The 109818-nt window shown below is 66.1% G+C and carries 115 protein-coding genes and 1 tRNA gene (2 of these 116 cut by a window edge); 52 read left to right on the forward strand and 64 right to left on the reverse strand.

The window, feature by feature from the left end:
* A protein-coding gene (locus EDC22_RS04215; RefSeq protein ID WP_207903690.1) for an alkaline phosphatase family protein crosses the window boundary here: on the forward strand, window positions 1-325 show its 3' portion. Its footprint begins 1058 nt before the window's first position; 325 of the gene's 1383 nt are visible here — the last part of the coding sequence; its start codon lies off the left edge, out of view; the stop codon is at window positions 323-325.
* A gap of 159 nt (window positions 326-484) precedes the next feature.
* Here EDC22_RS04215 and EDC22_RS04220 read toward each other — a convergent pair whose 3' ends face one another.
* Genes EDC22_RS04220 through EDC22_RS04230 form a run of 3 tightly spaced genes read right to left on the reverse strand, consistent with a single transcriptional unit; the run spans window position 485 to window position 3755 of the window.
* A complete protein-coding gene (locus tag EDC22_RS04220; protein ID WP_132805359.1) occupies window positions 485-1351 on the reverse strand; it encodes a UbiA family prenyltransferase in 867 nt (288 codons plus the stop codon).
* On the reverse strand, window positions 1348-2559 hold the full coding sequence (gene eboE, locus EDC22_RS04225) for a metabolite traffic protein EboE (RefSeq protein ID WP_132805360.1): 1212 nt from the start codon (window positions 2557-2559) through the stop codon (window positions 1348-1350). Before eboE ends, EDC22_RS04220 begins: the two co-directional genes overlap by 4 nt.
* Complete coding sequence (locus EDC22_RS04230; RefSeq protein WP_132805361.1) at window positions 2559-3755, reverse strand: 3-dehydroquinate synthase; 1197 nt, start codon at window positions 3753-3755, stop codon at window positions 2559-2561. Before EDC22_RS04230 ends, eboE begins: the two co-directional genes overlap by 1 nt.
* Window positions 3756-3889: 134 nt before the next feature.
* On the opposite strand from EDC22_RS04230, the gene EDC22_RS04235 reads away from it, so the two are divergent.
* Together EDC22_RS04235 and lexA are read left to right on the forward strand one after the other, a co-directional pair.
* Window positions 3890-4237, forward strand: a complete 348-nt coding sequence (locus EDC22_RS04235; RefSeq protein ID WP_165926784.1) for a transmembrane 220 family protein — start codon at window positions 3890-3892, stop codon at window positions 4235-4237.
* Between the two features lie 110 nt (window positions 4238-4347).
* A complete protein-coding gene (gene lexA, locus EDC22_RS04240) occupies window positions 4348-5073 on the forward strand; it encodes a transcriptional repressor LexA (protein ID WP_132805363.1) in 726 nt (241 codons plus the stop codon).
* Here lexA and EDC22_RS04245 read toward each other — a convergent pair.
* The gene (locus tag EDC22_RS04245; protein WP_132805364.1) at window positions 5057-7384 is read right to left on the reverse strand and encodes a ComEC/Rec2 family competence protein; all 2328 of its coding nucleotides are present in this window, start codon (window positions 7382-7384) and stop codon (window positions 5057-5059) included. The genes lexA and EDC22_RS04245 overlap by 17 nt on opposite strands.
* 100 nt (window positions 7385-7484) lie before the next feature.
* Between EDC22_RS04245 and gltX the strand changes: the two genes are divergently transcribed.
* Both gltX and gltA read left to right on the forward strand, forming a co-directional pair.
* Window positions 7485-8909, forward strand: a complete 1425-nt coding sequence (gltX, locus tag EDC22_RS04250) for a glutamate--tRNA ligase (RefSeq protein WP_132805365.1) — start codon at window positions 7485-7487, stop codon at window positions 8907-8909.
* A 199-nt stretch (window positions 8910-9108) separates the two neighbouring features.
* Window positions 9109-10401 carry a citrate synthase gene (gene gltA, locus EDC22_RS04255; protein ID WP_132805366.1) on the forward strand — a complete coding sequence of 431 codons (1293 nt, stop codon included), beginning with the start codon at window positions 9109-9111 and terminating at the stop codon, window positions 10399-10401.
* Between the two features lie 67 nt (window positions 10402-10468).
* Here gltA and lpxB read toward each other — a convergent pair whose 3' ends face one another.
* The 15 genes from lpxB to dnaE all read right to left on the reverse strand — a co-directional run bounded on the left by lpxB (window position 10469) and on the right by dnaE (window position 28892).
* The gene (gene lpxB, locus EDC22_RS04260; protein WP_132805367.1) at window positions 10469-11641 is read right to left on the reverse strand and encodes a lipid-A-disaccharide synthase; all 1173 of its coding nucleotides are present in this window, start codon (window positions 11639-11641) and stop codon (window positions 10469-10471) included.
* Window positions 11638-12513, reverse strand: a complete 876-nt coding sequence (locus EDC22_RS04265) for an LpxI family protein (protein ID WP_165926785.1) — start codon at window positions 12511-12513, stop codon at window positions 11638-11640. Before EDC22_RS04265 ends, lpxB begins: the two co-directional genes overlap by 4 nt.
* Before the next feature lie 13 nt (window positions 12514-12526).
* The gene (gene lpxA, locus EDC22_RS04270) at window positions 12527-13327 is read right to left on the reverse strand and encodes an acyl-ACP--UDP-N-acetylglucosamine O-acyltransferase (protein ID WP_132805369.1); all 801 of its coding nucleotides are present in this window, start codon (window positions 13325-13327) and stop codon (window positions 12527-12529) included.
* Between the two features lie 9 nt (window positions 13328-13336).
* Window positions 13337-13810: a 3-hydroxyacyl-ACP dehydratase FabZ gene (gene fabZ, locus EDC22_RS04275; RefSeq protein ID WP_132805370.1), complete on the reverse strand. Its 474-nt coding sequence runs from the start codon at window positions 13808-13810 to the stop codon at window positions 13337-13339.
* On the reverse strand, window positions 13785-14870 hold the full coding sequence (gene lpxD, locus EDC22_RS04280; RefSeq protein WP_132805371.1) for a UDP-3-O-(3-hydroxymyristoyl)glucosamine N-acyltransferase: 1086 nt from the start codon (window positions 14868-14870) through the stop codon (window positions 13785-13787). The genes fabZ and lpxD overlap by 26 nt, the downstream gene beginning before the upstream one ends.
* A 160-nt stretch (window positions 14871-15030) precedes the next feature.
* Window positions 15031-17577 carry an outer membrane protein assembly factor BamA gene (gene bamA / locus EDC22_RS04285; RefSeq protein WP_165926786.1) on the reverse strand — a complete coding sequence of 849 codons (2547 nt, stop codon included), beginning with the start codon at window positions 17575-17577 and terminating at the stop codon, window positions 15031-15033.
* A 204-nt stretch (window positions 17578-17781) separates the two neighbouring features.
* Window positions 17782-18930 carry an RIP metalloprotease RseP gene (rseP, locus tag EDC22_RS04290; RefSeq protein ID WP_132805373.1) on the reverse strand — a complete coding sequence of 383 codons (1149 nt, stop codon included), beginning with the start codon at window positions 18928-18930 and terminating at the stop codon, window positions 17782-17784.
* Between the two features lie 25 nt (window positions 18931-18955).
* Window positions 18956-20149 (reverse strand): 1-deoxy-D-xylulose-5-phosphate reductoisomerase, encoded by a 1194-nt coding sequence (locus tag EDC22_RS04295; RefSeq protein ID WP_132805374.1) that lies wholly within the window; start codon window positions 20147-20149, stop codon window positions 18956-18958.
* Between the two features lie 26 nt (window positions 20150-20175).
* The gene (locus EDC22_RS04300) at window positions 20176-20970 is read right to left on the reverse strand and encodes a phosphatidate cytidylyltransferase (RefSeq protein ID WP_132805375.1); all 795 of its coding nucleotides are present in this window, start codon (window positions 20968-20970) and stop codon (window positions 20176-20178) included.
* A 73-nt stretch (window positions 20971-21043) separates the two neighbouring features.
* A complete protein-coding gene (locus EDC22_RS04305) occupies window positions 21044-21799 on the reverse strand; it encodes an isoprenyl transferase (protein ID WP_132805376.1) in 756 nt (251 codons plus the stop codon).
* A gap of 30 nt (window positions 21800-21829) precedes the next feature.
* Entirely contained in the window at window positions 21830-22390 is a 561-nt protein-coding gene (gene frr / locus EDC22_RS04310; protein ID WP_132805377.1) for a ribosome recycling factor, read from the reverse strand.
* Window positions 22391-22456: 66 nt separating this feature from the next.
* Window positions 22457-23176, reverse strand: coding sequence for a UMP kinase (pyrH, locus tag EDC22_RS04315; RefSeq protein WP_132805378.1), 720 nt, complete (start codon window positions 23174-23176; stop codon window positions 22457-22459).
* A gap of 19 nt (window positions 23177-23195) precedes the next feature.
* Entirely contained in the window at window positions 23196-24122 is a 927-nt protein-coding gene (tsf, locus tag EDC22_RS04320) for a translation elongation factor Ts (protein ID WP_132805379.1), read from the reverse strand.
* A 67-nt stretch (window positions 24123-24189) separates the two neighbouring features.
* Window positions 24190-25251 (reverse strand): 30S ribosomal protein S2, encoded by a 1062-nt coding sequence (locus EDC22_RS04325; protein WP_132805380.1) that lies wholly within the window; start codon window positions 25249-25251, stop codon window positions 24190-24192.
* 173 nt (window positions 25252-25424) lie between these two features.
* Window positions 25425-28892, reverse strand: coding sequence for a DNA polymerase III subunit alpha (gene dnaE / locus EDC22_RS04330; protein WP_132805381.1), 3468 nt, complete (start codon window positions 28890-28892; stop codon window positions 25425-25427).
* A gap of 384 nt (window positions 28893-29276) precedes the next feature.
* Between dnaE and EDC22_RS04335 the strand changes: the two genes are divergently transcribed.
* Window positions 29277-30413, forward strand: a complete 1137-nt coding sequence (locus EDC22_RS04335) for an acyltransferase family protein (RefSeq protein ID WP_165926787.1) — start codon at window positions 29277-29279, stop codon at window positions 30411-30413.
* On the opposite strand, the gene lpdA is transcribed toward EDC22_RS04335, so the two are convergent.
* The 6 genes from lpdA to eno form a co-directional block, all read right to left on the reverse strand.
* Window positions 30410-31831, reverse strand: coding sequence for a dihydrolipoyl dehydrogenase (gene lpdA, locus EDC22_RS04340; RefSeq protein ID WP_132805383.1), 1422 nt, complete (start codon window positions 31829-31831; stop codon window positions 30410-30412). The two genes, EDC22_RS04335 and lpdA, sit on opposite strands and share 4 nt — an antisense overlap.
* Before the next feature lie 391 nt (window positions 31832-32222).
* Entirely contained in the window at window positions 32223-33617 is a 1395-nt protein-coding gene (locus EDC22_RS04345; RefSeq protein ID WP_132805384.1) for a pyruvate dehydrogenase complex dihydrolipoamide acetyltransferase, read from the reverse strand.
* 41 nt (window positions 33618-33658) lie between these two features.
* Window positions 33659-35065, reverse strand: a complete 1407-nt coding sequence (locus EDC22_RS04350) for a pyruvate dehydrogenase complex E1 component subunit beta (protein WP_132805385.1) — start codon at window positions 35063-35065, stop codon at window positions 33659-33661.
* A 19-nt stretch (window positions 35066-35084) separates the two neighbouring features.
* Window positions 35085-36152, reverse strand: coding sequence for a pyruvate dehydrogenase (acetyl-transferring) E1 component subunit alpha (gene pdhA / locus EDC22_RS04355; protein WP_132805386.1), 1068 nt, complete (start codon window positions 36150-36152; stop codon window positions 35085-35087).
* A gap of 178 nt (window positions 36153-36330) precedes the next feature.
* Window positions 36331-36648 (reverse strand): FtsB family cell division protein, encoded by a 318-nt coding sequence (locus EDC22_RS04360; protein ID WP_132805387.1) that lies wholly within the window; start codon window positions 36646-36648, stop codon window positions 36331-36333.
* A gap of 82 nt (window positions 36649-36730) precedes the next feature.
* Window positions 36731-38005, reverse strand: a complete 1275-nt coding sequence (gene eno, locus EDC22_RS04365) for a phosphopyruvate hydratase (RefSeq protein WP_132805388.1) — start codon at window positions 38003-38005, stop codon at window positions 36731-36733.
* A 153-nt stretch (window positions 38006-38158) separates the two neighbouring features.
* Here eno and queF point away from each other — a divergent pair, with 153 nt between their 5' ends.
* On the forward strand, window positions 38159-38617 hold the full coding sequence (gene queF / locus EDC22_RS04370) for a preQ(1) synthase (protein ID WP_132805389.1): 459 nt from the start codon (window positions 38159-38161) through the stop codon (window positions 38615-38617).
* Here the strand turns inward: queF and EDC22_RS04375 are convergent.
* From EDC22_RS04375 to EDC22_RS04385, 3 genes are read right to left on the reverse strand one after another with little or no spacing between them, the layout of a single operon-like run.
* Window positions 38599-39222: a sugar transferase gene (locus tag EDC22_RS04375; protein WP_245499624.1), complete on the reverse strand. Its 624-nt coding sequence runs from the start codon at window positions 39220-39222 to the stop codon at window positions 38599-38601. The two genes, queF and EDC22_RS04375, sit on opposite strands and share 19 nt — an antisense overlap.
* 6 nt (window positions 39223-39228) lie before the next feature.
* A complete protein-coding gene (locus EDC22_RS04380) occupies window positions 39229-40104 on the reverse strand; it encodes a sulfotransferase family protein (RefSeq protein WP_132805390.1) in 876 nt (291 codons plus the stop codon).
* 3 nt (window positions 40105-40107) lie between these two features.
* A complete protein-coding gene (locus EDC22_RS04385) occupies window positions 40108-41271 on the reverse strand; it encodes a DegT/DnrJ/EryC1/StrS family aminotransferase (protein ID WP_132805391.1) in 1164 nt (387 codons plus the stop codon).
* A 106-nt stretch (window positions 41272-41377) separates the two neighbouring features.
* Between EDC22_RS04385 and EDC22_RS04390 the strand changes: the two genes are divergently transcribed.
* The 3 genes from EDC22_RS04390 (at window position 41378) to EDC22_RS04400 (ending at window position 45491) form a co-directional block, all read left to right on the forward strand.
* Window positions 41378-42679, forward strand: coding sequence for an O-antigen ligase family protein (locus EDC22_RS04390; protein WP_132805392.1), 1302 nt, complete (start codon window positions 41378-41380; stop codon window positions 42677-42679).
* 20 nt (window positions 42680-42699) lie between these two features.
* On the forward strand, window positions 42700-43428 hold the full coding sequence (locus EDC22_RS04395) for an FkbM family methyltransferase (protein WP_165926788.1): 729 nt from the start codon (window positions 42700-42702) through the stop codon (window positions 43426-43428).
* A gap of 122 nt (window positions 43429-43550) precedes the next feature.
* Entirely contained in the window at window positions 43551-45491 is a 1941-nt protein-coding gene (locus EDC22_RS04400; protein WP_132805394.1) for a polysaccharide biosynthesis protein, read from the forward strand.
* Window positions 45492-45494: 3 nt separating this feature from the next.
* On the opposite strand, the gene cutA is transcribed toward EDC22_RS04400, so the two are convergent.
* Entirely contained in the window at window positions 45495-45824 is a 330-nt protein-coding gene (cutA, locus tag EDC22_RS04405) for a divalent-cation tolerance protein CutA (RefSeq protein WP_132805395.1), read from the reverse strand.
* Here cutA and EDC22_RS04410 point away from each other — a divergent pair.
* Both EDC22_RS04410 and EDC22_RS04415 read left to right on the forward strand, forming a co-directional pair.
* Window positions 45773-46684, forward strand: a complete 912-nt coding sequence (locus EDC22_RS04410; RefSeq protein ID WP_425385508.1) for an NAD kinase — start codon at window positions 45773-45775, stop codon at window positions 46682-46684. The two genes, cutA and EDC22_RS04410, sit on opposite strands and share 52 nt — an antisense overlap.
* 70 nt (window positions 46685-46754) lie before the next feature.
* A complete protein-coding gene (locus tag EDC22_RS04415) occupies window positions 46755-47144 on the forward strand; it encodes a hypothetical protein (RefSeq protein ID WP_132805397.1) in 390 nt (129 codons plus the stop codon).
* A gap of 7 nt (window positions 47145-47151) precedes the next feature.
* Here EDC22_RS04415 and EDC22_RS04420 read toward each other — a convergent pair whose 3' ends face one another.
* Window positions 47152-48297 (reverse strand): DUF2336 domain-containing protein, encoded by a 1146-nt coding sequence (locus EDC22_RS04420; RefSeq protein WP_165926789.1) that lies wholly within the window; start codon window positions 48295-48297, stop codon window positions 47152-47154.
* A gap of 111 nt (window positions 48298-48408) precedes the next feature.
* Window positions 48409-49383 (reverse strand): lytic transglycosylase domain-containing protein, encoded by a 975-nt coding sequence (locus tag EDC22_RS04425; protein ID WP_132805399.1) that lies wholly within the window; start codon window positions 49381-49383, stop codon window positions 48409-48411.
* Window positions 49384-49514: 131 nt separating this feature from the next.
* Between EDC22_RS04425 and EDC22_RS04430 the strand changes: the two genes are divergently transcribed.
* Window positions 49515-50405: an HpcH/HpaI aldolase/citrate lyase family protein gene (locus tag EDC22_RS04430; protein ID WP_132805400.1), complete on the forward strand. Its 891-nt coding sequence runs from the start codon at window positions 49515-49517 to the stop codon at window positions 50403-50405.
* 34 nt (window positions 50406-50439) lie between these two features.
* Here the strand turns inward: EDC22_RS04430 and thrS are convergent, their stop codons facing one another.
* The 3 genes from thrS to EDC22_RS04445 form a co-directional block, all read right to left on the reverse strand.
* Complete coding sequence (gene thrS / locus EDC22_RS04435; protein ID WP_132805401.1) at window positions 50440-52383, reverse strand: threonine--tRNA ligase; 1944 nt, start codon at window positions 52381-52383, stop codon at window positions 50440-50442.
* A gap of 188 nt (window positions 52384-52571) precedes the next feature.
* Window positions 52572-52919: a membrane protein insertion efficiency factor YidD gene (yidD, locus tag EDC22_RS04440; RefSeq protein ID WP_207903706.1), complete on the reverse strand. Its 348-nt coding sequence runs from the start codon at window positions 52917-52919 to the stop codon at window positions 52572-52574.
* Complete coding sequence (locus EDC22_RS04445) at window positions 52916-53362, reverse strand: iron-sulfur cluster assembly scaffold protein (RefSeq protein ID WP_132805402.1); 447 nt, start codon at window positions 53360-53362, stop codon at window positions 52916-52918. Before EDC22_RS04445 ends, yidD begins: the two co-directional genes overlap by 4 nt.
* A 232-nt stretch (window positions 53363-53594) precedes the next feature.
* On the opposite strand from EDC22_RS04445, the gene folE reads away from it, so the two are divergent.
* The 3 genes from folE to EDC22_RS04460 all read left to right on the forward strand — a co-directional run bounded on the left by folE (window position 53595) and on the right by EDC22_RS04460 (window position 55871).
* The gene (folE, locus tag EDC22_RS04450; RefSeq protein WP_132805403.1) at window positions 53595-54227 is read left to right on the forward strand and encodes a GTP cyclohydrolase I FolE; all 633 of its coding nucleotides are present in this window, start codon (window positions 53595-53597) and stop codon (window positions 54225-54227) included.
* Window positions 54228-54296: 69 nt separating this feature from the next.
* On the forward strand, window positions 54297-54722 hold the full coding sequence (gene hisI, locus EDC22_RS04455) for a phosphoribosyl-AMP cyclohydrolase (RefSeq protein ID WP_132805404.1): 426 nt from the start codon (window positions 54297-54299) through the stop codon (window positions 54720-54722).
* A 114-nt stretch (window positions 54723-54836) separates the two neighbouring features.
* On the forward strand, window positions 54837-55871 hold the full coding sequence (locus EDC22_RS04460; protein WP_425385509.1) for a patatin-like phospholipase family protein: 1035 nt from the start codon (window positions 54837-54839) through the stop codon (window positions 55869-55871).
* Window positions 55872-55894: 23 nt separating this feature from the next.
* Here the strand turns inward: EDC22_RS04460 and EDC22_RS04465 are convergent, their stop codons facing one another.
* Complete coding sequence (locus EDC22_RS04465) at window positions 55895-56323, reverse strand: CBS domain-containing protein (protein ID WP_132805405.1); 429 nt, start codon at window positions 56321-56323, stop codon at window positions 55895-55897.
* Window positions 56324-56471: 148 nt separating this feature from the next.
* Between EDC22_RS04465 and EDC22_RS04470 the strand changes: the two genes are divergently transcribed.
* Together EDC22_RS04470 and EDC22_RS04475 are read left to right on the forward strand one after the other, a co-directional pair.
* The gene (locus EDC22_RS04470; protein WP_165926790.1) at window positions 56472-57785 is read left to right on the forward strand and encodes a DUF2157 domain-containing protein; all 1314 of its coding nucleotides are present in this window, start codon (window positions 56472-56474) and stop codon (window positions 57783-57785) included.
* The gene (locus EDC22_RS04475; protein ID WP_165926791.1) at window positions 57785-58396 is read left to right on the forward strand and encodes a GDYXXLXY domain-containing protein; all 612 of its coding nucleotides are present in this window, start codon (window positions 57785-57787) and stop codon (window positions 58394-58396) included. The genes EDC22_RS04470 and EDC22_RS04475 overlap by 1 nt, the downstream gene beginning before the upstream one ends.
* On the opposite strand, the gene EDC22_RS04480 is transcribed toward EDC22_RS04475, so the two are convergent.
* Window positions 58378-59085 carry a rhomboid family intramembrane serine protease gene (locus EDC22_RS04480; protein WP_132805408.1) on the reverse strand — a complete coding sequence of 236 codons (708 nt, stop codon included), beginning with the start codon at window positions 59083-59085 and terminating at the stop codon, window positions 58378-58380. The two genes, EDC22_RS04475 and EDC22_RS04480, sit on opposite strands and share 19 nt — an antisense overlap.
* A 61-nt stretch (window positions 59086-59146) precedes the next feature.
* Here EDC22_RS04480 and EDC22_RS04485 point away from each other — a divergent pair, with 61 nt between their 5' ends.
* The 3 genes from EDC22_RS04485 to EDC22_RS04495 all read left to right on the forward strand — a co-directional run bounded on the left by EDC22_RS04485 (window position 59147) and on the right by EDC22_RS04495 (window position 61533).
* Entirely contained in the window at window positions 59147-59902 is a 756-nt protein-coding gene (locus tag EDC22_RS04485; RefSeq protein WP_132805409.1) for a PAS domain-containing protein, read from the forward strand.
* A 109-nt stretch (window positions 59903-60011) separates the two neighbouring features.
* Entirely contained in the window at window positions 60012-60629 is a 618-nt protein-coding gene (locus EDC22_RS04490) for a PilZ domain-containing protein (protein WP_245499625.1), read from the forward strand.
* A gap of 274 nt (window positions 60630-60903) precedes the next feature.
* The gene (locus tag EDC22_RS04495) at window positions 60904-61533 is read left to right on the forward strand and encodes a transglutaminase-like cysteine peptidase (RefSeq protein WP_132805410.1); all 630 of its coding nucleotides are present in this window, start codon (window positions 60904-60906) and stop codon (window positions 61531-61533) included.
* 123 nt (window positions 61534-61656) lie between these two features.
* Here EDC22_RS04495 and EDC22_RS04500 read toward each other — a convergent pair whose 3' ends face one another.
* Complete coding sequence (locus EDC22_RS04500) at window positions 61657-62184, reverse strand: gamma carbonic anhydrase family protein (protein WP_132805411.1); 528 nt, start codon at window positions 62182-62184, stop codon at window positions 61657-61659.
* Window positions 62185-62252: 68 nt separating this feature from the next.
* Window positions 62253-62570: a DUF6949 family protein gene (locus tag EDC22_RS04505; RefSeq protein ID WP_132805412.1), complete on the reverse strand. Its 318-nt coding sequence runs from the start codon at window positions 62568-62570 to the stop codon at window positions 62253-62255.
* Between the two features lie 161 nt (window positions 62571-62731).
* Between EDC22_RS04505 and EDC22_RS04510 the strand changes: the two genes are divergently transcribed.
* Window positions 62732-63469: a hypothetical protein gene (locus EDC22_RS04510; protein ID WP_132805413.1), complete on the forward strand. Its 738-nt coding sequence runs from the start codon at window positions 62732-62734 to the stop codon at window positions 63467-63469.
* A 27-nt stretch (window positions 63470-63496) separates the two neighbouring features.
* Here the strand turns inward: EDC22_RS04510 and EDC22_RS04515 are convergent, their stop codons facing one another.
* From EDC22_RS04515 to EDC22_RS04530, 4 genes are all read right to left on the reverse strand, one after another.
* A complete protein-coding gene (locus EDC22_RS04515; RefSeq protein WP_132805414.1) occupies window positions 63497-63706 on the reverse strand; it encodes a DUF3126 family protein in 210 nt (69 codons plus the stop codon).
* A gap of 75 nt (window positions 63707-63781) precedes the next feature.
* Window positions 63782-64618, reverse strand: a complete 837-nt coding sequence (cysE, locus tag EDC22_RS04520; RefSeq protein ID WP_132805415.1) for a serine O-acetyltransferase — start codon at window positions 64616-64618, stop codon at window positions 63782-63784.
* Between the two features lie 106 nt (window positions 64619-64724).
* Window positions 64725-65609 (reverse strand): alpha/beta fold hydrolase, encoded by an 885-nt coding sequence (locus EDC22_RS04525; RefSeq protein ID WP_132805416.1) that lies wholly within the window; start codon window positions 65607-65609, stop codon window positions 64725-64727.
* 24 nt (window positions 65610-65633) lie between these two features.
* The gene (locus EDC22_RS04530; RefSeq protein WP_245499626.1) at window positions 65634-66404 is read right to left on the reverse strand and encodes an alpha/beta fold hydrolase; all 771 of its coding nucleotides are present in this window, start codon (window positions 66402-66404) and stop codon (window positions 65634-65636) included.
* 200 nt (window positions 66405-66604) lie between these two features.
* On the opposite strand from EDC22_RS04530, the gene EDC22_RS04535 reads away from it, so the two are divergent.
* Entirely contained in the window at window positions 66605-66853 is a 249-nt protein-coding gene (locus EDC22_RS04535) for a zinc-finger domain-containing protein (protein ID WP_132805417.1), read from the forward strand.
* A gap of 18 nt (window positions 66854-66871) precedes the next feature.
* Window positions 66872-68047 carry an FAD-dependent monooxygenase gene (locus EDC22_RS04540; RefSeq protein ID WP_165926792.1) on the forward strand — a complete coding sequence of 392 codons (1176 nt, stop codon included), beginning with the start codon at window positions 66872-66874 and terminating at the stop codon, window positions 68045-68047.
* 176 nt (window positions 68048-68223) lie between these two features.
* Here EDC22_RS04540 and EDC22_RS04545 read toward each other — a convergent pair whose 3' ends face one another.
* The 4 genes from EDC22_RS04545 to cobF all read right to left on the reverse strand — a co-directional run bounded on the left by EDC22_RS04545 (window position 68224) and on the right by cobF (window position 71888).
* The gene (locus tag EDC22_RS04545; protein WP_132805419.1) at window positions 68224-69018 is read right to left on the reverse strand and encodes an ABC transporter ATP-binding protein; all 795 of its coding nucleotides are present in this window, start codon (window positions 69016-69018) and stop codon (window positions 68224-68226) included.
* Window positions 69015-69896 (reverse strand): ABC transporter permease, encoded by an 882-nt coding sequence (locus tag EDC22_RS04550; protein ID WP_132805420.1) that lies wholly within the window; start codon window positions 69894-69896, stop codon window positions 69015-69017. Before EDC22_RS04550 ends, EDC22_RS04545 begins: the two co-directional genes overlap by 4 nt.
* 59 nt (window positions 69897-69955) lie before the next feature.
* Entirely contained in the window at window positions 69956-70909 is a 954-nt protein-coding gene (locus EDC22_RS04555; protein ID WP_132805421.1) for an ABC transporter substrate-binding protein, read from the reverse strand.
* Between the two features lie 148 nt (window positions 70910-71057).
* On the reverse strand, window positions 71058-71888 hold the full coding sequence (gene cobF / locus EDC22_RS04560) for a precorrin-6A synthase (deacetylating) (protein ID WP_132805422.1): 831 nt from the start codon (window positions 71886-71888) through the stop codon (window positions 71058-71060).
* Window positions 71889-72081: 193 nt separating this feature from the next.
* On the opposite strand from cobF, the gene EDC22_RS04565 reads away from it, so the two are divergent.
* From EDC22_RS04565 to EDC22_RS04600, 8 genes are all read left to right on the forward strand, one after another.
* Window positions 72082-73791 (forward strand): DUF6538 domain-containing protein, encoded by a 1710-nt coding sequence (locus tag EDC22_RS04565; protein ID WP_165926793.1) that lies wholly within the window; start codon window positions 72082-72084, stop codon window positions 73789-73791.
* 325 nt (window positions 73792-74116) lie between these two features.
* A complete protein-coding gene (locus EDC22_RS04570; RefSeq protein WP_132805424.1) occupies window positions 74117-75346 on the forward strand; it encodes a phage portal protein in 1230 nt (409 codons plus the stop codon).
* The gene (locus tag EDC22_RS04575) at window positions 75339-75710 is read left to right on the forward strand and encodes a gene transfer agent family protein (RefSeq protein WP_132805425.1); all 372 of its coding nucleotides are present in this window, start codon (window positions 75339-75341) and stop codon (window positions 75708-75710) included. Before EDC22_RS04570 ends, EDC22_RS04575 begins: the two co-directional genes overlap by 8 nt.
* A complete protein-coding gene (locus tag EDC22_RS04580) occupies window positions 75707-76213 on the forward strand; it encodes an HK97 family phage prohead protease (RefSeq protein WP_132805426.1) in 507 nt (168 codons plus the stop codon). Before EDC22_RS04575 ends, EDC22_RS04580 begins: the two co-directional genes overlap by 4 nt.
* 4 nt (window positions 76214-76217) lie before the next feature.
* Window positions 76218-77363 (forward strand): phage major capsid protein, encoded by a 1146-nt coding sequence (locus tag EDC22_RS04585; RefSeq protein WP_132805427.1) that lies wholly within the window; start codon window positions 76218-76220, stop codon window positions 77361-77363.
* Between the two features lie 29 nt (window positions 77364-77392).
* A complete protein-coding gene (locus EDC22_RS04590; protein WP_132805428.1) occupies window positions 77393-77779 on the forward strand; it encodes a hypothetical protein in 387 nt (128 codons plus the stop codon).
* 12 nt (window positions 77780-77791) lie between these two features.
* Entirely contained in the window at window positions 77792-78397 is a 606-nt protein-coding gene (locus EDC22_RS04595; protein WP_132805429.1) for a phage tail assembly chaperone, read from the forward strand.
* 148 nt (window positions 78398-78545) lie between these two features.
* Window positions 78546-78896 (forward strand): HNH endonuclease signature motif containing protein, encoded by a 351-nt coding sequence (locus EDC22_RS04600; RefSeq protein WP_132805430.1) that lies wholly within the window; start codon window positions 78546-78548, stop codon window positions 78894-78896.
* Between the two features lie 16 nt (window positions 78897-78912).
* Here the strand turns inward: EDC22_RS04600 and EDC22_RS18185 are convergent, their stop codons facing one another.
* The gene (locus EDC22_RS18185; RefSeq protein ID WP_281048268.1) at window positions 78913-79047 is read right to left on the reverse strand and encodes a hypothetical protein; all 135 of its coding nucleotides are present in this window, start codon (window positions 79045-79047) and stop codon (window positions 78913-78915) included.
* 298 nt (window positions 79048-79345) lie between these two features.
* Here EDC22_RS18185 and EDC22_RS04605 point away from each other — a divergent pair, with 298 nt between their 5' ends.
* The 10 genes from EDC22_RS04605 to EDC22_RS04650 all read left to right on the forward strand — a co-directional run bounded on the left by EDC22_RS04605 (window position 79346) and on the right by EDC22_RS04650 (window position 87627).
* Window positions 79346-79708: a head-tail connector protein gene (locus EDC22_RS04605; RefSeq protein WP_132805431.1), complete on the forward strand. Its 363-nt coding sequence runs from the start codon at window positions 79346-79348 to the stop codon at window positions 79706-79708.
* Window position 79709: 1 nt separating this feature from the next.
* A complete protein-coding gene (locus EDC22_RS04610) occupies window positions 79710-80120 on the forward strand; it encodes an HK97-gp10 family putative phage morphogenesis protein (RefSeq protein WP_132805432.1) in 411 nt (136 codons plus the stop codon).
* Complete coding sequence (locus tag EDC22_RS04615) at window positions 80117-80530, forward strand: DUF3168 domain-containing protein (protein ID WP_165926794.1); 414 nt, start codon at window positions 80117-80119, stop codon at window positions 80528-80530. Before EDC22_RS04610 ends, EDC22_RS04615 begins: the two co-directional genes overlap by 4 nt.
* Window positions 80530-80850: a head-tail adaptor protein gene (locus EDC22_RS04620; protein WP_132805434.1), complete on the forward strand. Its 321-nt coding sequence runs from the start codon at window positions 80530-80532 to the stop codon at window positions 80848-80850. Before EDC22_RS04615 ends, EDC22_RS04620 begins: the two co-directional genes overlap by 1 nt.
* Window positions 80847-81254 carry a phage terminase small subunit P27 family gene (locus EDC22_RS04625; RefSeq protein ID WP_132805435.1) on the forward strand — a complete coding sequence of 136 codons (408 nt, stop codon included), beginning with the start codon at window positions 80847-80849 and terminating at the stop codon, window positions 81252-81254. Before EDC22_RS04620 ends, EDC22_RS04625 begins: the two co-directional genes overlap by 4 nt.
* Window positions 81223-82827 (forward strand): terminase large subunit, encoded by a 1605-nt coding sequence (locus tag EDC22_RS04630; RefSeq protein WP_132805436.1) that lies wholly within the window; start codon window positions 81223-81225, stop codon window positions 82825-82827. Before EDC22_RS04625 ends, EDC22_RS04630 begins: the two co-directional genes overlap by 32 nt.
* Before the next feature lie 10 nt (window positions 82828-82837).
* Window positions 82838-84937: a tape measure protein gene (locus EDC22_RS04635; RefSeq protein WP_132805437.1), complete on the forward strand. Its 2100-nt coding sequence runs from the start codon at window positions 82838-82840 to the stop codon at window positions 84935-84937.
* 114 nt (window positions 84938-85051) lie between these two features.
* Complete coding sequence (locus tag EDC22_RS04640) at window positions 85052-85945, forward strand: hypothetical protein (protein ID WP_132805438.1); 894 nt, start codon at window positions 85052-85054, stop codon at window positions 85943-85945.
* Between the two features lie 768 nt (window positions 85946-86713).
* Window positions 86714-86923 carry a hypothetical protein gene (locus tag EDC22_RS04645; RefSeq protein ID WP_132805439.1) on the forward strand — a complete coding sequence of 70 codons (210 nt, stop codon included), beginning with the start codon at window positions 86714-86716 and terminating at the stop codon, window positions 86921-86923.
* A 173-nt stretch (window positions 86924-87096) separates the two neighbouring features.
* On the forward strand, window positions 87097-87627 hold the full coding sequence (locus EDC22_RS04650) for a hypothetical protein (RefSeq protein ID WP_132805440.1): 531 nt from the start codon (window positions 87097-87099) through the stop codon (window positions 87625-87627).
* A 128-nt stretch (window positions 87628-87755) separates the two neighbouring features.
* Here EDC22_RS04650 and EDC22_RS04655 read toward each other — a convergent pair whose 3' ends face one another.
* A complete protein-coding gene (locus EDC22_RS04655) occupies window positions 87756-87998 on the reverse strand; it encodes a hypothetical protein (protein ID WP_132805441.1) in 243 nt (80 codons plus the stop codon).
* 106 nt (window positions 87999-88104) lie between these two features.
* Between EDC22_RS04655 and EDC22_RS04660 the strand changes: the two genes are divergently transcribed.
* Both EDC22_RS04660 and EDC22_RS04665 read left to right on the forward strand, forming a co-directional pair.
* Window positions 88105-88350 (forward strand): hypothetical protein, encoded by a 246-nt coding sequence (locus tag EDC22_RS04660; protein ID WP_132805442.1) that lies wholly within the window; start codon window positions 88105-88107, stop codon window positions 88348-88350.
* 58 nt (window positions 88351-88408) lie between these two features.
* On the forward strand, window positions 88409-88735 hold the full coding sequence (locus tag EDC22_RS04665; RefSeq protein WP_132805443.1) for a hypothetical protein: 327 nt from the start codon (window positions 88409-88411) through the stop codon (window positions 88733-88735).
* 7 nt (window positions 88736-88742) lie between these two features.
* Here the strand turns inward: EDC22_RS04665 and EDC22_RS17890 are convergent, their stop codons facing one another.
* Window positions 88743-89078 (reverse strand): hypothetical protein, encoded by a 336-nt coding sequence (locus EDC22_RS17890; RefSeq protein ID WP_165926764.1) that lies wholly within the window; start codon window positions 89076-89078, stop codon window positions 88743-88745.
* On the opposite strand from EDC22_RS17890, the gene EDC22_RS04675 reads away from it, so the two are divergent.
* Entirely contained in the window at window positions 88971-89459 is a 489-nt protein-coding gene (locus EDC22_RS04675; RefSeq protein WP_132805445.1) for a type II toxin-antitoxin system death-on-curing family toxin, read from the forward strand. The two genes, EDC22_RS17890 and EDC22_RS04675, sit on opposite strands and share 108 nt — an antisense overlap.
* A 925-nt stretch (window positions 89460-90384) precedes the next feature.
* Here the strand turns inward: EDC22_RS04675 and EDC22_RS04680 are convergent.
* The 4 genes from EDC22_RS04680 to EDC22_RS04695 all read right to left on the reverse strand — a co-directional run bounded on the left by EDC22_RS04680 (window position 90385) and on the right by EDC22_RS04695 (window position 92347).
* A tRNA-Leu gene (locus tag EDC22_RS04680) sits at window positions 90385-90469 on the reverse strand.
* A 76-nt stretch (window positions 90470-90545) separates the two neighbouring features.
* The gene (locus EDC22_RS04685; protein ID WP_245499627.1) at window positions 90546-91052 is read right to left on the reverse strand and encodes an MgtC/SapB family protein; all 507 of its coding nucleotides are present in this window, start codon (window positions 91050-91052) and stop codon (window positions 90546-90548) included.
* A gap of 6 nt (window positions 91053-91058) precedes the next feature.
* On the reverse strand, window positions 91059-91565 hold the full coding sequence (gene gpt / locus EDC22_RS04690) for a xanthine phosphoribosyltransferase (protein ID WP_132805446.1): 507 nt from the start codon (window positions 91563-91565) through the stop codon (window positions 91059-91061).
* Window positions 91566-91582: 17 nt separating this feature from the next.
* Window positions 91583-92347, reverse strand: a complete 765-nt coding sequence (locus EDC22_RS04695; RefSeq protein WP_132805447.1) for a competence/damage-inducible protein A — start codon at window positions 92345-92347, stop codon at window positions 91583-91585.
* 110 nt (window positions 92348-92457) lie between these two features.
* Between EDC22_RS04695 and sfsA the strand changes: the two genes are divergently transcribed.
* Window positions 92458-93171, forward strand: coding sequence for a DNA/RNA nuclease SfsA (sfsA, locus tag EDC22_RS04700; protein WP_132805448.1), 714 nt, complete (start codon window positions 92458-92460; stop codon window positions 93169-93171).
* On the opposite strand, the gene EDC22_RS04705 is transcribed toward sfsA, so the two are convergent.
* Entirely contained in the window at window positions 93168-94034 is an 867-nt protein-coding gene (locus EDC22_RS04705) for an FkbM family methyltransferase (protein WP_132805449.1), read from the reverse strand. The two genes, sfsA and EDC22_RS04705, sit on opposite strands and share 4 nt — an antisense overlap.
* Window positions 94035-94195: 161 nt before the next feature.
* Here EDC22_RS04705 and map point away from each other — a divergent pair, with 161 nt between their 5' ends.
* From map to EDC22_RS04735, 6 genes are all read left to right on the forward strand, one after another.
* A complete protein-coding gene (map, locus tag EDC22_RS04710; protein ID WP_132805450.1) occupies window positions 94196-95023 on the forward strand; it encodes a type I methionyl aminopeptidase in 828 nt (275 codons plus the stop codon).
* Between the two features lie 4 nt (window positions 95024-95027).
* Window positions 95028-95732 (forward strand): RadC family protein, encoded by a 705-nt coding sequence (radC, locus tag EDC22_RS04715; protein WP_132805451.1) that lies wholly within the window; start codon window positions 95028-95030, stop codon window positions 95730-95732.
* Window positions 95733-96320: 588 nt separating this feature from the next.
* On the forward strand, window positions 96321-97742 hold the full coding sequence (locus tag EDC22_RS04720; protein ID WP_425385510.1) for a circularly permuted type 2 ATP-grasp protein: 1422 nt from the start codon (window positions 96321-96323) through the stop codon (window positions 97740-97742).
* A gap of 33 nt (window positions 97743-97775) precedes the next feature.
* The gene (locus tag EDC22_RS04725) at window positions 97776-98717 is read left to right on the forward strand and encodes an alpha-E domain-containing protein (RefSeq protein WP_132805452.1); all 942 of its coding nucleotides are present in this window, start codon (window positions 97776-97778) and stop codon (window positions 98715-98717) included.
* Window positions 98718-98735: 18 nt separating this feature from the next.
* A complete protein-coding gene (locus tag EDC22_RS04730) occupies window positions 98736-99536 on the forward strand; it encodes a transglutaminase family protein (RefSeq protein ID WP_245499628.1) in 801 nt (266 codons plus the stop codon).
* 69 nt (window positions 99537-99605) lie between these two features.
* Entirely contained in the window at window positions 99606-100367 is a 762-nt protein-coding gene (locus EDC22_RS04735; RefSeq protein ID WP_132805454.1) for a proteasome-type protease, read from the forward strand.
* Window position 100368: 1 nt separating this feature from the next.
* Here EDC22_RS04735 and EDC22_RS04740 read toward each other — a convergent pair whose 3' ends face one another.
* The 10 genes from EDC22_RS04740 to EDC22_RS04780 all read right to left on the reverse strand — a co-directional run.
* On the reverse strand, window positions 100369-101337 hold the full coding sequence (locus EDC22_RS04740) for a DMT family transporter (protein ID WP_165926795.1): 969 nt from the start codon (window positions 101335-101337) through the stop codon (window positions 100369-100371).
* A 101-nt stretch (window positions 101338-101438) separates the two neighbouring features.
* Entirely contained in the window at window positions 101439-101708 is a 270-nt protein-coding gene (locus tag EDC22_RS04745; protein ID WP_132805456.1) for an usg protein, read from the reverse strand.
* Window positions 101709-101850: 142 nt separating this feature from the next.
* The gene (locus tag EDC22_RS04750) at window positions 101851-103473 is read right to left on the reverse strand and encodes an NTP transferase domain-containing protein (RefSeq protein WP_132805457.1); all 1623 of its coding nucleotides are present in this window, start codon (window positions 103471-103473) and stop codon (window positions 101851-101853) included.
* Window positions 103470-104171 (reverse strand): XdhC family protein, encoded by a 702-nt coding sequence (locus EDC22_RS04755; RefSeq protein ID WP_132805458.1) that lies wholly within the window; start codon window positions 104169-104171, stop codon window positions 103470-103472. The genes EDC22_RS04750 and EDC22_RS04755 overlap by 4 nt, the downstream gene beginning before the upstream one ends.
* Before the next feature lie 10 nt (window positions 104172-104181).
* The gene (locus tag EDC22_RS18190) at window positions 104182-104313 is read right to left on the reverse strand and encodes a hypothetical protein (protein ID WP_281048269.1); all 132 of its coding nucleotides are present in this window, start codon (window positions 104311-104313) and stop codon (window positions 104182-104184) included.
* A gap of 10 nt (window positions 104314-104323) precedes the next feature.
* On the reverse strand, window positions 104324-104644 hold the full coding sequence (locus EDC22_RS04760; RefSeq protein ID WP_132805459.1) for an XdhC family protein: 321 nt from the start codon (window positions 104642-104644) through the stop codon (window positions 104324-104326).
* 25 nt (window positions 104645-104669) lie between these two features.
* On the reverse strand, window positions 104670-105890 hold the full coding sequence (locus tag EDC22_RS04765) for a vWA domain-containing protein (RefSeq protein ID WP_132805460.1): 1221 nt from the start codon (window positions 105888-105890) through the stop codon (window positions 104670-104672).
* Between the two features lie 105 nt (window positions 105891-105995).
* Window positions 105996-106922 (reverse strand): AAA family ATPase, encoded by a 927-nt coding sequence (locus EDC22_RS04770; protein ID WP_245499629.1) that lies wholly within the window; start codon window positions 106920-106922, stop codon window positions 105996-105998.
* Window positions 106923-107057: 135 nt separating this feature from the next.
* Window positions 107058-107849, reverse strand: a complete 792-nt coding sequence (locus tag EDC22_RS04775; RefSeq protein WP_132805461.1) for an FAD binding domain-containing protein — start codon at window positions 107847-107849, stop codon at window positions 107058-107060.
* A 12-nt stretch (window positions 107850-107861) separates the two neighbouring features.
* A protein-coding gene (locus EDC22_RS04780) for a xanthine dehydrogenase family protein molybdopterin-binding subunit (RefSeq protein WP_132805462.1) crosses the window boundary here: on the reverse strand, window positions 107862-109818 show its 3' portion. 407 nt of this gene lie beyond the right edge of the window; 1957 of the gene's 2364 nt are visible here — the last part of the coding sequence; its start codon lies beyond the right edge, outside the window; the stop codon is at window positions 107862-107864.

The following is a 109818-nucleotide window of genomic DNA, read 5'->3' on the forward strand; positions in this document are numbered from 1 at the left end:
CGCCCGCGCGCCTGATTTCGCGCGAACGGTCGAGATACACCGCAAGCCGGGCTACGATCCCGTCGAGCTGTTTCTGGATCCCGCGATCGGCATCCCGAAGCTTGCCGTCGGTTGGCGGTTGGCCAAACGCATGATCGGGATGCGCAGCCTGATGGATGTGATCTCGCTCAAGGACACCCGGCTGGTGAAGGGGTCGCACGGCCGCCTCACCGACGATCCTGCCGATGGGCCGCTGGTCATCTCGCCGCGCACCGATCTGATGCCAGACGGGGCGGTGGCTGCGACCGACTTCAAGGAGCTGGTCCTGGCGCACGTGTTCGAGTAGCGCATGGCGCCGGATGGTACCCCGTGCGGCATCATCCGGCCGGAGGCGTAGCCGCAGAGCCGGGATGGGGATGCGTGCACTCAGCAGCCAGGCGTCCCGCTTGCGGATCAGTCCGAAGGCTGTCCGGGATAACCGGATGTGAAGGCGTGCCTCGTTGCGCTACGTCCCCGGCACGTAGCGCTGAGCGACCAGCGTCAGCGCAAACAGCACGACCGCGACGATGGCGGTTGCGACTGCGCCGGCGGCGGCGAGGAACACGGCGTCGAGAAGCGCGATTCCCGCGATCAGGGTCACGACGGCTCTTGGGACTTCGCCCGGTCCACGACGGAACAGCAGCCGCAGCGTCACGCCCATGAGGATCGTCAGCAATGCCAGGAACACGATCGTGATCGGGGTCGCGATCGACAGCCACAGCCCGTACGCCCAAGGGAGGCCCAGCACGGCCAGAGGCCACATCGACTCCACCCGCCCGAGCGATTCCTGCTTGGCGGTATAGGTAAGGCCCGCGACGTAGCACAGCATGGCGAGCGCAGCGGCCCACAACGGCGGCGGCAGTACCGGCGTGACGGCCAGTCCTGCGGCGACATAGACCAGGGCGCGGCACAGTCCCATCAACAACGGGCCGAAGCGATTGCCCTTGTGGTTGATGTCGTAGAGGACGATGGCACCGGCGAGCACAACGCCACCGAACGCCGGCGCCAGACCGGTGCCGCCCTTGATGCCGATCGCGCCGAGCAGGATGATGCAGGCAGCGAGCATGGCGTAGCCGGCGACGAATACGGTGCGCCGTTCGGCAAGACCCGAGGGGATCGGCCGCTCGGGTCGCTCGCGGGCGTCGATCTCGGCGTCGAAGGCATCGTTCAGATACATGCCGCCAATGTAGGCAAGCGAAACGGCGAGTATCAGCAGCAGGGTCGTCCATCCCGCGGCAGGGGAACCTGCGAGCACCAAGGCGGCGAGCGTGTTGGTCCAGACCGTCGGCAGGTTGGAAACGCGGCCAAGCCGCAGCGCGATGGAGAGCTTCATGCGCGCAGCTCGCCAAGCACCCAGTTGAGCTCCCGTGCGATCGCCGCCCCGACGTCGACCGTCCGGTATTCGGGCGGCAGTACGTCCCATGTGTAGGTTTCGACCTCGAGATGCTGCGATACAGGGCGATCGCGGTGGCGGGCGATGACCTGTCCGAGGAAGTCCTGCGTCGTCGAGAAGGCCTCGAGTTCGGCGAGGAACACCGGCACGTGGAAATGGACGCGCCATTCGCGACCCTCGGCGCCGTGCACCGAGGCCAGGGCATCCGGCAGGTCGAGATAGCGCGTCAGACCGTCCGGCGTCCGTTCGACGACCTGGTGCAGGTAGACCGGTTCCTCGAAGGGCTTCAGCGCGGCGGCGGCCGTGCCGTCGATAGCGGCGATCCTCAGCGCGGAGGACAGTTGCAGCTTCGGTATGGTGATTCCCGCACGCTCGAGCAGCGCCAGACTGCCGGCCGCATCCTCGAATTCAACGGCGGCATGGCAGACGTCGTAGCAGACGCCGAGATGTCGCCTGAGTGCAGCTTCCGTGCCCGCCATCGACATTCGGGCCCGATCCGCCAGACGACGGCGGGCAGATCGCACGAACAGCCGATCCTCGAAGAAGCGAACGGTCTCCTCGATGGTCTCGAGATAGCAGCAGGGCTCGGGCTCAAGCGCCAGCGCGATATGCCGGCCGCGTTCGCGCTCGATGTCGATCAGCAGTGCCGCGTGGCTGATCAGGTTCTCGACTGCGGCCTCGAGACGGGCCGCGTCGGCCCAGCCGCGAAACGTAACGGGCACCGTGCTGATCGAGCCCATCGCGACATGCTCCGGCAGGAACGCGGCGAGCAGATCGGCGAGTCCGTCGGTATAGGCGAGCCGTTCCGAGGTCGACCAGTCAGGGGCGTAGACGTTCTCCTTGACGCGCTTGCCGTGAAAGGCGCCGAAGGGAAAGCCGTTGATGGTGAACAGATATGTGTCCGTCTCTGCCAGGAGATCGGCGAGTTCCGCGCGCGCGCCCGCAGTCCCGAGCGTCGCAGCCGCGTCGGCGGCGATGCGCAGGCCGAGTCCGAACGGGGCCCCGGGCGAGACCGCTCCCTTGATCGCCGGCACATGCGCGGACAGCGCAGCGGCCATCTCTGGCCAGGATTCGCCGGGATGGATGTTCGTGCAGTAGGTCAGATGCCCGAGATCCGGCCCCGACTCGCCTTCCCGCCCCAGACGCATCAGGCTCCAGCCCGCTCGCGCAGCCAGTCGATCGCCCGGCCGATCAGGCCGGCATCCATCTCGTGGACTTCATGGCCGGTGCCAATCGCGGTGAGGAGCGTCACGGTCAGCTCCCCGCCGAGATGTTCCTGGAACTCCCGCAGCCCCCGCAGTACCGAGCGTTCGCCGTCGCTGTCGCGCGTGTCGAGCGCGGAATGCCAGAGGCGGAATCCCAGGGTCTCGAGCAGACAGGCGATGCGGATATCGTCCCCCTCCGGAAGCAGTCCGGCCAGCACCGAATACCGCGAATCGAGCGCGATCCCGATGGCCACCGCCTCGCCATGGCGCAGATGATACCGCGTCAGGGCCTCCAGCCGATGCGCGGACCAATGCCCGAAATCCAGTGGCCGCACGCTTCCGGTCTCAAAAGGATCGCCGCCCCGTGCGATCTGGATCATGTGCAGCTCCGCGCAGCGGCGGATCATGTAGGCCATCGCGTCCGGCCAGTAGAGGGTCAGCTCGTCGACATTGGCCTCGAGCCATTCAAAGAAGCTGCGGTCGCGGATAAGCGCGACCTTCACGGCCTCGGCCATGCCGGCGATCTTGTCGCGCTCCGGCAGCATCAGCACGAAATCGAGGTCGTTCAGGACTGCGAACGGCGGCGCGAAGGTCCCGACGAAGTTCTTGACCCCGTTCAGGTTGACCCCGTTCTTGACGCCGACTCCGGAGTCATTCTGGGCGAGGACCGTCGTCGGCACGCGGACGTGACGAACGCCGCGATGGGTCGTCGACGAGACGAGGCCGACCGCATCGAGTACCGCGCCGCCGCCGATGGCGATCACATAGGAATGACGGTCGATGTGATGCTCGTAGAGCCGCTGCTGGATCCTTTCAACGAAATGCAGATCGACCTTTATGCGTTCGCCGCCCGGAACCGGATGTGGCGGCGCTACCAGGTCGATGCTGTCGCGATGCGCGCGGGCATAGTCTTCGATCAGCCCAGGCAATTCCGGCATGGTTTCGACCAGGCCGTCGTCGATGACGACGAAGCAGCGATGGCGCTTGGCGGGCTCGAGCCGCGCCAATGTATCGCGCAGCACGGTATTGTCGGGATCGAACAGCCGGCGTGTGAACACGACGGGATAGCTGTAGGAGACGGTGAACTCCTGGCGGTAGGTCTCCGTCGCCGGCGAAACGCGCCCACGAACCCGGCCCATCTGCGCGCTGCTCCCTCAACACACCTTCATTTGACGAGAAGGTTCTCTGCCAGCCCCCGGGCACGGTAGTCTCATTCCGGACAACGCTCAATGCTTGCCGCTAAACCGACACCTTGTCCAAGGGGAGGAAAATGATGCGGGTGCTCCATGGCGCGCTGTGTCTGATGCTGCTGCTGTTTGCTGCCCTGCAATACAACGATCCGGATCCGGAGATCTGGATCCCGATCTACGCCATTCCCGGCATACTCGCCGGCATAGCGGCGGGGAGACCGCACGCCGTGCAGCACGGAGCTCTGCGCTCCGTCGTTCTGGCCGTAACGGTTCTTGCGCTGCTCGGCGTCTATCATTACTGGCCACAAACCCAGCATTTCTGGAAGATCGACGTGTGGTGGCAGGATGAGGCGGCACGCGAAGGATTGGGCGCGATGATCGTCGCCGTCACCATGCTGGCCGTCGCAATTCCTGCTCTTCTGCGACGCTGAAAGGCTCCGAGCCTCGCGTCGATTGGGGTTGCCGAACACAAGGGGAACAGCTATGGTTGTTCTCGTTTCGTACCATGACTGGCACCGCGATGCGGGAACGGAGGGCCAGGATGCTGACGCGCAAGCAGTACGAGCTTCTCATGTTCATTCACGAGAGGCTGAAGGAGGCCGGCGTACCCCCCTCCTTCGATGAGATGAAGGAAGCCCTTGATTTGAAGTCCAAATCCGGCATCCACCGGCTCATTACCGCGCTGGAGGAGCGGGGCTTCATCCGCAGGCTGCCGCATCGCGCGCGGGCGCTCGAGATCATCCGGATGCCCGAATCGGTCGCGCCGGGGCTGGCGGGCGCGCGGACGCGCGGCTTTGCGCCGAGCGTCATCGAGGGAAGTCTCGGCAAACCGCCGGCGGCCGCCCCGTTGCCGCAGCCGCAGGCTGTTTCCGAGGACCGGACGGTTGCCATCGAGATTCCCGTGATGGGTCGGATTGCAGCCGGTACTCCGATCTCGGCCATCCAGACCCAGAGCCATACGATCCACGTCCCTCCCGAAATGGTCGCCCGCGGCGAGCACTTCGCGCTGGAGGTCCGTGGCGACTCGATGATCGAGGCGGGTATTCTCGACGGCGATACGGTCATCATCCGCCGCACCGACGCCGCCGATACAGGAGACATCGTCGTCGCGCTGATCGACGATGACGAGGCGACACTGAAGCGCCTGCGCCGCAAGGGTGCTTCGATTGCGCTCGAGGCTGCCAATCCGGCCTATGAGACGCGGATCTTCGGTCCTGACAGGGTTCGCATCCAGGGTCGACTGGTCGGCCTCATTCGCCAGTATTGACCGACCCGTTGCCGCTGCGCGGCGTGATCCGTCGCGTGTCAGCCGCCTCGGTAGTGCGGCGGCTCCACGGGCGGATGCCGGCCCGTTCGGCGGCGGTAGAGACGAGGAGCGCGGGTCCGGACCGGCGGATGATCGTGGCGCCACCGACGGCCAGTTGCTGCGGACCGATGACCAGCGCGGTTGCCGCGCAGCTATCCGGCGGCACGAAGGGGCTGACCACGACATCGGCCCGGATGCAATCCTCGGAAAATGCGGCCGGATCGCGCACCAGGGCCAGCGTCAGGCCAGGCCGGGAAGCAATGCAGCCGATAGGATCGCACTGGATGGCCGCGGCTGGGCCGGTCAGCGTACCGGCCATGCCGGTTGCCAGCGCTGCCGTGCTGCTCGGCGATGCTGATTCCGCCGCGGCACCGACCGGCGCTTCGAGGACTTCGCGCGCCTGCAGGGTCGGGTCGATCCCCGCATGTCGACGCCAGCTTTCGGCCTCGTAGCCGGTGCTTCGGCGGGGGACGAAAGCCAGCTCGCCCGTGTCTGTGCGCAGCGCGACCAGGGTGCCGCTGCGGTTGATGTAGACGTCGGGCGGTGCCGTCTGCAGCGCGATTGCGCCCCCAAGGGCGAGGGCGGGGAGCCCCCACAGGCGCCAGCCGGTCCGCCAGAGCGCCAGCCACAGGCCGCCGACGGTCATCAGCCCGAGCGCGGCCAGCGGCATCTGCGGCACCATGCGCACGGCGCCCGGCCATGAGGCGACGCCGTGCGCGATGGCCAGAACAATGTCGATCCCGAACCCCATTGCCGCCAGCGGGAAGGTCTCGAGACCGAACGGCATGAGCAGGCAGGACGCGAGCCCCATCGGCATGACGAGCAGGCTGACCACCGGCATGGCGGCAAGGTTGGCGGCCAGGCCGTAGACGGCCACCCGGTTGAAGTGGAAGGCCCCGAAGGGCGCGGTCGCCAGTCCCGCGATGAGCGAGGTCAGAGCGAGGCCGAACACGGCGCGCCCGACAAAACGTACCGCCGGGTGGACAGGATCGCCCGAGGATTGCCAATGCTGGCGGACCGTCTCATAGGTCGCGACCAGCGCCACGGTCGCGGCAAAGGACATCTGGAAGCTCGCGCCGGTCAATGCCTCCGGCGTCATCACGAGAACCAGCAGCGCGGCCAGCGCGACATTGCGCAGTGTGATCGCTGGCCGATCGATGAGCACCGACAGCAGCATGACCGCCGCCATGACAAACGCACGCTGCGTCGCAATCGAGGCGCCGGACAGTACCAGATAGGCCGCTCCGCCGACGAACGCGGTGGCAGCCGCCCACTTCTTGATCGGTCGATTGAGGGCAAGCGACGGCGAGATCGCCAGCAGGGTCCGGACGCTCCAGAACAGGGTGCCGACGACCAGCATCATGTGCAGACCGGAGATCGCGAGGATATGCGCCAGGCCGGACACCCTCAGTGCCTCCTGGTCGGCCTTGGGGATCGCGCCGCGCTTGCCGGTGACGAGCGCGGCGGCGATCGCCCCTGCCCTGCCCGGTACCGCCGCCATGATGCGGGCCGCCAGATCGTCGCGCAGGGCAGATGCGGCGATCGACAGCCGGGCGCGGATATCCGGCGCTCGAGATTCGGGGACATGTCTGGGACGGCTTATCAGGTATCCGACGCCGCCGATTGCCTCGAAGAAGGCCTGTCGGGCATAGTCGAAGCCGCCTGGCACGGCCGCGTCGGGCGGCGGCAGGAGGATGGCTGTGAAGGCGACATGATCGCCCGGACGCAGTGCCACGTCCTTGTACCTCATCCAGAGCGACAGGCGGCGGGGCGGGGCGAATGGCGGCCCCCGCGCTGCGATCGCTGTCGGGGCGACAGCGAGACGGACGCTGCCGTCCTCGTTGAGGTCGACAGCCTCGATCCGCCCTTCGACCGTTGCATGCCACTCTCCGGCAGGTACGACCGGGGCGGCGACGATCGCCGTTCGCGCGGTGGCAACGGCGAGCCCGAGCGATGCGGCGAAGGCAGCACCCCAGCCGATCGCCAGGTTACCGGCACGGGCGACGCGCCACCAGACGATCCCGAGCCCCGCCGCAAGCAACCAGACTGCCACCAGCGACGGCTCGCGCGGCAGGCCGAAATAGGCGGCGATGCCGGTGGCGAACAGTACCGGGACCCACAGGAACAGGCGTTCCCGTTCTGCATCGAGCCGTTCGGCGAGCCAGTGCGGAGACCACGCGAGTACCGGCAGCGCCGGCAACCGCAGACCGGACGGCTCGCCCACGGCTGTCGCCGCCCGGGCGCGTCCGCTGCCTCTGCCGACCTGATTCATCCCGCGTTCCCGCCGTCCGCGCTTCAATACGGGCCCGCGGACGTGATAGACAGCGCCCAAGCCATCCTAACGCCATCAGCCGAGGCACCGCCAGCGCGCCATGTCCAACACCACGCCGATCGTCACGCGCTTCGCTCCCTCTCCGACCGGGTTCCTGCACATCGGCGGCGCGCGCACCGCGCTGTTCAACTGGCTCTATGCCCGCGGACGCGGCGGGAAGATGCTGCTCAGGATCGAGGACACCGACCGCGAACGCTCGACCGATGCGGCGATCGCGGCGATCCTCGACGGGCTCACCTGGCTCGGCCTGGACTGGGACGGCGAGGCAATTTCGCAGTTCGAGCGTGCCGACCGCCATCGCGAGGTCGTCGACGAACTTCTGGCGAAGGGGCTGGCTTATCGCTGCTATGCCACGCCGGAGGAGCTGGCCCAGATGCGCGAGTTGGCACGCGCCGAGGGGCGGCCGCCGCGCTATGACGGCCGCTGGCGTGACCGCGATCCGGCTGATGCCCCGGCAGGCGTCAGACCTGCGATCCGCCTGAAGGCGCCGACCGAGGGCGAGACGGTGGTCGAGGACCGGGTACAGGGCCGGATCGTCTGGCAGAACAAGGATCTCGACGATCTGATCCTGCTGCGCTCCGACGGCACGCCGACCTACATGCTGGCCGTGGTGGTGGACGACCACGACATGGGCGTGACGCATATCATCCGCGGTGACGATCATCTGACCAACGCCGCGCGCCAGACACAGATCTATGAAGCGCTCGGCTGGACCGTGCCGGTAATGGCGCACATTCCGCTGATCCATGGTCCCGACGGGGCGAAGCTGTCGAAGCGGCACGGTGCACTTGGCATCGATGCCTATCGGGCGATGGGCTATCTGCCTGCTGCCATGCGCAACTATCTCGTCAGGCTCGGCTGGAGCCATGGCGACGACGAGGTGATGTCAACCGAGCAGATGCTGGAATGGTTCGATCTGGACGCGATCGGGCGTGCCGCGGCGCGGTTCGATTTCGCCAAGCTCGAGAACCTCAACGGAATCTACATGCGTCAGACGCCGGACGAAGAACTCTTCCGGACGTTGCTCGGCGCGCTCCCCCACCTGCGGGGCGGCGAGGCGTTCGAGGTGCGTCTCGACGAGACCAAGGCGGCGCGCGTGCGGGCGTTGATGGGCGGGCTCAAGGAACGGGCCAAGACGTTGGTGGAGCTCCTCGACGCGGCTGCCTTCCTGGTGAAGGACCGGCCGCTTGATCTGGATGACAAGGCTGCTGCACTGCTCGACACGAATGGCCGCGGCATTCTGCGCGAATTGCTGCCAGCACTCGAGGCCACGCCGTGGGAGGCAGCCGCCCTGGAGGCAACAGTGCGCGATTTCGCCAACCGGGCCGACCGCAAGCTCGGTGCGGTAGCCCAACCGCTCAGAGCCGCTCTCACCGGGCGAGCAACCTCTCCGGGCATTTTCGATGTGCTGGTTGTACTCGGCCGCGAGGAGAGTCTGGCGCGCATCCGTGACCAGGCACTCTAGCGGGCTGGTCGGAAACTCGAGGCAGAACCCGCCAGCATTCCTGCCCTGCCGGCCGCCGCTTGCCGCAGCGCGGTAAATCGGATACCGAAGACGCCAGATTTCCTTCCGCACGGCAGCCACTTTGCGCGCCGGCGCACCCTCCCGGCGGCGTCGACAAGGGGCTGCGGATGTCCCGCTCCAGGACAGGAGAAGCCCGCCCATGAGCACCGAAACCGCGACACTCTCGTTCCGCGACAAGACCTACGAGTTTCCGGTCTACAAGGGCACGGTCGGGCCCGACGTGATCGACATCTCGCAACTCTACGGGAGAAGCCACGCCTTCACCTACGATCCGGGCTTCACCTCCACGGCGAGCTGCGAATCGAAGATCACCTATATCGACGGCGACGAAGGCATCCTGCTGTATCGCGGCTACCCCATCGAGCAGCTCGCCGAGCATGGCGACTTTCTCGAGACCTGCTACCTGCTGCTCTACGGGGAGCTGCCGACCCAGGCACAGAAGGCCGATTTCGACCACCGGGTCACGCACCACACGATGGTTCACGAACAGATGACCCGGTTCTATTCGGGTTTTCGTCGTGATGCCCATCCGATGGCGGTGATGGTCGGCGTGGTCGGCGCGCTGTCGGCCTTCTACCACGACTCCACCGACATCTCCGATCCATACCAGCGCATGGTGGCGAGCGTGCGGATGATCGCCAAGATGCCGACGATCGCGGCGATGGCCTACAAGTACCATATCGGCCAGCCGTTCATGTATCCGCGCAACTCGCTCGACTATGCCTCGAACTTCCTGCACATGTGCTTTGCGGTGCCGTGCGAGGAATACAAGGTGAACCCGGTCCTTGCGCGCGCGATGGACCGCATCTTCATCCTGCACGCCGATCACGAGCAGAACGCCTCGACGTCGACCGTCCGGCTTGCCGGCTCCTCCGGCGCCAATCCGTTCGCCTGCATCGCGGCCGGCATCGCCTGTCTGTGGGGGCCTGCGCATGGCGGTGCGAACGAGGCGGCGCTCAGCATGCTTGCCGAGATCGGCACGGTCGACCGCATTCCGGAATTCATCGCCCGCGCCAAGGACAAGAACGACCCGTTCCGCCTGATGGGTTTCGGCCACCGGGTCTACAAGAACTACGACCCGCGCGCCAAGATCATGCAGAAGACGTGTCACGAGGTACTGGCCGAGGTCGGCATCAAGGACGATCCTCTCCTTGACGTCGCGCTCGAACTGGAACGGATCGCGCTTCAGGACGACTACTTCATCGAGAAGAAGCTCTACCCGAACATCGACTTCTACTCGGGCATCACCCTCAAGGCGCTCGGCTTCCCCACGTCGATGTTCACGGTCCTGTTCGCCGTGGCGCGCACGGTCGGATGGATTGCGCAGTGGAAAGAGATGATCGAGGACCCGAAGCAGAAGATCGGTCGTCCTCGCCAGCTTTACACCGGCGCGACCCGCCGGGACTACATCCCGGCGTCCATGCGCAAGTAGCACGAGCCTCCGGCGCCGACGGGGCGGGGCATCCCCCGCCCGCGTGCGGTTGCGGCCATGGGCGGGATCAGCGGCCGAGCAGGCCGAGAACCAGCCCGGCCGCCCGCTCGCTCGGCGGTTCGCCCTCGATCAACGTGGCGCGACGCACCCGTCCGGTGGCCTCGATCTGGGCGCGTCGATCGGGCGTGTCATCGAACAGCGGATCGAGCGCGGCAGCGAGCGTCGCCGCGTCACAGCCCTTCTGGATGAATTCCGGAAAGGCATTTTCGCCGATCACGAGGTTCGCCATCACCACGGAATGGATGCGGACGATCCAGCGCAATGCTGCCGTCAGCCGATCGAGCCGGTATCCCACCACCATCGGCACGCCGGCCATAGCGAGCTCGAGCGTCACAGTTCCCGACGCCGCCAGCGCGACGCGGCCCTGGCCGAAGGCGCGCCATTTGGCTCTCTCGCCGTCAACGATCTCGACGGGTATCGACCATTGGCCGACCTCGTCGGCAATCCGCTGGCGCAGATGCGCGACGGCTGGAAGCACCGCCCGGAACCGGCGTCCGCCGGCCTTCAGCCGTTGGAGGGTTTCGCCGAAGACGGGCAGCAGGCGGTCGATCTCGCTGGCGCGGCTTCCAGGCAGCACGATGAGGATGGGGCTGTCGTCGGCCGCGGGTCGGGCGTCGGGTGGTGGCAGCAGCGCCAGCCGTTCCACCACGGGATGGCCGACATAGGTACAAGGTGGACCGCCGAGGCGGGCATGCACCGCTGGTTCGAACGGAAATATCGCCAGAACATGATCGACATAGGCGCGCATTCGGCGCGCGCGCCACGACCGCCAGGCCCATACGGTGGGCGAGACGTAGTTGACGACGGGCAGTCCCGGCAGTCTCAACCGGACACGCCTGGCAACGGGATGGGTGAACTCGGGACTGTCGATGATCACGAGAATGTCGGGCCGGAACGCCACGACATGATCGACGGTCTCGTATACGCGGCGGACCAGACGTGGCAGTCGCGACAGGATCGCGATCGGCCCCATGACGGCAATCTCGGCGAGCGGGAACGCGCTCGCCAGACCCTCCCTCTCCATCTCCGGACCGCCGATGCCGGCAAAGACGACTGAACCGCCCGTGCGGCGACGCAGGGCGCGCATCAATCCGGCGCCGAGGTGATCTCCCGAGGGTTCGCCGGCGATCAACGCCACGCGGAGCGGCGATGCCTCTGCCCCGGGACCTGGCAGGCTCATTGTGCTGCCGGGCCGTCGTTGCGCCCGACGCCGACGATGAACAGGCCCGCCTCATCGGCGAGCTCGAGCGCTTCGCGCCGCTGCGGCATCAGAACGGCGCCGGCCTCGAGTGCGATACCTTCGAGACCGGCGTCGATCGCCGAGCGCACCGTATCGACGCCGACCACCGGCATGTCGAGGCGCAGCTCCTGTGCCGGCTTGGCGGCCTTGACCAGCACTCCGGAAGGCGGCGGAAACGCGACACGTCCGCTGGCGCGCAAGTCGGCGCATCGCCGGATCATGGCGTCGGTGCCCTCGGCAGCCTCGACGGCGATGATCCGGCGCGACAGCACGACGACGGCCTGTCCGATGTCGAGAGGTCCCATCCCGCGCACGGCCGTCAGGCCGCTGGCAATATCGGCACGGGCGCGACGCGACGGTTTGACCCTGCCCAGCACACCGGCTTCGGCAATGAGGCCCGGCAGCACCTCGCGCGGGCCGACGATCCGGAAGCCCTCCGATTCGAAGATGTGCACCACGCCGTTGACGACCTTGTCGTCGCCGCCGAAGCGCAGGCGCATGATGCTGGACAAGGCCCGCACCGTCCCCATGTCCCAGTCGATCTCGGAAAAGCGCGGGCGGCGGAACGCGCCGGTCATGAAGACCTCCCGGCAGCCGTTCTCCAGGAGGATCTCCTTGAGTCTGCCGGCTGCGCCGATCCTCACGACGGCATGTGGAAAGTCGGCATAGTCGCCGGTCGCCTCGCCTTCGACGAGAACGACGAAGACCGGCCGACCTGACCGCAGCACGTGTTCCGCGGCGATGCGCGGCAGCTCGCCCGCACCGGCGATGATGGCTAGCGGACCCGACGTGCCAAGGTCTGGCCGGCCCATCGCGCAGCTGCCGTCAGCTACCGCGGCCATTCCGCGGGGTGCACAGGGCGCGATCGGAATCGGCCCGGATGAACTCGACCACGAGCTGGACGAGTGGATGATCCGGGAACAGTTGCGCGACGTCCTCGACCCGCTCCATGAGTGTCCCCTCGTTCGAGAACAGCAGTCGGTAGGCCTGGCGCAGGGTATGGATGTGCTCGCGCTCGAAGCCGTGTCGCTTCAGCCCGACGATGTTGAGGCCGCCGAGATAGGCGCGGTTGCCCAGCACCGATCCGAACGGGATCACGTCGTTCTCGACGCCGCTCATCCCACCGATGAAGGCGTACTGCCCGATCCGCACCCACTGATGAACGGCGGCCAGGCCGCCGATGATGGCGTAGTCGCCGACCCGACAATGGCCACCGAGCGTCGCATTGTTGGTGAACAGGACGTTGTTGCCGACCCGACAGTCATGCGCGACATGCGATCCGACCATGAAATGGCAATGATTGCCGACCACCGTCTCCATGCCGCCGAACGCCGTACCCGGGTTCATGGTGACATGTTCACGGATCACGCAATCGGATCCGATGACCAGCCGGCTGGGCTCGCCGGCATAGCGCAGGGCCTGCGGCGGGGTCCCGAGTGTCGAGAAGGGGAAGACCTTGGTGCGCGCGCCGATCTCGGTATGCCCGTCGATGACGACATGGGCCACGAGCTCGACGCCCTCATGCAGGACGACATTGTCGCCGACGATGCAATAGGGACCGATCTTCACGCCATCGCCAAGGCTGGCCCCGGAGCCGACGATTGCAGTCGGATGGATGTCTGCCATGGGTATTTTTCAGAGGTCTGCGATCATTGCGCCGATCTCGGCCTCGGCGACGATCCTGCCGTCGACGAACGCCTCGGCCGCATACTTCCAGATGGTGCGGCGGTTGCGGATCTTGCGGACATGGTAGTGCACCACGTCGCCGGGAATGACCGGCTTCCGGAACTTGCACTTGTCGATCGTCATGAAATAGACGAGCTTCGGCTGCGCGCCGCCATTGAACAGGATGCAGACCGCCCCTGCGGTCTGCGCCATTCCCTCGACGAGCAGGACACCGGGCATGATCGGTCGCCCTGGGAAATGGCCGGTGAAATGTGGCTCGTTGATGGTCACGTTCTTGATACCGACGCAGCGTTCGTCGCCGGCGATGTCGACAATGCGATCGACCATCAGGAACGGATAGCGATGCGGCAGCAGCTGCAGCAACCGTTCTATGTCGAGCGACTCCAGCGTGGTCGGATTATCCTTGGTCACGCTTGCGTCCATCCTTTTCAGCCCCCTCCGCCGATCGCTGCCGCGCCATTTCCCTGCGTGCGACGCGCTGCAGCGCCGCGACCTCCTTCAGCCATTCGCGCGCGGGCCGCGCCGGCACACCGCCATACCGTCCGTTTGGCGCAAGATCGTCCTTGACTGCACTGAGCGTCGCAATCTGGGCGAAATCGCCGACAACGACGTGCGGCATGATCCCCGCCTGACCGCCGATCGCGACGAAATCGCCGATCGTCGCGCTGCCTGCAATGCCGACCTGTGCGACAATGACACAGTGGCGGCCGATGACGACGTTATGGCCGATCTGCACCAGATTGTCGATCTTGGTGCCTTCCCCGATCACCGTGTCGCGCAGCGCGCCACGATCGATCGCGCAGTTGGCGCCAATCTCCACATCGTTCTGGATCACGACCCGTCCGATCTGCGGGATCTTGGCATGGCCGGACGCGCCCATGGCGTATCCGAAGCCGTCCTGGCCAATGCTCGCGCCGGCATGGATGATCACCCGATCGCCGATCAGACAATGCTGGAGGCTCGCCCGCGGTCCGATCGAGCAGTCGCGGCCGACCCTTACCCGACGGCCAAGGACGGTTCCGGCGAGGATCCGCGTGCCCCGCCCGACATGCGCCTCGACGCCGACGATCGCGCCGGGCTCGATGACCGCGCCGGGCTCGATGACAGCCGAAGGATGTATGCCGTTGCCGTGTGGAGCGTCGTCCCAGATCGGCACCGGATGCAGCGCGCCCGGATAGAAGCGGCGGACGACCTCGTTGAAGGCGCGGGCGGGATCGGCGACCCGTATCGCTGCGACATGGGACGGCACAGCCGCGGCGTTGCGGGCATTGATGAGGCACGCGCCCGCGCCCGTCTCCGCCAGGTCTGCGGCATATCGGGGATTGTCATAGAACGAGATCTGTTGCGGCCCGGCGAGGATCAAGGCGGCAACGTCGGCGATCATGCGACTGCCAAACTGGGCCTCAACGTCGCCGCCGATCCATTCGGCGATCTCCGCCAGCGAGAACGGCCCTGCCCGGTCGAAGAAATCTACGTCTTCCATTGAAAGCCGATCGGCGGACTGTCGGAGGAGCGCCAGCCGCCATGCGGCTGGCTTGTTGTTCTCCTACAATGCCCGCCTTGAAAAGGGAACGCCGGTCGCTGCCCGACCGGCGGAATTCCCGAGGAAACCGGCGTGAGCCGGCATGTGCGACGCCGGTCGATCAGAACTGTCGCCCGGCACCGAAGCGGAAGAGCTGCTCGTCGTCGTACTCTTCCTTCAGGACCGCATAGCCGAGATCGGCGCGCAGCGGACCGAAGGGCGAATCCCACAGCAGGCTGAAGCCAACCGAAGCCCGCGGCTTTGTGTCATCCACATAGCAGCCCGCATAACCGGCCGGCACGATGCCGCCCCAACCGCCCGGGTAGATGCCCGCGCATTCGGCCATTGCCAGCTGGAAGGTCTGACCGCCCGGCTGGATGATGGTGATCGGCCCGGTATCGGCGACATCGAACAGTACGCCGGCATCGGCGAACAGGGCGCCGCGCAGGCCGAGTTCCTCCGGCAGGAAGGGGAACGGGAAGACCACTTCGGCAGTAGCAGCGGCGTACACCTTGCCGCCGAGCGCGTCGCGCTGTCCGCCCGGCGTAAGGTCACGCGGACCATAACCCGACGTGTCGAAGCCGCGAATGGTTTCGCCACCCTTGAAGTAGGTATCGGTGACCGTCACGTCGTAGCCACCCCACCCCTGGATGATGCCGCCCGAGACCTTGAGCATCCCGACCAGCTGCGGCATCAGCTCGTGGTAGTAGCGCGCCTCGGCATCGGTGCGCACAAACTTGGCATCGCCGCCAGCACCGGCAAAGTCCTGCGACAGCTTCAGATAGAGGCCGCTGTGCGGACGCGTGAAGCTGTCGAGCGTCGAATAGGTCAGATCGTAGCCGAAGATCGAATAGAGGCGTTCGCCCTGGGCCTTGACGATGGCGATGGAGGCCTCCGGGGCGAAAACATCGGGAATACCATCGCCATTGGTGTCGCCCCCGTAGGGGAAGGCCCAGGTATAGCCGCCATAGACGACCGGATTGCCGCACAGGTTGTTGTCGATCGCGAACTGCGTGACCGGACCGCAGCCGTCCCGATAGACCTGACCGATCTGGACGTCCGAATTGTAGATGCGATAGCGGCCAAGGAAGCTCAATTCGTCGTTGAGCTGGAAGCCCACTCGCAAGCCGGCGCCGGCCACCTTCGAGGTGTAGGACGAGGTATCCTCGTAGTCGATGTTGCGATAGTAGACGTCGACGCCCGCCGCCAGCCTGCGCCCGAGGAAGTATGGCTCGGTGAAGGAGAAGTCTATGCTCTCCTTCTTTTCGCCGAACGCTCCGCCGATCCGCACGATCTGGCCGCGTCCGAGCAGGTTGCGCTCAGTGATCGAGATGTCGGCCACGAAGCCGTCGCGGGTGGAGTATCCGCCGCCGAGGGAGACCTCGCCGGTGGGCTGCTCGACGACCGATACGTTGATGATCACCCGGTCCGGCGCAGACCCCTGCTGACGGGTGATATCCACCGACTTGAAGTAGCGCAGCGCGTCGAGTCGACGCTTGGCGCGGTCGATCATCACCGTGTTGTAGGCGTCGCCCTCGGCAAAGTCGAACTCCCGACGGATGACGCGGTCAAGCGTGCGGGTATTGCCCCGGATGTTGATCCGCTCGATGTAGACGCGCGGACCTTCTTCCACGACATAGGTGAGGTTGATCGTCTGGGTGTCGTAGTCGCGATCGCCCCGCGGACGCACCTGGGCGAAGGCGTAGCCGCGATTGGCCAACGCGATGGTGATGTCCTCGAGCGTGCGCTCGACGGCTTCCGCATTGTAGGTGTCGCCGGTCTTGGTCTTGATCTCGGAGCGCAGCGATTCCGGATCGATATCGCGCACATAGGCCTCGATATCGACCGTTCCGAACTTGTACTTGGGCCCCTCATCGACCGTGAAGGTGATGTAGAAGGCATTGCGCTCGCGGTCGAGTTCCGCAACCGCCGACACCACCCGGAAATCGGCATAGCCGTTCTTCAGATAGAACCTGCGCAGCAGCTCCTGGTCCGCGTCGAGCCGATCAGGGTCATAGACGTCGGTCGACTTTATCCAGCTGAGCCAGCTCTTCTGCGATGTGGCGATCACGTCGCGCAGGTCGCTGTCGCTGTAGGCATTGTTGCCTATGAAGTTGATGCCGGCGACGCTGGTCTTGGCGGCCTCGTTGATCTCGAAGACGAGGTTCACGCGGTTGTCCGGCAAATCGATGATCTTCGGCTCGACACTAGCGCCGAACCGGCCCGACCGCCGATAGAGCTGCAGGATGCGCTGAACGTCGCCTTCGATCTTGGCGCGCGTCAGCACCGAGCGCGGCTGCGACTCGATCTCCGACAGGAGCAGATCGTCGCTCAGCTTCTTGTTCCCCTCGAAGGAGACGATGTTGACGATGGGGTTCTCGACGACGGTCACGACCAGCGTGTTGCCACGCATGGCGATGTTGACGTCGGAGAACAGGCCGGTCGCGAACAGCGTCTTCAGCGACTCGTCGGCATCGAAGGCGTTGTAGTTCTGGCCCGGCTGCAGGGAGAGATAGTTACGAACCGTCTCGGCATCGACACGACGGTTGCCCTCGACCTGCACCTGGCGGATCGTCTGGGCCTGGGCGGACGAGATGCCGGCCAGATCTCCCGTTCCCGGGATCGAGGAGGCTGCGAGCGCGACAAACAGAACGAGTACGCCACGCATCAGAAATCGCACTGCACAAACCATCGGGTTGTCGATCCTCGGATCCGTCTGACCTTCTTCTCGTGCGGGCGTGACGCCACGCGAGCACAAGGCGATTCCGCCCGTCCCGAGGCGTTTGTATCGGCTTTCATCCATTATGAAAACAGCCATCTAGACGTCCCCCGGAACTCATTCCCCTGCCGTTGCCGGGCTGCAACGGCAACTTCACGATCGGCCGGCAAGATTGACGATGTCGTTCCAGGTCGCGAACAACATCAGCATCAGCACCAGCGCGAGCCCGACACGAAACCCGATGTCCATCGCCCGTTCGCTCAGAGGACGCCCCCGCAGCGCCTCGATCGCGTAGAACAAGAGATGCCCGCCATCCAGCATAGGGATCGGCAGCAGATTCAGGAAGCCAATGGAAATCGACAGGACAGCGGTCAGATTGAGAAGTGCGAGGATGCCGAGCTTGGCCACCTCGCCGGACATTTCGGCGATGCGGATCGGCCCGCCGAGCTGGTCCGCCGCCTCCCGCCCGACGATCACGCCGACCAGATAGCTGACGGTCCGGTCGATGACGAACCAGGTTTCCTTGGTGCCCTCCCAGATCGCTGCCGGCACCGAGTAGCGGACCTGGGAAACCTCGTCGGGCTGCGCGCTGCGCTGGATGCCGAGCAGGCCGATGCGCTGCGAGTTGCCGAACCGGTCCTCGACCTGGCGCAGTTCGGGGATCGCCGTCAAGCGGATCTCCGTGCCGTTCCGCTCGACGACGAATTCGAGCGCAACACCAGGATTGGTGCTGACGATCCTCTGCATGTCGGCGAAGCTGGTGATCGGAGAGCCGTCTATGGACAGGACGAGATCGCCGGGGAGGAATCCGGCCGCTTCGGCAGCCGACCCGGGATTGACGGCATCCACCTTGGCGGGCGTGACGAAACGTCCCGTCGTCGAGAAGATCGCCGCGAAGATGACGATCGCCAGCAGGAAATTGGCGATCGGCCCGGCCGCGACCACGGCGACGCGTTGCCACAGCGGCTTGGCATGAAAGCTGGTTCTCAGCTCCTCCGGCGCCATTTGGGCAATGGCCTCGCTGTCGGGCGTGCTGGCCACGGAGTCGTCGCCGTGGAACTTCACATAACCGCCGAGAGGGATCCACGAGAGCCGCCAGCGTGTTCCCCGGCGGTCGTCGAATCCGCAGATCTCCGGACCGAACCCGATCGAGAATGTCTCCACGCGAACGCCGCACCAGCGCGCGACGAGGAAATGCCCGAGTTCGTGGAAGAAGACCACGACCGTCAGGACGAACAGGAATGGCAGCAGGTATCCCAGCGCCCCCTGCCCGAAGGCACCGACCGATCCCAGTAAGTCCATTGCCTTCCCCGTTGCAGCTCATACGTCAGCCGGCCGGCGTGAGCAGACCGGAAATGAACCCGCCGGCGATGCGCCGCGCCCATCCGTCAAGGGCCACGGCGTCTTCCAGAGATTCGACGTCCCCGACCCCCTCAGTGTCGGCACGGCTGACAGCCTTGTCGACGATGGTGGCGATATCAGGGAATTTTATGCGTCGCTGCAAGAAGGCATTCACGGCGATCTCATTGGCGGCGTTGAGCACGGTCGCCGTGCCGTCGTTCCGGGACAGCGCCTGCTGTGCCAGCGCAAGCGCCGGAAACCGTTGCAAATCGGGAGATTCGAATGTCAGCCTGCCGACGCTGCAGAGGTCGAGACGGTCCATCGGCGTTGCCAGCCGTTCCGGCCAGGCGAGCGCGTAGGCAATCGGCGTGCGCATGTCGGGCAAGGCCAGCTGGGCGATGACCGAGCCGTCGGCATAGGTCACAAAACCGTGGACGATGCTCTCCGGATGAACGACGACGCTTAGGCGCTCGGGTTCGAGGTCGAACAGGTGGCGCGCCTCGATCAGCTCGAGCCCCTTGTTCATCAGCGTGGCCGAATCGATCGAGATCTTCGCCCCCATCGACCAGACGGGATGGCGGAGCGCATCCTCCGGGCGCGCCCGCGCCATCTGCTCCACGCTCCAGGTGCGGAATGGCCCGCCGGAGGCGGTGATGGTGACCGATTCGACTGCCTCGGGCCGGTTGCTGTCGAGCGCCTGGAAAATGGCGCAATGCTCCGAATCGACGGGAATGACCCGCGCGCGGTGGCGGCGGGCCGTGTCCATGAACAGCCGCCCTGCAGAAACCAGGCATTCCTTGTTCGCAAGCAAGATCGTCGCACCCGACCGGGCAGCTGCCAGGGTCGGGGCGAGGCCGGCAGCCCCGACGATTGCGGCCATCAGGCGGGAGACCGGCCTTACTGCGGCCTCCTGCACCGCGGATGGTCCGGCGGCTACCTCGATGCCGGTCCCCGCCAGTGCCGCCTTGAGCTCGCCGTAAGCGGCGGGGTCGGCAACCACGGCCAGTCGCGCGCGAAAGCGGATCGCAAGCTCAGCAAGCGCCGTCGCGTTGGCGTTGGCGGTCAGCGCCTCGACCTCGAACCGATCGGGATTGCGGCCGATCAGATCCAGCGTGCTGAGGCCGATCGATCCCGTGGCACCGAGAATGCTTATGGTTTCTGGAGCCGAACCGGGCGGCATGCGAACCCTCTCTGACCCGGGCAAGCCTACCACAGCAGAAGACCCGCGCCAGCCGCATCCACCCCGCCCCTGGCCAGCCCGACGGTGGCGGCGGCGAGCGCTGCGGCCGCGAGGCCGTCGATCCGGTCCATGACACCGCCATGACCCGGAATGAGGTTGCTCGCATCCTTGACGCCGAACCGGCGCTTCAGCGCGGATTCGGCGAGATCGCCAGCTTGAGAGACGATCGACAGGAAGCCGGCGAGAACGATCGGCCAGGGCGACAGAAGCCCCAGCAGCGCGAGTACCGCGGCTGCGGCGGCGACGGCCGCTAGCAGGCTGCCGAAGCTGCCCGACCAGGTCTTCTTGGGCGAGACGGCGGGCCAAAGTTTCGGTCCGCCGATCCATCTACCGGCGAAATACCCGCCGATATCGCTCGCCCAGACGATCGCTATCAGAAAGCCGACGGCCGCAAGACCGAACTGCGGATCGCCGCGCAGAATGACGAGCGCCATCGCGGGAAGACAGGCATAGGCGACGCCCGGCCCCATCAATGTCACCTGGTCCCGAACTCGGGCCACAAGATGTGCGCCCAGCGCCAATCCCGCCACCGCCAGCACGGCAGGACCCGGCAGGCCGACGGCGAGGACGACAACCGGAATGGCACAAGCGCCGCATATTGCCAGCGTTGCGGGATCGGCGGCGGTCCCGCGGACAATTCGGCTCCATTCCCACATCACCAGCACGGCAACTGCCGCCAGCATCAGGGCGAACGGCCATTCCCCGCCCCATGCCGCGAGCAGCACGAGCGGCGCGAGGACAACGGCGGAGATGACCCGCATGCGCAGATCGGCGAGCCGCCCGGAGGTCTGTGGCGGGCCGTCCCCGGCGGCGCGTGGCGGCGACGCCACGATCTCAGCCCGACCGGGCCACCAGGCCGCCGAACCGGCGCTCCCGGCCGCGGAATTCGCTGATCGCGGCGATGAGCTCGTCGCGCCCGAAGTCCGGCCAGTACACCGGCGAGAAGACGAGCTCGGTATAGGCGCACTGCCAGAGCAGAAAATTGCTGAGCCGCTGTTCGCCGCTGGTGCGGATCAATAGATCGGGATCGGGAAACTCGCCGGTGTCGAGCAGGCTCGAGAATGCCGATTCGTTGACGTCTTCCGGCGCAAGGCGACCAGCGCGAACGGCTTCGGCGACGCGCACTGCGCCGCGGACGATCTCGTCACGTGCCCCGTAGTTGAAGGCGACCACCAGCGTCAGCCCGGTGTTGCCCGCGGTCAGCTCTTCGGCCTCGACGAGCAGCGAAAGGACATCCGACTCCAGTCCATCACGGCGACCAATCACCCGAACCCGCACGTCGTTGGCGTGCAGCTCGGCCAGATCGTGCCGGATGAAACGCCGCAGCAGCGACATCAGGTCGAGCACCTCGCTGCGCGGACGCGTCCAGTTCTCGAGGCTGAAGCTGTACAGGGTCAGGTAGCGGATACCCAGTTCGCCGGCCGCCCTGACCGTGCGGCGCAATGCCTCTACGCCGGCTCGATGCCCCTCCCCGCGCGGAAGCCCGCGTCGCGACGCCCACCGCCCGTTGCCGTCCATGATGATGGCGACATGCCGTGGTATCTCGCAGAGGTCCGCACCTTGGGCGGGAGCCGTCGCGCTCGCTTCCATGCCCGTTGTCCCGATCCCGCCGAGAACGGCCTAGACCTGCAGGATTTCCTTCTCCTTGGCCGCCAGCATGGCGTCGATTTCCGCAACCATCTGATCGGTCAGCTTCTGCACGGCCTCCGATTTGACGCGATGATCGTCCTGACTGATTTCGTGCCCCTTCTCGAGCCGCTTCAACAGCTCCATGCCGTCGCGACGAACGTGGCGGACCGCGACCTTGGCCTGCTCGGCATATTTGTGGGCGACCTTGACGATCTCCTGGCGGCGCTCGGCATTGAGTTCCGGAATCGGGATGCGCAGGTTCTGGCCGTCGACGACGGGATTGAGGCCGAGATCGGATTCACGGATGGCCTTGTCGACCGCATTGACGAGCGAGCGATCCCAGATGCTGACAGACAGGGAGCGGGGTTCCGGCACGCTGATCGTGGCGACCTGGTTCAGAGGCATCTGCGAGCCGTAGGCATCGACCATGATGGGGTCGAGGATGCTGGCACTGGCGCGACCGGTGCGCAGACCGGCCAACTCGGTCCTGAGGACGCTGAGCGCGCCGTTCATCCGCCGCTTCAGATCCTCGATATCGAACTTGCCATCCATCTGTCGCCTCCTGCCATGACTCTGTCAGGTCCCTTTGCGACCGCCAGGCCGCGATGCTTCAGGCGGTCACTGGCTCACGAGCGTCGAACGCCCACCTCCGGCAAGAATCGCTTCGAGCGCGCCTGCTGCGTGGATGTCGAAGACGATTACCGGAATACGGTTGTCGCGGGCAAGTGCGATCGCGGCGGTGTCCATCACCCTCAGATCGCGGGCGATGACGTCCGAAAAGGTCAGCCTGTCGTAGCGGATCGCGGCCGGATCGCGTTTGGGATCCGCCGAATAGATGCCGTCCACCTGGGTTGCCTTGAACAGTGCATCGCAGCCGAGCTCCGCCGCGCGCAGTGCCGCGGCGGTGTCGGTGGTAAAGAAGGGATTGCCGGTTCCGGCCGCACACAGCACGATCCGGCCTGCCTCGAGATGCGCACGGGCGTCGTAGCTCGTGTAGGTCTCGCAGATGGCCTGCATCGGGATCGCCGACATGACGACCGCCTCGGCACCAACGTTGCGCAACGCGCCGGCGACCGCGAGCGCGTTCATCACCGTGGCCAGCATGCCCATGTGATCGGCCACGGTCCGGTCGAGGCCCTTCGCGGCCCCGGCGAGGCCACGAAAGATGTTGCCGCCGCCAACGACCAGCGCGATCTGACGGCCTTGCCGCGCCACGGCGGCAATCTCGGCCGCGATCCGGCCGACCACGGCCATGTCGAGGCCGAACTCCCCCGAGCCCATCAGGGCCTCGCCTGAAAGTTTGACGAGGATACGCCGGTATGGCCGTGGCTGGTCCATGTTGCGGACGGGCCGAAGCTCAGCCGGCGACGGCGGCGGCCACCTCGGCTGCGAAGTCCGTCTCTTCCTTCTCGATGCCCTCACCCAGCGCGAAGCGGATGAAGCCTGCGATCTTGATCGGTGCGCCGATCTCGGCCTCGGCCGCCTTGACGGCCTGCTCGACGGACTTCTCCGGGTCATGGACGAAGGCCTGCTTCACCAGCACGGCCTCCTCGTAGAATTTCCGGACGCGCCCCTCCACCATCTTCTCGATGATGTTGTCGGGCTTGCCGGATTCGCGCGCCTGCTCGCGGTAGACCGCACGCTCGCGCTCCACCACCGCCGGATCGACGCCGTCAATGTCGACGGCGATCGGATTGGTCGCTGCAACATGCATCGCGATCTGGCGCCCGAGGCTGTCGAGCCTCGCGGGATCGCCGGCCGATTCCAGCGCCACCAAGACACCGATCCGGCCGAGACCGGGAGAGATTGCGCCATGCATGTAGGTGGACACCACGCCGGGGTTGACCGCGAACCCGGCAGACCGCCGCAGCGACATGTTCTCGCCGATCTGGCCGATCATCTCCTGGACGTGCTCGACGACCGTCTTGGCCGTCCCGGGGAACGTGGCGGCGGACAGCGCATCGAAATCTCCGTCGACCGACAGCGCCACGTCCGCAATGTTCCGCACCATCGTCTGGAAGGTGTCGTTGCGGGCCACGAAATCGGTTTCGGCATTGACCTCGACCATCGCGGCCTTGCCGCCACCACCGGCGATCGCGACAAGGCCCTCGGCAGCCACGCGCCCGGCCTTCTTGGCGGCCTTGGCGAGGCCCTTCGCCCGCAGCCAGTCGACCGCGGCCTCCATGTCGCCGCCGGTCTCGGTCAGCGCCGCCTTGCAGTCCATCATGCCCGCGCCAGTCTGCTCACGCAGGGTCTTCACCATTGTCGCGTTGATCGTCGCCATTGCGGCCTCCTGAGAATCCTGCGAGCCGGCCGGGACGACCCGGCCGGCCATCGCGGCGTGGATGTCGTTACTCGCGCTCGCCTTCGGCGAGGGCACGCGCCTGCCCGACCCAGTCGTCGCGCCCGATGCGACCCTTCACATTGAGCTCATCCTCGATCCGGTCGATCTCGTCGGGGCCGAGCGCCGCGATCTGCCAGAAGTGGAAGATGCCCATGTCGTTGAGCTTCTGCTCCAGAATCGGGCCGAGACCGCCGATCTTCTTCAGATCGTCCGGAGCGCCTCGCGGCGCAGACAGGAACTCGAATGCGGGCGCTTCGATATCCGGCATCGTGATTGCCGGTTCTGGCCGGGCCCCCTCGCCGATCGAGTCCCCGACGGGCAGATCCTCGGCGAGCGGCTCCTCGGCGGCGCCAAGATCGATGCCCAATTCGCCTTGGCTCCGTCCGATGCCGTCGATGGCAGCGCGCGCCACCAGATCACAGTAGAAGTTGATCGCGCGGCCGGCATCGTCATTGCCCGGCACCGGATAGGTGATCCCGTCCGGATCGCAGTTGGTGTCGACGATGGCGGCGACCGGAATGCCCAGACGGTGGGCCTCCTTGATCGAGATGGCTTCCTTGTTGGTGTCGATCACGAACAGCATGTCGGGTTGGCCGCCCATGTCCTTGATGCCGCCAAGCGCCCGCTCGAGCTTCTCCCGTTCGCGCAACAGCTTCAGCCGCTCCTTCTTGGTCAGCGCCTTGGCCTCGCCCGACTCGCCGAGAAGTTCCTCGAGCCTGCGCAGGCGCTGGATCGAATGGGAGATCGTCTTCCAGTTGGTCAGCGTGCCGCCGAGCCAGCGCGCATTGACGTAGTACTGGGCGCAGCGGCGCGCGGCCTCGGCGACGGCATCGGCTGCCTGACGCTTGGTGCCGACGAAGAGGATGCGGCCACCGCGTGCAACGGTGTCGCTGACGGCCTGCAGCATCCGATGCAGCATCGGCACCGTCTGGGCCAGGTCGATGATGTGGATGTTGTTGCGCTCGCCGTAGATGTACGGCGCCATCTTCGGGTTCCAGCGGTGGCTCTGGTGACCGAAGTGGACGCCGGCTTCGAGAAGCTGGCGCATCGTGAACGTCGGAAGGCTCATGGCCTGTGTCTCTCCGTATCCGGTTGAACCTCCGCGGGCGGGGGCCGGAGGATGCCCCCCGGCACCGGAGAGCGCGGCCGCACGGAACGGCGCGCGCGGAAGCCCGCGTGCGTGATGGAGCGCCTTATAGGGTTTCGCTGATTGAGACGCAAGGTTGGTCTGATCCCCTGCGCTCACATCTCCTGCACGTCAACGACGCCTGGCACGGCACGGATCGCGGCGGTGATCTGCGGGGCGACCCGGTAGCGCCGCGGCAGCCGCACCTCGACTTCTGCCCGCGGCCTGTCGGCGAGCACGACGATCGAAATCTCGCCGTCGCCGGTCTCCCCGAGCCGGCGGGCGATGCTGCCGACCGGTTGCGGATCGCGGACGAAGATGCGCAGCCCGGTCGTCACCTTCTCGGCGATGTCATCGAGCCTGCGCACCGATTGCAGCCTGAGCCGCTGCAGGTCGCCCATCTGATCGACGTGGACGAGCGCCTCGATGCAGTTGCCGGGCTCGAGCAGAGGACGCAATTCTGCCAGCATTTCGGAGAAGGCGACCGCCTCGACCTGTCCGGTCGGGTCGGACAGTGTCACGATCCCCATCCGTCCGCCGGTTCGCGTCCGGTTCTCGGATTTCGACACGACGATGCCTGCCAGCCGGCCCGCCGTGGCGCCGGCCCGCATCGCCTCCTCGAACTCGGCGATCGACTGGACGCGGCGTCGCGCGAGTACCGCCTTGTAGCCGTCGAGCGGATGGCCGGTCAGGAAGGTTCCGACCGCCTCATACTCGCGCGTCAGCCGCTCGGCCGGCAGCCACGGGTCACGGTCGGGCAGCGGCAGCGGCTCGGGACGACCGCCGCCGAACAGTTCATTCTGTCCGCCGACCCGTGCGCCCTCGCTGCGGGCGGCGGCGGCGAGAATCATCTCCACGCCCGCCATGACGCGGGCGCGGTTTGGTTCCAGTTCATCGAAGGCGCCCGCCGCCGCCAGCCCCTCCAGCGCGCGCTTGTTGACGAAGCGCGGGCTGATCCGCGCGGCGAAGTCGGCAAGGTCCGCGAACGGACGGTCCGCACGCACCTCGACGATGTGTTCGACCGCCTGTCGGCCGACATTGCGCAATGCTGCGAGCGAATAGCGTATCCGCCCGTGCTCGACAGAGAAATCGACCATCGAGTGCTGGATCGACGGCGGGTCCACGGCGATGCCATTGCGTTCCGCTTCACGGCGGAAGAGGTTGATCTTGTCGGCATTGCCCATGTCCAGTGTCATCGACGCGGCAAGGAACTCGGTCGGATAATTCGCCTTGAGGTAGGCCGTCTGATAGGCGACGAGCGCGTAGGCGGCGGCATGCGACTTGTTGAAGCCGTAGTCGGCGAACTTGGCGAGCAGTTCGAAGATGTAGTCGGCCTGATTGCGCTCGACGCCGCGCTCGACCGCACCTTCGACGAAGCGCCTGCGTTGCTGCTCCATCTCGGCGCGGATCTTCTTGCCCATGGCGCGGCGCAGCAGATCCGCCTCGCCGAGCGAATAGCCGGCCAGAACCTGGGCGATCTGCATCACCTGTTCCTGATAGATGATGACGCCGAAGGTCTCCTTCAGGATCGGCTCGATCTTCGGGTGAATGTAGTCCGGCGTCTCGCGGCCGTGCTTGCGGTCGTTGTAGGTCGGAATGTTGGCCATCGGCCCGGGACGGTATAGCGCCACCAGCGCGATGATGTCCTCGAAGCGGTCGGGCTTCATGCCGAGGATGGCCGAGCGCATGCCACTGGACTCCAGCTGGAATACGCCGACCGTCTCGCCGCGCGACAGCATCTCGTAGGTCGGCGCATCGTCGAGCGGCAGCGCCGCCAGATCGACCTTGATGCCGCGCCTGGCCAGCAGACGGACGGTCGTGTCGAGCACTGTCAGGGTCTTCAGGCCGAGGAAATCGAACTTCACCAACCCCGCCGCCTCGGTCCACTTCATGTTGAACTGGGTGGCCGGCATCCCGGAGCGCGGATCCTTGTAGAGCGGCACAAGCTGCTCCAGCGGCCTGTCGCCGATGACGACACCGGCGGCATGGGTCGAGGCGTGACGGAACAGCCCTTCGAGTTTCAGCGCAATGTCGAGCAGCCGGGCGACGGCGGGATCCTCGTCGCGCGCCGCTTGCAGGCGCGGCTCGCCGGCGATCGCGTCGGCGAGCTTCACCGGGTTGGCCGGATTGGCCGGTATCATCTTCGAGAGCTGGTCGGCGCGGCCGTATGGAATTCCCAGCACCCGCGCCACGTCGCGCACGACGGCTCGCGCCTGAAGCGTCCCGAACGTGATGATCTGCGCGACATTCTCGTGACCGTACTTTTCCTGGACATAGGCGATGACGCGGTCACGGCCGTTCGGGCAGAAGTCTATGTCGAAGTCCGGCATCGACACGCGCTCGGGATTGAGGAAGCGTTCGAACAGCAGCCCGAATCGGATCGGATCGAGATCGGTAATCGTCAGCGACCAGGCGACCAGCGAGCCGGCGCCGGAGCCACGGCCCGGTCCGACAGGGATATCGTGCGCCTTCGCCCACTTGATGAAGTCCGCAACGATCAGGAAATAGCCAGCATAGGCCATCCGCTCGATCACGGAGAGCTCGAACTCGAGCCGTTCGCGATACTGCTCCTCGGTCCAGCCCGCAGCGATGCCATGTGAGGCAATCCGCTGCGTCAGCCCCTCCTTGGCCTGTCGACGCAGCTCGGCGGCCTCGGCGGCCGCTCCCTCCGCAGATGTCTCCGTCTCGTTGCGGGGGGCGCCGTCCGCAGCCGCCTCGGCAGCAAAGCGCGGCAGGATAGGCTGCCGCGTCCGAGGCCTGAAACTGCAGCGCATCGCCACTTCCAGCGTCGACTCGAGCGCCTCGGGCAGGTCGGCGAACAGCTCCACCATCTCTGCCCTGGTCTTGAAATAGTGTTCGGGGGTCAGCTGCCGGCGATCGGTGTCGGCCACCGTCCGACCCTCCGCGATGCAGATCAGCGCATCGTGCGCCTCGAAATCGGCGCGCTCGGCGAAGAACGGCTGATTGGTCGCAACGAGCGGCAGCCCGCGGTCATAGGCCAGCTCGACCAGATGCGGCTCGACTTGGCGTTCGCAATCGAGTCCGTGCCTCTGCAGTTCCACGTAGAGCCGCGACCCGAACGTGGCAGCCAGGAGGTCGAGGACGGACGCAGCCGCGTCGAGATTGCGCTGGGCGATGAGCTGATCCACAGGCCCTTCGGGCCCGCCGGTGAGGCACAGGAGCCCTTCCGAGCACGCGATCAGAAGCTCCGCCGCGACCCGGCAATCCTGACCTCCGTCGCCATCCAGCCAGGCGCGCGAGACGAGATGCATCAGGTTGCGATAGCCGGCCTCATTGCCGGCGATCAGCACCAGCGAGGGCTGCGGTCCGCGGCGGGTGACGGGGCGCGCCGCCTGCGTGCCGGCTGCGAGATCGACCGCCAGCGTTACGCCGATCAGCGGCTGGAGACCGGCGGCAGCGGACTTCTCGGAGAACTCGAGCGCACCGAACAGGTTGTTTCGATCGGCGATTCCCAGCGCCGGCATCGCATCGGCCGTCGCCAGCGAGATCAGCCGGCCGAGCGGCAGGGCGCCTTCGAGCAGCGAATAGGCGCTGTGCGCGCGTAGATGGACGTATCCTGGCATGACGGCTCCGCGTCCCCGCCCCCCTGGACCGGGATTGGGCAGTGTCAAGCATACAGCTGGTCCTGCAGATTCGCGGACGGCAGGACCACCGCCTGTGGACAGGCAGGATCAGCCGGCACCGGCGGCGAAACCCGCCCAGACGACGACCGACTGGACGAAAAGGCCGAGGGCCAGGAACGCGGCGACATCGCGGATCATGCCGAGGACTCCTCGCTTGCTTGCACCCTAAGCCGCAGGATGTTCCTGTTTTGTTCTAACTGTCAAGCGATACTTCTGCCTGTTTCCGCGTCCGGCAAAGGGAATTGGAAACCTGTTTGCGGCATGGTGACGCGTCGATCGGTCGCCGGTCAGCCGACGGACAGGACTTGCGGGGATCTCTCGCCGATGCCCACACTTGCCGCCATCCTCCCAGCGGAGCGCAACAATTTCGGACTGATACGTCTGCTGGCCGCGTCCAGCGTCGTGATCTCCCATGCCTACATCATCGTCCGCGGCGATGGCGCCGTGGAACCGCTGGAGGCCCTGACAGGCATTTCGCTCGGTCAGCACGCGGTCAACGTCTTCTTCTTCACGAGCGGTCTGCTGGTGGCGGCCTCGCTTGCCCGGTCGCGGTCGATCGGCGATTTCGCGCTGGCCCGATTCCTCAGGATCTGTCCCGGACTGATGGTCTGCCTCGCGGTCTGTGCGTTTGTCGTCGGACCGCTGGCGACAACCCTCGCCCCCGCCCGATACCTGACCGATGGCGCGGTGTATCTCTGGCTCCTCGTGACGGGATCGCTGCTCCACATCACCATGGCGCTACCCGGTGTGTTCGAGCATGCGCCCTATCCGGACGTCGTCGATCTGCCGCTATGGACGCTGAAATACGAGATTGCCTGCTACGTCCTGCTGGGGCTCGCGGGCGTGACCGGCCTTGTGCGGCGTGGCGCCCGATTCTGGGCGATCTATGCCGGACTGGTCGTGGTCTATGCGGCGACGCTCGTGTTTCCGGAACTGACATTCGGGATCGTCGCCGTCCAGCACATGCTGCACCTGGCGGTGCTCTTCGGCTTGGGGGTGGCTGCATACCGCCTGCGGGAGGGGCTGCCGCTGTCGTGGTTCTGGCTTGCGGTGTGCCTGGCGATCTATGCCGCGGCCTATTCAGGCCCGTTGCGGCCGCTGGCCACCGCGCTCCTGACCGGCTATGCGACCCTGATTCTCGCTGCGCTGCCGCTCGGCGCGCTGGCGCACCCCTTCCGGTGCATCGATCTGTCCTACGGCATCTACATATATGGTTGGCCGACGCAGCAGCTGATCATCGACAAGCTCCCCGGCAGCAGCATTGCCGAGGTCGCGATCATCGCGCTCGCCATCGCCGGGTGTCTTGCCTTCCTCTCCTGGACCTTTGTCGAGAAGCCGATGCTGGCCTTCCGGCACAAGCCGCTGCCTTCGGTCAGACGCCTGGCGGCGGCCATCGGCAGGACGGCCGGAACGGGCGCCATGGCTCACCTTGGAAAGCCCGGCGCTTCAGGATCGTCCTAGATGTGAATGGCGCGCCCGTAGGCGGCCATCACGCTCTCGTGGAGGGTTTCCGACAGGGTCGGATGCGGGAACACGGCGCCGATCAGTTCTGCCTCGGTGGTCTCGAGGTTCATGGCCACGACGAATCCCTGGATCAGCTCGGTCACTTCGGCGCCGATCATGTGGGCGCCGAGAAGCTGGCCGGTCTTCGCATCGAAGACGGTCTTGACCAACCCGTCCGGCTCGCCCAGCGCGATCGCCTTGCCGTTTCCGATGAACGGGAACCTGCCGACCCTGACCTCGCGACCTGCAGCCTTCGCCTTTGCCTCGGTCAACCCGACGGAGGCGATCTGCGGGTCGCAATAGGTACATCCCGGAATCATCAGCTTGTCCATGGCATGAGGATGCTTGCCCGCGATCGCCTCGGCCACGATTGCCCCCTCGTGCTCCGCCTTGTGGGCCAGCATCGGCGGCCCGGCGACATCGCCGATCGCCCAGATGCCGTCGACACTCGTGCGCCCGACGGAATCGATCACGACCGTGCCGCGGTCGGTCTTCACGCCGAGCGCTTCGAGCCCCAGCCCCTCGATATTGCCGACGACGCCAACGGCCGAAATCACACGCTCGACCGCCAGGCTCTCGCTGTTTCCTTCGCTCGTCTCGATCGTCGCGGTGACACTGTCGCCCTTGCGATCGAGTTTCGTCACCTTCGCCGAGGTGAGGATCCGGATTCCGCGCTTCTCGAAGCGCTTGCGGGCATGCGCAGCGATCTCCTCGTCCTCGACCGGGAGGATCTGCGGCAGCACCTCAACAACCGTCACCTCGGCGCCCATGGTGCGATAGAAGCTCGCAAACTCGACGCCGATCGCGCCTGAGCCGACCACCAGCAGCGACTTCGGCATCCGGTCCGGCGCCATCGCCTCGAAATAGGTCCAGACGAGCTTGCCGTCCGGCTCCAGACCGGGAAGCACGCGTGGCCGGGCGCCAGTGGCAATCACGATGTTCCTTGCGTGATACTCCCCCGGCCCGAGCGCCCCCTTCGGCGCGTCGACGTCGGAAGCCCTCACCGAAACCCGCCCGGCGTCCTTCAGGCTCGCGGATCCCCAGATCACGTCCACCTTGTTCTTCTTCAGAAGGTGGCCTACGCCCTGGCTCATCTGCCGGGCGATCCCGCGCGAGCGCTTGATGACGGCGTCTGGATCAAACGAGATGCCGGTGGCCGACAGGCCGTAGTCGCCGGCATGCTGCATGTACTGGTAGATTTCGGCAGAGCGCAGCAGCGCCTTGGTCGGGATGCAGCCCCAGTTCGGACAGACGCCGCCAATGTACTTGTTTTCCACCACGGCTGCCTTCAGGCCGAGCTGGGCGGCGCGGATGCCCGCGACATAGCCGCCAGGGCCGGACCCGATGATGATGAGATCATAGGTCGTTGCGGTCATGGCGCGTCCTCCCGTTCACGGCAGTTTCGGTTGAGCTCGGCCGCATCGGGTCGGCCACGGCGCAGGGCTTGTCATGACGGCTGTCCCGGGGCGATGGTGCGGACGCGCAGAACACGGTCCGCATGTCCCGGTCGTCCAGGGACACGAATGGTCGGACGGCGCGCCACTTCGCCGCCGATGTCGGCGACGATCGCGTCGGGACAGGCAGAGCCACCCTCGTCGCGCGCGGCGCCGCTGCGTCGACCTCCATGGCTGATGCGCCGGATTCGGCGTCCCGACCCCACAGACCGGACTGGACATCCCCGCCGGCACGATCGATCTGCCCCCCGATCACGGGCGGCATATGACTTGCGGACGGGGCGGATGGCAACCACGGGCGATCCACCCGCGGCTAGACCAGCATCGACATCGGCTTCTCGACGAAGCCGCGGAACGCCCCCATTAACTCCGCGCCGAGCGCGCCGTCGACAGCCCGGTGATCAGTCGACAGCGTGCAGGACATCTGTGTGGCGATGGCAACCGCCCCGTCGCGCACCACGGCCCGCTGCTCGCCAGCGCCGACCGCCAGAATCGTCGCGTGCGGCGGGTTGATGACGGCAGCGAAGTCCTTGATGCCGAACATGCCAAGATTGGAGACCGCAGTCGAACCGCCCTGGTATTCCTCGGGCTTGAGCTTGCGGGCGCGTGCACGCGCTGCATAGTCCTTCATCTCGTTGGAGATGACCGACAACGTCTTCTGCTCGGCGCGACGTACCACTGGCGTGATCAATCCACCGGGAATCGAGACGGCGACGCCGACATCGGCGACCTTGTGTCTGAGCATGCCGGACTCGGTCCAAGTGACGTTGGCCTCCGGCACGGCCATCAATGCCAGTGCCAGGGCCTTGATGACGAAGTCGTTGACCGACAGCCTGTAGGCTGGCTTGCCGTCGATCTCGGGAGCCGCCGCGTTGAGTTCCGTCCTCAGCTTCATCAGCGCATCGAGATTGACGTCTATCGTCAGGTAGAAGTGCGGAATCGTCGACTTCGCTTCGGTCAGGCGGCGGGCGATCACCTTGCGCATGTTATCGTGCGGGACGACCTCGTAGGTCCCATCGGCAAACAGCGCGCGGATCCTGTCGTCGGAGGGCGCCTGGACGGGGGCCGGGACCGCGGCAGGCGCGGCTGCCGGCGCGGCGACGACCTGGGCCGGCCCCTCGGCCGCGCGCGGCGCTGACTTCACAGCGCCGGCGGCGGCGACGGCCCGTTCGATGTCGCGTTTGACCACGCGACCGTGCGGACCGGAACCCGCGATCGCGGCAAGGTCGAGACCCTGCTCCTTTGCCAGCCGGCGCGCCAGGGGCGAGGCGAAGATGCGGCCACCTTCCTGACCGTTGCCACGCGATTCGACCGCGGCACTGCCGGGGCTCGCGGCGGGAGATGCGGCGGATGCGCCGGCGTCCCTGGCATCATGTGCGGGAGCCGGCGGGGAGGCAGGCCTGTCGGCCGCAGGCGCCTGGGCCGGTTCAGGTGTGGGCATTGCCGTTATCGCGCCGGCATCCTCGCCTTCGGCAAGCAGGATCGCGATCCTCTCATTGACGGGTACGTCGGCGGTTCCCTCCGGGACGAGAATCCGGCCCATCGTGCCCTCGTCCACCGCCTCCACCTCCATGGTCGCCTTGTCGGTCTCGATCTCGGCGATCACGTCGCCAGGTGCGACGGAATCACCCTCCTTGACCAGCCACTTGGCCAGCGTGCCTTTCTCCATGGTCGGCGACAGGGCGGGCATCAGGATGTCGATGGGCATTGGTCGTTTCCCCCGGGCGTCGGGATGTTGCAGGCACCGGATCAGTCGCGGTAGGTTACCGCCCTGACCGCGTCGATGACCTCCTTCACCGAAGGCAATGCCAGCTTCTCGAGATTGGCTGCGTAGGGCATCGGAATGTCCTTGCCGGTGACCCGCGTGACCGGCGCGTCAAGCCAGTCGAATGCCTTCTCCATCAGCTGCGCGGCAATCTCCGAGGACACCGAGCACTGCGGCCAGGCCTCCTCGACGGTGACGCAGCGCCCGGTCTTCCTGACCGAGGTGACGATGGTGTCGACATCCATCGGCCGGATGGTCCTGAGGTCGATCACCTCCGCATCGATCCCCTCACCCTTCAGTTCGTCGGCGGCCTTCAGCGCGTAGGTCATGCCGATGCCGAACGAGACGATGGTGACATCGGTCCCCTTGCGGGCGATGCGCGCCTTGCCGATCGGGATGGTGAAGTCCTCGATCTTGGGTACCGGGAAGCTGTGGCCGTAGAGGATTTCGTTCTCGAGGAAAACGATCGGGTTCGGATCGCGGATCGCGGCCTTGAGCAGGCCCTTGGCATCCGCCGCCGTGTAGGGCTGAATCACCTTCAGGCCGGGTACATGGCTGTACCAGGCGGCAAAGTCCTGGCTGTGCTGGGCGGCGACGCGAGAGGCCGCTCCGTTCGGACCGCGGAAGACGATCGAACAGCCGATCTGTCCGCCCGACATGTAGTGGGTCTTTGCGGCCGAATTGATGATCTGGTCGATCGCCTGCATGGCGAAGTTGAACGTCATGAACTCCACGATGGGCTTCAGGCCCGCGAGTGCAGCCCCAACGCCGAGACCGGTAAAGCCGTGCTCGGTGATCGGGGTGTCGATGACGCGACGCGGCCCGAACTCGTCGAGCAGCCCCTGCGTCACCTTGTAGGCTCCCTGGTACTCGGCGACCTCCTCGCCCATGACGAAGACGTCGTCATCGCGGCGCATCTCCTCGGCCATCGCGTCGCGGAGCGCCTCGCGCACGGTGGTGTCGACCATCACCGTGCCGGGGGCGAATTCCGGCTCGGGGTCCGGCTGTTCGAGACGGCGTGTCTCGACGGATTTCGCGGCGGGTTTCGGGGCGCCAGATTTCGGTGCCTCTGCCTGCGGCGCGGCCAGATCCGGTTCGGATGCGGGCGCGCCAGCCTTCGGTTCAGCCGACATCGCCGAAGCATCCTCGCCGTCGGCCAGGATCACGGCGATCGGCGTATTGACCTTGACGGCCTCGGTACCTTCCGGAACCAGGATCCTGGCCAGCGTGCCCTCGTCGACCGCCTCGACCTCCATGGTCGCCTTGTCGGTCTCGATCTCGGCGATCACGTCGCCGGAGGCGACGGCATCGCCTTCCTTCTTGAGCCACCTTGCGAGCTTGCCTTCCTCCATGGTGGGGGACAGGGCGGGCATCAGTACGTCGATCGGCATGGGTTCCCTCCCCCTCAGCTCAGCGCAGCACGTCGGTCCACAGCTCCGAGGGATCGGGCTCGGGATCGGTCTGGGCGAACTCGGCCGCCTCGTTGACGATGGCGCGAACCTCGCGGTCGATATCCTTCAGCGCATCCTCGCTGACCCGATGCTCGCCCAGAAGCCGCGCCTTCACCTGCTCGATCGGATCGTGCTCCTGGCGCATCTTCTGCACCTCGTCCTTGGAGCGGTACTTGGCGGGGTCAGACATCGAGTGGCCGCGATAGCGGTAGGTGAGCATCTCGAGAATGTACGGCCCATTGCCTTTCCGGCAGATCTCGGCCGCCTTCGCGCCGGCGGCCCTGACCGCGCGCACGTCCATGCCATCGACCTGCTCGCCCGGAATGTCGAAGGACGCGCCACGCATGTAGAGATCGGTGGTCGCCGAGGCGCGGGCGACACTGGTGCCCATGCCGTACCTGTTGTTCTCGATGACATAGACCACAGGCAGGTGCCAGAGCCGAGCCATGTTGAAGCTCTCGTAGACCTGGCCCTGGTTGGCAGCCCCATCGCCGAAATAGGTGAAGCTGACGTTGTCGTTGCCACGGTACTTGTTGGCAAAGCCGAGGCCGGTGCCGAGCGACACCTGCGCGCCGACGATGCCGTGCCCGCCGAAGAAGCCCTTCTCGACGGAGAACATGTGCATCGAGCCGCCCTTGCCCTTGGAATAGCCGCCGCGGCGGCCGGTAAGTTCGGCCATCACCCCCTTGGGGTCCATTCCACAGGCGAGCATGTGGCCATGATCACGATAGCCGGTGATGATCTGGTCGCCTTCCTTGGCCACCATCTGCATGCCGACGACAACGGCTTCCTGACCGATGTAGAGATGGCAGAATCCGCCGATCAGTCCCATGCCGTACATCTGGCCCGCCTTCTCCTCGAAGCGCCGGATCAGCAGCATCTCGCGGTAGGCGGCCAGCTCCTCCTCGGCCGTCAGTTCGGCAATAGCCGTGCCGTTGACCGGCCTGCCAGCTGCTCGCGCCCTGGCGGTCGACCGACTCCCGGGCGCGGATCTGGTCCTTGCACCGCCACCGGCTCTCGCCGCCATGCCGTCCTCCCTGCTCGTTGAACCTGATCGGTCCCGAACAGGTAGCGCAGCATGACGCGAAACGCCAGCCGTAACCGTCATCCGGCGACGGCGACAATCCTTTGATCTTCAAGAAATAATGTGTCTTAACCGGATTCCGGTTAAGATTCCTTTCGGTGCTGCGATGCAGCAACCAGCGCTACGGATTCTGTCTCAGGATGACGATGTCGTCGGGGTGAGCCAGGTTGAGAAGCACCCGCGCCCGCTCCTCGAGCATGTCGGGATCGAGGCTTTCGGGCCGCAGCAGGGCGACGTGATGCTCGAGCCATTCGCGCTCGCGCCGTACTTCCGCCAGCTCCGCCTCGAGTCGGGCCGTCTCGGCGGCGAGCTGCTGGGAGGCAAGGAACCCGCGGGCGCCGTGAATGCCGTGCCAGGCGAAATAGCCGACAGCGGCGGCGCCGAGCAACGGCACCAGCAGCGCCGCGATCGATCCTCTGCGGACGGTACGGCGGGGCATGGATCGGTCCTGACGACAGAGAGGGTACGCGCGACACTATCCGCCGTGACTGTTAAGGCAGGCTTAATCGGATGATCGGCGGTCAGCCGCGAAGGGCCGATCGGCCGGCATACTTCGCCGTGGCGCCAAGTTCCTCCTCGATGCGTAGAAGCTGATTGTATTTCGCAAGCCTGTCCGATCTGGCAAGGGAGCCGGTCTTGATCTGCCCGCAGTTCGTGGCCACCGCCAGGTCCGCGATGGTCGAATCCTCGGTTTCACCCGAACGGTGCGACATCACCGCGCGATAGGCGGCGCGATGCGCCATCTCGACGGCGTCGAGCGTTTCGGTCAGCGAGCCGATCTGGTTCACCTTGACCAGAAGCGCATTGGCAACACCCTCCTTGATGCCGGTCGACAGGCGCGCGGTGTTTGTAACGAACAGATCGTCGCCGACGAGCTGGCAGCGCTCGCCGATGGTTTCGGTCAGCATCTTCCAGCCGCGCCAGTCATCCTCCGCCATCCCGTCCTCGATCGAAACGATCGGATAGGCGTCGACGAGTTCGGCCAGGTAGGCGACCATGTGCTCGGGATCCAGGGTCCTGCCTTCGCCTGTCATGTGATACCTGCCGTCCCTGAAGAACTCCGTCGCAGCGACGTCGAGGGCCAGCACGATGTCGTTGCCGGGCTTCAGGCCGGTGACCTCCACCGCCTCGAGAATGAAGTCGAGCGCGGCGCGAGCGGACGCGATGTTCGGCGCGAAACCGCCCTCGTCACCGACATTGGTGTTGTGACCGGCCTTCTTCAATGCGCCCTTCAGCGCATGGAAGATTTCCGCCCCCATCCGCAGGCCCTCGGAGAAGGACGCGGCGCCGACCGGCATGATCATGAATTCCTGAATGTCGATCGGGTTATCGGCATGGGCGCCACCGTTCAGGATGTTCATCATCGGCACCGGCAGGACGCGTGCTCCGACGCCGCCGACATAGCGGTAGAGCGGAAGCCCGGTCGCCTCGGCCGCCGCCCGCGCCGTCGCAAGCGACACGCCGAGGATGGCGTTGGCGCCGAGGCGGCTCTTGTTGGGTGTGCCGTCCAGGGCGATCATCGCCGCGTCGATCTGCACCTGCTCCTCGGCATCCATGCCCGACAAGGCGTCGAAGATCTCGCCATTGACCGCATCGACCGCGCCGCGAACGCCCTTGCCCAGATAGCGTGGCCCGCCATCGCGCACCTCCACCGCCTCGTGCGCCCCTGTCGAGGCGCCCGAAGGGACCGCGGCGCGGCCGATCGTCCCATCCTCGAGAACGACATCGACTTCCACGGTCGGATTGCCGCGGCTGTCGAGGATCTCACGTCCGACGATGTCGACGATGGCTGTCATGCTTCGCTATCCCCTTCGAGAACCCGCGCCGCTAATAGCCGAGGCGGATGACGCTGGGAAGTCCAATGCTGTTGCCCCGGATGTGGGAGCGCGCGGGCGCACCGGGACGATGCGGACTTGCCATTTTCGCTGGCGCGGCGCATCTGGACGTCCATGACCAGCCCCGACAGCCCGATGCAGCTTGGCCGACCCGTCCCGGTTCCGGAGTCACCGGACGTGGCGGGGCTCGACCGCGTGCCCAATCCGCATGCCGACACCGACTATGTGGCGCGATTCACCTGTCCGGAGTTCACCTCGCTGTGCCCGGTGACGGGTCAGCCCGATTTCGCGCATCTCGTGATCGACTATGTGCCCGATCAGTGGCTCGTTGAGTCGAAGTCGCTGAAACTGTTCCTTGCCTCATTCCGCAATCACGCCGCCTTTCACGAGGACTGCACCGTCGCGATCGGCCGGCGGCTTGCCAGCAGGCTACAGCCGCGCTGGCTCAGGATCGGCGGCTACTGGTATCCGCGCGGGGGTATTCCGATCGACGTGTTCTGGCAGACCGGGATGGCGCCAGCGGGGCTGTGGATTCCCGACCAGGGTGTTGCGCCCTATCGCGGACGCGGCTGATCCGGCGGCCGCCTGACCAGCGCCGCGAGCGTTCGGGCGAGGATCTGCATGTCGAGTGTGAAGCTGCGGGAATCGACATAGCGTGTCGCGAGCGCCAGCTTGCGCGGCACGACCTCTTCGAGATAGGCGCGCTCGACATCGTTAGCGCCCGCCAGAATTGCCTCCTCGTCACGGAATTCCAGTGTTGCCAGGTCGGTGATGCCGGGCCGAACCGAGAGCAGCTTCGCCCGATCGCCGGGCGGATAATAGGCCAGCATGTCGGGGACCTCCGGACGGGGTCCGACGAACGACATGACGCCGCGCAGGATGTCCCAGAGTTGCGGGAGCTCGTCGAGCTTGGTGCGCCTCAGAAACGCGCCGACCCTTGTAACGCGGGGATCGCCGGCGGCGGTGATCCGGCTGCCAGCTGCCGGCCGCATGGTGCGGAACTTGTGTATGGTGAACAGGGCGCCGCCCCGACCAACCCGTGTCTGCCGGAACAGGACGGGAGGACCTGACTCAAGCCTGATCGCGAGGCCGATCGCCAGCAGGACCGGCGACAGCACCACGAGGCCGATGGCACTGGCGAGAATGTCGAAGGCCCGTTTCGTCAGGTCGGCGGGCATGGCGGCTCAGTCATAGCCGAACGCGGCCATCCGCGCGTACACCGCTGCCATCAGCCCATCCGCCATGCCGCCGGGAAGGCTTGCCGAGTGCAGGGGGGCTGCCGAGACGATCTCGGCGTGCAGACGCCGCGACAGACCGTCATCTGGAAGCCCGGCGAAGGCCCAGACCCGTTCCAGCGATGCGGGGTCGGCAACGATGTCCTCGTAGCGGACCGACAGTCCCCGCTCTGGCGGCAGCGTCGCGAAGAAGGCGTCCATGGAGTCGATCGCGGCGAGCCACTGGCGGGCGCAGACCGACTCGAGGTCCAGCCGCTCGATGTCGCTGTCAATACCCGGATAGCGCGCGCCCCAGACCTTCACGCCCCGGCGATGGCGGATCATCCCAGCAAGCGCATTCGCGACATACCAACCGGCATAGCCGACCTCGCCGGGTCCGAAGAAGCGCAACTTGCGGACCAGATGACGCAGGCTCGGCGACGCCTTCCACGAGGCGACCGTCGAGGCGATGGTCTGCCGGGGATCGCGCACGATCCGCACGTAACGCGGCCCGCCCAGCACCGCGTCGACGAAATGCGGACGCAACGCATTGCCGACAGTCTTCTCGGCCACAAGTCGCACCTCCGGCCAATGTGCGGCGCCGGCGCTGCGGCGCGCCAGAGCAAGCAGCCGGCGGCGGATGCGCAGTCGTACCTGCGGTGTGGCGAGGTCGGGGGACAGGGCATCGTCGGGGTGGCGCTCGTTGCCGAGCCGCCAGACGTGATTGACGTCGAAGGGAATTGCGGTCGCGGCGGGATGGCAGCCGATCAGGTCACGCAGCAGCGAGGTGCCCGAGCGGGCCGGACCCAGGACGACAATGAAGTCGCGGCGGACGTCCTCGTGCATGGATTATCCGCGCCCGTCCAGAGCCTCGCGGACGGCCGCGATCACCGACTGGATTTCCTCGTCCCGCATGTCCGGAAACAGCGGCAACGTGACCAGACTGCGAAAGGCCTCCTCCGAAACCGGATAATCCTCGGCGGCAAGGCCATAGCGCTCGCGCCAGTAGGTCATCCGGTGCAGGGGCGCGTAGTGCATGCTGCTGCCGATGCCGCGCTCGGCCAGCGCGGCGATGAACCCGTCGCGATCGATTGGCGCGGATGGATCCAGTCGGACCGCGAATAGGTGCCAGGCATGGCCGCCCTGCTCGCCGCGCACGGGAAGACGAAGCGGCAGGTCTGCGAACGCCTCCAGGTAGGTTCCGGCGATCGCCTCGCGCCGGTCGCGGAGGGCGTCCGCCTTCGCGAGCTGGCGCAGGCCGACCGCGGCCGCCAGATCGGACAGATTGTACTTGAAGCCAGGCGCCACGATGTCGTAGCGCCATCCGTGTCCGGGATGCCGGTATCGGTCGAACGCGTCGCGGTCGATGCCGTGCAACCGCATCACTTTGGCGCGCGCCGCAAGCTCGCGACGCGGCGTGACCAGCATTCCACCCTCACCGGTCGTGATGGTCTTGTTCGCATAGAAGCTGAACACGCTGGCCGCGGTTCCATGGCTCCCGATCAGGCGGCCGCGCCAGCGTGTGGGAAGCGCGTGCGCGGCATCCTCGACCACGTCGATACCGTATTGTGCGGCCACGGCCGCGATTCCGTCCAGATCGCAGGCAAGCCCGCCGTAATGAACCGGTATCACGGCGCGGGTCCTGGGACCGACGGCCGCCGCGAATGCCTCCGGCGTGAGACACAGGGTCACCGGATCGACATCGACCAGACGAACCTCTGCGCCGAGATAGCGCACGACCTCGGCCGTCGCGGTGAATGTCAGGTCGGGCACGATGACCTCGTCGCCGGGGCCGATGCCGAGGGCCTCGAGTGCCAGATGCAGGCCGGCGGTGGCCGAGTTGACCGCGATGGCTTCGACTCCGCTGCCGATATAATCCGAGAATGCGGCCTCGAACCGGCGGGCGCGCTCGCCGGTCGTCAGCCAGCCGCTGCGCAGGGTCGCGACCACCTCGTCGATCTCCTCCTCGCCGATCGACGGTCGGAAGAAGGGAACCGGGACAAATCCGGACATTGCACCTTCCAGCGGTGGCCATTCGGGTCCAGACGGGGGTTTCCTCGCCGACCCCCGCGCCGTATAAGCCTCCGACCTCCTTCAGACAACTCCGGCCCCCGACGGAATGGTCGTTTCCGCGCTTCTCGTTTTCAGACACATCGTCGAGGATGCGCGCCGCTGGGGCGCCTGCTTCGGCCGCCGGGCTGCGGCCGTCGGGCCTGATTTCCTGCGCGACGCCACCCTGACGACGCTGTTCTTCGCGGCGCCGATCACGGTGATCTACTCCAGCCGAGCCCTGCCGACGATACTGCTCATCGCGGCGGCGCTGGCCCTGACGTACCGGACCGCGATCCGCTGCAGCCGGGGCGGACCTGGCGCGATGCGGCTCGCGACGAGCGCAATCGACCCGCGGCGGATGCCCTGGTGGGTGCTGAGCACTCTTGCCCTGATCGGCTTCGCAACGCTGTCGACGCTGTGGTCGCTGTCCCCGGAGTGGACATTCGATCAGTCGGTCAAGATCCTGCTGATCCTGTGCACCGTGCTCATCATCCACCGATGCGTTCCGCCGTTCGAACGCGAGACGCACCGGATTGGCGCGGCGCTTGGCATCGCTCTGGCGGCGATCATCCTGATCGTCGAGTTCACGGTGCCGGGCGGCGTGTTCCGATCCTACATCTACGGACCCAATCCGTCCTACCTCAACCGATCGGTGGTGACGGTGTCGCTGCTGATGTGGCCGGCGCTGGCGCTGACCACCGGGCGCTATCGCCATTACATCCGCGTCGGCGTGATCGTGCTCGTCATCGCCGCTGTGGCGGTCTCGAGCAGCAAGTCGGCACTGCTCGCGATCTGTGCAGGCCTCCTTGTCACCAGCCTGGCGCTGATCAGCCTGCGGACGGCCCAGATCGGCGTGATCGTCGTCGGGACGGCGGCCTTTGTCGCCATGCCTCTGATGGTCAAGCTCATGTCCGATTTCGCCGTCGAGACGGGCGTCGACGAGATGGTCGATCTCAGCAGCGAACGCCGTCTGGAGATCTGGCGGGCGACGGCGGAAGCGGCACTGGAGCGGCCGCTGATCGGCTGGGGGCTGGAGTCGTCCCGGATGTTCGGGCTGCGCGAGATGCCGGGGGTCAACTGGACGATCGGACCGATCCACCATCCCCACAATCCCATCCTGCAGATCTGGGTCGAACTGGGAGCGATCGGAGTCGTTCTGGCGGCCGCGATCATGGTCGGCGTTGTGATGGCGGTCAGCGCCCTTCCGGCACGACGACGATCCTTCGCCTACGGGGCGATCACCGCGACACTGGCGGTCTCCAGCGTCAGCCACGGCGCATGGCAGAGCTGGTGGACCGCTCTGCTCATGATCATGATAGCCCTGTTCGCGATCGGAGAGCGCTTTCCGACCGCCCCCCGCAGCATCTGACCGTCAGGCGATCCGACCGCATGTTCTATCGCCTTTCCCGGCATTCCCGCCTCCACAACACGATGCGCAGGATCGGCTATGCCCTGCTGTGGCGGCTCCCCGAAGGCCCGCTCTACGGCGTCGGGACCAGGCTCCGGCGCCACCGCCTGCCCTACCGTCTGCTGCGGCCCGGTGCGACGGTGGTGCAGATCGGCGCACCGTGGGATACGTTGAGGGCCGGCCGGTCGCGCGCCGTTCATTTCGCCCGTCTGGTCGGGCCAATGGGACGCGTCATGGTGCTGGAACCCGATCCGGACAGCGCGGCGGCTCTGCGCGACTTCGCCGGGCGGCATGGCCTCGACAATCTGACCGTGCTGGCAAAGGGGGCGTGGAGCGAGGCGGGGGAACTCGATTTCCTGCGCGACCCCGACCATCCGGCGGCCAATCTGGTCGAGGCGTTCTATGCCAGCGATCGCTGTGACCGCGACCAATTCGAGCGCACGAGGATCGCCGTCGACCGGCTGGACGACGTTCTGGCGGCCGCCGGGATCGATCGGGTCGACCTCCTGAGCATCACCACCAACGGCTCGGAGAACGACATCCTCGAGGGCATGTCGACCTATCGCGGCAGGGTCTGCTACGTGGCGACAATCGGCACGCTGGCGCAATATCCCGCCCTCGCCCGTCTCGGGTTCGTCCGCCTCGGCGACGACGACCGCGGCACCACCTTCGTCGATCCCGTCGCGCTGGCGGCACGGGCCGCCAACTGAGACCGGATGCGCCCGACCGACAGCCGTGGGTTTGCCGTCGCCCGGCAATTGCGGGTTGGATATCCCGACCCAAGGGTGTAAGCACTCGCCCGGGAACAAAGCTGCGACAGCCGCAGGAACGAATGCATTTTGCGCCGAGCCCGCTGACACCGAAGCGCCTGGCCGCCTTCACCCACGACCTGGTCATGACAGTCGTGGCGATCGGCCTCGGCTACTATATCCGGTTCGGGGCCGACGCCTTCTCCTATCGCGCCAACGAGATCGTGACCCTGATCGCGATCGTCCTGCCTTTCGTATGCGTCATCTACTGGGCATTCGGTCTTTATGCCGGGATCTGGCGGTTCGCGTCGATCCCAGACCTCGTGAACATCGTCAAGGCGGTGACCGCCGTATCGGTCTTCATGGTCGTCCTGGACTTCGTCTCCCGCGGCGCCATCATCGTGCCGCGGACCATCGTCTTCACCAATTGGTTCATCCTGATGGCGCTGCTCGGTGGGCCGCGCTTCCTGTATCGGGTCTACCGCGACCGCCGGCTGCTCAACCGGACCCGGAGAGCCTCCCACACGGCGATTCCGGTCCTGATCGCCGGATCGGGCAACGATGCCGAGATCATCATTCGATCGCTGGAAACCAACGGCCATGACCTGATGCGCCCGATCGGCCTGCTGTCGACCAAGCAGGCCCATGTCGGTCAGCGCATTCGCAACGTGCCGGTGCTTGGCCACACCAGCGATCTCGAGCGCGTGGTCGAGCGGCTTGCCCAGCACGGGCAGATTCCGCGCCGGCTGATCCTGACGAACGAAGCGCTGGTGAAGGAGCGGGACATCGAACAGGTGATCTCGCGTGCCAGGAAGGTCGGTCTGAGCGTCGAGCGGCTGACCCATCCGGGCCTCGACAGCGTCAATGGCGACGGCCGCCTGCGGCTCGCCCCGATCAACATCGAGGATCTGCTCGGCCGTTCGACCCGCGAACTCGACTACACGATGATCCGCAACCTCGTCGCCGGCCAGAAGGTGCTGGTGACGGGTGGCGGTGGAACGATCGGCAGCGAGCTGTGCCGGCAGATCGCCGGCATGAGCTGCGAACGGCTGATGATCGTCGAGAACTCAGAGTTCGCCCTGTATGCGATCACCAAGGATCTGAAGCGCGATTTTCCCGGCATCCCTGTCGAGGGACGTCTCTGCGATGTCCGCGATCGCCGGAAGGTCGCCGACCTGGTGGAACGATTCAGACCTGACCTGGTGTTCCATGCCGCGGCGTTGAAGCACGTGCCGATCGTCGAACAGCACGTGGCCGAAGGAATTCTGACGAACACCGTCGGCACGGTGAATGTTGCCGACGCGACCCGGAAGGTCGGGGCCAAGGCGATGGTGATGATCTCGACCGACAAGGCTGTACAGCCGAGTTCGGTGATGGGCGCGACGAAGCGGGCGGCGGAGACCTACTGCGAGGCGCTGGATGCGCTCGGATTTGCCGCAAGCAACCGCGTCAACGGCGATGGCGGCCGTGAGACCCGATTCATGTCGGTCCGGTTCGGCAACGTGCTGGGCTCGAGCGGCTCCGTCGTGCCGCTGTTCAAGGAGCAGCTCGAACAGGGCGGCCCGATCACGGTGACCCATCCGGACATGAAGCGCTACTTCATGACCATCAGGGAGGCGGTCAGCCTCGTCCTGATGGCCTCCGCGCTCGGCCTGTCCTCGCGCGACCGCATCTCCATCTTTGTTCTGGACATGGGCGAGCCGGTGCGGATCGTCGATCTTGCCGAACGGATGATCCGGCTGGCCGGTTTCGAACCGGGAACGGACATCCAGATCGAGTTCACGGGCATGCGCGACGGCGAGAAGCTCAACGAGGAGCTGTTCGATTCCGGCGAACCGCTGAAATCGACCGAAGTCGCTGGCATCCTGGCCGCCGAACCGCGGGCGATCGTTCCGGCGACATTCATCGAGGAGATCGAGGTCCTGCGGCAGGCGATCGAAACAGGCGATGAGTCAGGCATGCTGGACCGGCTGTCTGCGATCGTCCCGGAATACGTACCGCACAAGCCGCATCAGCTTTCCTGAGGCTCAGCCTGTCTGCGCCTCCACCCAGGCGGAATAGGGATGGTTCGCCGTCTCCGGAGCGAGCACGATGATCGCCGGCGTGTCGTAGGGATGCAGCCCTTGCAGCACCTCCACTGCGGCCTGGACGACTGCGAGGCGGGTCTTGACGATCATCGCCACCTCGTCCTCGCAGGCGAGACTGCCCTGCCATTCGTAGATCGACGTCATGCCCGGAAAGATGTTGACACACGCGGCGAGCCTGCGCTCAACGAGCGCCCGTCCGCAGCGTTCCGCGTCGTACCGTGTGGCAAAGGTCGTATAGATCAGCCTCAGAGGGTCGTTCGGATCGCTCATGGCCTTTCCCTGCATTGGCATATGTCCGCCGCCCGGTATATTGCGCCCACGTCACAGCGGAAACCGCCATGCATACGCCCGAGACCGCGCGGCCGAGATTCCGGACCATCGCATTCCTGTCCAGTCCGATTACCGAAGCCGACACCGCGCGCCGGCGCCTCGAGGCCCGCTACGGTGGCGTCGATCCGGATACGGCCGAGGTGATCGTCGCGCTGGGCGGCGATGGCTTCATGCTTCAGGTGCTGCACCGGTTCATGAACACCGGCAAGCCGATTTACGGCATGAACAGGGGGTCCGTCGGATTCCTGATGAACGAATTCTCGGAGGACGGCCTGATCGAGCGCCTGAATGAGGCAGCGGTGGCCGTCGTCCATCCCCTGGTCATGACGGCGACCGACAGCGAGGGCCGGGTTCACGAAGCGCTCGCGCTCAACGAGGTATCGCTGCTGCGCCAGACCTATCAGGCCGCGAAGCTCAGGGTCCTCATAGACGGCAAGGTCCGGCTCGAGGAGCTGGTTTGCGACGGTCTGCTCGTCGCCACGCCGGCGGGCTCGACTGCCTACAACCTGTCCGCCCACGGACCGATCATTCCGATCAATGCGCCACTGCTGGCGCTGACTCCGATCAGCCCGTTCCGTCCTCGCCGTTGGCGGGGCGCCCTGCTGCCGAACGAGGCGACCATCGAGATCGAGATCCTCGAGGCCGACAAGCGCCCGGTCAACGCCGTGGCGGATCATGTCGAGATCCGGTCGGTACGCCGCGTCAGTGTGCGCGAATCGAAGGATTGCGAAGCCATCATGCTGTTCGATCCAGGCCACAATCTCGACGAGCGGATACTGGCCGAGCAATTCGGCTACTAGCGGTTCAGGCTTCGTTAAGTCTGCCTGCCTACCGTCAGCTCCTGCGTAGAAGCGCGGGAGTAAGACAGGAATGTCCATTGGCGAACAGAACGGCACGAGCCATTCCCTCAGGGCCACCGAGGATACGGGCAAGGTCGTGATACATCCGGCTACGGGAGCCGCCGCCGCCCGCATGGTTAGCGCCCTCGCCGACGAGTTCGACCGGTGGATGGTCGACGAGATCGAAGAACTGGCGCAGGTCTACGAGAATGCCTCTGCGAGCTTTGCCAGTCATGCCCGCGAACTGTCCGCCCTCACCGAACGGCTGATCGAACAGGCGAACCTGCTCGGCCATCCGCAAGTGGCTGCCATTGCCAGCCGCCTGCACGCGCGCATTATGGCAATGCCGACAGACTTCGCTCCAGCGGATGCGTCCCTCGCACGCCAGATCGGCGAATTGCGAGACGCGGCAATCCGCTGAACCCACGTCAGGCCGCCTGGAAATACCCGCCCGATTGCATCCGCGCTTCCTCGCGCGCCGCGTCGGTTGCCAGACGCCAGAGCAGCGCTGCGAACTCGTCGATCTCGGCGGGGGTGAAGCTGTCATGGCCGAGGGCCGTCAGCACCCGCTCGAGCATCGTCCGTCCCATCCTGGCGCGTCCCAGTTCGGTCCCGTCATCCGTCTGGTCGCGCAGCACCTCGATCATCGCGCGGATCACCGGCAGTGCCGCCGGTGCAAGCCCCGACTTGCGATACAGCGCACAGAAGCCGGCGCCATTGTCCTGCATCAGCGCCACGACGCGCGAGACAGGCGTCCGGGCCAAATGGCTCAGCGCATCCTCCACGAAGCCGCGGTGACCGGTGGCGAGTGCGCGGATCATCAGGGTCGCAGTGAGGCGCCCCTCGACGGCCAGCATCTCGATCAGCCTTCGACGATGCGTATCGCGACAACTGGCGGCCAGATCGACGACCGCGCGATCCCGGGCGTCGGCGATCACCCTGTTCGCCTGCTGCGGCGACAGCCAGTCGCGCGCGATGACCAGATCGGCAAGAACCTGCGCCAAGCCGTCGATCAGCCTCTGGCGAAGCGTCGCTGGGAGCTCCGGTCGGGCGAGCAGGGCCTCGCGAATCCGCGCGCTGCTGCCATGCCGTTCGACGAGGCGGCCCAGCGAGGACGCGGTTATCGCGGCCCGCGGATTGGCGAGCAGCGCGAGGCAGGCCTCCGGACCGGACACCTCGATGAGAGCTGCGGCCAACCCGACGCCGACATCGTCGCGGCTGGCGATCGCGACGCGCTTGCGTTCGCAGCCGCCGCCGGCATAGTCGACGAGTTCCACCTCGCTCAGCAGCGGGGACCGGCGCAGCACGATCGTCGAGATGTCAGGGAGATCCTCGGCCAGACCGCGGATCAGGGGACGCGGCGCGTCCGGACTGGATGCGAGGGCTTCCGCCATCGCACGGCGGACACGTGGCGCGGGATCATCGAGTACAGCCAGCAGCGCCGTCGCAGCGGCCGAACGGTTCTCCGCGTCGAGCGGAACCTCGAGATAGACACGGACGAGAGCCCGGACGATTTCTGCCCGCTGGGACGGTTCCGACATCGCAAGCCTGTCGAGGAAACGTCTGACGAGCATCATGACAACTCCGGTGCAAGGAGCCTTGCGGCCCACTCAACGCTTTCCGGAATGGTCTCAGGGAACGCTTAAAGAAGCGTTCACCATAAAATCGCGGAAACACCCCTGGTTTCAGTAGACCGGCAGCGACGGGTCGTCGCGCAGCGATCCGGCTGCGACCTGTCCTGCGGACAGGACGGATGCAGCCGTGTCGGCACGTAGCTTGCCGGTGGCGACGTCAAGTTCGACCTCGCCCGGGCGGCGCGGCCCATCGGCCGTGACGACGACCGGATCGCCGATGAAACCGGCCGATCGCGGAGACGGGTCCAGGGCCGACCAGAAACCGGCGACGGCGCGACCGATCGGACCGAGGGTCGACCCGGACCCGGAATGGAACAAGCCGTGGAAGACGTGATCCTGGCTCGCCCGCCCGGGCTGGAAGGCGAGATATTTCGCAGGAGCGGTCGGCGTGGTCGGCGGCTCTCTCCGGAAGCCGGCGACCAGGCGATCATACACCTCCGAAGCCGTCCGCGCCCTGCCCTCGCTCGTGTAGAAGATCGAGCGATTGGCCGCTGCGGCCTGGGGAAAGTGCTTGGCAGCGGAGCGGTCGGGCGCCTGCTCGGCAAGCCTGATCAGGTCGAGGGCGCCCTGGGGGCCAAGGAAGTGCGCGACATAGAGCTCACCCTCGGTCGGCTGTCGCCCGAGGCCGGCGCGCAGGCTTTCGGCATTGCGGACCGCGAGTTCGCCCGCCATCAGGGCTGCCGCCTTGGGATCCTTCTTCAGATCGAGGATGTCCCTGAGCGCGGCCTGGTCGGCGACGGCATAGCCGCCGGACGCGGTGCGCTTGATCTTGGCGGCATAGGCGCCGTAGCCATGCTGTTCACCGGCCTCCTTGAGCATGGCGATCCACGTGCTGTCGATGAACTGGAACAGGCCGGCTGCGGACGATGTGCGCGCCCTGGCCTCCGGGTTCAGATTCGATTCGCGACGCGCCGTCGTCATCAGATAGGCGAAATCGGCGCCGGTGCGGCGGCTGGCGTGCTCGACCGCCGAGCCGACGCCGGATGTCGGATCCTCGCTCTTGCCGATCGACGTGAACAGGAACATCACGCTGGTCTTCGCCCGTGGTCCGGAATGAGGTAATCCGGTCGACAGCACCCTGAATGCGTATGGTAAACGAGCCGTTAACCAGCGTCTGCGGATGCGGAAGACAGAGCCGAGCCCTGGGGAGAATGCCGTTGCGGTCCCTTCTGTTCGTACCCGGCGACAGTCCGAGGAAATTCGCCCGCGCCATGCAGAGCGGTGCGGATGCACTGATCCTCGACCTCGAGGATTCGGTCGCGCCTGACCTCAAGGCGCAAGCGAGGGACATCGCGGCCAGGCTACTGGCCGAGGCACGCGGGCAGTCGGGCCGACCGCGCCTCTATGTCCGCGTCAACGCGCTCGACACTGGCCTGACCGACGCCGACCTCGATGCGGTGATTCCGCACGAACCCGACGGCATCGTGCTGCCGAAATCGTCGAAGGGCGCAGATGTCATGCTGCTCGATGCCAAGGTGACGACATCGGAGGCGCTAGCCGGCATCGAGGATGGCCGCACCCGTATCCTTGCAATCGTTACCGAAACGGCCGCGTCCCTGTTTGCCATCGGAACCTACGACGGATCGAGCGCGCGCCTGGAAGGGATGACCTGGGGCGGGGAGGATCTCTCGGCCGACATCGGTGCGTTCTCGAACCGCGATGCGGCCGGCCGCTATACCGACGTCTACAGGTTGGCCAGAGCCCTGTGCCTCGCGGGCGCGGCAGCGGCGGGGGTTCTGCCGATCGACGCGGTATACACCGACTTCCGCGATGCCAAAGGCCTGCGGCGCGAATGCGATGAGGCCGTTCGCGACGGTTTCGTCGCAAAGATGGCCATTCATCCGGACCAGGTGTCGGTGATCAACGAGGCGTTCACACCGTCCGAAGCCGCAGTCCGCGAGGCGGAGGCCGTGCTGCGCGCCATGTCCGAAGCGGGTGAGACCGGAGTCGCCAGCCTTGACGGACAGATGATCGACCGCCCGCATGTGCGCCGCGCCGAGCGCATCCTGCAGCGGGCAAGGTCAACCGGCCGGCTCGGCCGGGCCTGAGAAGCCAGCCCGGCCGGTCTCCCCGGCGTTCGGGTCAGGCGGCGAGCGCCGCCGCGTTGCGTCGGACGTCCGGAGGCGTCGCCTCGGCGACCAGCGCGGTCACCGCCTGGTCAAGGGTCATCGCCACCTGGTCCTTCGAGCCGAGACGGCGGATGTTGACCGTACCCTCCTGCGCCTCGCGGCGGCCGCAGACGATGATCACCGGCACCTTGGCGAGCGAATGCTCGCGGACCTTGTAGTTGATCTTCTCGTTCCTGAGGTCGACCTCGGCCCGCAGTCCGGCCGCCTCCAGCGCCTGCCGGACCTTCAGCGCATAGTCGTCGGCCTCGGAGGTGATTGTCGCGACGACGACCTGCACCGGCGCGAGCCAGAGCGGCAGGTGGCCAGCATCGTTCTCGATCAGAATGCCGGTGAAGCGCTCGAGGGATCCGAACATCGCCCGGTGAAGCATGACCGGGACGTGCCGGTCACCGTCCGGACCGATATAGAACGCCCCGAGCCGACCCGGCAGGTTGAAGTCGACCTGCAGCGTACCGCATTGCCAGTCGCGGCCGATCGCGTCGCGCAGCACATATTCGAGCTTCGGACCGTAGAAGGCTCCTTCTCCGGGATTGAGCGTCCAGGCGATGCCGGCGGCCTCGCAGGCGGCTTTCAACGCCGCTTCGGCCTTGTCCCAGACCGCATCGGACCCGACGCGCTTCTCGGGCCGGTCCGAGAACTTGACGCGCACATCATCGAACCCGAAGTCGCGATAGATCGACAGGATCAGCGCATTGACCGCGATGCACTCCTCGGTGATCTGATCCTCGGTGCAGAAGATGTGCGCGTCGTCCTGGGTGAAGTGACGCACACGCAGCAGGCCGTGCAGCGCACCGGACGGTTCGTAGCGATGAACCTTGCCGAATTCTGCAATTCTCAGAGGTAGATCCCGGTAGCTTTTGAGGCCGTTCCTGAAGATCTGCACATGGCCGGGACAGTTCATCGGCTTGCAGCAATGGACCCGCTCGTCCGGCGTGATCGTGGTGAACATGTTCTCGCCGAACTTCTCCCAGTGACCCGACTGTTCCCAGAGCGTGCGCTCCATCATGTCGGGGGTGTTCACCTCGAGGAAATCGGCCTCGTGCTGGCGGCGGCGCATGTAGCCGATCAGCGTCTGGAACAGCGTCCAGCCCTTGGGGTGCCAGAAGACGGCCCCGGGCGCCTCCTCCTGGAAGTGGAACAGGTCCATCTCGCGACCGAGGCGGCGGTGGTCGCGCTTCTCGGCCTCCTCGAGCATCGTCAGGTAGGCCTTGAGGTCGGCCTCGCTGGCCCAGGCCGTGCCGTAGATGCGCTGCAGCATCGGATTGCTGGAATCGCCACGCCAGTAGGCGCCTGCGAGCTTCAGCAGCTTGAAGGCGGTCCCGACCCTACCCGTTGACGGCCCGTGCGGACCGCGGCAGAGGTCGAGCCACTCGCCCTGACGATAGATCCTGAGCTCGTCGCCCTCGGGGATCGCGTCGATCAGCTCGACCTTGTAGCGCTCACCCTTCTCGCCGAAGTAGCGGCGGGCGTCCTCGCGGCTCCAGACTTCGCGGGTGAAGGGCGCATCGCGCGCGACAATCTCGCGCATCTTCGCCTCGATCGCGGCAAAGTCATCCGGCGTGAAGGCCTCCTCGCGGGCGAAATCGTAATAGAAGCCGTTCTCGATGACCGGGCCGATGGTGACCTGCGTGCCGGGAAAGAGTTCCTGGACCGCCTCGGCCAGAACGTGTGCGGCATCGTGGCGAATGATCTCCAGTGCCTCGGGCTGATCGCGGGTGATGATCTCGATCCGCGCGTCATCGGTGATCGGCTGGGACAGATCCTTCAGCTCGCCGTTGAGCCGGACCACCATCGCCTTCTTGGCGAGCGACTTCGAGATGCCTTCTGCGACCTCGGCGCCCGTTATGCCGGCGGGAAACTCGCGTCTGGAATTGTCGGGAAACGTCAGCGTGATCATCATCTTCTCCTGCTCAACTCCTGCAAACGACGCAGGTAAGCGGCTTGTTGACGGTGCCAGCGGACATTCACCCGCCGGATCGGCATCCACATCGTGACTGCCCCCGCCCCGGGCAACCTCCCCTGCCTGCGCGGGAATGCCGACTTGGGCCTGGCAATGACGAACGTGAAATGTCTGGCGGTCGGCGACTAGTCGTCATCCGGCCGCAGCGAGATGTGTCGGCCGCTCCAGCGACCGTAGCGCCACGGCTTATACCAGCGCGAGTCCGCCGGCAAGGCATCCGGCAAGGGGTCGAAGCCGCAAGCTCCCCAGGGATTGCACCGCGAGAACCGGGCAAGGCCGATCCAGAGCCCCGGCCAGGGACCGAACCGGCGGATGGCGTCCTCGGTGTATTCGGAACAGGTCGGGAGATAGCGGCAACGCCGGCCGATCAGCGCCGACAGCGTATAGCGGTAGATGCGGATCAGGCCAATGAGAGCAATGCCGGCAACCTCAGCCGCGATCCCCGTCGATGATCGGTGTGCGCCACCGGTCAGGCCGCACTCTCCCTCTGCCGCGCCAGCGCCTTCTCGACGGCGTCCACCGTCGCGTCGAAGGTCAGCATCGTCGAGGCGTGGCGCGCCTTGAAGTCGCGCACCGGCTCCAGGACGGCACAATCGGCCCAGCGACCACCGGGCGGCGGTCCGTTGTCCTTCAGCATCGCACGCATCTCGTCGCGGAGTTTCCGAAGTTCGGGAAGCGTCGCGCCGATGACGTTGCGTGCCATGATCGAGGATGCCGACTGGCCGAGGGCGCAGGCCTTCACCTCGTGCGCAAAGTCGGCGACTGTCTCGCCGTCCATCCGAACATCGACGGTCACGGTAGAGCCGCACAGGCGGCTGTGTGCCGTTGCGGTGGCATCGGGATGGGGCAGCCGGCCAAGCCGCGGAATGTTGGCCGCAAGCTCCAGGATGCGCTTGTTATAGATCTCGTCCAGCATCGAAGGACTGCCCTACAGCGCGCCGCGTCCGCGTGATGATCGCCCGGAAGCAGCCGATCCGAAGCGCCCGATCGCCTTGCGGCCCGGAATCCTGCCCTATATATCGAAGCAATCGGTCGGTCTGGCAAGCGGGCCGGGTAAAGCGGACGCAGCGCCTTCGGATTGATCCGCACGCGATTGCGCGGCGTAAGAGAACGAGGGTGCAATGGCGGACGGCTCGAAGAGAGATGCCATGGATGCGATGATCCGCAACTACCGCGGCACTGCGCACGACGTGAACGACCGTGACCCCCGGGGTCGGCCGAGCCGTGAGCAGGTCGAGGCCGCGGTGCGAACGCTGATCGCCTGGACCGGTGACGATCCCAAGCGCGAAGGATTGATCGACACCCCCCGGCGCGTCGCCAAAGCGTTCGAGGAGCTCTATGGTGGCTATTTCGAATGCCCCATCGAGGCCCTGTCGCGTACCTTCGAGGAGGTCGGCGGCTATGATGACATCGTGTTGCTGCGCGATGTTCCGTTCTTCTCGCACTGTGAGCATCACATGCTGCCCTTCGTCGGAAAGGCGAATATCGCCTACTATCCGGCCGGGCGCGTCGTGGGATTATCGAAGCTTGCGCGGGTCGTGGAGACCTATGCACGGAGGCTGCAGACCCAGGAGAATCTGACTGCCCAGATCGCCACGACCATTGACGAGGTGCTGCAGCCGCACGGCGTGGCCGTAATGCTCGAGGCGGAGCACATGTGCATGAGCCTGCGTGGCGTGCACAAGCACGGCGTGTCGACCGTCACGACCCAGTTCACCGGGCGTTTCCGCGACAACGTCGGCGAGCAGGATCGCTTCCTGCGTCTGGTTCGCGATCGCTGACACGGGGCCGGCGGTCTGCAGCGTCGTTACGGTTGACAGGGCGGCGCGCCTGGTCGCACTTGTGCGGTCATGGACAGTCACTTCCCCTTCCCGGCTCCCGGCGACAAGCAGGCTCTCGAGACCAGCGGCCTCATGACCCCGCGCTTCGGCGCCGACGGGCTGGTCACATGTGTCGTCACCGATGCCGACGACGGCGAGGTTCTGATGCTCGCCCACATGAATGCCGAGGCATTGGCGCTGTCGATCGAGACAGGTATCGCCCATTACTGGAGCCGCTCGCGCCAGGAATTGTGGCGCAAGGGCGATACCAGCGGTTCGGTGCAGTCGATCGTCGAGATGCGCATCGATTGCGATCAGGACGCAGTGTGGATCAAGGTACGTGTCGGCGGATCGGGGGCGAGCTGCCACACCGGCCGCCGGTCCTGCTTCTACCGGATCGTCGAGACCGGTCCGATCCCTGCCGGCGGCCCCGTCCTGCGTGACGGCGACCGGTAACCGTACTGCCGAAAATGCGACGCAGTTCTGAAACTATCGTCCTGCAGACCTGTTAATCTAACCGTGCCCCGTGACGGCAGCGCAGTCGTCGGATGGCGCAGGCAGGAGACCGTCGTGTTCCAGTCGTTCACCCGTCGCGTGCTGTCGCCGGCCGACGGAGGCACCACGGCCGTTGCGGCACCACGGTCGCCGCAGAGCGCCAGCAGGCGCGCGCCGGGGCCTGCCCCGTCGCGACCGACGATTGGCGTCGCGCTGGGCGGAGGCGCTGCGCGCGGTTGGGCGCATATCGGGGTTCTGCGGACTCTCGAGGCCGCCGGATATGCACCCGACATCCTCGCCGGCACGTCGATCGGAGCCGTCGTTGGCGGCTGCTACGCCGCGGGCAAGCTCGACGAGATCGAGGAATTCGCGCTTTCGCTCACGAAGCGACGGGTCTTCGGACTGCTCGACTTCAATCTCGGCGGCTCGGGACTCATTACCGGCAACCGGCTGTCGGATCTGCTGGAACGCCAGTTCGAGGGTATCACGACCGAGAGTCTGCCGCGAAAGTTCTGCGCGATCGCCACCGAACTCGGCACGGGCCACGAGATCTGGCTGTCGCAGGGCCGTTTGGTCGATGCCATGCGCGCCTCCTACGCCCTGCCCGGCGTGTTCCGCCCTGTGCGGATTGCCAATCGCTGGCTGATCGACGGCGCGCTGGTCAACCCGATACCCGTGTCTGTCGCCCGGGCGATGGGCGCGCGGCTGGTGATTGCTGTCAATCTTCATTCCGACGTTTTCGGACGCGGTTCGATCCAGCCCTATTGGGCGGAGGCAGAAGCCGAAGGTAAGGAGGATGCCGACTCGGCCGCCAGCCACGGCAGTGCCGGACGGCTGGTACGGCGGCAGATGTTTGGCCGCCGCGACGGCCCGCCGGGCATCTCTTCGGTGATGACCGACGCCTTCAACATCACCCAGGACCGCATCGCGCGCGCGCGGCTCGGCGGCGATCCGCCGGATGTCGCGGTGCAGCCGCGCATGCGCCGGATCGGGTTGTTCGAGTTTCATCGGGCGCGTGAGGCCATCGCGCTGGGGATCGAGGCGGCCGAGCGCGCGCTCGATGACATTGCCGAGGCGGTGGAAACCCTCAGCCTCGCCGAACGGCGATAGGGCGCGACGCCGCCGCGGCGCCGTCAGGCAGTGATGTATTCGCGCATGGCGGACGCCTCGGCTTCGGCTTCGGCGATGCGGTGCTTGACCAGGTCACCGATCGAAACGATGCCGACCATGCGGCCGTCGACGACCACCGGAACGTGGCGGAATTTCCCGTCCGTCATCTTCTCCATCAGCGCAGGCACTGTATCATCCGGCGCACAGGTGACGACCTTGCTGGTCATGAATTCAGCGACCGGCGCGTCGAGCGCGGCCGCACCGTGCCGCGCCAGTGCACGCACGAAGTCGCGTTCGGAGAAGATGCCTTCGACCGTGCAGCCGTCGGAACTCACCACCACGGCGCCGACGCCCTTCTCCTCGAGAAGCTCGCAGACCCTCGCGAGGGATGTGTCGGGATGCGCGGTCAGGACATTGCGGCCCTTGCGAGCCAAGATCACCTCGACGGTCATGACGACGTTCTCCCCACTGACCACCGACGCGGACCAGGCCGCTTTATCGGCGGATAGGTTCCGATATGATGCGCGCGTCCGCGCCGGCATGCAACTTCGCCACCGGGGTGGCGGACTCCGCCATCGACGGTACCGCGAACCATCAGCGATGCTCAATTCTCTCTACCGACGCAGGCTCGAACGTGACCTGGAAGTGTGGCTTGAGAAGGGGTGGGTGACCCGAGAGGGTGCTGCGGCCATCCTCGGCAGCGTCGCAGACGACGGGCGGGCTCGAACGGCAGCGGTCATCGGCTTCCTCGGCGCCGTACTGATCGCGATGGCGGCGATCGCCTTCGTCGCTTCGAACTGGCAGGATTTCCCGCGCCCGCTGCGCATGCTCGTCCTCGTGGCGGGAATGGCGCTCGCCTACGGCATCGCGGGGCTGCTGGCGCGCGCGCGGCACCCACATTTCGCCGATGCCGCGGTTTTTGCGGGCACGGCCCTGTTCGGCGCCTCGATCGTGCTCGTCGCCCAGAGCTACCATCTGTCCGGCGACTATCCTGACCCGCTGCTGCTGTGGGGTGCCGGCGCGCTGCTTGCCGCGGCAATGGCCGGCTCGCGCGCATCGCTGGTGCTGGCTCTTGTCGTGTTCTGCCTGTGGTCCTGGTACGAGGTGACGGAGTTCGGCTGGATCGTGCATTGGCCGTTCATCATCGCGCTCGCGGCGGTCACGGCGACTGCGACGTGGTGGCGGTGGGGCGCCGGGCTGCATCTCTCGGCCCTGGCCTTCATCGGCTGGACCGGCACGAGTATCGTCGCACTGGCCTGGAGCCGCGACTGGTCGGCCGCCGCAACGGTCCTGCTGATGTTTGCCATCGGCATCGCCACCTTCGGCGCAGGTCGGTTCGCCGCGGTCAGCGGCGGTCCCATCAAGCCGGCAGGTCGTGCCATCGCCTTATACGGTCTGGCTGGGATGATGGGCACGCTGGTCGTGCTGCAGCTCCTCATGTTCGGCATCGGCAGCGGCAGTTCGAGCGGCGATGCCTGGCCGCTGTGGGGCGCGCTCGGCTTCTCGGTCGCAGGCGCGACGCTGCTTTCGACTTCGCGGGCATCAGGCTCGCTGCTCGACGCATCGGTGCTGATCGCTGCCGGCGCCGGAACGGCCGGTCTCCTGCACCTGTCGCAGACCGTGAACCAGGACAGTGCCGGACCGCCGTTGATCCAGATGGGCATCGGTGTGCTGGCGCTTGTCGTCGCAGTCTGGGCGATTTCGTTCGGGAACCGGTCCGCGAGCCGCACCGCCGCTAATCTCGGGCTCGTCGCCTTCGCGATCGAGGTTCTTTACATCTACTGGGTGACTTTCGGGACGCTATTGGACACCGCGCTGTTCTTCCTCGTCGGCGGCGTGCTGCTGATCGGCCTTGCCGCCGTGCTGGTCCGGCTGCAACGGCGGCTGAAACCGGCTGATGCGGAGGCGTCATGATGAGCCTGGCTTCGGCTCCCGGGGCGGGGCTTTGGGCGCGGCTGGCGGCGATCCTGGTGATCCAGGCCGCGGCGCTCGGCTGGATGATCTACGAGCGGGCCGAACTGCTGCGCACCGGCACCGAAGTGAGGCTCGCCGTCGTGCCGATAGATCCGCGCGACCTGTTCCGCGGCGACTACGTGACGCTGACCTATGACATCTCGCTGCTGCGACCGCAGGTGATCGGCGGAGATACCGGATTCGACGTCAACGATCCGATCTGGGTGACGCTGGATACCAGCCTGGCGGGACCTGCGCAGCCGCAGGGAGTGTTTCGCCACAGGCCGCCGACCTTGCCTGGTCAGGCCGTCATCCGCGGCCGAGTAGAACGCATCTTCTCGGGAATCCAGCCTCGCGACGCTCCCGACGCGTGTCCGGCCCCCTGCACGACGCTGGAAGTTGACTACGGGATCTCGCAATACTTCGTGCCCGAGGGCGAGGGGCGCAGCCTGGAGACCCTGCGCAATGACAGCCGGGTGAGTGTCGTCGCTGCGGTGAACAGCCGCGGCAGGGCGGCGATCAAGCAATTGCTGGTCGACGGTGTCGTGCGTTATCAGGAGCCGTTGTTCTGATCCGGGAAGGAAGCATCTTGGCGCGGCGAAGCGGCTGGGTCGAACAGCCGGAAGCCGAGCAGTCCGGTGAGAAACCCGCCGATATGGGCCTCCCAGGCGACCGATGCATCGCCATCACCCGCCATGCCGGTGGCCCCGAAGGCGTAGTTGACCGCGAACCAGATGGCCACGAACGCCAGCACCCGCACGTCGTGGAACGCTCGCGCCAGCGGCAGGGCCGGCTGCTTCCAGCGCGCATCCGGATCGGTACTCCAGATGGAGGCGGGGTGCTGGAAGGCGAACCGCACGGCAGCGCCCATCTGGCCGGAAATCGCGGCCGACGCACCCACCACCGGCGCGAATTCGCCCCAGTGGGTGAGCAGATGAGCACCGGCTCCAGCGATTGCCGCCACCGCCGACAGCAGCACGAAGCGAACCGTGCCGAAACGGCGCAGGACCGGCGTGCCGAACGCGATCATCCAGGCGACATTCACGCCGAGATGCATCCAGCTGCCGTGCAGCAGCGCATAGGTCAGAAAGGTCCAAAGATCGGCTCCTGCTCCGCCGGGGAAGCTCAGGCCGATCAGCGAATCAGAGATGTACCGAGCGGGTACGAAGGCGAACGTGAACAGGACCCAGAGGTCCGTTTCGAACGGAAGCAGCGACCGCAAAACGTGGATTGCGGTGAGGATCGCGACACCGGCGACCATCGCGGCAGGCAGGTTGAAGATCGGCTCGCGCGCGTTTGCCAAGGGATCCGGGAGATTGGGCTTGTTCGGGCGTGTCAAGGACGGCTGGCACGTAACCTGCGAACTGCGGCAAAAGCAAGTAGATCGACGGTCGGGCGTGCCAGCGCAGTACGGAACGGTTCAAGGGGAGACGATGTCGGGGACCCAGGAAGACACCAGGCACGGAGATGGCGTCACGCTGAGACATGCCATCTCGCAGTTTCTTTACAGCTACTGGAATCGCCTGCGGGGCGACAGGCCGGCGCCGCTGCGCCGCGAGATCGAGCCCGCCGACATCGGTCCCGTGCTGTCCGATACGTTCATCCTCGAGGTGGCAGCCGACGACTGCTATCCGTACCGGCTGGCAGGCACCCGCGTCTGCGCTGCCTTCGGGCGCGAGCTAAAGGGCGAGAACTGGCTGGACGGCTGGTCCGCTCGCGACCGGGAAGCGCTGGCGACGCTCATGCGCACCATCTCCCACGACGCGGCCGGCGCCAGCGTCGAGATCGACGGCGGCAACGGCCGGGGCCAGAGTGCCCCGTTCGAGTTCCTGCTGCTGCCGCTCGTCAATCGCGGCCAGGGCTACACCCGCATCCTCGGCGCGCTGGCCCCGCTCGACCCGCCGTACTGGCTGGGTGCCACGCCGCTGGTGGAGACCACCGTCACCGCCCTGCACCTCATCTGGCCGCATCGCAACGATCCGTTCCGCGAGGACCGCGCTGCCCACCCGGTGTTCGATCGCAAAATTCCGCTACGACGCCGGCGGCACCTGGCTCTCTACGAGGGCGGCCTGGAGTGAATGCAACCGGCGCTCCTTACGGGGTGTTAACCAGAGACGCCTAGTTTCGCCTGCGAGATCTGTCAGTCCATGGCCCGCATCTTTGGGGCAAATCGGGAGACCTTGGCGCGTGCAGCGGGAACTGCGGTCCGCCCCCCTGTCACTGAGCGAGGAGAAGCGTCGCCATCAGCGCGTGCGCGTCAGCATCCTCGGGCGCTACATGCTGCCGAACAAGCGGGAGTATCCCTGCCAGGTCATCGACATGTCGCCCGGCGGTGCGCGCTTCGTGGCGCCAGTCAACGGCGAACCGGGTGACCGGATCGTCGCCTATCTCGATCATGTCGGCCGTATCGAGGGGGTGGTCACGCGTCTGCTCGATGGCGGCTTTGCGATCGCCATCAATGCCACGGCGCGAAAGCGGGACAAGCTGGCAGCCCAGCTCACTTGGCTCGCCAACCGGCATCAGCTGGGCCTGCCGGAAGATCGCCGCCACGAGCGACTGATACCGCGCAACCCGTTCACGGAGCTCAGGCTGGGCGACGGGCGCGCCTATCGTTGCAAGCTCATCGACCTCTCGCTCTCGGGCGCCGCAATTGCCTGCGACGTGCATCCTGCGATCGGAACGTCCGTGACACTGGGCCAGTCGCGCGGCATCGTTGTCCGCCATATCGAGGGCGGTGTGGCGATCGAGTTCACCACCGTTCAGTCAATGGAAACGCTCGTAGCCCAGTTCGGCGAGTTGAACTGACACGGCCTTCCCGCCCGGAACGCGCCAGGCCACATGTGCCGCGTGCCGATCGATTGCCACCGACGACTTGGCCGGAAAGGCCAGAAGCGGCTGAACGATCTATTCGCTTGGCAAGCCATCATGGTTATCGCGGCATGAACAACAGCTTACCTAGTCGTCAATAGCGATAATAAAACACGATCCAGATTCGACTCAAAACGCCGCTCGCGACTTTCTCATCCCTCAAATTCTTTCTGCCATAGTCCTCTGTAACGATCAATACAGGGGGCTGTCGATGAACAAGACTTCCGCGATTTTCGCGGCGATGATCTGTCTGTTCACAGGTTCGGCCGCTGCTTCGCCGACGCCAGGACAAGACCAAGGTCAGGACCGCATGACCGAATTTGGAAGCGCGAAGCCGCCGATCGGTTACGTACAGTTCTGCCGCCGCCACCCTGCCGAATGCCGCATCGCAGCGATCGGCACGCAGCGTGAGACGATGACGCCGGCTCGCTGGCGCGAGCTCGTAGCGGTGAACAGCCACGTCAATACCGTCATTGAGCCGGTGACCGACATGGAACTCTATGGCGTCGCCGAGCTATGGACCTATCCGACCGACAAGGGAGACTGCGAGGATTACGTGCTGCTCAAGCGCAAGCTCCTGATCGAGCACGGTTGGTCACCGGCCAGCTTGCTGATCACCGTGGTCCGCGACGAGCGCGGCGACGGTCATGCCGTCCTGACAGCGGTCACGTCGGAGGGTGACCTGATCCTCGACAACCAGCACTCCGAGATCCGCGCTTGGCGCGATACTCCTTATCAGTACCTCAAGCGGCAATCGAAAGCCGATCCGAGCCGCTGGGTTTCGTTGATCGACGACGTGCCGCAGTCGCAGGTGCCAGTGGCAGGCATGCCGCCCCGCTGACCAGAGAGGTTCGCCTTTCCGGCCCGGTCGCGTCCCCCCCCCCTCCGTCCGTCCAGACCGGGTCAGACTGGAGCCGGCCCTCCCCCGGGGCCGGCTCCAACTTTCACGGCCGACATCGCACCGTCAGACCGGCGCCAGGCCTGATGCGAACCGGCGTGCATTCGCCGCATAGCCGAGCGCGGAATCTCTGAGCTTCTCCCGCTCCTCGGGCTTCAGCTCCCGGACGATCTTGGCGGGACTGCCCACGGCGAGCATGCCGTCCGGGATCTCGCGCCCCTCGGGCACCAGTGCATTGGCGCCGATCAGGCATTCGCGTCCGATCTTGGCGCCATTGAGAACCGTTGCGCCCATGCCGATCAGGGAGCCGGCGCCAATCGTGCAGCCGTGCAGGATCGCCAGATGGCCGATCGTGCAACCCGGGCCGACCACCAGCGGAAAACCCATGTCGGTGTGGAGCATGCAGTTGTCCTGCACGTTCGACCGCTCGCCGATCTCGATCCACTCGTTGTCGCCGCGCAGAACGGCTCCAAACCAGACGCTGGCCTCGGCGCGCAGCCGCACCTTGCCAAGCACGGTAGCCGACGGTGCGATCCAGAAGCTGCCTGCGGCGGGAAGTTCGGGCGCGACGCCGTCGAGTGAAAGGACCGTCATCGAACTGCTCCAGGCGCTGTGACCATCGACTACGGTTCTAGGTCTGTCGACGTCGCTCGCTCAAGCGCTCATGCAAGGCGTTCGAGAAGATTGACCAGGAACGCGCCGGAGAAGAAGCACCACAGGCTGGCGATCACTGCGCTGGCGGCAAGAAGCGGCAGCGGTCGATGCTCGATCAATCGTCCCCGGACAGCATTGCGCATGAGAACGAGCGGGCCGCCAAACACGACAACGAGCACCTGCCCGAAGGCGCCGAGGGGCGTGCGTGGCCGCGTCTGGAAGCTCGGCAGCTCGTTGGTGAAAATCCGATAGGCGCTGATCGTGATGCCGCCGGCCACGAGGCCGACAAGGACGGTATAGATGTAGATCGTCACGCTTTCGGTCATCCACAGCTCTCCCGACATCCCGTTCTGAGACACCCAATCGTGCCCTATGCACCGATGCGCAAGTTCAATGCCACGCGCCGGCCGACGTTGGCGCGAAACCGATCGGAGACGAGCCGCAGGCCGTAACGCTTCGTTAACCCTACCGGGCGTTCCCTTCGGGAATGGTCGAGTTAGCCGCCTATATCCGGATACCTGCCGATTCTCGCGCTGACGAGGACGGCCATGACCACGCGCAGCGCTTCGGCACCATCGCCCTGGCACTCGGCGCCCTCACCACAGCCCTGCTGCTGCGGCTCGCGATCACTACCTGGTGGCAGGTCTGGGGTCCGACACCGCCCCCTCCTCCCTACCCGGTTCCCGTGGAGCTTGGTCCTGTCACGCTGGTCGTCCCCTCCAACATGATCAGGTCGCCCGCCGGGACAAACACTCGGGCCTCATCGCTCGAACTGGTCGTCCACTGGCCGACCCTCGAGGGCTACAGCGAGGGCCGTGCCGGTGCTTTCCTGAGCAGCGACGAGCGCGCGCCGCTCCTGTTCATTTCGATTCGCCCGGCAGACGGACGGTTCGGTCCGAACGAGCGGTACGATCACGTCTATCGGCGGCTGCTGGCGGATTTTCCGCGGATCGGGCCCGGCGGCCTCGTCGCCCAAACGTTCCGGACCGGGTTCGGCTATGACGGCGAGACCCTGTATGTCTCGCCTGTGCCGGCGCAGCCTCTCGTTGCCCGCTGCGCTGCGGACAAGATGGCGACCGAAACATGCCTTGTCGAATACCGGTCGGCGCATGGACTGGACGTTGCCTACCGGTTCCGTCGATCGCTGCTGTCGCGCTGGAGGTCGCTGGACAGGTCGGTGCGCGCGCTCATCGACGGGTTCGTTGCAGCCGGCACCACGCCATGAGCACGGACGCCGGCCGCCGATGGACTGTCAGGCCAGATCGTATTCGAGAATGGCCATCTGGAACTGATAGGACAGCTCGTCATCCTCGTCATCGCGGAAGAGGATGCCGATGAACTCGTCGCCGACATAAACCTCGGCCGAATCATCCTTCTTCGGCCGCGGCTTCACCCTGATGCTCGGCGACCTGAAGGTCTTCTGCAGATACGCCTCGAGTTTGGCGATTTCTCGTTGTTCCAAGACGGAGCCTTTCGGTTGGGGAGAACGCACCCGGCCCTCGCGGGCATTCGCCCACCCGGACCGGACGTCGGGGTTCTAACCCGTGGCGTCGCGTCCGTCGATCATCTGATCCATCGACAACGCCGGTTCGGCGCAGCCGGCCTTGCCGACCACCTTCGCCGGAACGCCCGCGACCGTCGTGTTCGGTGGCACGTCCCTGAGGACAACGGAACCGGCGGCGACCCGCGAGCAGGCGCCGACCTCGATGTTGCCGAGGATCTTGGCGCCCGCACCGATCAGCACACCGCGGCGCACCTTCGGGTGCCGGTCGCCCGTCTCCTTGCCGGTGCCACCGAGGGTTACGCCATGCAGGATGGAAACCTCGTCCTCGATGACGGCCGTCTGTCCGACGACGATCGCGTGCCCGTGATCTATGAAGATTCCGCGTCCAATCCGCGCAGCAGGATTGATGTCGACGCTGAACACGGCCGAGACGCGGCTCTGCAGGTAGAGCGCGAAGTCGCGGCGCCCCGTATTCCAAAGCCAGTGGCTGAGGCGATGTGCCTCCAGCGCGTGGAAACCCTTGAAGTAGAGCAACGGCTCGATATAGCGGCTGCAGGCCGGATCGCGCTCGTAGACGGCGACGATATCGGCGCGGAAGGCTTCGCCGATCTCAGGCTGGGCGGCCACGGCCTCGCGGAAGGCATGCAGGATCGACTGGCTGCCGAGCGCCTCGTGGGCAAGCCGCGAGGCCACCCGGCTGGCGACGGCATCCTCGAGGGTGTCGTGATTGAGAACGGACTCCAACACGAACCCCGCGAGCGCCGGCTCGGTCACGACGATCTCGTCGGCCTCTTCCCGGATTCGTGCCCAGACTGGATCGCATGTGGCGATTCGTCCGAGCGGGCCGACCCGCTGCGACTCGATGACCATGGCTTCCTCCACCGCCGCCACCGCCTGTTGGACGGACCGTATCATATGTTGGTCGGTTTGCAGGAAAGGAAAGAGCCGCCGACGGTGGAGACGTCTGTTAGATCGATCAGGCCGCCTCGAGATTGCAAAGAAAGTTGACGAGCGCGGCAGCGAAGGCATCGTTGCGGTCCCCGGCGACCATATGCCCGGCGCCGCTGACGTCGACATAGGTGGCATGCGGCACGAGCGTCAGGAAGTCGCGGACATGTTCCTCGGCGACGAGCTCGCTCATCTGCCCGCGCACCAGCAGGGTTGGCACGGTCAGCCGCCGTGCCGCCGCGACGCAGCGCAGGGGAATGTGCTCCCTGTCAGTGGAAATCGGCCGCGGACCGTCGATGAACCGCGGATCCCAGTGCCAGCGATAGCGGCCATCCTGGCCGAGCCGAAGATTCTTGCGCAGGCCCGCCAGCGAGCGCGGCCGCGGCCGGTGCGGCAGATAGCCGGCGATCACCTCCGCCGCCTCCTCGAGGCTCGCGAAGCCTTCGTGCATGCGCTCGCCCATGAATCCGAGGATGGCATCGACACCGTTCGGATCCGTACGGGGCGTCACATCGACCAGGACCAGCGCGGAAACGGTCTGCGGGGCGATCTCGCCGGCGACCAGCAGCGAGGCGACGCCTCCAAGCGAGGCGCCGACCGCGACCGGCCGCTGGCCAAGCGCACCGATGATCTGGTCAAAGATCAGGGCAGCATCGGCCGCATAGTCGGTGAAGGCGTAGTTGCCCGGCAGGCTGCGGTCGCTGTCTCCATGGCCGCGTTGGTCGACGGCAACGGCGCGCCAGCCGGAGGCGACGAGGCGACGGGCGGTGCCTTCCCAGGCATGCCGGGTCTGGCCGCCACCATGCATCAGCGCGGCGACGGGACCGCTGCCCTCGCCCCAGACGGTTGCCCGGACGCGGTTGCCCTCGGCGCCGCGGAAGCTCGTCAGGCAATGCGGGATCGTGCCGGTCATCCGCCCTCTCCAAGGCCCGCTTCGCTAAGGTTCGCGAAGGAATGCGATCACGGCCTCCTTGAACTGGCGATCACCGACGGCCTTCATGTGATCGCGGCCGGGAAGGGACACGGCGCGGCCGTTCGGTATGAGTTCAGCGAGCAGATGCGGATCGCCGCCGACCTCGTCGGCGCTCCCCACGACCACGAGGACCGGCATCGCAAGTGAGCCGAGCAACTCCGGTGAAATGCGCGGCCGCGACGAGCGCATGCAGGCGGCGAGCGCGCGCAGATCGCTGCCGGTCTGTTCGGCAAAGCTGCGGAAGGTACGCCCGACCGGATCGGGCACCTCCTCCAGACTGCCTGCCTCAAGCGCGGCGACGATGGGGGCCGGATCGCCGACGCCGCGTACCATGTTGATGCCGAGCCCGCCGAACACCGCCCGCTCGACACGGCCGGGATGGCGGATGGCAAGGAATGCCGTGATGCGGGCGCCCATCGAATATCCCATCACGGCGCTGCGCTCGATACCGAGATGGTCGAGCAACCGGCGCGCGTCCTCGGCCATGTCGGAGGCGGCATAGGCGGCGGGATCGTAGATCTTCTCGCTGTGGCCATGGCCGCGATTGTCGAGGGCAACCACCCTGTGTCCAGCCCGACGCAGGGCAGACACCCAGCCCGTCCCGACCCAGTTGACCTCGATATTGGACGCGAAGCCGTGGATCAGCAGGACCGGATCGCCCTCGCCCTCGTCGATGAAGGCGATGTCGACACCGTCGGAATCGAAATGGCGCAGCTGCATGTCGTTGGTCCTCATGCTCCATGCATATCTTCCCTTTACGCAAAGGGAAAGACAGGCAGACAGAATCGGCGGACCTTGCATGCGGACGCCGACCGTCCGGAGCCGGTTCGCGCTGCGGCCCTGGCGCGACCATTCGACCGCATCACGCGGCTAGGAACCCGCGCGCGATATGGGTATGGTCCGACCGGCTCGATCGAAGCAAGGGACCGCAGCGCATGGCCGACAAGCTCATTCCCCACTTCCACAATACCCGAGGCGTGGCCAGCATCCGGATCGGTGTACGCGAGTTCCAGTGCATCGGCGCCCTGCCGCCATTCGATCACCCGCATGTCTTTCTCGACATGGGCGACGACATCGAGATCGTCTGCCCGTACTGCTCGACGCACTACCGGTATGACCCTGCGCTCGCTGCGGACGCCCCGGACCCGGCGGACAGTCTCTGGCGTTCGGACGCGGCTGCCTGAGCGATTCGAGGAAGCGGCGTGCCCGTCCGGCGCCACATTGCCGTTGCAGGCGCCGGGATCGCTGGCCTGACGGCCGGCCTGGCACTGACGAAGGCTGGCTTCGAGGTGACGATCTTCGAGCAGGCGCCCCGACTCGACGAAGTCGGCGCCGGCCTGCAGGTGTCGCCGAATGCCTGGCGCGTGCTGGAGGCCGTCGGCGTCGCCCGGGCCGTTGAACCCGTGAGCGTGGAGCCGCACGCGATCCGCATGCGCCGCGGCCGCGACGGGCGGACGATTGCGCGGGTGCCGCTCGGCGCGGCCGCGATCGACCGCTGGGGTGCTCCCTACCGCGTCGTTCATCGGGCCGACATCCAGTCGGCCCTTGCCCGGTCAGTCACGGCCGCGCCGAATGCCGAGCTCCGCCTTGGCGAGCGTGTCGAGGGGTTCCGGCGCGAAGGCACCCGCGTGAGCGTCGCAACGCGAACGGGCACACAGGAATTCGACGGCCTGATCGGCGCGGACGGGCTATGGTCGGCGACCCGTCTGCAGATCACCGGCGAGGCCGAGCCGGTCTATTCGGGAAAGGTCGCCTGGCGCGCGACAGTTCCGGCGACTGTGCTGGCGGGCGACATCGATCCCTTCGAGACCGGACTCTGGCTCGGCCGCGATGCGCATCTGGTGCACTACGCGGTTCGCGGCGGCAGCGAAGTCAACATCGTCGCGATCTTTGCGGACCATTGGAGCGAACCCGGATGGAGCGCTGCCGGCGACCGCCGCGAGGTCGTGGCCCGATTCGGCGCGTGGAGCCGGCTGGCGCGGGATATCGTTGCAGCACCGCAGTCGTGGCTGAAATGGGCGTTGGCAGACCGGCCGCCGCTGCCACGCTGGGGCAGCGGCCCGGTGACGCTCGCCGGCGACGCGGCACATCCCACGCTCCCGTTCATTGCCCAGGGGGCCGCGATGGGCATGGAGGACGGACTCATCCTCGCCCGGTCGCTCGAGGCGACGGACGACGTCGCCTCTGCCTTCCGCCTCTACGAGAACCGGCGGATGCGCCGCACCGCGCGCGTCCAGCGTGATGCCCGCAGCAATGGCGAGATCTACCATCTCGGCGGGATCGCCGCCGCCGGCCGCGATGCGGCCCTCGGGCTGCTTGGCCCCGACCGGCTCATGGCGCGGTTCGACTGGCTTTACGGCTGGGGCCAGCAGACCTGAGCGACATCGCGGGCCTGCCCCTCATCCAGCCCGCAAGCGTCGAGTATCCGTCGTCGGAGCGAATGCGACGGCCTGACCGGATCCCCCTTGTTCCGGGACAGACGCTTGCGCCGCAACCGGGACGCAGATCCCTCGTGGTGGCAGCCGGGGCAGGTCAAATCCGGCCTGACGGCGGCTCAGCCGATCAGCAGACTGTCGTCGTCGATGTCCTGGCCGCGCACCCGGCGGAACATGCGGATCAGATCCTCGACTTGAAGTGCGTGACGTTCGTCGCCGGACACGTCGAGGATCACCTTGCCCTCGTGCAGCATCACCGTACGGTCGCCCATGTCGAGCGCCTGGCGCATAGAATGGGTGACCATCAGCGTCGTGATGCGCTTCTCGCCGACGACCCTTCGGGTCAGATCGAGCACGAACTCCGCCATCGCCGGATCGAGAGCCGCGGTATGCTCGTCGAGCAGCAGCACGTCTGCGCCCGCAAGCGTGGCCATGACAAGCGCGATGGCCTGCCGCTGGCCACCGGAGAGCAGCGCCATCTCGTCCTCGAGCCGGTTCTCTAGACCGAGCCCGAGTTCGGCCAGCCGGTCGCGGAAGACGTGTCGCCGCGAACGCGTCAGGGCGAGCCCGAAGCCGCGCCGCATGCCGCGCGCGGCGGCCAAGGCAAGGTTCTCCTCGATGGTGAGGCGGCCGCAGCTTCCCGCCAGCGGATCCTGAAAGACCCGGGCTACCCGTGCGGCGCGCCGTGCGGCAGGCACCCGCCCGACATCCTCGCCGCCGATCTCGATGCGGCCGGCGGTCGGCAAGACATCGCCGGCGATCGCTGCCAGCAGCGTCGACTTGCCGGCGCCGTTCGATCCGATCACCGAAACGAACTGATGATCGGGAATGGCAAGATCAAGTCCGGACAGAGCCCGCTTTTCCAGCGGCGTGCCGCGTCCGTAGACGATCTCGAGGCCGGTGACCCGGATCATGCCGCAGCCCTCCCCCGCCGCAGTCGCGGCAGGATGAGGGCAACGGCAACCAGCACCGCCGTCACCAGATTGAGATCGGAGGCCTGCAACCCGATCGCATCGGCCGACAAGGCGAACTGGATGGCGATGCGGTAGATCACCGAGCCGACGACGCAGCCGACCAAGGCCCAGATGACGAGGCGCGGCCGGAACAGCGTCTCGCCGACGATGACCGCGGCCAGACCGACGACGATGGTTCCTATTCCCGTCGTCACGTCGGCAAACCCGTTGGTCTGGGCGAAGAGCGCACCAGCCAGCCCGACCAGACCGTTGGCGAGCGCCATGCCGACATAGATGTGGACGCCGGTGTCGATGCCCTGCGCCCTGGCCATGCGCGGATTCACACCGGTCGCGCGCATCGCCAGCCCGAAGTCGGAATTGAGGAATCGGGCAACGAGGATGACCGCGATCACCACCATGACCAGCACGACCAGCGGGCGGACATACTGTTCCGGGAGCCCGAGCCCGTAGAACGGCGAGAGGATCGTCGGCTGGTTGATCAGCGCAATGTTCGGCCGGCCCATGACCCTGAGGTTGATCGAGAACAGGGCGATCATCGTCAGGATCGAGGCAAGCAGATGCAGGATCCCGAAGCGCTGGTTGAGAGTGGCGGTAACCAGGCCGGCGCAGGCGCCGGCGAGGATCGCCGCGAGACTCGCCGTCCAGGGATCGAGCCCGGACACGAACAGCACACCGGCGACGGCCGCTCCCAGCGGAAAGCTGCCATCGACGGTGAGATCGGGAAAGTCGAGCACCCGGAAGGCCAGATAGACCCCGATGCCGACAAAGGCATAGACGAGGCCGAGTTCGACGGCCCCGAGAAACGCAATCTCGCTCATGGCGCATCCGGGATGGGGTCCGGCTCGGCACCGAACCCGACAGTGTTGCAGAGCTGCGGCTACTTCACCACGGTGTTGGCCCGCGAGATCACCGCCTCGGGAATGGTCACGCCCATCTTCTCGGCGGCGCCCGGATTGACGATCAGATCGGTACCCTGCGCCTGGGTGACCGGGATCGAGCCCGGCGCCTCGCCCTTCAGGACCCTGGCAACGATCTGCGCCGTCTGCAGGCCGATATCATAGTAGTTGAAGCCGATCGCCGCGATGGCGCCGCGCGGGACCGAATCGGTATCGCCGGCATAAAGCGGAATCCTGTTCTGCTCGGCAACCTGCACGGCCGCCTCCAGCGCCGAGACCACGGTATTGTCGGTCGGGATGTAGATGGCGTCGACCTTGCCGACGAGCGAGCGGGCAGCCTGCTGGACCTCCGCCGTCTTGGTGGCGTTCGCCTCGACGATCTGCATGCCGGCGCCGGGCGCGAGCTCCTTCAGGCGATTTGCCAACGCCACCGAGTTGGCCTCGCCGGGATTGTAGATGATGCCGAGGCGGGCGACGCCCGGCGTGATCTCCCTGATCAGCGCCAGGTGATCGGGAATGGGCGACATGTCCGAGACTCCGGTGACATTGCCACCCGGCCTGGCGGCATCCGCGACGAGCCCGGCGCCCACCGGATCGGTCACGGCGGTGAACACCACCGGAATGTCCTTGGTGCCCGCAACCACCGCCTGCGCCGACGGCGTCGAGATCGGCACGATCACGTTCGGTGCCTCGCCGATGAACTTGCGTGCGATCTGAGCGGCGGTGGCCGGATTGCCCTGCGCGGATTCGTACGAGAACTTCAGGTTCTCTCCGACCTTGAAGCCGAGATCCGCAAGCCCGTCGCGGATGCCGTCGCGCGCGGCATCGAGCGCAGGGTGCTCGACGATCGCCGTCACGGCGACCGAAACCTCCTCCGCCGCCGCCGGCAGCGCCAGCAGACCGACGAGCGCGGTTGCTGCAACACGTTTCAGCATGTCTTTTCCTCCCGTTGGGTGCGGCGTGCCCGGCTGCTGTTGCGGAGCGCGCCCGTGGCGCTAGGGAGACTGAGCGCGCCGACGGAGTCAACTGCGGCGGCACCGATGAACGGACCGATGCAGTCGCAGCGCACCCGCCCATCCGAGGTCAGTCGTGCCCGCTCGCCGCCTTGCCGGCCGGGCGCACCATATAGATGTCCATCACCCAGCCGTGCTGCGCCTTCGCCGCCGCGCGCAGTCGGGCGATCTCTCCGGCGACATCGCCGATACGGCCGCGAACGAGAATTTCCCGTTCCATCCCGAGATAGGCGCCCCAGACGATCTCCAGATCGGGATCGAGGGCACGGAATGCCTCCTCGCCGTCGAGCATCACGACGGTCGTCGCGGCGCCCGCCGGCAGGCCCTCGACCAGGCGCCGCCCCGTCGTGATCGTTACAGAGCCGCCAATCTCGTTGAGAACGATCCGATGCCGGGCGGCCAGCGCCTGGATACTTGTGATGCCGGGGATGACGTCCCAGTCCAGTTCGATCCTGCCGCGGGCAGCGACCCGCTCGAGTATGCGCAGCGTGCTGTCGTACAGCGACGGGTCACCCCAGACGAGGATCGCGGCACGCTCGCCGTCCACCACCTCTTCGGCGAGCACCCGCTCGTAGGCGACAGCGATCGCCTCGTGCCAGTCCTCGACTGCGGACCGGTAGTCGGCGTCCAGCCGGCCGGCATCGCCGGACGGCGCATCCGCCCCGGTTGCCGGCACCGCGACGGCGCGGCGCGGCGGAATCCGGACGACCGCGGTACGGTAGCTGCGATCCCTGATGAAGCGCTCGCAGATCCCGGTGCGCAGCCGCGCCAGATCCGCCTTCTCCTCCCCCTTGTCGGGAATCAGGATCACATCGGCGCGGTTCAGCGCGTCGATTGCCTGGACCGTCATGTGGTCCGGATTGCCTGCGCCGATGCCGATAACGGAAAGAAGACGTTTCATGAGCGTCGGGGAGATTCCCTTGGCCAGCGGCATGGCGACCGACGAACAGGTGGTGCGGGCGGCGGGAGTCGAACCCATTCACCCATATCCTCTTGAATTTCCTACACTACACTGTAATCGCTTCGCTTTTTCACACGAGCATGTTACAAACCTTGTTACAAAATCTCGATTGTCTAGCCGAAAAGAAACCCGCATGGCGCGCACCATTCCCTACCTGCTTCACCGCTCTGGACGCTACTACGCTCGCATCGTCGTCCCGGCCGATGCCCGCCCCGCACTGGACGGCAAGTACGAACTCCGGGAAGCACTTGGCGCCGACCGGATGGCTGCGGTCCGCGCCCTGCCCTCAGCCGTCGCCCGCCTTCAGGCGATCATAGACGCGGCGCGCGCCGAGTCGAAGCTGAACGATGAACCGCGCCCCGGCCGGCCGCTCAGCAACCGGCAGATGGCGCGCTCATTCTACAACGCGGAGATGGAACGGGACGAAGCTGAACGCGCACAATCCGAAGTTCAGCCCGTTGACCCTAGCCTGTTCCGCGCCGGCTATGTCGAGGCCCTGAGGCGCGTCGCGGCTGGCCGCGCACCGAATGACGAGATCGCGGCCGTGATCGGATGGGCCGTCGACGGGTTCATTGAGCGCGGTAATGCCCGCGTCGCGCCCGGCAGCGCAGAATGGCGTCAACTTGCCCGCGACCTCGCCGGCGTCCAGCTTGAGACGATCAAGCGCAGCGAGGAACGCGATCGTGGCGAGTTCGGCGGCAAGCCGACCAACCCGCTCCTAGTCGAGACACCGGACACGGCAACCGATCCCCTCACCGCCCGCATTATCAGCCCGGAAAGCACGAAGACGCTCACCGACCTGTTGCCGGAGTTCATCAAGGAACGCGGCGCAAAGCCATCCATGAATCATGAATACGCCGTCGCGGTGCGCATGCTCTATGAGCATATCGGCGAGCCGGTCCCGGTCTACAGGATCACCCGTCAGACGATGCAGGGGTTCCGGCGGGCACTCACCGAGACGCCGGCGAACTACGCAAAGCGCTTCCCCGGCATGACGCTACCCGAGGCGATCAAGGCGAATGTCAAGCGCGCGGCACCCTATGAGACCTTGAGCGCGGTCACGATCGCCGACAAATGGCTGCCGCGCCTGAATACCATCCTGAAGTGGTGCGCGGACATTGACGCGATCCCGGACAACCCGGCAACGGGCATCACAGTGACCCGCGTCAAGAGCACCGAAAAGCCGCGTGTTCACTTCGATCCGTCCGATCTGGTGAAGCTGTTCGGCGGGCCGGCCTTCGCGCCCGGCGAGGCGTTCGGCGAGTTCCAATGGTCGCTACTGGTTTCGCTCTACAGCGGCACCCGCCCTAGCGAGCTTGCACAGTTGCGCCTCGACAGCATCCGGCATGTTCGAAACGTGCTGGTTCTCTCGATCGAGGAAGAAACGAAGAACGTCGGATCGCAGCGCCTGATTCCGGTTCACAAGGACCTTATCCGGCTCGGCTTCAACGATCGTGTCGCGAGCCTGAGGCAGGCGGGCGAAACGCACATGTTCCCCGAGTGGTATCGGCAGGGGCTTGAAGCCAAGGCAAAGGCGGAGCGGAAGGCGAAGGCGACCGGCGAGCATGTGACGCTCAACCAGTTCTTTCCGCGATTCATTCCGCGACGCTTCAACGTGACCTATCGCGCGAAGGTCGGCATCACCGACAAGCGCAAGGACTTCTATGCGTTTCGCCACACCTTCAAGACCGGCCTGTCCTATGCCGGAGTGAATCGGGACATCCGCGACTATCTTACCGGTCATCACGACACGTCGGCCGGTTCGGTCTACGTGCATGACATCTCGATCGAACGCATGCACGAAGCGATTAATCAGCTCAGATTTGACGGATTTCCGCTCTGACTTCAGAGCGGGCCAAAATGGCATCGTGCCTCAGGACAGCTTGCGCAGCGTGTCGAGATGATCGAGGCGATCGAGTATCCCGGATTGGAGCTTGAGCACCTGTATCGCGCATAGCGCGTCTTCGCGCGACTACCGTGCATACTGTTATGGCTCCCCACAGAATGCACGAAATCTCCCCAATCGGCACAAGCGCGCCTATATGGGCGCGATATTTTTTGATGCAAGATGTTCCAGTCGATTTTTTCGTGAGGTATACTGTTAGCACTTGAAGCTTGAATGCCCGAGAGACTGCGGCTGACAAGCGTATCCCCGAGTAGCTTGTCAGATGCCCGAAACAACCGCGCCCCGGTTCCTCGATCGATTCCGCAGCCTGATCTTCGGCGCACCCGAGATCAAGGCCGCGAGCCTTGCATCTCCCGATGCGATGCTCTTGGACCTGTTCGCCGCGCAGCCGGCCGCGTCCGGCGTCACCGTCTCGCCGCGCAACGCCATGTCGTGCGCCCCGGTCCGGTGCGCGGTGCAGGCGATCGCCGAGGCGATCGGACAGCTTCCGGTTCACGTCTACGCCCGCGCCGGCGACGGCTCGAAAGAGCGCGCCCCGGATCATCCGGTCTATGGGCTGCTGCACGACGATGCCAACGACTGGACGCCGGCAAGCGGGTTCCGCGAACAGTTGACCCGCGATGCGCTGTTGCACGGCAACGGCTTCGCCTACATCAACCGCGTCGACGGCCGCCCGGTGGAACTGCTGCGGCTCGCTCCCGACACGATCCGCGTAGAGGCTGACAGCGCGACCGGCGAGCCGGTCTATCACGTCAACGCCGACCGCGACGCACGCCGCACCCTTCCCCGTGCCGACGTGCTGCATATCGCGGCGCCCTCGATCGACGGCATTGCCGGCGCCTCGCCGGTGACGATGGCACGCGAAGCGATCGGCCTTGCGATCGTGATGGAACAGCACGCCGCGCGGCTGTTCGGCAACGGCGCCCGCCCGTCCGGCGTGCTGAAGCATCCCGGCAAGCTCGATCCGGCATCGGCCACGCGCATCGGCAGTGCATGGCGCGCCATGCTCGGCGGATCGAACAGCGGCGGCACCGCGATCCTTGAGGAAGGCATGGAATTTCAGGCGCTCAGCTTCAAGAGCGTCGATGCGCAGTTCCTCGAAATGCGCGCCTTCGCGATTGCCGAGATCGCCCGCGTGTTCCGGGTTCCGCCGGTGTTCCTGATGGACTACGGCCGCGCGACTTGGGCGAACAGCGAGGAAATGGGCCGGCAGTTCCTGACCTATTGCCTCACGCCCTGGCTGAAGCGCTGGGAAGGCGAGATCAGGCTGAAGCTGTTCGCCCCGGACGAACGCCGCACCACCTTCGCCGAGTTCCTGATCGACGATCTTCTCAGGGCCGACTTCGCGACCCGGATGGACGGCTACGGCAAGGCTATTGCCGCGCGCATCCTGAACCCCAACGAAGCCCGCGCCGCCGAGAACCGCCCGCCCTACGCGAACGGCGACCGTTTCGAGAACCCCAACACCACGACGGGAACGGCCGATGCCTGAGGCGCCTACCCATCGCGCATTCTTCGGCGACACCGAGCGCGCCTTCGCGCTTCCGCCCGCCATGATCGCCGAGCTTGAGCGCTTGAGCGGCGCCGGGATCGGGGGCTTGTGCCGTCGCCTGTTCGCCGGCGAGTTCCATCACGCCCATGTGGTCGAGACCATCCGGCTCGGCTTGATCGGCGGTGGCGAGACGCCGCAGCGGGCGGCCGAACTTATCGCGACCTATGCCACCGCCCGACCGCTCGCCGAGACCTATCCGATCGCGGTCGCGATCCTCGAATGCGTCTGGTTCGGCGCGCCCGCCTCGGCGCCCGCCCCGGCAGCGGACACCGATCCCCTCCCCGCACCGGAGACCGCCGCATGAACCGCCTCGAATTCAAGGCCGCCCTTGGCGTCGACGACACCGGCACCATCACCGGCATTGCGTGGCCGTTCGGCACGCCGGACCGCGTCGGCGACGTGATCGATCCCGGCGCCTTCGCCACCGCCGCGACCCCGATCCCGATGTTGTTCGCGCACGATCCCGCCCAGCCTGTCGGCGTCTGGGATAGCGCGATCGAGTCCGCCGAGGGGCTGACCGTGAAGGGTCGGCTGCTGATCGATGACGTTGCCCGCGCCCGCGAAGTCCGCGCGCTTGTCCGCGAGGGCGCTGTCACCGGCCTCTCGATCGGGTTCGTCACCCGCAAGGCCGCGCCGCGTCGCGGTGGCGGGCGCACCATCTCGGCTCTGGACCTTCTCGAAATCTCGATCGTCTCGGTTCCGAGCCATCCCCGCGCCCGTGTGACGGGCGCCAAGTCCGCCTCGACTGCGATCGCCGTCGCCGAGGCAATCCACCGCGCCGCCTCGGCGCTTCGCACCGAAAGGTAATCCCATGACCTGCCACACTCCCGGCGCGTTCGCCGGTGCCATCGAACTGAAGGACTCCGGCGAGGCTGACCCGGCCGATATCATCGGCACGGCCCTGGACGATCTTCGCCAGTCCGTCGACGACCGGCTGAAGGCCGTCGAGACCAAGGCCGACAAGATCGAGGCGCGGCTGAACCGCCCGGCGATCGGCGCGGATGCCGACAAGGCCGACGATATCGAGCGCAAGGCGTTCGGCACCTATCTGCGGCTCGGCAACTCGGCGCCCGCCGAGGAACTGAAGACGCTCACCGTATCGAGCGATCCGCAGGGCGGCTATCTGGCGCCGGCCGAACTGTCGAGCGAGTTCATCCGCGATCTGGTCGAGTTCTCGCCGATCCGCTCGCTCGCGTCCGTCCGCACCACCGGCGCGCCGGTCGTCGCCTATCCGCGCCGCACCGGCATCACCAATGCCAAGTGGAAGGGCGAGACTCAGGCATCGGAAGGTTCCGAGCCGGCCTTCGGACAGGTTGAAATCCCGATCCGGGAGATCAACACCTACGTCGATATCAGCAACCAGCTTCTCAGTGACAGCGGCGGCACCGCCGAGGCCGAAGTGCGGCTCGCACTCGCCGAGGACTTCGGCCAGAAGGAAGGGCTGGCGTTCGTCAAGGGATCGGCCGCGCTGGAGCCGGAAGGCATAATGGCGAATGCCGACGTGCAGGCGACCGCGACGGGCAATGCCGCGACGCTCGGCGCCAATCCGGCCGATCTGCTGATCAGCCATATGTATGCGCTTCCCGCCGCCTACCGCTCGCGTGGCGTCTGGCTGATGAACGGCAGCACCCTTGCCGCGATCCGCAAGCTCAAGGATGGCACCACCGGCGTCTATCTGTGGCAGCCGGCCTATGCGCAGGGACAGCCCGAAACCATCCTCGGCCGCCCGGTGATCGAGGTTCCCGACATGGACGACGTCGGCGCCGGTGCGCAGCCGATCCTGTTCGGCGACATCGCCACCGCCTACCGGATCGTTGATCGCGTCGGGCTCTCGATCCTCGTCAACCCGTTCCTCAGGGCAACCGAGGGCATCACCCGCATTCACGCGACCCGCCGCGTCGGCGCCGCTGTCGTGCAGCCCAAGGCGATCCGCAAGATCGTCTGTGCGGTCGCCTAAGCCCGCCGAACCCCGAAAGGAACACTCCCATGCGTGACCTCATTTCGAACATCGGCGCCGAGCTTGCCCTTGTCCCGGCCGTCAAAACGGCGGCCGGCGAAGGCCCGGCGATCGACCTTCTCGGCTTCGGCCGGATCGCCTTCCTTGTCACCACCGGCGCGATTGCCGGTGATGGCGACTTCGGCGTGAAGGTTCAGGAATCCGACAGCCCGTCGCCGGAGACCTTCACCGACGCGGACGCTGCCGTGGTGGACAGCACCGCCCCGGTGAGCCTCGGCGCGAACGCGACCTACAAGCTCGGCTATCGCGGCTTCAGGCGCTACGTCCGGCTTGCCCTCACGAAGGCCGGCGGAACCTCGATCGCGGCCGGTGCCGTTGCCGTTCTCGGCGACGTGCAGCGGCGCCCGGCAGCCTGAGGCGCGACGATCATGCGGCTCGCAGCGGACGAGATTACCATCAAGGTCGGTTCGGAGACCGTGCGTCTTCGGCCGACGCTGCGGGCCGCAATGCGCCTTGAAGCCCGGCACGGCGGCATGACCGGGCTGTTCCGCGCCATCGCCGATGGCTCGCTGACCGTTATCGCCGACGTGATCAGCGAATGCAGCGACCGGCCGACCATGGTCCCGGTGATCTTGGGCAATCCGAGCTTCGGCGGACTGCACGGCACGCTGGACGGCATCACGGAACCGCTGATCCGGCTGGTCGGTCTGTTCGCCGGCATCGACATGGACAACCCGCCGGGGCATGAACCCGCCCCGGCCGACGCACCGCCGGTCAGCTTCGCCGACTACATCGAAGCCCTGTTCGGCATCGGCACCGGTTGGCTCGGCTGGACGCCCGAACAGACGTGGAACGCCACGCCGGCCGAAATCCTCGCCGCGCGCAAGGGCCGCATCGCCATGCTGACCGAACTGTTCGGCACCGGCGAGAGACCCGACGACCACGATCCCCGCAACCTCCCCGATCCCGGCAGCGTCAAGGCAGGGATCGGCCGCCTGAAGATGCTTCAGGCCAGCTTGGCGGGCGCCCGCTGATGACCGGCTTCACCCATACGGGAGCACTCCTTGACGGCCCCGCGACCGGCCGAACAACGAAAAGCGACATCGCCGCTCCCGATCGCCATGACGGCAACGTTTGGCGTCAATGTCGCACGGTCGCACCTATTCAGCCGGGGTTCGCGTGATGCCTGTCCGCGCACCCCGTATCTGCGGCTGCGGTCATGCGGTGCCGAGCGGCGCCCGCTGCGCTTGCCAGCTTCGCCGCGATGCCGAGCGCAAGGCCCGCCACGATGCGCACCGCCCCACCGCCCGGCAGCGTGGATACGATTCCAAGTGGGACCGCGAGCGCGCCGCCTTCCTCGCCGCGCACCCCACCTGCCAGCGCGACGGCTGCACCGCTCCGGCGACCGTCGTCGACCACATCACCCCGCACCGTGGCGACATGCGCCTGTTCTGGCGTCGCTCCAATTGGCAGGCCCTGTGCGCGCCCTGTCACTCCCGGTGGAAGCAGGCGAGGGAGCGGCTGACCCGATGAGCCGGCTGGCGTTAGATCAACGTCTGCGGCGCCGTTTGCGAGCCTTCCGGCCGTCTCGCGGCAAGGCGATCACTATGAGCGGCACGCTGATGAACAGATCGAGCGGCAGAACGCTCGGATCGAAAGTGATAGAGATGAACAGGCTGAACATGGCCAGTACCTTTCCAGCTGGCCCGATGTTCACGATGGCCGGACGACAACCGCTGCACGGCGATCCGGCGCTGCATAATAAGGAATCGGGTCCGTCGGCTAATTCCGACGGATACCCTCGATATAGGCGAGCCCAAGGGCGTGCGCAACCCCTGAGTTCGGCCGCCCGCTTTCCGGGATCGAGCGCGGTGGGGCCGACACCGGGGGGGGGCACCGACTTTGCCGAGCGCATGGGGACCGGCGCGGGGAGGTTCGCGCGCGATCCCGACGAAACAGAGTTTCCGCAGTGAGGCCCGGCAATGTCCGCCATCACCGTTCATGATCTGAAGGCACACCTGAACATCACGCATTCAGGCGACGACGATCTGCTTGCCGGCAAGATCGCGGCAGCCTCGGCGTGGATTGATCGGTTTCTTGAAGTGCCGCTCGCCGACTATCCCGTTGCCGAGCCTCCCGAGATGACGCCGGAGGAAGCCGAGGCGTTCGATTTCGAGGCGTTCGACCCCTACGCCGGCGTTCCCGCCCCGATCAAGGAGGCTGTCCGGCAGCTTGCCGCGCATCTCTACGAGAACCGGGAGGCGAGCCTTGTCGGCATCACCGCCGAGGCCGTGCCGTTCGGCCTGTTCGATCTGATCGGGCCTTACCGGGCTTGGAGCTTCTGAGATGGCCGATCAGCTTGACCGCCTCAGCCGGCGCCTTGAGGCGATCCCGAAACGGGTTCGCGAGGCCGTGCAGCCTGCCCTGAAGGCGTCCGGTGACGAGCTCGTCAACCGTATGCGGCAGCTTGCGCCCGAAGACACCGGCGCCCTCAGAGACCCGATCGAGGCGACGCCGGCCGGCCGGACCACGCCGGCCTATTCGCAGCCGGGCGGTTCCCGCGTGGTCCCTGAGAACAGCGTCGTGGTGACGGCCGGCAACAGCGACGTGCGCTATCCGCACCTTGTCGAATACGGCACCGCGACCGCGCCCGCACAGCCGTTCTTCTGGCCGGCGTTCCGGCTGACCCGCAAGCGTATCGAGACCCGCATCAAGCGCGCGATTTCGAAGGCCGTCCGGGAGGGCTGGACGAGGTGACCGATCCGAGCCTTGCCCTTCAGAAGCTCATTCGCGCCCGGCTCGCCGAGGCTGCGGCCGTAACCTCGCTGGTTGATCCGCACCGCATTCTCGATCGAGGCGCCCGGCCGGAAGGCTTCCCCTGCATCATCATCGGCGAGGGACAGACGGTCTATGCCGACGACTTCGACGCCTACCATGATCGGATCTTCGCCGACGTGCATCTCTGGACCGAGGAACCCGGCCTCGCCGGCGCCAAGGAGATCGCCGGCGCGGTGCGCGAAGCGCTTCGGTCGCGGCCGTGGTCCATGGACGGGCATGTTTGCCGCGCCCTGACGGTTGCCGGCGCCCGGTTCATGCGCGACCCGGACGGCACCCATGGGCATGGGATCGTGAGCGTCATGGCGATCGTGCAGCGGAGGGCCGCGTAATGCGCGCCGGCAAGCTCGATCGCCTGATCACCCTCGAACACAACGCCGGCGCCGGGAGCGTCGACGATTACGGCGTTCCCGCCGAGACATGGGCAGCGGGCGCGACGGTCCGGGCACAGGTAATCGAGGCCGGCACCGACGAGTTCATGCGTGGCTATGGCGAGGCGACCGCCCGCGTCGTCGTGTTCCGGCTTCGCTGGATTCCGGTCAGCCTCGCCGACCGCGTGATCTATGAAGGCGAGCCCTTCAATATCCGCAGCGTCAAGGAGATCGGCCGGCGTCGCGGCATCGAACTGCGGTGCGAGAGGATCGGACCGTGACGCGCGGCCGGAAGCCCGATCGGATCGTCACCGGATCAAACACCGTCGCCGAGGCGCCGCGCGCACCCGCATGGCTGTCCAAGGATGCCAAGACGGAATGGAACCGCGTGGCGCCGATCCTGACAGACCGGCGCACCCTGACCGAAGCCGACCTCGGCACCCTCGAATCCTACTGCACTGCGACCGGGACCGTCCGGGAGATGCAGCGCATCCTGAACCGGGACGGCGCGATCGTTGACACCGACAAGGGGCCGAAGCGGCACCCTGCCCTCGGCGTGCAGAACGCCGCTATGACCACCGCCCGCCTGTGCGCCGCCGAGCTTGGCTTGACGCCTGTCAGCCGGTCCCGCCCTGCCATCCGCGACGAAGCCGATGACGACGACGTATCCGACCTGGGTCTGTGACGGCTCGCCGATCCCCGATCCGTTCGGCCATGGCGAGCGGGCGGTGCGGTTCCTGAAGGCGTTGAAGCACCCCAAGAGCACCGCGCGCGGGCGGGCATTCCAGCTTGATCCGTGGCAGGAACGCATTGTCAGGGCGATCTACGGGCCGCGCCACGACGACGGCACCCGGATCGTGCGCACCGTCGTCATGTTGCTGCCGCGCGGCAACCGCAAGACCTCGCTCGCCGCTGCTCTTGCCCTGTTGCACACCATCGGACCCGAACGGGTTCCGGGCGGCGAAGTGATCAGCGCCGCGGCGGACCGCAAACAGGCCCGCCTTGCCTTCGCCGAAGCGCTCGGCATCGCCCGCGAGCACAAGAAGATCGCCGGCGTCGTCAACGTGCAGGACTACCGCAACCGGCTGACCTACCCGAACGCCGGATCGTTCTATGAGGCGATATCGGCCGATGCCGGAACGCAGCACGGCCGAACGCCGGCATTTGTTCTCGCCGACGAACTGCACGCATGGCCGAAACGCGATCTGTGGGACGTGCTCAGGTCCGGTTTGCCGAAGACGCGGGGTTCACTATTGATCGTCGCGACCACGGCCGGACGCGGACAGGACAACATCGCGCATGAGATCGTCGACTATGCCCGCAAAGTGGCACGCGGCGATTTCGACGATCCGGCGACGCTGCCGATCCTGTTCGAAACCGCCCCGGATGCCGACTGGCGAGATGAATCGGTCTGGCACCGGGCGAACCCCGGCCTTGCGCATGGCTATCCCGATATCGAGGGGCTTCGCCAGCTTGCCCGCGAAGCCGAGAACCGCCCCGGCGACCGTGAGGCGTTCCGGCAGCTTCACCTGAACGTCTGGCTCGATCATTCGACCTCGCCGTTCGTCGACATGCCCGTCTATGACGAAGGCGCCGCGCCCGTGGACCTCGCCGAGCTTGAGGGTGCACCCTGTTGGCTCGGCGTGGACCTGTCGTCAACGACGGATTTGACCGCGATCGTCGCCGCGTGGCGCGACGGTGACGACGGCTATGCGGTGCACCCGTGGTTCTTCTGTCCGGCCGACAATCTTCGAGCCCGCGCCGACAGAGACGGCGTGCCGTATCCGGCTTGGGCCGAAGCTGGTCATATCACCCCGACGCCGGGCAACGTCGTCGACTTCCGGGCGGTTGAAGCGACCATCCGCGACCTGTGCGAGCGCTTCGACGTTCGCGAGATCGCCTTCGATCCGCACCTTGCCCGAAACATGCTGAACAACCTCGCCGAGGACGGCTATCCCGCCGTCGAAATGCGGCAGGGCTGGGTAACGATGGCGCCCGCCATCAAGGAACTGGAACGGGCGATCGTCGGCCGACGGTTCCGGCATGGCGGGCACCCGGTGCTGCGCTGGAACTTCGCCAACATCGCCGTGGAAACCGACAAGGCCGGCAACAAGAGCTTCCACAAGGGCAAGAGCCGCGACCGCATAGACGGCGCCGTTGCTGCCGCGATGGCCGTTGCCCGCGCCGCAGCCGGCGACGACGGCCGGTCCGTCTATCTCTATCCGACCGCCCGCCCGGACGGGCTCCTCGTGTTCTGAAGGCACCGCCATGGCTACCGAAGATCAGCAGCTTGTCGTCGCACTCGAAGCCCGCATCCGGGACTTCGAGAGGAATTTCCAGCGCGCCAATCAGACCGCGCGGCGGAACTGGTCCGCGATCGAGGATCGCGGCCGGCAGGCCGCCCGCCGGATCGAGCGCGACGCGGGAACCGCAGCCGCGTCCGTCAACCGGGCGATGGCCGGCATGACCGCCGGGATCGGCCGCTATGCGCTTGGCGGGATTGCCGGCGGGCTCGGCGTCGCCGCGATCAACCGCTACGCCGATAGCTGGATTCGCGTGCAGAACCAGCTTCGCGTGACCGGGCTTGAAGGCGATGACCTCGCTCGCACCCTCGACAATCTCTATGCGATTGCCCAGCGCAACGGCGTCGCGATCGAACCGCTCGCGACCCTCTACGGCCGGCTGTCGCAGGCACAGGCCGAACTTGGCGCCACCGGCGCCGATCTGACCCGCTTCACGGAAGGTGTTTCGCTTGCCCTGAAGGTCGCCGGCACCGACGCGGCCGGCGCATCCGGTGCCCTGCTACAGCTTAGTCAGGCGCTCGGCGGTGCGATCGTGCGCGCCGAGGAATTCAACTCGATCAATGAGGGCGCCCGGCCGATCCTTCAGGCCGTCGCCAACGGATTGAAGGAAGCCGGCGGCAGCGTCTCGACGCTGCGCAGCCTTGTCGTCGACGGCAAGGTGAGCTCCGAGGCGTTCTTCCGCGCCTTCCTCGCCGGCATGGGCGACCTCGAGGCGAAGGCCGCGACCACCGCACAGACCTCGTCTCAGGCGTTCTCGATCTTCGCGAACGCCTTCGCCCGGTTGATCGGCGAGATCGATGACACCACGAAGGCGTCCGCCCGCTTCGCCGAGTTCATGGGCCGTGTCGCCGAGGCGCTGGATTGGGCAACCGATCGTGTCGGACCGCTCGCCGACAGGCTTCGCGAGCTTCAGGACGCGACGTCGATATTCCAGCATCTCGGATTCGGCGGACTGATCGGCGGCAATTGGCTCGGCGCGGTCGGCACCCTGTTCGATGCCACGCAGCGGCTTGTGCAGCAGGCGAAGGGGATCGAGGCCGACGTTCGGACCCTCGGCGATCCGTCCGCCCGCGAACCCGGCGACCGCGTTTCGATCCGCAGCACCACCGAGCCGGTATCCCTCGCCGACTTCAAGCTTCCCGGCGACGACGACGTGAACAAGGCCCGCGCTCGGCAGAAGTCCTATGACGACGTTCGCGCATCTGCCGAGCGCTACATTGCCACCCTCGAAACCGAGCGCGCCACCTTGGGGCTTGCCACCGGCGAGGCGGCAGCGCTGCGCATGGAGCACCAGTTGCTCGCCGAAGCCCAGCGCGCCGGCATCACCTTGACCGATGGCCAGCGCGCCGAGATCGCGGCGCTCGCCGCACAGTATGGCGTTCTCGCCGGCGAGATCGAGCGCACCCGTGATGCCCAGTCCGGCCTTATCGACCGCATGGACGATCTTCGCGGCACCGCGACCGACGTTCTCGGCGGATTTGCATCCGACCTGAGGCAGGGCCGCACGCTCGCCGATGCGCTGGCGAACGCGCTCAATCGGATTGTCGACACGCTCATAGACATGGCCGTCCGCAGCCTTGTCGAGGCCGCGCTTGGACCGCTCGGCACGGCGGGCGGCGGGTTCCTCGGCTCGCTGTTCCGCCGGGCGGACGGCGGGATCGTGGAACGGGCAACGGGCGGCATCGTGCGCGGGCCGGGCACGTCAACATCGGACAGCATTCCGGCGCTGCTGTCCAATGGCGAGTTCGTCGTGAACGCTGCGGCTACACGGCGGCACCGGGCGCTGCTGGAAGCGATCAACGCGGGCACCCTTCCCGGCTTCGCCAGCGGCGGGATCGTCGCGCCGGCGCCGGTGCCCAGTATCGCCCCGATGCGCGCCCCGGCTGCCCCGGTGATCAGCGTCACCGCCCCGATGAACATCACGATCGAGGGCAGCGCCGGCACGCCCGAACAGAACGCCGATCTGACGCAGCGCATGGGCCGCGAGATCGAGGTGATCATGCGCAAGACGGTAATCGACGAGATCCTGACTCAGATGCGTCCGGGAGGGATTCTGTCGCGCTGACCGAAGCATCCCGCTTCGAAAACGCTATACTGTATCAACGCGGCCGACCCGCCGACAAAAGAAAGCCTCCCCGGCGCGCTGCTAGAACACCGGGGAGGCTATGTGGAGTAGTCGATGCCCGACTATTATAGCGCCGACGGCGCCGGACTGCATAGGTTAAACGAAGAAAATCGCGACAAGGCCGATCTTGATCGCGCGTTGTTCGGCTGGTCAAAGCCTCGCAACACTGTGATGCTCGCCGGCTCGCCGACCGAAGCCATTCGAAGCGGCGAAATCGAAGCTTTGCTCGCCGAAGTCGACGCCATGCCGGCCGACGACGCAGGCGAGGCCGCTGGTAGCCATCCCGCACCCGCCCCGGTATCCGACACCGGCGACGACGATCGGCCGCCCATGGGCACGCCTGTTGCGTCCGCCGAATCCCGGCCGGACAGCGATGACGAGTTGGCTGAAATCGTGAAGCTCGCCGAAAGCGGCGAACTGCACCTACCGGCCGAACCGCGCCCCGGCATGCCGATGCTCGATCCGCACCCGGTGCAGAACATTATCGAGGACTACAAGCGCAAGCAGCACGATCGCGCCGCGAGGAAGCGGCAGGCTGCCGCAGACCGCAAGCGCGAACGTGACCGGCATCGGGCGGCTGCCAAGCGCGAAGCCGAGCGGCAGGCCCGCGCCGAGGCGATGAACGCCGACGCGGCACGCAGCGCGGCAATCCGGGACCGGATCAAGGCCGAAGCCGACAGGCGCCTCGCCGCACTGTTGGCCGCTACATCGGCCGCGAAGCTCGACAAGCGTCTCGCGAAGATCAAGGGTGCCGAGCGCAACTATGTGACGCTCTGGATCGCCGCGACGGCCGCAGGCGTCAACCACGCCGGCAAGCCCAGCCTGTCCGACATCGCCGCAATCGCCTCTCGCCGGTTCCCATGCGACCGCTACAAGGTGCGTCGGATGCTGAAGGTGATCGAGGGGCTGGAAGCGTCCGGGGTTTGGGCGCCGTTCTCGGCGACCTGATTGCGACGGGTTTTGTGCTAGACAAATCCGACCTGTGACCGGCCGGGACCAGACCCGCGCGACGGATTTTGTGCTACACAAATAAGCGCACATCGTGCACTTGCGACGCGGTTTGTGCTAGACAAATCCGGGCTGGGGCTGTGCTAGACAAATCGCCGGGCTGTGCTAGACAAACGCCCGCGAGCCGGAGATGCCGGAGTCAGCCTATCTCATTGTCCTATAAGGATTTTTGCCTTCCGCGCCGGACGTATTTGTCTAGCACAAAATCCGTCGCGGATTCCCCTTATAAGAAGAAGAAGAAGAAGAAGAAGACTCTTACAGAACTAGGAAAAACCGAAGGTTTTTCCAACCGCGCGACTCCGGCAGGAACCGCCGACTTGGGGAATTGAGAACTCCCGGCTCGCTGCGCTCGCCTCCCGTTCTCAATTCCCGATTCTCGATGAGATGGAATACTCCCGGCTTGGGCCGAAGGCCGGGCTGGTTGCCTCAAGAGAGGATCGAGGGCGCCCGGCTCGCTGCGCTCGCCTCCCGCCCTCACTCCCGGTCTCGCCGAAGGCTCCGCTGCCGAGTCTGGATTCAACATCCCCGGCCTCGCCGAAGGCTCCCGGTGACGTTGAAGGCCCTCAAGTGCAGCCGCTGGAATCGCCCCGCGCCGCCCCGGTTCAGTCAGAACTGACTTAACCCGTTGTTTTTGCATGTGTTTTCGTCTTGACGACGCGCCCGGCGCGTGAATCACTGTCGCCATCAACACGCACCGGAGACTCGAAAATGCCCAGCGACACCGTAGACAGACCCGCCGGCCACTACCTCGACGACGCCACCTATGCCCGCCTCGTCCACGCCCTGCTGTCCGCCCGCGACGAAGACGCCCTCAAGATCGCCCTCGGCGAGATCGGCGATACCTGGCCACTCTCGATCGCCATCACGAACTTGAGCGAGGGTCTGACCCGCTCCGGCGACCCGATAGGCGATTGCTGAATCAGGGAGGCGCCGCCAGCGGCCGTTCGCATGCTCCCGGCTGTCAGGGACTCAGGTGAGGCGAGCGGCCGTCTGTGGGGCTGCAAATTCTCGTCGCCCTCCCTCTTGCAATCCTATCCGCAGATTGCTAGGTAACGGTCACTATCGTTACCGTTATCCACGAGGAGCCCCACATGGCACTATCCCCGGCAGAGAAGCAGCGCCGCTATCGCGAGCGTCAGAAGGTCAAGATGGCCGAACAGGCGAAGCAGGCCCGGCATGTCGCCGACGACACCGCCCCATTCCTCGCAGTCACGTTCGCCGACTTCCTCCGGCAGGACGGCGAGGCGCAAGCCAACGCCCTGCCGTTCATTCAGGAAACGCTCGGCAGCGTCGGGCTGGACAGCACCGATTGGGAGGCCGACGAAGATCCCGAGTGGCATGAATACCAGTGGGACGGAACGACCGATCGCGGCTTGCTCGGAAAGGCCGAACGCATGGTCGGCGCGTTCCTCGACAGTGCCCGAGCCCTGTCCGAACTGATCAACCGCTACAAGCTTCAGGAAATCGACCGCGCCCTTGCCGAGATCGAGCGGGCCGACCTGTCCGACCCTGAGGCGAAGAAACAGGCGCTCGCCGACGTGGTGCGCCTCAACGCCCTACGGAAGCGGCTTCACAAGGAAGTCCGCTACTCGTTCCCCGCAACCGTCGTGAAAGGAGAATGAACGCCCGGCAGAGACACCGCGAATGCAAGCGACGCGGCCGAAGCCGCGTCGCCGGAAGCCTACCCGACTTCAACCCGTCCGGTGGCGTTGCGATCGCCCCGGCGAGCAGAGGATGACGCTAGCATGACTTATATGAAGTTCGCAAAAACCGCGTTGTCGTCCGGAGTGGACATCTTCAAGAATGAACTTTCGCTCGACGAGTTCGCCCTCGTCTGGCGCGAGACGATGTTCCCCCATTTATTCATCACGACTTCGAAGAGGCCCGCGTTGTCGTTGTCGAGGGCGAAGTCGTCGTGCTGCTGAAGCACGACAGACATCGACACGCGATCGTTCGGCGCGGCGTGATGATCAACGTGGATGATGGTGTCCATTCCGGACCCAGCGGACCGGGCGCATAACGCCCGCCCTCACAGCACCACCGCGCCCGGCAGGTCCGGGCGCGGAGTTCCCCGAACATCAATCCCATAGGAGGCAGTCTTGCCCAGTGACCACACTCGCCGCGCCATCGCGGCATACTTCCGAGCCGGCGGCATCGACCAGCCGAGCAACGCATCCGGCATCCGCGTCGCGAACGGGCTTCGCTATGTGCACCTGTTCAACGCGCGTGGCACGCTCGCCGTCTATCGCATCCTGAACAGCGGCAAGCTCCGGCGCCTGAGGCGGTGGCCGCCGACTCTCAACGTCGTCCAGATCGTCAACGTGCAGCCGCGCGCCGCAGCCTGACGCGACAAGCCCACACTCGCCTCAGAGGGCGCCCCGGTTCGCCGGTGGCGCCCTCTGCATGATGCTGATCTCGCTGCGGCCGATCATCGGCATGATGGTGATGGTGGCGGTGACTATCGTCGTCGTCATGCTCATGTTGACCGTCAGCATCACCGCGCAGCCGAAGCGCCAAAGGCATTACCACATTAGCCGCTGCCCCGCGTCGTCGGTGACAACGCCGTTTGCTGCTGTTCCTGTTGCTGCTGCTGATCGTCGGCATGTGATGATCGTGGTGATGCCGATCATCGTCATGATGGTGATGACGATGATCGGCATCCTCGTCGGTATCGTCGTCGCACCAACCGTGGAACGCTGGACGTTGTCGAACGTATTTATTATTGTGTAAGCGTTCGTCAGCTATGACGCTTGGCGTCGGAGTGTGAGAGATGACCGTCGTTGCCCACGTTGCCCACGCCGCTCCCGGTCGCATGAACGACGAGCAGCGCATGCGTGCAAACGCGGCGCTGCGCCGTAGTGGCATCGAGTATCAGATTGTAGGCGATGTTGATATGCGCGAAATGGCGCGCGCAATTTCGCGGCGATTTCCGAAGACCACCGAAAAGCTCGCAAAGAGCTGAGTTGTGGGAGAGCCGTTTTGGCTCGACGCCGAGCAGATAATTGAGCAGAATCAGGCGCTTGTTGAGGAAACAGGCGAGCCTTTCTTTTTGCGCAATGAAGGAGGCCTTCATAGCGCGACTGTCGCACCTATCAACTACTACCACTACAGTAACGAACGAGATCTTATAGTCCTAGCATGCGTTTTGATGCGTGCGATTGCGCAAAACCATCCATTCGAGCAAGGCAACAAGCGCACGGCCTTTGTCGCGGCCGCTGCTTTTCTGCTGATCAATGGAATTGTCTTTGATCCGCCTGACATTAGCACACCCGTCGCCGATCTATTACTGGAGTTCATAGATACCCATATGGACCTCCCGCCGTTTGTCGACCGATTTCGGCAGCTTGTGCCCGACTGGCAATATGGACACGCTGCAACAGACAACACGGTGCCTGCCGAGGACTATCTCGCGCACCTTTGGTTCCAAATTAGTCGAGACGCTTCTGACAAGTGATTAGCGTTGCAGTCCCCTCACCACCCGCAACCTAGCCATCCCCGGCGGCAGGTCCGGCGGGCGCGGCGCGCCCTGAACGTCTATCAGCGTCGCCCTGCACTCGTCACCGCGCGGTCGCCTGCGATCCGCTCCCGTCCGCCATGCGCAATCCCTCGTCAGCCTCTCGACAACCGTCGACGCGCCGAACGTCGCGGCGAGCGGTGCGAGGCGATATTTCCCGGATCGGCCGCACCGATCGCAGCTACGACGACAAACCAGTGCAATTCTGACGGCTGATTCCAAGTCGTTCACGCTCAGGCACAATCAGAGACTAAGTGCCCAAACTGCGCCAAGAACGACTCCAATAGGGAAACCCAGAATCACGTATGTGGGGCCAAGCGGCAACATCGAATACAGGATTGCAGAACAGACCAATGAGACCATGATCGTCAAAACGGGAAGCCACCAATCGAGGTATATGAACCCTGCAACAATCATTGATAATATGGCAACTGTGCAAATCAATCCACCGAAAAGAGTCATTAAAATCGATGGAATCCCCGGAGTGGCCATTGTTCCGAGGCTTTTACCGGATTCATTTGACGCGTAACTCGCAAGCACTAAGAAGAACAATGAAGATATGTAGACAGGATCCATTGCGTATTATCGTTCCTCTATGAGAGCGGGCTGCTGCCTAGCGTGTTCCAACCGTTGCTTTACGCCAATTTCGTTCAGAATCACATGAATCTCTGTTTCTGGGAACTGATGCTACGTGATTCGGCGACGACGAAGGGATAGACAGGCAGGCGCATGGCGGGTCGAGAAAATAGGGGGAACAACTCCTCGATCCTCCTCGCTCACGGGTTACAACCGATGTTACAAATGTTGTTACAAACACTCATACGAACCCATAATTAAGTATATGAAATAAAACGACAATTTTGAATGGTGCGGGCGGCGGGAGTCGAACCCGCATGGATTGCTCCGAGGGATTTTAAGTCCCTTGCGTCTACCGGTTCCGCCACGCCCGCGGAAGTCGCCATCCCCGGCGATACAGCTTCGTAGCGGCGTCGACAACCGTTGCGGGGATCCCGTCCGGCGGGCCGGTCAGCGGCCGTTGCCGGCGTCCCGCGATGCCGTGCGCGGCTTCAGGGCGAGAATGCGCTCGACGTGGCGCAGCACCGTGAGGATGACGATGCCCAGCAGCGTGGCGAGAAAGGCGACGGCCCAGGCGCCGACCCCACAGGCCAGGCCAATCGCGCCGGCAAGCCACAGCCCCGCACCCGTCGTCAGACCGCGCACGCGGTCGCCGCCCCGGATGATGGTGCCGGCCGCCAGGAAGGCCACCCCGGCCGTTACCGCCTCGATGATGCGGACCGGATCGGCGTTGTCGATGCCCTCGCGGGTCGCCTGCGCCACGATCTCGAAGGCAAGGATGGCGAATGTGGCCGCCGCGAGCGAAACCAGCATGTGGGTGCGAAGGCCGGCGGACACGCTGCGGACTTCGCGATCGAAACCGATCACCAGGCCGAACCCCGCAGCGACGGCCATGCGACTGCAGATTGCCGCAAGGCCAAACTCGGTCGAGAAGCCGCCGGAGAGGAGCTCGATCACCTCGGCTCAGCCTCCTCCCGACTGGGCGATCGGCGGCTGGAAGGCCAGTCCCGTATCCCATGGAAAGTAGATCCAGGTATCCTGGCTCACTTCGGTGATGAAGGTATCGACGAGCGGACGGCCCATCGGCTTGGCGTAGACGGTCGCGAAATGGGCCTTGGGGAGGATCTCGCGTACGACACGGGCGGTCTTTCCGGTGTCGACGAGGTCATCGACGATCAGGACGGCCGAGCCGTCGCCGCCATTGAGGTCAATGACCTTATGGCTGACTGGCTTGATGACGTCGAGACTGCCTTGGGTCTTGTAGTCGTGATAGGACGCGACGCCCACCGTCTCGATGATGCGGATGCCGAGCTCCCGCGCGACGATCGCGGTCGGAACCAGACCGCCGCGGGTGACGCAGACGATTGCCTGCCAGGTTCCAATTCCGGCCAGCCGCCATGCCAGCGCGCGTGCATCCCTGTGAAACTGATCCCACGACACGGGGAACGCCTTCTCTGCTCCGGGCGACATGCCGGCCTCCTCGGTGGTCAGGGTCGGACCTCGGCCAGCAACCGCTCGACGAGCGCCCGAACCTGCGCCTCGGCGGCGTCGAGCGCAGCGGTGTCGCGTGAGCGGAGAACGAGCGAGGTGGTGAACTGGTTTCCGTCGAAATGGGGATAGCTGCCGATCATCACCTGCGGAAAGGCGGCCTGAATGTCGCCGAGGGGTCCGCCGACGTCGCCCTCCTTGATTCCCCGGCCCTCGACCGTCCGGGATTCGATGACGGTCCCGGTCCGCAGCGTCGGCGCGATCGCATCGAGCATGGCGTGCATGACCGAGGGGATGCCGGCCATGACATAGACGTTGCCGATGCGCCAGCCGGGCGCCTTCGAAACGGTGTTCTCGATCAGCTCGGAACCCACCGGCATGCGCGCCATCCGCAGGCGCGCCTCGTTGAGGCGATCGCCGAGATACGCCTTCAGGATCTCTACGGCACGCGGATCGTGATGCACAGGCACGCCGAACGCCTCGGCGATGCCGTCCGCAGTGATGTCGTCGTGGGTCGGACCGATGCCGCCCGTGGTGAAGACATAGGTATAGCGCCCGCGCAGGGCGTTGACCGCCGCGGCGATCTCGGAGACGACGTCCGGAACGATGCGCGCCTCGCGCAGGTCGATACCGAGCGCGGTGAGATATTCCGCGATATAGCCGATATTGCGATCCTTGGTGCGGCCGGAGAGGATCTCGTCGCCGATCACGAGGACCGCCGCCGTCACCACCTCGCCGCCGTCACCCGCTGTCGCCTCGCCCATCGGTCCGCCTCGGTTGCGCCTGGGTGGCCGGTGGTCTATCGCAGGGCCGATAATCGCTCAAGTGGATCGACTTCGAGAACAGGATCGCGGCAGCGGCGGACGGACCTTCGATGCGCTTCGCAGCCCCTCTCACCGAAGGCCGGCTGGTCCGCCGCTACAAGCGGTTCCTGGCCGATGTCGCGCTTGCGGACGGGCGAACCGTCACGGCGCATTGCGCGAATCCCGGCTCGATGCTCGGACTCGCCGATCCGGGACTGCGGGTCTGGCTGTCGGCCGCCTACGATCCCAAGCGCAAGCTCGCCTGGTCGCTGGAGCTGGTGGAGGTCGATCTCGGGGCGGGGCCGGCCATCGTCGGCATCAATACCGGCCATCCGAACCGTCTCGTCGCCGAGGCGGTCGGATCGGGTCTGGTACCCGAACTTGCGGGCTACGAGGACTTGCGGCGGGAGGTCAAGTATGGACGCAACAGCCGCATCGACCTGCTGCTGACGCGCTGCGCGCATCCCGACTGCTATGTCGAGGTTAAGAACGTCCATCTGATGCGGACGGCAGGACTGGCCGAGTTTCCCGACTCGGTGACCGCGCGCGGAGCCAAGCATCTGGACGAACTCGCCGCCATGGTCGGCCGCGGCGCCCGCGCGGTGATGTTCTTCCTCGTGCAGCGCGGCGATGCCGACCGGCTGGCGATCGCCCGCGACATCGATCCGGGTTACGCGGCGGCGCTCGCACGCGCCCGCTCGGCAGGCGTCGAGGTGCTCGCATACCGCTGCAAGGTCACGCCCGAGGCAATCGAGCTCGATGCGCCGTTGACCTGCGAGGATTAGCAGCCGTCGCGCTCCAGCACTACGTTGAGGCGGGTTTCGGCGATGATGGCATAGCCCATCGCCTCGAGTTCGGCGATGCAGTCCGTCTGCCAGCGGCCGCGTGCATTCTCGACGATGAACAGACGCGGCAACAGACGCGGCGGCGCATCGCGCAGGAATGGAATCAGGATCAGATCTTCGGCGCCTTCCACGTCGATCTTGATGGCGTCAATATGGTCGAGCCCCTCGTCTTCGATGAGACCGAGCAGTGTACGGGCCGGGACCTGCACCGACTGTCCCTCCTCCAGTGGGGCGCCCTGGAACTTCACGCTCGACTCACCCTTGTTGCGGGTGGCCAGGAACAGCGTCATCTCGCCCTCCCTGTCGGCGAGCGCGCATCCAATCGCCTTCACGGTTCCCGACGGATTGAGCGAAATGTTGGCGACGAGCCGCTCGAACACGTCCGGCTGCGGCTCGATCGCCAGGATGCGCGCGCCGTGCCCGGCGAGACCCGCAACGAACAGCGAATAGGCACCGATGTTCGCGCCGATGTCGATGAACACGAAATCGGCGCCGATCCGACCTGCGAGAAGCTGGCGTTCCAGCGGATCGAAGAACTGGGGCGTGAACAGGATGCGCTTCTCGGACACGTTGTTGAACGGATACAGGCGCATCCGCTGGCCGAACACCTCCACGTCAAGCGAGCCGCGGAACGTCATCATCGCCAGACGGCGCGCCAGAAAGGCGCAGCGCTTGCCCAGCCACGTGTCCGGCCGAGAGCGGGTAAAATCGATCAGACGAGCCTGCAGGGCGCTCGGTGCAAAGGTGCCGAAGGCAGGCGCGTCGCGCGCGGTGCCGGCGTCGCTGTGGTTGTGTTCGATCATCTGGCCGAGAGACCACAACACGCGCCGGCACGCAAGGGAACGCCTAGCGGCAGCGAAGCGCGGCTTGCGTGCCGTCGCCGTTCCACTACATTCGGCCTTACGTATTACTCTGACCAGGCCCGCTCCGGATGGGGCTGGTCGGGAGCGTCCGGATATCCATCATGAATTACATCGACGCCAGCATCGCGCCGGCACGCAATACCGGCGAGATCAAGCTTCATGGACCCGAGGCATTCGAGGGCATGCGCAAGGCCGGCAAGCTCACGGCCGAGGCGCTTGATCTCGTCGCCGGCTTGGTCAAGCCTGGTGTCACCACCGCAGCGATCGACGACATTGTCTATCAGTTCGCCCGCGACAACGGGGCGTATCCTGCCTCGCTGCTCTACCGCGGCTATCCGAAGGCGATCTGTACGTCGATCAACCATGTGGTCTGCCATGGCATTCCCAACGAGAAGCCGCTGCGCGAGGGGGATATCGTCAATGTCGACGTAACGCTGATCGTCGATGGCTGGTACGGCGATTCGAGTCGCATGTATCCGGTCGGCGAGATCTCGCGACGGGCCGAGCGTCTGATCGAGGTGACGTGGGAGGCGATGATGCGCGGCATCGGCGCGGTCCGTCCGGGCAACACGACCGGGGATATCGGTGCCGCGATACAGAGCTATGCCGAGGCGGAGCGGACATCGGTGGTTCGTGATTTCTGTGGCCATGGCCTCGGCCGTGTGTTCCATGATACCCCGAACATCCTGCATTTTGGCGAACCCGGCGAGGGCATCGAGCTGAGGCCCGGGATGCTGTTCACCATCGAGCCGATGATCAACCTGGGCCGTCCGCACGTGAAGGTGCTCGGCGATGGCTGGACGGCGGTCACGCGCGACCGCTCGCTGTCGGCACAGTTCGAGCACACGGTCGGGGTCACGGACGACGGGGTCGAGATCTTCACCCTATCGCCGGCCGGCCTCGACAAGCCGCCCTATCGTAGAGCGTGAGCCAATGGCGGGCTTCGACGAACGGTCGCCCAAGCCCGACACCGATGCTGCCGGTCACCGCAACCGGCTCAGGGATCGCTTCCTGAAGGGCGGCGCAGACGCGCTGCCCGATTACGAGTTGCTCGAACTGCTGCTGTTCCGCAGCCTGCCCCGCATCGACACCAAGCCAATCGCCAAGCGCCTGATCGGGCGTTTCGGGTCGTTCGCTGAGGTAATCGCCGCGCCGCCGGCGCGGCTGCGCGAGGTGGAAGGGGTCGGCGACGCGGTGGTGACCGATCTGAAGCTCGTCCAGGCGGCGGCCGAACGGATTGCCCGCGGGGCCGTACGGAAGCGGCCGGTCCTGGCGTCCTGGTCGGCCGTCATCGAATATTGCCGCACGACCATGGCCTTCGCCGAGAAGGAGCAGTTCCGGATCCTGTTTCTCGACAAGCGCAACGCCCTCATTTCCGACGAGGTCCAGCAGACCGGCACCGTAGACCACACGCCGGTCTACCCGCGCGAGGTCATCAAGCGCGCGCTCGAGTTGTCGGCGACGGCGATCATTCTGGTGCACAATCATCCCAGCGGCGATCCGACCCCTTCCCGCGCGGATATCGAGATGACCAAGACCATTGTCGATATCGCCCAGCCCCTCGGCGTTACCGTTCATGATCACGTCATCGTCGGCCGCAACGGTCATGCCAGCCTGCGCGGGCTGAAGCTGATCTGACAACGGCCCGCGGCCCGATCGCACCTCGATGGGGCTGGCAACGGCGGGCGGACGCTCGCCCTGATGACGCCGTGCATGTTGAAGGGCTCCTGATGCGTCCCCGGCCTCAACGTCCGAGACGGCTTCGGGTTATGGGCCCGACGGCACGATGCCCACGCCAGGAGCTGCAGGAAGGTTAGCACATGTTCAGGATCGCCGTCGACGACGCCGAAATCCGCCGCCGCCTGGACAGGGGCTCCACGAACTGGCCTCCGCAGGTGCGCGCCATCGGCGACGACATGGTCGCAGCGACGTGTTCGTGTTTGCGTGAACGGCACGGGCCGGGCGGCGCAACCTGGGCGCCGAAGCGACCAACAGCCATCGCCGCCCGTCCGAGACAAGGCCATCGACCGCCCCGACCGCTGATCGGTGCGAGGCGGCGGCTCAGGATGCATCCGCAACCTTCGCCGCCGCCGCGGGATCTGCCCATTTCTCAGGCACGGCGCCCATCTATCCCCCTCGCGCCGCCTGACCGATTGCCTTACCGTTTGCGTCGACGAACGGAACGGCCTCATAGTAGTCGCCGGGGACGGCTCCGCAGGGGAGGACATGGGAGCGAACTTCTTCGACGAAATGCTTGGCTCGCCCGACGGCTGCCGGGTTCCATATCTCGGACTGCGGAAATGGCTCGATGAAACGCCTCCAGAGCTGATCGAGCAGCGCCGCCTCGATGCGGAACTGCTTTTCCGGCGGATCGGCATCACCTTCGCGGTCTACGGCCAGGAACAGGCCGAGGAACGCATCATCCCCTTCGATATCGTTCCACGTATCCTGACGTCCGAGGAATGGGCGCGGCTGGCGCGCGGGCTGGAGCAACGGGTCAGAGCCATCAACGCCTTCCTGCGCGACATCTACGGACCCCAGGACATCCTCAAGGCCGGCATCCTTCCGCCCGAACTTGTCTTCGCCAATCCCGCCTTCCGGCCCGAAATGATGGGCCGCAAGGTGCCCGGCAATGTCTATGTGCCGATCGCCGGCATCGACGTCGTTCGCGTCGATCCGGACACCTTCTATGTCCTGGAGGACAATGCGCGCACACCCTCCGGGGTCTCCTACATGCTGGAGAACCGGGAGGTGATGATGCTGCTGTTTCCCGAGCTGTTCTCGCGGCACCATATTCGCCCGGTCGACAACTATCCTGAGGAACTGCTGGCGACCCTGCAGTCGATCGCGCCGCCGACGGCTGGGAGCGAGCCGACGATCGTCCTGCTCACTCCCGGGCAATTCAACAGTGCCTACTACGAACACTCCTTCCTGGCCGACAAGCTGGGTATCGAGCTGGTCGAAGGCCGCGACCTGGTGGTGCGCGACGACGTTGTCTACATGCGGACGACCGAGGGATTGCAGCGCATCGACGTGATCTACAGGCGGGTCGATGACGATTTCCTCGACCCCCTCACCTTCCGCCCCGATTCGGCGCTGGGTGTCGCCGGACTGATGTCTGCATACGATGCGGGGAATGTCAGCCTGGCCAACGCGGTCGGCACCGGAATCGCCGACGACAAGGCGATCTATTCCTATATGCCGGAAATCCTCTCCTTCTATCTCGGCGAGGAGCCTGTGCTGAAGAACGTTCCCACGTGGCGCTGCCGCGAGCCGGAAGCGCTGACCTACGTGCTGGAGCACCTTGAGGAACTGGTGGTCAAGGAGGTGCACGGCTCCGGCGGCTACGGCATGCTGGTCGGCCCGGCATCGGACAAGGCGATGCGGGAGGCGTTCGCCGCCAAGCTCAAGGCCGAGCCGGACAACTTCATCGCCCAGCCGACGCTCGCCCTCTCGACGTGCCCCACCTGGGTCGACAGCGGACTCGTCCCCCGCCATGTCGATCTGCGCCCCTTCGTGCTGAGCGGTGCCGACAGGGTGCGCATCGTGCCCGGCGGGCTGACCCGTGTCGCGCTGAAGGAGGGCTCGCTGGTGGTCAATTCGAGCCAGGGCGGCGGGACCAAGGACACGTGGGTGATCGATGGCTGAAACCGTTCCGCTACGCCGGGGAGCCGCCCGGCCATGCTGAGCCGCACTGCCGACAACCTGTTCTGGATGTCGCGCTATGTCGAGCGCGCGGAGAACATCGCTCGCGTCCTGCATGCAGCGTCGCGCATGGCGTCGGTGCCCGGCACCTCCGACGGTATCACCAACGAATGGGAATCGGCGCTTGCCGCCTCGGCTTGCCTCGACGCATTCGTGGCGAGCGGCCGCGAGGTCAATGCCGAGAACGTGTTCGAGTATCTGGCCTTCGCCGAGGACAATCCCGCCTCGATCCGCCGCTGCCTCGAGATCGCCCGCAGCAACGCGCGCGCCGTCCGTACCGCGCTCACCTACGACACCTGGGAGGCGATCAACGGCGCCTGGATCGACATGGACCGTTTCCGCTCGGCCGACGTTTCGCCTTCAGGGCTGAATCGCTTCATCTCGTGGGTGAAGGAAGTCTCGCTGCGCGTCGACGGCTCGGCCTATCGAACGATGCTGCGCAATGACGCCTACTGGTTCTCGCGCCTCGGCGTCTACATCGAGCGGGCGGACAATACGGCGCGGATCCTCGACGTGAAGTACCATGTGCTGCTGCCGGAGACCGAACCGGTGGGCGGCGGGCTGGACTACTTCCACTGGTCGACCATCCTGCGTTCGGTCTCCGCGCTGACGGCCTATCATTGGGTCTACCGTGACTCCATCAAGCCGTGGCTGGTGGCCGACCTGCTGATCCTGCGCGAGGAGATGCCGCGGTCGCTGGCGAGTTGCTATGCCAATCTGGCAACGTTCCTGGACGAACTGGCGCGCACCTATGGCCGCCAGGGCGAAAGCCAGCGGCAGGCCCGGCGCCTGCACGCACGGCTGCGCAACGCGCGGACCGAGGAAATCTTCCAGGGTGGGTTGCATGAATTCCTGCAGTCGTTCATCGCCGAGAACAACCGTCTCGGCACGGCGATAACGGAACAGTATCTCGTCTGAGCCATGCGCATCCACGTCATGCACGCGACGACGTATCGCTACGCCACGCCGGCCAAGTACGTCATCCAGAAGCTGCGTCTGACGCCGCGCGGCCATGACGGCCAGCATGTCCGGCGCTGGCGCATCGAGATCGACCACGACTGCAAGCTCAGCGAGCGGCGGGACGCCTTCGGCAATATCGTCCACACCTTCACGCTGATGGGCACCATCGATTCCTTGCGAATCACCGTCGATGGCGACGTCGAGACCGAGGATACCGCCGGTGTGGTGTCGGGCGCCGTCGAAAGACTGCCGAGACCGCTATATCTGCGTGAAACCAATCTCACCCGCCCGGATGCAGCGCTGGAGGACTATGCGCGCCGTTTCGCCAGCCGGCCCGACCGGCTGGACCTTCTGCATGAGCTCCTTGCCGACCTGCACAGCCGGATGACCTTCGACACCACCCGCACCGACAGCGGGACATCGGCCGCGGAAGCCTTCCGCCTCGGTCACGGCGTCTGCCAGGATTTCACCCACATCTTCATCGCAGCCGCGCGCACGCTCGGCATCCCGGCCCGTTATGTCAGCGGGTATTTCCTCCACGAGGCGACGTCTGCGACGAGCGAGGCTGGGCATGCCTGGGCCGAGGCCCATGTTCCAGATCTCGGCTGGGTCGCCTTCGATCCCGCCAACGGGGTGTGCGCCAATGCCAATTACGTGCGCGTGGCAATCGGCCTCGACTATCTCGACGCAGCACCCGTGCGCGGCTCGCAGTCCGGCGGCACCGCCGAGGAACTCGGCGTGCGCGTCGACATCCGCGATGCGAGCGTGCAGCAATGACACCGGCCATTCCCTGTCGGCCGGCAGACGGGCTATAAGCGCCCGACCTGGCCTACTGACGATTCCCCCATGACCTACTGTGTCGGCATCCTGTTGAACGACGGACTGGTGATGATTGCCGATACCCGCACCAATGCGGGGCTCGACAACATCGCTACCTACCGGAAGCTGCACATCTTCGAGAGACCCGGCGACCGTGTCGTCGCGCTGTGCTCGGCGGGTAATCTCGCCGCCAGCCAGGCCGTGCTCAGCGTGCTCAACGAGGGGCTGGAAGAGCCCGGTACGGCCGAGCCCGAAACAATCTGGACGCAACCCAGCATGTTCAAGACGGCCCAGTTCGTCGGACGGGCCATCCGCGAGGTCTACAGGATCGACGGAAAGGCGCTCGAACAGCAGGCGGCCGGATTCGACGTGACATTCCTTGTCGGCGGACAGGTGAAGGGCGGCAGGTTGCGGCTGTTCATGGTCTATTCGGCCGGCAACTTCATCGAGGCAACCCCCGATACACCCTACCTGCAGATTGGCGAGCACAAGTACGGCAAGCCGATCCTGGACCGTGCGGTACGCTACGACACCGATCTGTACGATGCGCTGAAGCTCGGGCTGATCTCGATGGATTCGACCATGCGGTCAAATCTGAGCGTCGGCATGCCGATCGACCTGATCATGCTGCGGCGCGACTGCCTCCAGCTCGAGCTCAACCACCGGATCGAGCACGACGACCCCTACTTCCGCGACCTGCAGGATCGCTGGTCGAACGCGCTGAAGGCCGCGCACAAGGCGATCCAGCGACCGCCTTACGGTGCCACAGACTGCACGGCGCGCGGGTGATTCAGGCTGCCGGTGGGATCCGGCTGGACCGCATCGCCGGCAGCACCAGGACGACGAACAGACCCGAACAGACCAGTGCGAGTGCGCCGGCCTCGGCCCACCCCACCCGTTCGCCGAGCCAGACGGCGCTGGACATCACGCCGACGGCGGGGATCGCCAAGGTCGATATCGCCGCAACCGACGCCGGCAACAGACGGACGATCGAGAACCACAGGATGTGGCAGAGAATCATCGGCCCGATCAGGACAAAGCCGAAGGACAGCCAGGCCACGGCATTCATCCGCCCGTCCCAGTCATCAACCAGCAGGGCGCCTGCAACGATCGGCAACGACCCCACAAGGAATTGCCACATCACGATGACCGGCACAGGAGTTTCCCAGGCGACCCGCTTGAGCAGGACCGTCCCCAACCCCCAGGATGCCGCCGCCGCGAGGATCGCGACCACACCGAGTGGTGCGGCAGCCACGGCAGCGAAGTCGGGACCGATCAGCAGTGCCAGGCCGGCAAGGCCGAGCGACAGGCCCACGACCTTGAAACCGGTAATCCGCTCGCCCGCGACAAGGGCGCCGAAGATGACGGCCCAGAACGGCATGGTGTAGGCGAGGATCGCGGCCCTGCCGCCCGGCAGTACCTGGAGCCCGTAGCCGGATGCCACGTGCCATATGCTGATGTTGAAGACCGCACAGGCGACCAGCGGACGCCACAGGCGGCGCGGCAATGCGAGCCTGTTGCCGCTCGCCAGCGCCACCGCCGCCACGCCCGCCGCTCCGACCAGAAGACACAGGGAGCGGAACGTGAAAACCGGCATTTCGGTCAGCACGACCTTCATTGCCGGGAACGAGACGCCCCATACGACCGTCAGCACGACCACGAGCAGAAGCGCCGTCGAGGGGATGCCGTCGCCGTCTCGCGTCCTCGTAGCGGCGACAGCCGCCTTCGACCCCACTTCAGGGGCCGACCGGGAACCCATCGTCCGCATCGCCGTCTCCGCCGTCTCCGGACGACGGTCGGGCGCGCGTCTCCGGTTAATCTGCCGCTCTGGCAGTCACTTACCGCGAAGCAATCGGGTATTCAATGGAGCCCGTAGATTCCGACCGCCGAACGCCATTCGCGCGGTCCGACAAGCCTGTTGTGGGCGACGCGCACCGAATGGACCGGCCCCTCGATCTCGCGGTCCCAGAATTCGAGGAACCGATACAGCGCGGGGAAATCCGGCGCCAGGTCGTAGTGCTGCCAGACGAATTCCTGCAGCAGCCCGGGGTGATCGGGGAGACGATAGAGGATCTGAGCGGTCGTCAGCCCGTACCCTCTCAACTGCGACTCGAATTCCACAGCAACCATGGGTGTCTCCGTATCGACGAAACCACGACGATTGTGCCACGGCGATTTGACGATTCAACACCCAAACACCTGAATAGTTCTTTAATATCATGAGATTAGCAGCACCTCACGACGAGTGCTGACAATTGTGTCAGCGTCTGCTTCAGGAAACGACGCCTTGCCCGTCACGCAGGCGCGCCAGGGCTTCGGGCGTGTCCACATCCGACAGCACGCCGTTTCCCGCCACCTCGACCTCGGCCACCAGTTCGGCGTTCTCGCCAATCAGATGCCGTGCGCCGACATCGCCGCGCACTGCCATCAACGCGGGAAAGAACCGTCGCGCCCAAACCACTGGATTGCCACGCTTGCCTGACGCCGTCGGCACGACGATGGCTCTGCCCGTCTGAGGATCGAAACGCGAGAGAAGCGTGTCGATCATGCCGGATGTCACCCCCGGCATGTCGGCCAGGCACACGACCGCACCGTCGCACTCGGCCGGCACGGCGGCGATGCCGGCGGCCAGCGACGTTGACAGGCCCTCCGCATAGTCGAAATTGTGGACGAATACAACGTCGAGTCCCGATAGCGCCGCTTCGATCCGCTCACGCTGGTGTCCCGTGACGACGATCACCGGGCGCGCGCGACTTGCCAGCGCCGTCTCGGCGGCAATACGCACCAACGGCTTGCCGCCGACCTCCTCGAGGAGCTTGTTCGGGCCGCCCATCCGCCGCGACTGACCCGCCGCAAGGAGGATGGCCGCGATATTGTGCCGCCCTCCGGATTCCGGTGCCGCACGCGGCTGCGGCCGGCTTTCGATCTCCATCAGCAGCCCCCCCACCCCCATGCCGGTAATATCGTCCGCCGTCACCTCGATACCGGCCAGAAGGCGCTGCAGCACCCAGTCGAAGCCGTTTTCACGCGGACTGCGGGCGCATCCCGGCGCGCCGATCACCGGCACGCCTGCCAGATCGCCGACCAGCAACAGGTTGCCGGGGTCGACGGGCATGCCCAGATGCCGCACCCGTCCTCCCGACGCCTCTATGCCGGCGGGGATCACATCGCCACGGTCTACGATCGCCGAAGCGCCGAAAACCAGCAGCAGATCGGCGCCACGGCTGGCAAGCTCGCACAGGGCGTCCGCAACCGCCGTTTCGTCGTGGACGACGCGCAGCTCGTCCAGCACCCGCGAACCGGACGGGGCGAGTCGCTCGGCGAGCACGCGGGCGGTCTTTTCGAGCATCTTCTCGGAGGTGCCGGGCAGCAGAGTCGATACCACGCCAACCCTCGCTGCCCGGTAGGGAGCGACTCGGAACAGGCCGCCGGGCGGAATGCCAGAGATCGCGGTATCGACGGCCATCCCCGGGACGGCGAACGGGATGATCTTGACCGTCGCCACCATCGTGCCCTCGACGACAGGGGCGTATGCCGCGAGCGTCGCCACGGTTATGCCTTCGTCGATCCGGTTGAAGGCGTCGATGGCCGGCCGATCGACCATCAGGATACCCGCAACGGTCGCGAACAGGTTGGCTCGTCCCGTGAAGGCCTCATCGACCCGCAGATTGGCGCCGCAAACGGCTTCGGCAAGCCGGGCCGCTGCCTCGTCCTCGTGCAGGTCGCCGGGCTCGAGCCGGGCGACGACCACTTCTCCAAGTCCCGCCGCGGCCAGCTTGTCGAGGTCGGCGGCGGCAAGTCGCGTCCCCTTCCTGACGATACCCCCGGGCGTACGCTGGCTGTGGGCGAGAATCGCCCCTTCCGCCTCGGTCAGCGCGACCTTGCCGAATTTCATGCCGTCTCCGTCGCTGTCTCCGGCTCCAGCCTCAGCGCCGCCGTCATCTGGGCAAGGATCGCAACCGCGATCTCCGCCGGGCTCTGGGCGCCGATGGCAAGTCCGATCGGCGCCTTGATACGACTGAGCATGGCCGCGTCGATACCGGACTGCACAAGACGTTCGACCCGACGGGCATGCGTCTTCCGGCTGCCAAGCGCGCCGATATAGAAGCAGTTCTTGTCCAGCGCATGGATCAGTCCCGGATCGTCGATCTTGGGATCATGGGTCAGCGCGCAGAAGGCCGTCCAGCGGTCCACGCCAATCCCAGGTAGCGCAACGTCCGGCCACTCGGCGACCAGTCGCACGCCCGGGAACCGGTCTGCGGTCGCAAACGCCGTTCTGGGATCGACGATGGTAACGTCGTAGCCGGCGATCCGCGCCATCGGCGCGAGCGCCTGGCTGATATGGACGGCGCCGATCACGACCAGCTTCGGCGGCGGCACCATGACGGTGGCGAAGCCGCCACCCTCCTCCTCGTTCAGCGGCCGGCTGCGGCCGGTGCGGATCAGGGCGCGATAGAGATCCGGCCGATCGGAGCCGGCAATCTCATCCTCGCGGATGAGACGCTGGTCGCCGGTCGCGGTATCGGTGATGATGATTGCGGCGCGCCGCGCCTGACGCTCGGCATTCAGCTGTCGCAACAGCTCGAGCTTCATCGGTTCACCCTCATGTGCGGTCCATTGCCAGCCTGACACCGAGCCCGATCTGGATCGAGCCGCCGACCCGGCGAACGCGCCGCTGCGCAACACGGCTCGCCTTAAGCCGGGCGAGTGCGGTCAGCACGTCCCGGACGCGCATGGCCCAGGTCTCACTGAATCTTTTCGACGAAGATCTTGATCCGGCCGCCACAGGACAGGCCGACGCGCCAGGCGGTCTCGTCGGCGACGCCGAACTCCAGCGTCCGCGGCCGGCCGTCGCCAATCACGTCGATCGCCTCGGAAATCACCGCGCCCTCGACGCACCCCCCGGAGACCGACCCTTCGAAATTGCCGTCGCCGTCGATCACCAGATGGCTGCCGACCGGACGGGGGGCCGATCCCCAGGTCTCGACGACGGTGGCCAGCGCCACCTCGCGCCCCTCCAGCCGCCACGCCTCGGCGATCGCCAATGGATCGTTCTCGGTGCTCATGGCCGTCAGCTCCCCATTGCAGCGCTCATGCGGCCATCTGTCGCCTGAGCCACTTCCTCGGATCGTCCACGGCGGAGCGGCGCGCGTCGAGCGCGTGAACGAGGTCCGCCATCGCCGCGAGATTGTGAATGGGCCGGAATTCGTCGACGTGGGGAAGCATCGTGACGATGCCTCCAGCCTTCGCCTCGAAGCCATCGAAGCGCAGCAGCGGGTTGAGCCAGACAAGCCGCCGGCACGACCGGTGGAGCCGGTCCATCTCGAAGCCGAGCGCGTCGCGCCCGTCACGCTCGAGCCCGTCGGTAACCAGCAGCACCACGGCCCCTTGCCCCAGTACCCGGCGCGACCATTTGCGATTGAATTCGTGCAGGCAGGAGCCGATCCGGGTACCACCCGCCCAGTCGGCGACGAGGCCGGAGCAGCGTTCGAGCGCCTCGTCCGGATCCCTCGCCTTCAACTGACGGGTAATGTTGGTCAGCCTCGTGCCGAACACGAAGCTCGAGACCTTGCGCACCTCGGTCAGCGCATGAAGGAAGTGCAGGAACATCCGGCTGTACTGCGTCATCGATCCTGAAATGTCGCAGATCGCCACCAGCGGCGGATGCCGCTCGACAGGTGCGCGCGTCTTCAGGTCGATCATGCCGCCTGCGCGGATGCTGGCGCGGAACGAGCGCCTGAGGTCGATGCGTCGGCCGTCCGGCGACGGCGCGAGCCGGCGCGTACGCACCTTGTCGGCGGGCAGGATCATGGCGGCGATCAGGCGGCGGGCTGCCGCGATCTCGGCCGCCGTCATCTGCTCGAAGTCCTTGCGCTGGAGAACTTCGTGGGCCGAAAGGGTGAGGCGCGCATCGACCTCCACCTTCGGCTTGGGGCGCCTGGGTTCGCGCTCCTCGTTCTTCAGGAGCGCGTCGGCGACCCGGGAACGCACCTCGTCCTTCTGCCGGTTCGGATCGCCGGGCGCGGTCGGCATCAATTGCGCCATAAGCCGCTCGAGGAGCGCGCGCTTGCGCCAGTAGAGCCGGAAGGCCTGGTCGAACAGCTCGTGATCCTCGTGCCGCTTCACCAGGACCGCGTGCAGCACCCAGTAGAAATCCTCCCGCCGCAGCGTGCCGGCGGTCTCCACCGCGCGGATCGCATCGACGACGGTCCCAGGACCGACCCGCATCCCGGCCGCACGCAGTGCCCGGGCGAAATGCACGATATTGTCCGCCAGCCGGCCGTCGGCGCGCATCGAGCCTTCAGCGGTCATGACGGCACCCCCTGGCGTCTTCCCGGCCGGGGCGCGATGGCTCGCCCTGAAGCCTGTCCGGGATGATGCGGCGCGCGGCGATCGGATCGGCCATCTGCCATGTCCTCAAGCGGGCGCCCGCAAGTCGGCTCGGACCTGGTCGAGCAGCTCCTTGACGCGGGAGCCTTGCATGCGCGCGATGTCGTCCTGATATTTCAGCAGCACCCCCAGCGTGTCCGAGACGGTGGCTGCGTCGAGCTCGACGGCATCCAGCTCGGTCAAAGCGGTCGCCCAGTCGAGCGTCTCGGCAACCCCGGGCGCCTTGAACAGGTCCTCGGAACGCAGCGACTGGACGAAGGCGACGATCTGTCTCGACAGTCTGGCCGGCGCGCCCGGGACCTTGGCCTTGAGAATGGCCAGTTCGCGCGCCGCGTCGGGGTAGTCGACCCAGTGATAGAGACACCGCCGCTTCAGGGCATCGTGGACCTCGCGCGTACGGTTCGAGGTGATGATGACGATCGGCGGATGTTCGGCCTTCACCGTGCCGATCTCCGGAATCGTCACCTGGAAATCGGACAGGACTTCGAGCAGGAACGCCTCGAACGCCTCGTCGGTCCGGTCGAGTTCGTCGATCAGCAGCACCGGCGGGCCTGCCGTGTCGGGTTCCAGCGCCTGAAGCAGCGGCCGCTTCACCAGGAAGCGCTCCGAGAACACGTCCTCCCCCAGCCGCACCCGATCGGCGACGCCCTCCGCCTCCGCCAGCCGGATCTCGATCATCTGGGCGGAATAGTTCCACTCGTAGACGGCCGAGGACACGTCGAGGCCCTCGTAGCACTGCAGCCGGATCAGCTTCCGACCGAGCGCGCTGGCCAGCACCTTGGCGATCTCGGTCTTGCCCACGCCGGCCTCGCCCTCGAGAAACAGGGGGCGGCCCATCCTGAGGGCAAGATAGAGTACCGTCGCAAGAGACCGGTCGGCTACGTAGCCGGCGGATGCCAGCAGCGCAACGGTTTCGTCGATCGAGGCAGGCAGACTGCGAAAGGTCTCGGCCAAGGCGGGCTCCGGATCATGCGGCGCGACCTGCGCCACGGTTCGCTCCGGGCGAGCGGAGCGAGCGCTGGGAACGGTTGCGACCGGCGCCCGTGGACGCCGGCCGCTCCAGTCAAATAGGCCCGGACCGCCGACGGCTCAAGCGGCGGCCACCGCGCGCCTGGCCATTACCGCGACCAGATTGGCCCGGTACTCGGCGCTGCCATGGATGTCACTGTTCAGGCCTTCAGCCGAAACCTCCAGGCCGTCCAGCGCCTTCGGCGCGAAGCGCTGGCTCAGCGCCGCCTCGAACTGCGGAACGCGGAAGACGCAGGGGCCGGCCCCGGTGACGGCGACGCGGACCTCGCCGCCGCGCTTGGAGACGAAGACTCCGACCAGGGCATATCGCGAGGCCGGGTTGGCGAATTTCGCATAGCCTGCCTTGCGCGGCACCGGGAACAGCACCTTGGTAATGATTTCCCCCGGCTCAAGCGCCGTCTCGAACATGCCGGTGAAGAAGTCGTCCGCCGCGATGCGCCGCTTGTTGGTCACGATGGTTGCGCCAAGTCCGAGACAGGCGGCGGGATAGTCGGCGTTCGGATCATTGTTGGCGACGGACCCACCGATGGTGCCGCGGTGTCGGACATGGGGATCGCCGATTCCCGCGGCGAGCTTGGCGAGGGCCGGAATCGAGGACCGCACGATCTGCGACTCCGCCACCTCGGCATGCCGGGTCATGGCGCCGATGTGCAGCGTCCGTCCCTTCAGCTCGATGCCCGACAGATCGGGGATGCCCGACAGGTCGATGAGATCGGACGGCGCGGCGAGCCGCTGCTTCATGGTCGGCAGCAGGGTATGACCGCCTGCCAGCAGCTTGGCGTCCTCGTGCTTGGCCAGAAGCGCGGCCGCCTTCCGGATCGAGTCCGGCCGATGATAGTTGAACTGGTACATCCGGATGCCTCCCTATTCCGCGGCCGCGCGACGGACTGACTTCTGGGCAGCCTGCCAGATTGCCTGAGGCGTGGCAGGCATGGCGATGTCCTCGTGGCCGAGCGCGTCGGTGAGCGCGTTGATCACCGCAGCCGGTGCGGCGATCGCCCCGGCCTCGCCGCAGCCCTTGATGCCGAGCGGGTTGGACGGACACGGCGTCACCGTCGTGTCAACCTTGAAGCTCGGCAGGTTGTCGGCGCGCGGCATGGTGTAGTCCATGAACGAGCCGGTCAGCAGCTGGCCGGACTCGTCATAGCGGGCGCCTTCCAGAAGCGCCTGACCGATGCCCTGCGCGATCCCGCCATGGACCTGCCCCTCGACAATCATCGGATTGATGACGGTGCCGAAATCATCGACCGCCACCCAGCTGACGATCTCGCTCGCGCCGGTATCCGGATCGACCTCGATCTCGCAGATGTGACAGCCGGCAGGGAAGGTGAAGTTGGTGGGATCGTAGAAGGCTCCCTCCTTCAGACCCGGCTCGATTTCCGATGTCGGGAACTTGTGCGCGACGTAGGCGCCCAGCGCGACCGAGGTCCAGTCGATCGACTTGTCGGTGCCTGACACGACGAAATTGCCGTTCCTGAATTCGACATCGGCCTCGGACGCCTCAAGCAGGTGCGCAGCGATCTTCTTGGCCTTCGCGATCACCTTGTCGAGCGCCTTGGAGATTGCCGACATGCCGACCGCGCCGGAGCGCGATCCGTAGGTGCCCATGCCGAACTGCACCTTGTCCGTGTCGCCGTGGACGATCGAGACGTTCTCGAAGGGAATGCCGAGCCGATCGGCAACCAGCTGGGCGAACGTCGTCTCGTGCCCCTGGCCGTGGCTGTGCGAGCCGGTCAGAATCTCAACGGTGCCGACCGGATTGACCCTGACCTCAGCGGACTCCCACAGGCCGACGCCACCGCCGAGGGAGCCCACTGCCTGCGACGGCGCTATTCCGCAGGCCTCGATGTAGGTCGAGAAGCCGATGCCGCGCAGCTTGCCGCGTCTGGCGGCCTCGCGCTTGCGCTTGCCGAAGCCCTTGTAATCGGCCAGCTCCAGCGCCTTCGACAGCGAGGCATGATAGTCGCCGATGTCATAGGCCATGATCACCGGCGTTTGGTGCGGAAACTTGCGGATGAAGTTGCGCTTGCGGAAGGTCGCGGGATCGACGCCGATCTCGCGGGCCGTCACCTCCATCAGCCGTTCCACGACGAAGGTCGCTTCCGGCCGACCGGCACCGCGATACGCGTCGACCGGCGTGGTGTTCGTGTAGACCGTGTCGACCTCGCAGTAGATCGTCGGAATGTCGTACTGGCCCGACAGCAGCGTGGCGTAGAGGTAGGTCGGGACCGACGAGGCGAAGAGGTTCATGTAGCCGCCGACATTGGCGAGCGTCTTGACCCGCATGCCCAGGATACGGCCGCGGTCGTCGGTGGCCAGTTCAGCACGGGTAATGTGGTCACGACCGTGCGCATCGGACAGGAAGGCTTCGGTGCGATCGCAGGTCCACTTGACGGGCCGGCCGACCTTCTTCGACGCCCAGGTGCAGACCGTCTCCTCGGGATAGACATAGATCTTGGAGCCGAATCCGCCGCCGACGTCGGGCGCGATCACCCTCAGCTTGTGTTCGGGTGCCACGTTGAGGAACGCCGACATCACGAGCCGCGCGACGTGCGGGTTCTGGCTCGTCGTCCACAGCGTGTAGTGGTCGCTGCCGGGATCGTATTCGCCAACGGCCGCGCGCGGCTCCATGGCATTGGGCACCAGGCGGTTGTTGACCAGCTCGATCGTGGTGATGTGGTGCGCCTTCCTGAACGCCGCCTCCGTCGCCGCCTTGTCGCCGATCTCCCATTCGAAGGCGGTGTTGCGGGGCACATCGTCGTGCACCAGCGTTCCAGACGACTGGGCCGTTGCCAGATCCACGACGGCCGGCAGCACCTCG

This window comes from Tepidamorphus gemmatus, from assembly GCF_004346195.1.
GTDB classification, from domain to species: Bacteria; Pseudomonadota; Alphaproteobacteria; order Rhizobiales; family Tepidamorphaceae; genus Tepidamorphus; species Tepidamorphus gemmatus.

What these genes read in the sequence shown, in the direction of transcription:
- EDC22_RS04220 (WP_132805359.1), bottom strand. Translation starts at nt 1,351, where the DNA reads ATGAAGCTCTCCATCGCGCTGCGGCTTGGCCGCGTTTCCAACCTGCCG.
- eboE (WP_132805360.1), bottom strand. Translation starts at nt 2,559, where the DNA reads ATGCGTCTGGGGCGGGAAGGCGAGTCGGGGCCGGATCTCGGGCATCTG.
- EDC22_RS04230 (WP_132805361.1), bottom strand. Translation starts at nt 3,755, where the DNA reads ATGGGCCGGGTTCGTGGGCGCGTTTCGCCGGCGACGGAGACCTACCGC.
- EDC22_RS04235 (WP_165926784.1), top strand. Translation starts at nt 3,890, where the DNA reads ATGCGGGTGCTCCATGGCGCGCTGTGTCTGATGCTGCTGCTGTTTGCT.
- lexA (WP_132805363.1), top strand. Translation starts at nt 4,348, where the DNA reads ATGCTGACGCGCAAGCAGTACGAGCTTCTCATGTTCATTCACGAGAGG.
- EDC22_RS04245 (WP_132805364.1), bottom strand. Translation starts at nt 7,384, where the DNA reads ATGAATCAGGTCGGCAGAGGCAGCGGACGCGCCCGGGCGGCGACAGCC.
- gltX (WP_132805365.1), top strand. Translation starts at nt 7,485, where the DNA reads ATGTCCAACACCACGCCGATCGTCACGCGCTTCGCTCCCTCTCCGACC.
- gltA (WP_132805366.1), top strand. Translation starts at nt 9,109, where the DNA reads ATGAGCACCGAAACCGCGACACTCTCGTTCCGCGACAAGACCTACGAG.
- lpxB (WP_132805367.1), bottom strand. Translation starts at nt 11,641, where the DNA reads ATGAGCCTGCCAGGTCCCGGGGCAGAGGCATCGCCGCTCCGCGTGGCG.
- EDC22_RS04265 (WP_165926785.1), bottom strand. Translation starts at nt 12,513, where the DNA reads ATGGGCCGGCCAGACCTTGGCACGTCGGGTCCGCTAGCCATCATCGCC.
- lpxA (WP_132805369.1), bottom strand. Translation starts at nt 13,327, where the DNA reads ATGGCAGACATCCATCCGACTGCAATCGTCGGCTCCGGGGCCAGCCTT.
- fabZ (WP_132805370.1), bottom strand. Translation starts at nt 13,810, where the DNA reads ATGGACGCAAGCGTGACCAAGGATAATCCGACCACGCTGGAGTCGCTC.
- lpxD (WP_132805371.1), bottom strand. Translation starts at nt 14,870, where the DNA reads ATGGAAGACGTAGATTTCTTCGACCGGGCAGGGCCGTTCTCGCTGGCG.
- bamA (WP_165926786.1), bottom strand. Translation starts at nt 17,577, where the DNA reads ATGCGTGGCGTACTCGTTCTGTTTGTCGCGCTCGCAGCCTCCTCGATC.
- rseP (WP_132805373.1), bottom strand. Translation starts at nt 18,930, where the DNA reads ATGGACTTACTGGGATCGGTCGGTGCCTTCGGGCAGGGGGCGCTGGGA.
- EDC22_RS04295 (WP_132805374.1), bottom strand. Translation starts at nt 20,149, where the DNA reads ATGCCGCCCGGTTCGGCTCCAGAAACCATAAGCATTCTCGGTGCCACG.
- EDC22_RS04300 (WP_132805375.1), bottom strand. Translation starts at nt 20,970, where the DNA reads ATGCGGGTCATCTCCGCCGTTGTCCTCGCGCCGCTCGTGCTGCTCGCG.
- EDC22_RS04305 (WP_132805376.1), bottom strand. Translation starts at nt 21,799, where the DNA reads ATGGAAGCGAGCGCGACGGCTCCCGCCCAAGGTGCGGACCTCTGCGAG.
- frr (WP_132805377.1), bottom strand. Translation starts at nt 22,390, where the DNA reads ATGGATGGCAAGTTCGATATCGAGGATCTGAAGCGGCGGATGAACGGC.
- pyrH (WP_132805378.1), bottom strand. Translation starts at nt 23,176, where the DNA reads ATGGACCAGCCACGGCCATACCGGCGTATCCTCGTCAAACTTTCAGGC.
- tsf (WP_132805379.1), bottom strand. Translation starts at nt 24,122, where the DNA reads ATGGCGACGATCAACGCGACAATGGTGAAGACCCTGCGTGAGCAGACT.
- EDC22_RS04325 (WP_132805380.1), bottom strand. Translation starts at nt 25,251, where the DNA reads ATGAGCCTTCCGACGTTCACGATGCGCCAGCTTCTCGAAGCCGGCGTC.
- dnaE (WP_132805381.1), bottom strand. Translation starts at nt 28,892, where the DNA reads ATGCCAGGATACGTCCATCTACGCGCGCACAGCGCCTATTCGCTGCTC.
- EDC22_RS04335 (WP_165926787.1), top strand. Translation starts at nt 29,277, where the DNA reads ATGCCCACACTTGCCGCCATCCTCCCAGCGGAGCGCAACAATTTCGGA.
- lpdA (WP_132805383.1), bottom strand. Translation starts at nt 31,831, where the DNA reads ATGACCGCAACGACCTATGATCTCATCATCATCGGGTCCGGCCCTGGC.
- EDC22_RS04345 (WP_132805384.1), bottom strand. Translation starts at nt 33,617, where the DNA reads ATGCCCATCGACATCCTGATGCCCGCCCTGTCGCCGACCATGGAGAAA.
- EDC22_RS04350 (WP_132805385.1), bottom strand. Translation starts at nt 35,065, where the DNA reads ATGCCGATCGACGTACTGATGCCCGCCCTGTCCCCCACCATGGAGGAA.
- pdhA (WP_132805386.1), bottom strand. Translation starts at nt 36,152, where the DNA reads ATGGCGGCGAGAGCCGGTGGCGGTGCAAGGACCAGATCCGCGCCCGGG.
- EDC22_RS04360 (WP_132805387.1), bottom strand. Translation starts at nt 36,648, where the DNA reads ATGCCCCGCCGTACCGTCCGCAGAGGATCGATCGCGGCGCTGCTGGTG.
- eno (WP_132805388.1), bottom strand. Translation starts at nt 38,005, where the DNA reads ATGACAGCCATCGTCGACATCGTCGGACGTGAGATCCTCGACAGCCGC.
- queF (WP_132805389.1), top strand. Translation starts at nt 38,159, where the DNA reads ATGACCAGCCCCGACAGCCCGATGCAGCTTGGCCGACCCGTCCCGGTT.
- EDC22_RS04375 (WP_245499624.1), bottom strand. Translation starts at nt 39,222, where the DNA reads ATGCCCGCCGACCTGACGAAACGGGCCTTCGACATTCTCGCCAGTGCC.
- EDC22_RS04380 (WP_132805390.1), bottom strand. Translation starts at nt 40,104, where the DNA reads ATGCACGAGGACGTCCGCCGCGACTTCATTGTCGTCCTGGGTCCGGCC.
- EDC22_RS04385 (WP_132805391.1), bottom strand. Translation starts at nt 41,271, where the DNA reads ATGTCCGGATTTGTCCCGGTTCCCTTCTTCCGACCGTCGATCGGCGAG.
- EDC22_RS04390 (WP_132805392.1), top strand. Translation starts at nt 41,378, where the DNA reads ATGGTCGTTTCCGCGCTTCTCGTTTTCAGACACATCGTCGAGGATGCG.
- EDC22_RS04395 (WP_165926788.1), top strand. Translation starts at nt 42,700, where the DNA reads ATGTTCTATCGCCTTTCCCGGCATTCCCGCCTCCACAACACGATGCGC.
- EDC22_RS04400 (WP_132805394.1), top strand. Translation starts at nt 43,551, where the DNA reads ATGCATTTTGCGCCGAGCCCGCTGACACCGAAGCGCCTGGCCGCCTTC.
- cutA (WP_132805395.1), bottom strand. Translation starts at nt 45,824, where the DNA reads ATGAGCGATCCGAACGACCCTCTGAGGCTGATCTATACGACCTTTGCC.
- EDC22_RS04415 (WP_132805397.1), top strand. Translation starts at nt 46,755, where the DNA reads ATGTCCATTGGCGAACAGAACGGCACGAGCCATTCCCTCAGGGCCACC.
- EDC22_RS04420 (WP_165926789.1), bottom strand. Translation starts at nt 48,297, where the DNA reads ATGCTCGTCAGACGTTTCCTCGACAGGCTTGCGATGTCGGAACCGTCC.
- EDC22_RS04425 (WP_132805399.1), bottom strand. Translation starts at nt 49,383, where the DNA reads ATGTTCCTGTTCACGTCGATCGGCAAGAGCGAGGATCCGACATCCGGC.
- thrS (WP_132805401.1), bottom strand. Translation starts at nt 52,383, where the DNA reads ATGATCACGCTGACGTTTCCCGACAATTCCAGACGCGAGTTTCCCGCC.
- EDC22_RS04445 (WP_132805402.1), bottom strand. Translation starts at nt 53,362, where the DNA reads ATGCTGGACGAGATCTATAACAAGCGCATCCTGGAGCTTGCGGCCAAC.
- folE (WP_132805403.1), top strand. Translation starts at nt 53,595, where the DNA reads ATGGATGCGATGATCCGCAACTACCGCGGCACTGCGCACGACGTGAAC.
- hisI (WP_132805404.1), top strand. Translation starts at nt 54,297, where the DNA reads ATGGACAGTCACTTCCCCTTCCCGGCTCCCGGCGACAAGCAGGCTCTC.
- EDC22_RS04465 (WP_132805405.1), bottom strand. Translation starts at nt 56,323, where the DNA reads ATGACCGTCGAGGTGATCTTGGCTCGCAAGGGCCGCAATGTCCTGACC.
- EDC22_RS04470 (WP_165926790.1), top strand. Translation starts at nt 56,472, where the DNA reads ATGCTCAATTCTCTCTACCGACGCAGGCTCGAACGTGACCTGGAAGTG.
- EDC22_RS04475 (WP_165926791.1), top strand. Translation starts at nt 57,785, where the DNA reads ATGAGCCTGGCTTCGGCTCCCGGGGCGGGGCTTTGGGCGCGGCTGGCG.
- EDC22_RS04480 (WP_132805408.1), bottom strand. Translation starts at nt 59,085, where the DNA reads ATGGTCGCCGGTGTCGCGATCCTCACCGCAATCCACGTTTTGCGGTCG.
- EDC22_RS04495 (WP_132805410.1), top strand. Translation starts at nt 60,904, where the DNA reads ATGAACAAGACTTCCGCGATTTTCGCGGCGATGATCTGTCTGTTCACA.
- EDC22_RS04500 (WP_132805411.1), bottom strand. Translation starts at nt 62,184, where the DNA reads ATGACGGTCCTTTCACTCGACGGCGTCGCGCCCGAACTTCCCGCCGCA.
- EDC22_RS04505 (WP_132805412.1), bottom strand. Translation starts at nt 62,570, where the DNA reads ATGACCGAAAGCGTGACGATCTACATCTATACCGTCCTTGTCGGCCTC.
- EDC22_RS04510 (WP_132805413.1), top strand. Translation starts at nt 62,732, where the DNA reads ATGGTCGAGTTAGCCGCCTATATCCGGATACCTGCCGATTCTCGCGCT.
- cysE (WP_132805415.1), bottom strand. Translation starts at nt 64,618, where the DNA reads ATGGTCATCGAGTCGCAGCGGGTCGGCCCGCTCGGACGAATCGCCACA.
- EDC22_RS04525 (WP_132805416.1), bottom strand. Translation starts at nt 65,609, where the DNA reads ATGACCGGCACGATCCCGCATTGCCTGACGAGCTTCCGCGGCGCCGAG.
- EDC22_RS04530 (WP_245499626.1), bottom strand. Translation starts at nt 66,404, where the DNA reads ATGAGGACCAACGACATGCAGCTGCGCCATTTCGATTCCGACGGTGTC.
- EDC22_RS04535 (WP_132805417.1), top strand. Translation starts at nt 66,605, where the DNA reads ATGGCCGACAAGCTCATTCCCCACTTCCACAATACCCGAGGCGTGGCC.
- EDC22_RS04545 (WP_132805419.1), bottom strand. Translation starts at nt 69,018, where the DNA reads ATGATCCGGGTCACCGGCCTCGAGATCGTCTACGGACGCGGCACGCCG.
- EDC22_RS04550 (WP_132805420.1), bottom strand. Translation starts at nt 69,896, where the DNA reads ATGAGCGAGATTGCGTTTCTCGGGGCCGTCGAACTCGGCCTCGTCTAT.
- EDC22_RS04555 (WP_132805421.1), bottom strand. Translation starts at nt 70,909, where the DNA reads ATGCTGAAACGTGTTGCAGCAACCGCGCTCGTCGGTCTGCTGGCGCTG.
- cobF (WP_132805422.1), bottom strand. Translation starts at nt 71,888, where the DNA reads ATGAAACGTCTTCTTTCCGTTATCGGCATCGGCGCAGGCAATCCGGAC.
- EDC22_RS04565 (WP_165926793.1), top strand. Translation starts at nt 72,082, where the DNA reads ATGGCGCGCACCATTCCCTACCTGCTTCACCGCTCTGGACGCTACTAC.
- EDC22_RS04570 (WP_132805424.1), top strand. Translation starts at nt 74,117, where the DNA reads ATGCCCGAAACAACCGCGCCCCGGTTCCTCGATCGATTCCGCAGCCTG.
- EDC22_RS04575 (WP_132805425.1), top strand. Translation starts at nt 75,339, where the DNA reads ATGCCTGAGGCGCCTACCCATCGCGCATTCTTCGGCGACACCGAGCGC.
- EDC22_RS04580 (WP_132805426.1), top strand. Translation starts at nt 75,707, where the DNA reads ATGAACCGCCTCGAATTCAAGGCCGCCCTTGGCGTCGACGACACCGGC.
- EDC22_RS04585 (WP_132805427.1), top strand. Translation starts at nt 76,218, where the DNA reads ATGACCTGCCACACTCCCGGCGCGTTCGCCGGTGCCATCGAACTGAAG.
- EDC22_RS04590 (WP_132805428.1), top strand. Translation starts at nt 77,393, where the DNA reads ATGCGTGACCTCATTTCGAACATCGGCGCCGAGCTTGCCCTTGTCCCG.
- EDC22_RS04595 (WP_132805429.1), top strand. Translation starts at nt 77,792, where the DNA reads ATGCGGCTCGCAGCGGACGAGATTACCATCAAGGTCGGTTCGGAGACC.
- EDC22_RS04600 (WP_132805430.1), top strand. Translation starts at nt 78,546, where the DNA reads ATGCCTGTCCGCGCACCCCGTATCTGCGGCTGCGGTCATGCGGTGCCG.
- EDC22_RS18185 (WP_281048268.1), bottom strand. Translation starts at nt 79,047, where the DNA reads ATGTTCAGCCTGTTCATCTCTATCACTTTCGATCCGAGCGTTCTGCCG.
- EDC22_RS04605 (WP_132805431.1), top strand. Translation starts at nt 79,346, where the DNA reads ATGTCCGCCATCACCGTTCATGATCTGAAGGCACACCTGAACATCACG.
- EDC22_RS04610 (WP_132805432.1), top strand. Translation starts at nt 79,710, where the DNA reads ATGGCCGATCAGCTTGACCGCCTCAGCCGGCGCCTTGAGGCGATCCCG.
- EDC22_RS04620 (WP_132805434.1), top strand. Translation starts at nt 80,530, where the DNA reads ATGCGCGCCGGCAAGCTCGATCGCCTGATCACCCTCGAACACAACGCC.
- EDC22_RS04630 (WP_132805436.1), top strand. Translation starts at nt 81,223, where the DNA reads ATGACGACGACGTATCCGACCTGGGTCTGTGACGGCTCGCCGATCCCC.
- EDC22_RS04635 (WP_132805437.1), top strand. Translation starts at nt 82,838, where the DNA reads ATGGCTACCGAAGATCAGCAGCTTGTCGTCGCACTCGAAGCCCGCATC.
- EDC22_RS04640 (WP_132805438.1), top strand. Translation starts at nt 85,052, where the DNA reads ATGCCCGACTATTATAGCGCCGACGGCGCCGGACTGCATAGGTTAAAC.
- EDC22_RS04645 (WP_132805439.1), top strand. Translation starts at nt 86,714, where the DNA reads ATGCCCAGCGACACCGTAGACAGACCCGCCGGCCACTACCTCGACGAC.
- EDC22_RS04650 (WP_132805440.1), top strand. Translation starts at nt 87,097, where the DNA reads ATGGCACTATCCCCGGCAGAGAAGCAGCGCCGCTATCGCGAGCGTCAG.
- EDC22_RS04655 (WP_132805441.1), bottom strand. Translation starts at nt 87,998, where the DNA reads ATGGACACCATCATCCACGTTGATCATCACGCCGCGCCGAACGATCGC.
- EDC22_RS04665 (WP_132805443.1), top strand. Translation starts at nt 88,409, where the DNA reads ATGATGCTGATCTCGCTGCGGCCGATCATCGGCATGATGGTGATGGTG.
- EDC22_RS17890 (WP_165926764.1), bottom strand. Translation starts at nt 89,078, where the DNA reads ATGAAGGCCTCCTTCATTGCGCAAAAAGAAAGGCTCGCCTGTTTCCTC.
- gpt (WP_132805446.1), bottom strand. Translation starts at nt 91,565, where the DNA reads ATGTCGCCCGGAGCAGAGAAGGCGTTCCCCGTGTCGTGGGATCAGTTT.
- EDC22_RS04695 (WP_132805447.1), bottom strand. Translation starts at nt 92,347, where the DNA reads ATGGGCGAGGCGACAGCGGGTGACGGCGGCGAGGTGGTGACGGCGGCG.
- sfsA (WP_132805448.1), top strand. Translation starts at nt 92,458, where the DNA reads ATGCGCTTCGCAGCCCCTCTCACCGAAGGCCGGCTGGTCCGCCGCTAC.
- EDC22_RS04705 (WP_132805449.1), bottom strand. Translation starts at nt 94,034, where the DNA reads ATGATCGAACACAACCACAGCGACGCCGGCACCGCGCGCGACGCGCCT.
- map (WP_132805450.1), top strand. Translation starts at nt 94,196, where the DNA reads ATGAATTACATCGACGCCAGCATCGCGCCGGCACGCAATACCGGCGAG.
- radC (WP_132805451.1), top strand. Translation starts at nt 95,028, where the DNA reads ATGGCGGGCTTCGACGAACGGTCGCCCAAGCCCGACACCGATGCTGCC.
- EDC22_RS04720 (WP_425385510.1), top strand. Translation starts at nt 96,321, where the DNA reads ATGGGAGCGAACTTCTTCGACGAAATGCTTGGCTCGCCCGACGGCTGC.
- EDC22_RS04725 (WP_132805452.1), top strand. Translation starts at nt 97,776, where the DNA reads ATGCTGAGCCGCACTGCCGACAACCTGTTCTGGATGTCGCGCTATGTC.
- EDC22_RS04730 (WP_245499628.1), top strand. Translation starts at nt 98,736, where the DNA reads ATGCACGCGACGACGTATCGCTACGCCACGCCGGCCAAGTACGTCATC.
- EDC22_RS04735 (WP_132805454.1), top strand. Translation starts at nt 99,606, where the DNA reads ATGACCTACTGTGTCGGCATCCTGTTGAACGACGGACTGGTGATGATT.
- EDC22_RS04740 (WP_165926795.1), bottom strand. Translation starts at nt 101,337, where the DNA reads ATGGGTTCCCGGTCGGCCCCTGAAGTGGGGTCGAAGGCGGCTGTCGCC.
- EDC22_RS04745 (WP_132805456.1), bottom strand. Translation starts at nt 101,708, where the DNA reads ATGGTTGCTGTGGAATTCGAGTCGCAGTTGAGAGGGTACGGGCTGACG.
- EDC22_RS04750 (WP_132805457.1), bottom strand. Translation starts at nt 103,473, where the DNA reads ATGAAATTCGGCAAGGTCGCGCTGACCGAGGCGGAAGGGGCGATTCTC.
- EDC22_RS04755 (WP_132805458.1), bottom strand. Translation starts at nt 104,171, where the DNA reads ATGAAGCTCGAGCTGTTGCGACAGCTGAATGCCGAGCGTCAGGCGCGG.
- EDC22_RS18190 (WP_281048269.1), bottom strand. Translation starts at nt 104,313, where the DNA reads ATGCGCGTCCGGGACGTGCTGACCGCACTCGCCCGGCTTAAGGCGAGC.
- EDC22_RS04760 (WP_132805459.1), bottom strand. Translation starts at nt 104,644, where the DNA reads ATGAGCACCGAGAACGATCCATTGGCGATCGCCGAGGCGTGGCGGCTG.
- EDC22_RS04765 (WP_132805460.1), bottom strand. Translation starts at nt 105,890, where the DNA reads ATGACCGCTGAAGGCTCGATGCGCGCCGACGGCCGGCTGGCGGACAAT.
- EDC22_RS04775 (WP_132805461.1), bottom strand. Translation starts at nt 107,849, where the DNA reads ATGTACCAGTTCAACTATCATCGGCCGGACTCGATCCGGAAGGCGGCC.